The sequence below is a fragment of the Coleofasciculus sp. D1-CHI-01 genome (genome assembly GCF_040218875.1).
Taxonomy (GTDB): Bacteria; Cyanobacteriota; Cyanobacteriia; order Cyanobacteriales; family Coleofasciculaceae; genus Coleofasciculus.
Window position 1 is genome coordinate 1 of record NZ_JAVJQP010000032.1, and the last position, 85,959, is coordinate 85,959.

Consider the following 85,959-nt stretch of genomic DNA (forward strand, 5'->3'; position numbering starts at 1 on the left):
TGCATCAGAAAACGACAAAATAATCGGTGGCTTTGGTGGTGATAGCCTCACAGGTGGTGGCGGTGATGACCAATTTGTTTACCAAAGTATCCGCGATGTGGGTGATATCATTACTGACTTTGAAATCGGTAGCGATCAAATTATTCTCACAGACGTTCTCGACAGCTTCGGTTACGAAGGTAATGATGCTATTGATGACGGTTTTGTCGAAATCGAGTCAATAAGTTCTGGCAGTATTGTCAAACTTGATGCCGACGGTGCTGATGGTCAAGGCATTTTCCGTCCCTTTATCCTCGTGGAAAATGTAGCGGCGGCTGACTTAAGTGCGGCGAGTAATTTCGTTTTCTAAGGTATCCTCGTTGGTTCATCTGTAGGAAAGGATAACTCGGTGGGTTACGGCAGATATGTAATTAAATGGTTTGTTTCCTAAATTAATTACTGCCTAACCCACCCTACGGATTAAGGGGAATTGGGGGTTATAGTACGGCATATTTTCCCATGGTATAAAACTATCTAAAATTCTAGCAAAAGTCAAGTGTTAATTCTATTGCCGATAACGCAGCAGTTAATCAGACATAATTTTTAAACTTAACGAACGTATGGCATCCCCAAAGGCAACTCTGGCAAATGCTTCACAGGTTGGCGTTCCTGCCCTATTGATGGATTTGTGGTGATATCTCTGGATTCTGGGAGAAGACAAAATTTTATATTTTACGCCAATTAATTCATCCGCCAATACTGAACAAACCCCGAATTGAAAATAAAATGAAACCTAAGACAACCCCTGAACTAATGAAGTCAGACCTAATCAACGATGCAATTAAGCTCAATTAACCTGCCCAATTATTTAATCCGCCTGGGGCTATGTCCACCGGAAAACCAAAATCAGCTCATTATTAAACCCGTTGCGGCGAAAAACTTTAACCTCTTAGTCACCTTACCCGACGGTGAAAAACTCCTAGTTAAGCAAGAACGGTATAATCAAGACGGGAAAACAGCCGGAGAATTTAGTCAAGAATGGCGGATTCAAGAGTTTGTACAGCACTTTCCTGAACTTGCTACCCTTCACCCCTATCTACCCCAGGTACTGCACTTTGATCCGGGGGAATCAATCATCATATTCCGTTACTTAGACGAATACCGCGACTTAATGGAATTCTACGCCGAAGAGACAATCTTCCCGAGTGCGATCGCGGCGTCTATTGGTACCACTCTAGCAACCATTCATCGCACCACCTTTAACCGAGACGACTATCGGCAGTTTTTCTCACAACCGCCTCACACTCTCCCCGAAACCGTACCCAACCTGATTGGCGGATTAGAACGAATCACCCCAGACATCTTTGGGCTGGTTCCCGTCGATGGACTCAAATTCTTTGCCCTCTATCAACGATACGACAGTTTAGGAAACGCGATCGCAGAACTTGGCAAAACCTTCACCCCCAGTTGTCTCACCCACAATGACCTAAAACTCAATAATATCCTGCTGTCTAACCACTGGGAACAATCGCGCGATCGCAGAGTACGATTGATTGACTGGGAACGTTCTCATTGGGGAGATCCAGCCTTTGACGTAGGAACTCTCATCGCTAGCTATATCCAAATTTGGCTGAATAGTTTAGTCATCAGCAACGCCCTGAGTCTCGAAGAATCCCTGCGGTTAGCCACAACTCCCCTCGACCAACTGCAACCCTCAATTGCCAGCTTAACCCAAGCCTATTTCCACAGCTTCCCCGAAATCTTAACACACCGCCCCACCCTCTTACTCCAAATCATCCAATTTGCCGGTTTAGCCTTAATTCAACAAATTCAAGCAACAATTCAATACCAAAAATCCTTTAGCAACTCAGGAATCGCCATGCTACAAGTCGCCAAAACCCTACTCTGTCGTCCCCAACAATCCATTCCCACCCTATTTGGCACCACAACACCCGATCTAATCCCCCCAAACCCCTCCCCCAACTCCCCCGAAACCCTCTGCGCCCCTCTGCGTTAACCTCTGCGTTCCTCTGCGTTAAAAAAATAAAATCATGCAACTCCTAAACATCCCCACCCATTCCCTCCTCGACACCTTACAAGACATCGCCAACACCATAGAACTCAAAGCCAACTTTTCCATCCATCATCCCAACTACAAACCCTTTGAACTCCCCCAAGAAATAATTAACCGTCTCCAGAAAATGCCCTCAGACATCCAACAACGCTACTGGAGTCTGCAACTGCGTGGCTTTCTCTACGGAATCTACTACAATCAATCCCTAGAAAATAGCCTCGCCCTGAATACCGATAACTCAGCCTTACCCCTCGACCTAGAAAACAATACCCTTTTAGGATTAGACTTAAACTTCTATCAACAATTACACGATCACAATCAAGGAATCGGTTACTTTGACCCCGGTTGGTTCGTTCTCAAACAGGAAGCCGATAACACAATTGTCGTCAGCAAAGGCAGTTTAAAGCTGCACATTGAACCCCAACGCCATCTCCACCCCAACCAAGCCGCAGCTATTGGGGATACCGTAGCGATTCGGATGCCCAAAAACCTGATCCAAAACGGCTTTTACATGGCAGTAAGTAACGCCGGAACCCAAGCTGAACCCACCTTAGATCATCCCTCAGAAACCGTGCGAATTTACTTTAACCTCACCCCAGACGGGGCGTTTTCTGTCATGGATAGCCTAACTCAGAAGTTTAACGCGATTAACCTACCCTTTACCTTTAAAATCCTGTATAACCCCGCCGACTACGGACGTTATGATTCCGGGGTTTTCTACTTCGATAAACCCAATTACCCCACGGTTCGCCAACTGCTTCAGGTTATCTATGCGGAAAATCAAGCCCATTTTAAACCAGAAGTTCCCCTCTTTACCAAGGTACTCGCCCCCGGATTAGGGTTAGCCGAAGAACCCGATACCAAGTTTGGCACACAAGAAAGTTTTGGCATGAACCGTTGTCAACTGATTGCCAATGGGTTACTAGAAGCTTGGCAAAACGGTGATAACTCACCAGACGGGCGAATGCAGGCAATTCTCCAACAGTTTTACCTGTTTGGGATTGACATAAACCGTGCCTATCTCAATGCCAATTCTGACGATAATTATACACCTTTACTGGGTTCGTAGTAGGCACTTTAGTGCCATAAGCGCTAAAGCGCTTACTACAAGCTTACTACAAGCTTACGACAAACTCGCGCCATTCCCCTTACCATCATGCAAATAACAGAAATTGCTCCCTCAGTTATCAAACCCGCCGTTAAAATCCCTGATTTTCCCGAATCTGACTTTTCATTTTACCGCCAATTAGGACGGACTGATTTAACCGTTAGTTGTTTAGGATTAGGCGGGGGTGGTGGAATTTCGAGTCAGGATACACTATACGCCTTTGACCAAGGAATTAACTACTTTTTCTATTCCAGCGACTTACACCACCATATTTATAGTTCCATGGCGGATGCCCTGCGTCAATTATGTAGTCGCAAATCATCGGTGCGGGAGAACGTCGTACTGGCAACAGTAACCTATATCAAGAATCCCGAAGTCGCACTGGCGGCTTTATTGGATCAGTTTGTGGAACTAAAAATTGACTATATCGATGTATTGTTTTGGGGATGGATTGGTGCGAATGATGGGCAATCGTTTAAGGATTGCTTGCAGCTTTCCCCTGATTTACGCGGTAAAAATTCCGTTTATCAGCGCACGATTGAACGATTTTTCGGCACATCGGAACGGCTGAAGAAAATGGGGGCGGTGCGGTATATTGGTGCATCCTTCCACGATATGAACCTGGCGCAACAGTGGTCAACGAGTCCCTTATTAGATGTGGTCATGGTGAGACATAATCTGGCACACCGTTCTGCCCAAAATCAGGTGTTTAATCGCTTAGATATTCGAGATTGTAATCGTCCTGGGATTGTTACCTTTAAGTCTACCGGGTCTCATTCTGGTGCGCTTTGGGATGCGCCTGCGGGGTTACCGGAAGGATGTTGGCAACCGTCTGTACCCGATTTATATCGGTATTCGTTGAGTCAGAACTGTGTTGATGTTTGTTTGACCGGATTGCGGTGTCGGGAGGAAATTGATGCGGCGATATCCGGTGTGCAAAAGGGAAAGTTAACCCCGAAAGAAATTGATTATCTCAATCTTTATGGGGATTTACATCGCCATCGGCTTTCTGTTTCCGATATCTCACCAGAACGCTTGATTTATCGAGATTAAGTTTACCCAGTAGAAACGTTCCGTCAGAACGTCTGTTCAGGGTCAATTGTAGGGGCGGGTTTAGCCGTTTAATGGGGTGATTTTCCGATAACCTCTCAACAAAACCCGCCCTTGGTCAAAAACGGAATTAAACATTGTCATTACCGAGGAAAATCATGCCAGAAACACTAGAACAATTCACCTTACCCGAAGTTACCCCAGCAACGGATCAAGACATTCTTGCCTATTTACGCCATTCTTACCAAATCGCGCAAATTGCAGCAGCGGCGGAACAGAATGCGTTAATTGTGGCGGTTTGTCAGCAATTAGGGATTACGGTATCTGAGGAGGAGTTACAAGCCGCAGGAGATGCATTTCGCCAGGAGAACAAACTGCTGGGAACATCGGAAACCTTAGCCTGGTTAGCACAACAGCGCATTTCTGTAGAAGATTGGTCTCAGGGAGTGCGGATATCGCTGCTGAGGCAGAAATTGAGAGAACATCTGTTTGGTGAAAAGGTTGATAGTCATTATATGAGCGATCGCGATAATTATAAACGGGTGGCGCTGTCTCAAATTCTGGTACGGGATTTGACAGAGGCGGTGAAAATTACCCAGGCGCTTCGTGAGGGGAAGGTGTCATTTTGTGTCTTAGCGTTAGAACACTCGAAGGGGAAGCAGTCAAAGGAAAATGGCGGTTTTGTCGGAGTGCGATTTTTGGCAGAATTGCTACCAGAGATTGCCCAGGCTGTCTCTGAGGCTGTAGAGGGTGAGGTGATTGATCCGGTTCAAACGAAGTTAGGGTATCACATTCTTCGAGTTGATAAGTGGTTTCCGGCTGAGTTGGCTGAAGTCAGGGAACAGATGTTGGAGTCTCTGTTTCAGGGTTGGTTACAAGCGGGATATCAGTCTAACGCATTGGCTAAATAAAAACATCAAGTAGGTGTCAATTCTGCCTCAAATTCAATTGGAGGCAGTTTTGTAAGGATTCAGACACAGTTGTCTTTCCGACTTGAATCGGTATTGGATTAGGTTGAAAGCCTGTCTCTAAATTGTTAGGGGCAGGTTTTTTGTTGGTAGATAGAGTCTAGTAAATTTTATATATAGTGTTTCTATTCTAATATAGCGGTTCTAAATCGCTGATAGTACATTCAACTGTAGGGGCGTAAGGCTTGCGCCCCTAGCCACGTATCTCATCTGAGAGAGTCTATAATTTAAGACAAAATATTTACTCTTTTTACTTGAGTGTAACTTATTCGTCAAACTAAATTATAAATTTACTCATGAAAATGCTAAAGGATGTATTCTGGGATATATACAATAGAGAATATACATTTATTTATATGTCTTTTTTTTAGTCAAAAATCACTTGCTCTGATGAGGTAAATCTATTAAATTATTAATGTAAACGAAAACGAGTTCGCAGTTTAACGGAGAACTATCAATGGCTACAATCAAAATCAGCAATCTCAATCCGGTTGGTTCCGAATTTTTCAACGATTCAGAAACTTATCTTAATGAGTTGAATGGAGAACAGTTGAACATGATACAAGGGGGATCTACTCCTGCCTGTATTGCGGTTTCAGTATCAGTAGCATATTCAGCATTTCAACTTGGTCGATGGTGGGAGCGTCATTTCTAATAACTTGACAAAATAGTTTTGACTTTAATCAAGAATAAACTGAATTGGAGGAAAATTAACCAATGGCTACGATTCAAATCTCTAACCTGCGTCCTACGGGTTCCGAATTATTTGGGGATTCCGAAAGCTATCTCAATGAGCTAACGAATGATGAGCTGACTATGACGCACGGCGGTTCCTCTCCTGTTTGTAGCTTTGTAGTTGGCACTGCTCTTACAATCTACGGTGCTAACCAAAGTTGGTGGGGTTGTAAGTAAGCCAACTCTTGCCTAAATTTTTTAATGACTTCCTCCTAAACATAGGAGTTAATCAAATCTAGATTTGTTCAGTCTGCGCCTGCCTTTGACTTGTTTTCGAGGCAGGCATTTTATTTATGGGCATAGTTCGAGCAAGCAATAATGTTTATAATAATTATGAAGCCATTTTAAATAGTCCATAAAATGACACTACCGTCTATTAGCCTCCCCTTCTCATTTGCCAATGTGTATGAAGGCTTTGCAAAAGCCCAAGGAATCCTGCGAGTTGATGAAAATGCCTTAACCTTAGAGTTTGAGATTAAAGATAATCTCTTTGGCGTTCTTAAATCTGGAATAAAAGAGGTGATAATTCCCATTCAATACATTGAGTCAGTGACACTCAATAAAAGCTGGTTAAGAACAGCATTAGTTGTCAGAGTACAGAGGTTGAAATTACTTAGTTATATTCCGAAGCATGATCAAGGACAAGTCTGGCTATATATATCTCGGAATGATAGGTATATCGCATCTCAAGTTGCATCTTTTTTAAGGTTGAGAATATCAGAAAATGAGATAAATTTATTAGATACTAATTAAATAGTAAATAGATTTTTTATAGGTTAATAAGCTGCACTAGCATTTGCATTACCTTCACGGTAAGCGTCAAGGTTGCTGGTAATCAACACGCCCCAATTTGTAGAGACGTAGCATGCTACGTTTCTACAATGGTAAAGGAAAATAGGGTTATCAAATCAGATGCAATTATTATGAAGAGGTAGGAATTTGATCGCCGAAACTGTCAGACTGTCGAGCGACAGCCAAACGCTCTTTGTAAAACTCATCTAATGCGGCGCAAAACCTACCTGATTGCAACTGAATCCCTAAAGCATCAATGACGGCTAGGAAATCCAGAAAGGTAGCATTGTTATAGTTTTCCTCTTCATAAGCTTTGATTTGGTCTTCCGTGCGATCGCACAAATATGCCAGTTCCTTTTGTGTCAGTTTAAAAGCAATCCTGGCTTTAATTAAAAGCGTTGATAGTTTGTTGATGTCATCAAGATTAAGAATGACTGGCTGATTCGGATCATGGGAGATTAGGGTTTCATATTCGGCAAGTTCATCCTGAAGAGTCTTTAGCTGACTGTGGTATGAATCTTGGAGGAGTTGCCATCCATCGGGGTCATTCTGTTTCTTTTCTTCCTTTTGACGCACGGTTAGGATTGATCGCGCAAATTTATCTGCCCATTTTTTTGTTACCTGATACTCGTGTTCATTCTTAATCATGGTTCCCACCTTCGTAAATTAATAGCAACGATTCCTTTGGGATTTTCACCTCGATCACGCTGAAAAAACTCTATTGACATTGTACCCTCATCATCTATCGGCTAAGGTTTAAACTTGTTAAAACAGTGCCAATGGTGCGTTAGCGAAGCGTAACGCACCCTACAGATAGAGGCTAGGCGTAAATTAATACAATTAAACTCATACCTAAATACTATATTTTGTGGATGTTTATACCTACTTTGAAACCCGCGCAGAATTAGTGGTAACCCGTAGGGGCGCAAGGCTTGCGCCCTATAAACGTAGAATATTTTATACCGATGTTGTGGTTGTTTTCCGGATACCAATAGATAACAAGAGGTAAGGGCACGACACTGTCGTGCCCCTACATTACACCTAAAATAAAAACGCCTATGATTCGCCCATATTCGTCACCACCTCCACCTCCTCAACCTGCCGCTTCAGCCACCCCTCAAACAACTCTGAAAGAATCTGATAACGCAGCTTGTCATCCAACTCCGGCTGAATAATCTCCTCCACTTTAATCAAATGTACCCCCTTAGATGTGACAATTGGCTTCACAACCTCCCCTGGCGTCGCCGCAAACACTTTCGCCGAAATCTCTGGTTTCATTTGCTGGCGTTTAACCAATCCTAAATATCCTCCCTTGCGCCGTAATTCTTCCTCCTGAATATACTCCTGAGCAATCTGTGCAAAACTGGTTTCTGCTTCCTGAAGTTCATAAAATAACTCTAGGGCTAAATCTTCATCATCCAAAACCACTTCATACATTACCGCCCCTGCATAGTCTAACTGATGTTCATAAAACCAGGGTTCCACTTTATCGCCAAACAAATGTTGGGCTAATTTCCCGGAAAGGACATTGATATAAACCATTTCTTCAAAATCATCCAAAGAAAGGGCAAATTTTTGCAGCCACGCCCAGGTGTCATCTGCATTGAGCAGTTTATTCATGAACCGCATTTGATCTGCTGCTTGTTGTAATTCGGCGATTTCAACCTGGATACTGGCTTCAGTCGCGGCTGAGTTAATAATTTTGCGGGTAATGATTCCTTCGATAATGGTGGGAATCTGACAAGCGAGTTTGAGGTGATGCAGGATGTCTTGGTTGGTAATTGTGATGGATTGTGACATGATTTTTCTCCTAAATAATTAGAGTTTTCTGGATGAAAATTGCTGGGGAGTTAATACGACTTGGAAGCCTGTATTGAACATCCGGAGATCCCCCCAAACCCCCCTTCAAAAGGGGGGCTTACTATTCCGCCGTTTGACAATAAGCAAGGTATCATTGTGTTTCTCCTGTACGATAAGCTGTTCAGCATTTAAACCTTAATATCAATAAGGGCGAAATCCTTGCCGTAGTGCGAGCATCTTGCTCGCTACATTGAGCATCTTGCTCGCTACATTGAGCATCTTGCTCGCTACCCATTCCCAATTTAAATGCATGACAGCTTATCGGTGGGTTACGGCGGATAGTTCATTAATCATTATCGCCTGAATTTAAGTCCCGCCTAACCCACCCTACGTAACTATGTGATAACAATTTTTCTTGTTTTAGCTGAGAGGCTATTTCTAACTTGGTGCAGGCAATAATACCGTAAACACACTCCCTTGACTCAGTTGCGATCGCACGCTAACTTGACCCCCCATTCCTTCTACTAGGGTTTTCACGATCGATAAGCCTAAACCCGTACCCCCTGGGGAACGGGCGCGATTTTCGTCGCCGCGATAGAATCTCTCAAAAATGCGGGATTGCTGCGCTAAGGGAATCCCTTGTCCGCGATCGCACACCTGAAGCCTTACCTGTTCCCCCTGTTGGTCTAATTTAACGGTTACAGGTTGATCTGGGTCAGAATATTTTACCGCATTGTCAATTAAATTTAGCAACACTTGTTTCAGGCGATCGCGATCGGCTAAAACTTCAATAACTTCCCTAGTTGTATCACCATTAATCACTCGATTACTATATTGTACCGCCATTTCTACAACTTCGGTGACCAAATCATTAAGCACAAATAGTTCTAAATGAAAATGCATTCTGCCATGATCAACCCGTGCCAAATCTAATAAATCTTGTAACAATTGAACCGTTCGATCCGCTTCTGAGGCGGCAATTCCCAAGGCTTCCTGCTGAGGTGGCGTTAAGTTTTTTCCGCGCCGTAATGTGCTTTGCAGATATCCAGAAACAATCGTCAACGGCGTTCGCAATTCATGGGACACATTACTCACAAATTGCCGCTGTTGTTCCCACGCCTCAAACAGGCGGTTTAACATACTATCAAAGGTTTGCGCTAATTCTCTTACCTCACTCGGCGCTTTATCCAGATGCAGCCGCGCTTGTCCTAAATCGTCAGCGGAAATGGTTTGGGTGAGTTGACTCATCTGACATAACGGTTGTAGTGATCGCTTAATATAAAAGGAAATGACCACAATCATAACGGTAATGGAGAGCAAACTGGCAATCCCTAACGTGCGAATCAAACTCAAAAACATGGTTTGTTCGCTGGTAATATCCTTTGCCACATAAATCTTACCCAGCCGTTCACCCTGCACCTGTAAGGGAGTACCACAAGCGATCCAATAGCGTCCGTTAACCCGATACAATTTAGGGATTAGGGGTATTTTTGACGATAATAACTGATTGGTGGGATGAAGCTGTAAGGCTGAGGATTTAGCTGGAATTGAGCCATCAGAACGACGCACCCATAACAGCGTATCCCCCATAGTTAAGTTTTCAATTGCCTTTTGCATCCCTGTTTCTATGGACATCATCTCACGATAAAGTTCTAGATCATCAGGGAAGCGATCGGCAAGATACTGAATATTATGTTTTTGGGATTTAATCAGGATTTGCTGCATGTACCAACTCGTCCATATAGCAACAGCACTTAATCCTGTAATCGATACGGCGGCGATGCCTACAGTTAATCGCACCTGTAGTGAAAAAGGGTCAAATTTGGGTAGGGCTTTACATAAGAATTTGAGCAGACGGCTGGTAAATTTCATCGGAGTGTTGATCGATCTATCATTGTTAAATACATCCCATTTTAGAGTTTAGGTTTGGCTATTTCTATTCAAAAGGGATGCATCGGGTAAACTGGGTTTACTTTCACTTAATCCGATGATCATTAAATAAAGATGATTTTTTCCTGATAGATAGATGAGTTTGATTCGTTATCTTGGGGAACAGGGAACGGGGAACGGGGAACGGGGAACAGTAAAGAATCTCCTAACCGACCAAGGTAACTGCTAGACTGTAGCTATACTGTAGAGTGGGCAATGTCCACAAGCCTTGATTTAGTACCATTCGGATTACATTAGAGTGCGATCGCGCTGCCGCCTTGCCAATATTAACATTCCACATCGGTAGGGGCGGGTTTAGGGATTCAATTCGGAAAAATACCTCAAACCCAACAACAAAACCCGCCCTATCCCCTACCTAAAATTAATCCTCAACCGGATAAACCAACCTACCTAATTTTACGCCGCTTCGCCTTGCCAATATTAACATTCCACATCGGTAGGGGCGGGTTTAGGGATTCAATCCGGAAACCTACCTCAAACCCAACAACGAAACCCGCCCTATCCCCTACCTAAAATTAATCCTCAACCCGATAAACCAACCTACCTAATTTTACGCCGCTTCGCCTTGCCAATATTAACATTCCACATCGGTAGGGGCGGGTTTAGGGATTCAATCCAGAAACCTACCTTCAACCCAACAACAAAACCCGCCCTATCCCCTACCTCAAATTAATCCTCAACCGGATAAACCAACCTACCTAATTTTACACCGCTTCGCCTTGCCAATATTAACATTCCACATCGGTAGGGGCGGGTTTAGGGATTCAATTCGGAAAACTACCTCAAACCCAACAACAAAACCCGCCCTATTCATCACCTAAAATTAATCCTCAACCGGATAAACCAACCTACCTAATTTTACGCCGCGATCGCACGCTAAAGACATCCGGTAGATTAGGGATAAAGGTGATAGGATGAGACAGGGCGGGTTGGGGTCGAACTATTATCGGTTTCGCTGTTAATTCTGTTCCTAAACCCGCCCCTACATTAACGCTTATCTGTCGATTATCACCAAACGATCAACGCTTCATATGTTCTTCTAACAACTGTTGGGCGCGAGGCTTGTAAATGAGATAGAACAATGACTCAATATACCGCAACAAATCCTCCCGTTTTTCTTTCGAGGTGTAATTCCAAAAGCCATAAATCCGCGCCAAGGATAACAGGCGGCTGGTGTGGATCTTCCAGGTATAGGTACTGTACACCCGTTCCATTCCCCGATTGGAAATCTCCAACCAATAATCAGGATTTTGTTCACATTTAGACAGAAACTCCAAAATATTCTGGGCAGTTTCTTCCAGATTCGTGGGGTTAATTAAGAACCCATTCACCTTATCCTGAATAATCTCCAACGGACCACCAAACTGCGTACCAAAGGTAGGTAGACCAGAAATCATCGCTTCTAAAATCGTCAAACCAAAGGCTTCAAACAGCGCAGGTTGAACAAAAATCCCTCGGTGATCCGCAATCACGCGATAGATTTCTCCTGAATCCCGCTTGGGTAAGCGCACGCCTAACCAGCGAATTTTACCGTGTAAATTGTATTCATCAATGAGGCGATAGAGTTTAACAATTTCATCCTTTTCCTCGTTATCCGTCGAATCTTCCGTGCGTAATTTCCCAGCGACTAAAATCAGGTTACACTGCTCTTGTAACGCTTTACTCTTACCAAAACATTCAGTTAACCCGGTGAGATTTTTAATCCGGTCAAGACGCGCTATAGAGAAGAGAGGACGCTTTGTCGGATCATCTAACTTGCCATAAACTTGAGTCGGATCATCTAGAGTAAAAAGTAACTCCTCTAACCGTTCACAATCGCGAGGAACCCGATCATCACTACGGGTATAGGGGAAGTAAACCTGTTCATTCACTCCTGGTGGCACCACATTAAACTTAGGTGAAAATAACTCAATTCCATTCACCACATGATACAAATCCGGCATCGTGAAATTCTGGTAAGATTCATACTGACCCACACTATCCGGCTTACCGACAATTTCTTGATACGTACTGCTGATAATAAAGTTTGCCGCATTCATGGCAATCAAGTCAGCCGTAAATTGGATCGAGAAATGATATTGGTCTTCTAATTCCTGCCAGTAGAGATTACTGAATAGGTATTTAGACTTTTCCAAGGCGTGAGCGACAATACACTGGGTCACATCCATGCGGCGGGATAGGAGAAATGCCACCAAGTTACCATCTGAATAGTTGCCAACAATGAAATCAGGAACCCCTTGAAATTCTGCCCGGAGTTCTTTTTCCGCATCAATCGCATAGGTTTCCAGATAGGGCCAAATCTCAAACCGAGAAATCCAGTTCTGGGTATAGTTTGGATTAAATTCTCGCAAGGGAACGCGCAATATCCAAGCATTATCGGTGCCATGAACTTTTTCTAGACGTTCGTTACAGCGCGTACCATCATTGTTAGGAATTAACCGGGATAAGATAATAACTTTTGGGTTAACCTTGAGTAACTCTAACCCAGCCAGTTTAATATCTTCTTGTAGCTGCTTTTCTAAACTCCGGGCTTGATCTAGCACATAAACCACTTGACCTCCGGTATCAGGACGCCCTAAAACGCCTTCTTGTCCAAACCAGCCATGAATTGAAACTAAGACAATCCGAAAAATCATCGGGATGCGGGACAGAAATTTTTCTAATCCCTGGTGATCCGGAGAATCAATCAGTTCATCGAGGATTTCTAGGGTTTCTCGGACTCGATTCGCGGTATTCCCCCAACCCGCTTCAAACCCCATGTCTTGCAGCTTGAAACGAAAACTTTCATAAGGTTCATCCTCGGCGCGATCGCTAACAAAGCCCAGGGCTAATTTCACCTGATCAGAAAGCTGCTGTTGACTTTTAATCCGTCCGTTAATTAGCAGTTGAGTCCCCTGTACTTCATGAAGACTGAGGAAATTAAATAGCGATTCCTGCCATTGGCGCGGATCTTGAAATAGTTTACTAGACAGGAAGCGATTTAGGAACTGAACCCCCTTGCCAATGTTTTTCGAGTCCCGAATAATTGGACTATAATCATAGAATGGCTTAAAATCCAGTTCCAGGACATCCCCTTCATTGGGACGATAATGGTTGACGAAGCGATCGCGCACATCGAGCAGTTTTTGAATCGTGATCGGCTCAACGGTTAAGTCTTCTAGAACTTGAAACGCTTCTTGTTCGGCAATCTTGGGGCGGATAATCAGGTAGAGACTTTCCTCGTCGAGAATAATTTCCTGAGTATAGTAAATCAGTCGCCCTAGATTCGAGGAATGATAAAAATAGTCCGGTTTTTCCTGGTCAGCGCAGTATTTACTAAAGTCAGACAGAATATCGTTTCGCAGTAGATACCGGGGTCCTGACTGTTTTAATTGACTGGCAAATTGGCGTAAATCATTGCGTTCTTCACAATCGAGCACGTTCTGGATAAGATAGAGCATTACAACGTTCCCAGCAGAAATTCAAAAAGGATACAAGTCGAGAGGTATGACCCCGGAAAAACGCCCTACTCCAAAGCGGTAACAGGAGAGTCACCACTTTTTTTCGGGCGCGGGGTAACAGGGGTAATTGAGCAGGTCAGTTAATTAAAACCTTGCTGCACGAGTGTTTTATGCGGTTGAGCAACACAGGAGAAATCAGGCAATCCTTACAAGTCGTAAAGTTGCCCGTACTTTTGCCGGATATAACGGATGAATGGAGCGATGTGCAAATCTGCACCAGTGACGCCCTTGATTAATTCAGCCGCCGTGTACTTGCAACCGTGTTGGTATATGTTTTCTCTTAACCAATTATGCAAGGTACTGAATTGTCCTTGTTCAATGTTAGCTAAGATTTCCGGATGAGCGGCTAAGGCGGCTTCAAAAATTTGGCTGCTCATCAAGTTGCCCAGGGTATAGCATTGGAACATGCCGCCAATTTGACTGGTATACCAGTGAACGTCTTGCAGAACTCCATTCGTATCTGTGTCGGGGACAATGCCTAAATCAGACCGATAGCGTTCTCTCCAGGCTTCCGGTAAATCCCGGACGGCTAATTTCCCTTCTAGCAAGTCCAGTTCCAAATCAAAGCGAATCATCACATGGAGGTTGTACGTCACCTCATCTGCATCCGTGCGAATCAGCGATCGCACGACTTTGTTGATGGCTCGGTAGAATGTCTCTAAGGGAACATCCTTAAGTTGATGGGGAAACGCGGCTTGGAGTTGGGGATAGAAGAATTGCCAAAAGCCGCGACTGCGCCCGACGATATTTTCCCATAACCGGGATTGACTTTCATGAATACCTGCTGAAGTCCCACCCGCTAAGGGCGTTTCTTCCAAGGTTGGGCTAATCCCTTGTTCATACAACCCATGACCCATTTCATGAATACTACTAAACAGCGCCTGTCCTAAGTCATTGTCGTAGACGCGAGTAGTAATTCGCACATCCTCTGTAGAGAAGTTAATCATAAACGGGTGATGGGTTTGATCTTGTCGTCCCCGTTGGAAGTCATACCCCAACTGCTCAATGATTTTTAGGGTGAAGGTTAACTGATCTTGAGCCGGATAATACTGATGCAAACACCGATCATCCGTCATCGGTTGGGCGGTAATCGCTTCCACAATCGGCACCAATTCGTCTCGCAACTGGGCAAACAGCGATCGCAAAAAGCCAGCTTGCATCCCATAATCGGCAAAATCAATTAACGGATCAGCAATATGGTCATATCCGGGGAAAAAGTTCGCCAATTCCCGGCTCAACTCCAGGGTTTTTTCCAGATAGGGTTCAACAGCAGCAAAATTATTTTCTGGTCGCGCCGCAACCCACGCCCCATACGTATCAGTGCGATGGCGAGAAAATTTTGCCATAAACGTGGCGGGAACCCGCGCCGCCCGTTCATATTTGCGACGGGTGACTCGCACCAAACTGGCTTCATCCGAGTCGTAGGGCAAACTGGCTTCTAGGGAGCGTAAGTTCTCTAGAAGCTCACCCATGGCTGGATCAGTAAATTTACTATGAGAAATTTGTTGCAACGTTGCTAACTGTCGTCCGCGAGCGGCTGCGCCTTTGGGCGGCATATAGGTTGCCTGATCCCAATACAACAGAGACGCGGCGGCTTCGATATCATTAATCTCACTCAGGCGGGTTTTCAGCTCTAGGAGTTTGGTTTCTGTCTTTTCGATAGTCTGCATAGTCGGTGGGTGATGCTGTAGTATTGGCTTGGAGACATTGTTGGAAATGTTTCCCAGATTAGTAAATGTACACCTGACAATCGAAAAGGAGAATCATCCCTAACTGGCAGGGAACGAACAGCTAGGCTGAACTCTAGGCTCTCACACTGACTCTCGTGCTTAACTACGGTAACTGAACGGCAATGGATACATTCGTTGACTGAGAGCCAAGCAAATGGCTGACCCTGATCCGGTCGAACGTGACTAAACTATCTTTCTACCTTAACTATTGAACAGGCAACAGGGAACAGGGAACAGTCAGAATTTGAGACTCCTTAACATTTCTTAGCACAGCATACAGAATTTATGTCCAAAGTCCAGTCGTTATAGCAACCGCTATAGCTGTTAGGACAGATCATTTATGTTCCAGACGTTGCATGCAACGTCTCTACAATGGTACTCCTCACCCTTCCCTGATGTTGGTGAACCCCCCCCTCTGTCGCGCATCGTCATCTAATTTCTAAGCAAGCGTAAACCACTCAGAATCACCAGTATGGTAGAACCTTCATGTCCAATAACGCCGAGGGGAAGGCTAATGCCAATCGTAAAATTAGCCACTAATAACACACCAATACTACACAACGCAAACCCAATATTTTGGGTAACAACCTGAGTGACACGACGACCTAAACGAATCGCAGCCGTTAACTTTTCTAAACGATCTGCCATTAATACAACATCGGCGGTTTCCAAAGCCACATCACTTCCAGCAGTTCCCATGGCAATTCCCACAGACGCGGTTGCCAAAGCTGGGGCGTCATTGATACCATCACCAACCATGGCTACGGTTTGATCGTGTTTTTTCAGCCTTTTGATCACCTTAACTTTATCTTCTGGCAAAAGTTCGGCATAAACATGATCAATTCCTAGCTGCTGGGCGATGTAACTCGCTGTAGTTTTGCTATCACCACTTAGCATAATAACCTGTTCAATGCCCAGTTGTTTCAAGTCTTTTATCACAGTTGCAGCCGCCGGACGCACTGTATCGGCAACCGCGATAATTCCCAAGAGTTTACCCGCCGCCGCCACCCAAACGATGGTTTTACCGTCTTGTTTCAAGCGTTCACTTTCTGCTACTAGATTTTTGGGGAAGTGAGCAATCTCGGATTGAATAAATTTAGCTGTACCAACTTTTATCGCTTCCCCGTCAACATCACCGCTGACACCAAAACCTGTGTGAGACAATACATTGGTAGCCGATGCTAACGTCCAGGATTTATCCATAGCGGCTTGCACAATTGCCTTGGCAATAGGGTGTTCGGAATAGGCTTCCACAGCCGCCGCTTTTAACAAAACCTTATCTTCATCGTTTCGGTCAAGACTGATAATTTGGATAACTTTTAATTCTCCAGTCGTCAGGGTTCCCGTTTTGTCAAAGGCAATCGCTCGTATTTTGCCGATTACCTCCAATTGAGCGCCACTTTTAAATAAAATACCCTGTCGTGCCCCATTCGTCATTCCTGATAGCAGCGTCGGCATAATTGCCGCCATTAAAGCACAGGGAGACGCAACGACTAAAAAAACTAAAGCCTGATAAATCGTTCTTTGCCAATCCCAATTGAAAACAAAAGGGGGAAGAATCGCCAGCAGTATACCACAAACTATAATTACTTTCGCATAACCGCGTTCTAAGCGTTCAATGAATAGTTGAGATGGCGGGGCTTCCGTTTGTGCTTGCTTGACCAAACGAATAACCCGTTGAATCAAGCTACTTTCCGGGGGTTGATGCACTCGCAGGATTAACGCCCCAGCCCCATTAATTGTGCCAGCAAAAACTTCATCTCCCACTGTTTTTTCTCTGGGGAGTGACTCTCCGGTGATAGAGGCTTCATTGAGACTGCTTGCACCTTCAATAATCAAGGCATCGGTTGGGATTAATTCTCCGGGCTTGACTAAAAGTTTGTCATCAATTTTTAAGTCTTGAATCGGAATCTGACAGGTTTGACCTTGGAGGATAACCCGTGCTGTATCGGGTGTCAATCCCATCAAGCTGCTAATCGCACGGCTGGTTCGTTTCATGGCGTAATCTTCTAATGCACCACTGATGGCAAAAATAAGAATTAATACCGCGCCATCAACAATTAGGAAATAGTCTCGCTGCCAAACGCCTAAAAATGCCGCTCCTAATGCGGCGATGATCATCAATAAATCAACATCGAGTTCCTTTTCGACCAACAGAGTCGTTAGTCCTTCTTTCGCACTCTCGTAACCTCCAATCACATAAGCGGCTGGGAGGATTAATAACGCTAATCCTAACCAGCCAAGTTGGAGAAAAAGCCAACCCAGGCATACTAAGACAGCACAGGCTACCGCCGCCCAAGTATCCCTATGTTCTGCGATGATTGTTTTCATGTCATGATTGATGAGTCCCCGACTGCCTCATCCTAAACCTTGACATCAATGTCAAGGTCAAGTGCTAAACTAGCAAAATGGCAAATCAATACTTAACCATCAAACAACTCACCGCAGCGGTTGGTAATGGTTTAACTCCGAGAATGGTCAGGCATTATCACAAATTGGGGTTATTACCAGAGGCGAAACGTTCTGCGGCTAACTATCGTCTCTATACCGATGCAGATGTACATACGGATATCGAGGTTGTCATTGTCTATCAAACTAGCATATCTAAAGGAGTTGAAGCTGCATCTGTTTCCCAGTTTTACGGATGTATCCAAGATGACTCATTTATTAGGCATCCTCAGAATGAACAACCTGAACGCGAACCCCTGAATCTCATTCAAAATCATGTCTTTTTTCCACTTTCAACACTCAGTTATGATGAATCGGTGAAATGTATCTGGCGATTCATCCGTCTCTACAATGTTCCCCCAGCTCCCAGACGCTTCTGGCATCACGTCTCTACAACGCTCCCTAATACTTATTCATTGGACTTTGGACAAAAAAATAAATTTGCGTAATTTATTTGCCAAGGCATTTAGGGCAGAAAAATTAGATGTAGGGGCGGGTTTAGGGACACGCTGGGCAAACTCTTGCAGATTGGCATTCAGCACCAGATGCTCCGGCTTGACGGCTCCGCGATAACGGACATGGGGATACAGAAAGTTGTGTTTGGATTGCTTTATGGCTACCGCTCCCCGATTATTGCGATTAATTCTTAATCACAGATTAGTTAACCTCAATTTTACTGAGCTGTCAAGTGAACACTGAGCCATTCATCCCTTGGCTAGGGGCTGTGATTAGCTGGGAAAACCACGTTGTTCGGGAAAGTTACTACAACATATCGGTCGAACTGGACTGTATTGGTACTGCTTAGATTGTCGTCAATCCATGCCAATTTTGTCCGATCCGTGTCGCTCATTCTTGCCAGAACATTATTCCTGCACATTCAGTTGTAAATCTCGATTAGCGATCCCGACGTCTCTAGACGCCGCCTTGGTATTACTCCATGACTATCTCAAGGAGGGCGATCGCCCCCTGCATCTTCTCGGACACAGCACAGGCGGATTGTTAGGACTCCTGTATGCCCATCGCTATCCTGAACGTGTGCGATCGCATCGAAATCTCATCCTCACCACTGGTGAACCTTCTCAGTATAATGAATAAGCATTTTGGAAGCATCAAAACCTTGATATACCATAGGGTGGGGAGCATGTCAGGTTTGCACAAAATGTTCAAGCAAACCAAGGGTGTTGGGTTACTCTTTCGAGAAGGCTTCGCCTACGTTCCTCAACCCAACCTACAAAGTTGACATACACCCTATCTCCCCGCTCACCCCATCACCCCATCCCCCTTTAGGGTTCCCGATAAAGTTCAGGCATGGGTTCTTTCTCAATCCGATAGATTTTAAAACCCCGTTTAATGCAATTATCCAGGGCGTAGGGGCTATCTAGATTGCTGGTATGAATCCAGAGGCGTTGTGTGCCTTTGTTCCAAGCGTAAGCAATGCCATGGCTGAGTAAATGCTTGCCTAACCCCCGTCCGAGATAGTTTTCGCGCAACCCAAAATAGACAATTTCCGTCGAGTAGAACCGACCCGACGGTCCCTCTCGACGCTTGACCAACTCAATGTATCCGGCGGGCGCACCATTGACATAGAGGACATGAATACTGGTTTTAGGTGTAATTAGAATTTCTTGCAGTTCTTCATCGGAGTAGGATAAGCGATCGCGCCAACGCCAGGGTTTGCCTACGGTACTGTACAGGAAACGATAGAAGGCAACATCAGGCGTATCCATACACATCATTTTTATCCCGTCGGGGTAGTTAAGATACGCCGGACGGAATTGGGTTGGATCGGTCATCTGGAGATAGGTGATCACCAGAGTATCCGGAATAGGTGTTATGGGAGGAGATTTCAAAGACACCGGAATTTGAGTGCTGTTGGGACATGTTGCCGCCTGAGAAACCGATACAGCCATCGCAATTCACAATCTGCTTAACTATTAATTAACGTTGGGCGATTTGACCGATGGGGCAGCAGTTTATGACTTACACTGTATTCTACGGTGGAATGATTATGATTAAGGATTGCTCCTGCTGTTTGTTGTCGAGGTCACATTTTCAGGAAATGGCAGTACAGGATACCGATGCTGTCGGTTCAGACAACGCGAGTTTACCCATCACTGATTCTCTACAACCCAACTTACCCCAATTTTACGTCGATTTTGCTTCCAGTGTAATTTTAACTCAGGTCAATTCGTATTTGTTTAAGAATTTATCAGGAGATTCTTTTTTTTTAAGTATATACAAATACATTCTTCCTGAACTCAATCCCTGTTTTCGCCTAAAGTCCATTAGATTTGCTGGCATTTAGGCAATGGCAGTCAAACCCGGATTGAACTTTAGGCAGTTAGTTTGTGATCTGCAACGCCCGATAACGGTTCATTGGTCACCAGACATTGTTGATGCCGATCACTGCTTACTGAGTCTCGTAAATGTAGTCTTGCAACGCTTTCACATCTAAAGGCTCAGACTTCAATGAACGAATTGCCCCGGCTGTTGCCTTTGCACCAGCAATCGTGGTAACAAGTGGGATTTTGTATGCCAGTGCAGTGCGCCGAATTAACCGACCATCGGCTTGGGCATCTTCTCCGGTTGGGGTATTAATAATCAACTGAATCTGCTTATTTTTAATCGCATCCAAGACATGGGGACGCCCTTGATGCAGTTTCAGGATTAAATCAACCTCCAAGCCCTGATCCTTAAGGGCTTTGCGTGTCCCTTCCGTGGCAATGACAGTAAAGCCCAAGTCCATCAAGTCTCGCACCACCGGGACAACATTGGCTTTATCCCGGTTATTGGTGGAGACAAAAACAGTACCCGAAAGGGGTAAACGCTGACCAGCGGCTAATTCTGCCTTGGCAAATGCCTTACCAAAGTCCGTATCAATCCCCATCACTTCACCAGTAGACCGCATTTCTGGTCCCAGGATGACATCGGTGCCAGGGAATTTATCAAAGGGCAGGACAGCTTCTTTTACGGCAATGTGCTGGAGTATCGGTTCGCGGGTTAAACCCAGGTCTTCTAGGGTTTCTCCTGCCATGATCCGGGACGCCAAAGCCGCTAGCGGGACACCGGTAGCTTTGGAGACATAGGGAACGGTACGCGACGCCCTGGGGTTAGCTTCCAGGATGTAAACGGTTTCCCCTTGCACCGCAAACTGGATATTCATCAAGCCGATGACTTTCAACTTTGTGGCTAATTGATGGGTACTGGTGCGAATCGTTTCCATTGCTGTGGGACTCAGGGAAATAAACGGAACCGAACAAGCCGAGTCGCCAGAGTGAATCCCAGCTTGTTCGATATGCTCCATAATCCCACCAATCACCACCCGACCCGTATGATCCGCGATCGCATCCACATCGACTTCAATGGCGTTTTCTAAGAACTTATCAATCAGAATCGGGTGTTCCGGTTCAACTTGTACCGCAAAGGTCATATACCGTTCCAACTCTAGGTCAGAATAGACAATTTCCATTGCCCGTCCACCGAGGACGTAGGAGGGACGCACCACCACCGGGTAGCCGATGCGCTTAGCGATGTTTAACGCCTCCTCATAACTGCGGGCGATGCCATTGGGGGGCTGTTTGATATCCAGTTGGCGCAGGATTTTCTCAAAGCGTTCCCGATCTTCGGCTATATCAATGGAGTCGGGAGAGGTACCCCATATTTTGGTGGGAACGGAGGTGGGAATTTCGGGATTGTTTAAAAATTCCTGGAGGGGAACTGCGAGTTTTAGTGGGGTTTGACCACCAAACTGAATAATAATCCCTTCTGGCTTCTCAGTTTCAATGATATTGAGAACATCTTCTTTGGTCAGAGGTTCAAAGTAAAGGCGATCGCTGGTGTCGTAGTCCGTGGAAACGGTTTCCGGGTTGGAGTTGACCATAATCGTCTCAAACCCTTCTTTGGCAAGGGAATAAGCCGCATGACAGCAGCAGTAGTCAAACTCAATCCCCTGTCCAATCCGGTTGGGTCCACCACCGAGAATCATCACCTTGCGCTTATCGGAGGGGATGACTTCAGTTTCTTCTTCGTAGGTGGAATAGTAATAGGGGGTCAATGCCTCAAATTCGGCGGCGCAGGTATCCACGACTTTGTAAACAGCGACAACCCCCAGTTGTTTGCGATACGTCCGCACCTCATCCTCGGTTGTTTTGGTGGCGAAGGCAATTTGGCGATCGCTATAGCCTTGACGCTTAATATCCCAAAGATTCTCTTTTGTCAAGCTTTTTAAGGGAGTACGCTTGATGAATTTTTCAGTTTCGAGTAAATCGGCAAACTTATCTAGAAACCAAGGATCAATACTGGTCAGTTCATAAATTTCTTCGACGGTCATCCCTAATTGTAAAGCGTGACGTATGGTAAAAATGCGGTCGGGGTTGGGTGTCCGTAAACCAGACCGGACTTGTTCCAGGGAGGGCAGTTTCTCCGCGCGATCGCATCCCCACCCGTAGCGTCCGATTTCCAGAGAACGCAGGGCTTTTTGGCAGGATTCTTGGAACGTGCGTCCAATTGCCATGGCTTCCCCCACCGACTTCATCTGGGTGGTGAGTACGGGTTGGGCGTTGGGGAATTTCTCAAAGGTAAACCGGGGAATTTTGGTGACTACATAATCGATCGTGGGTTCAAAGGAGGCGGGGGTTTTCTGAGTAATGTCGTTGGGAATTTCATCCAAGGTATATCCCACCGCTAACTTTGCCGCAAATTTAGCAATGGGAAACCCTGTCGCTTTTGAGGCGAGGGCAGAACTTCGGGAGACACGGGGGTTCATTTCAATGACAATCACGTCCCCGGAAACTGGATTGATGGCAAACTGAATATTTGAGCCACCCGTTTCCACGCCAATCTCCCGGATAATTTGAATCGAGTAATCTCGGAGTCGCTGATATTCCTTATCGGTGAGGGTTTGGGCGGGGGCTACGGTAATCGAGTCTCCGGTGTGGACGCCCATGGGGTCAAGGTTTTCGATTGAGCAGATAATCACCACGTTATCGGCGAGATCCCGCATTACTTCTAACTCATATTCTTTCCATCCCAGCAGCGACTGTTCGACTAAGATTTGAGACACGGGAGAGGCGTCTAACCCGGCTTGTGCCATTTCTTCGTATTCTTCCTGGTTATAGGCGATACCGCCCCCTGTTCCGCCTAATGTATAAGCTGGACGAATAATCAGGGGGTAAGTGCCAATGCGTTGGGCAAGAGCTTTGGCTTCATCTAAGTTACTGGCAATTCCTGAAGGACAGACTCCGATACCAATGCGCCCCATCGCTTCTTTGAAAAGCTGGCGGTCTTCTGCCATTTCGATGGCGTCGAGTTTAGCACCAATGAGATCAACGCCGTATTTGTCAAGAACGCCGTTTTTCGCCAGAGTTACGGCAATATTCAGGGCTGTTTGACCCCCCATCGTCGGTAATAGGGCGTCTGGTCGTTCATTGGCAATCACCTTCTCCACAATTTCCGGAGTCAGGGGTTCAATGTAGGTACGGTCAGCGGTTTCTGGGTCGGTCATGATTGTGGCTGGATTGGAGTTAACCAATATCACTTCATAACCTTCTTGCTGGAGGGCTTTACAAGCCTGAGTGCCAGAGTAATCAAACTCACAGGCTTGTCCAATAACAATGGGACCAGAACCCAAGATCAGGATTTTGTGAAGATCGTCGCGGCGAGGCATAAGTGTCGGTGATTGCGTGACTATTCTTGAATCCTGTTTATTTTATATGGTTTGAGGGAAATTCGTCGCGGCAGTATCGATCGCATCGCGTCGGATCAGGTTTCAAAACCAACTTAAGGGAAATTTAATATCTGAATGACCATTCAGATGTTATGCTAAGAACAATATCTGAAGACTTCTTCAGATATTGAATCAAACTCTATAGGGGAGAGAAAATGACAACTGCCACTCAAACGCAATGTGCCTGTGATTCCTGCGCGTGCATGGTGAGTACCGATTCAGCCGTGCAAAAAGACGGCAAATATTACTGTAGCGACGCTTGCGCTAACGGTCATCCCAACGGAGTTGGCTGTGGGCATTCTGGTTGTGAATGTCACGCTTAATCGGGTGCATTTTCAGGGATTGCCGATCTTATGGACAGATAGAAACTACTCTAGGTACAGAAGAATCGCTGTGTCTGGAGTGGTTCTTGTCTCTTCTTTGACCTTAAGTCAGGGTCATTTTTTCTATTTGAGATTGCCAATTTTGAGTTGTGTCCACTGTCGTGACTAGGGATTGTTCCGCCTCGGTGAAGGGTTCAGCCGTGGCTTGTTGGCGACTGAGTAAATCAGTAGTTGCGTCAGATACATCTCCAGTGCGGGATGAGAGGCGATCGCGTAGGACTTCAAGGGGGGCACTGCAGTGTAGAATTCGTAAAGGTAACTGATGTGCCTGTGCTTTGGCGATCGCATCCCCTCGAAATGCCTGTCGATCGTACTTAGCATCAAGAATCACCGGAAAGCCTTGCTGTGCTAGCATGATGCCCAATTCTGACAGGCGATCGTAAGTTTTCTGGTTCATCTTGGGAGTATAAAGTTGATCAGATCCTTTTTGATCCAACGGAATACCCGCTAAATGTTTCCGTACTGCATCAGAACGCAGGTGAATCGCTCCCGACTGATGCGCCAATTGTCGCGCTACTGTACTTTTCCCCGAACCCGATAAGCCTGACATAATCACGACTTGTCCGGAATTCGTTTTCGTGTAGTCCCAAGCCAATCGATAATAATCGGCTGCTGTGTTTGCGGCGTCTTGCTTCGTCTCCTCCGGAACCGCTGAATCATCCAATAAAAAGGAGGTGACTTTCGCCCGCACATAAGCTTGACGACATAAGTACAAAGGCAATACCTGTAACCCTTGCCAATCTCCAGTTTGCTCCAAATAGATATTCAGAAACACATTCCCCAACTCCTTAGCCCCCCGTGCATCCAAATCCATCACCACAAAGGCGATATCATACATTACATCCACAAAGCGGAACGGTTCATTAAATTCAATCCGATCAAACAGTTGAATCTTATCCTGCCACAGGCAAATATTTCTCAGGTGTAAATCCCCGTGACATTCCCGAATCCGGTTATTTTCCAGGCGCTTTTCTAATAATGCCTCTCGTTGGGCAAAAAAGCGATCGCTAAATTGTTTCGTTTCTTGAAATTGCTCTTGGGTTTGCGCCCTACCAATATAGTTTTCCGTTTGCTGATAATTTTCGTCAAACGCCTCACGAATTTTGGCAGGTGTACCGAAACTGCGGATATAGTCATTGGTTTGGCTTTGAGCATGGAATTGAGCCACGACTCGTCCCAGGTTCTCCATATCCGTTGCCGTCAATTTGCCTTGCTCGAAGCGCGTGCTAAACAAGGCATCCTGGGGGAATTGGCGCATTTTCAAGGCATACTCTACAGCCTGAGAGTCATCCCCTAGAATCAAGCGATCGCCCTTTTGACTAATCGGCAAGACATCCAGATAAATCTCCGGTGCTTGGGGTTTATTCATCTGCAACTCTTGCCAACAGAAATGCTCTCGTTTCTCCAATGTGGAAAAATCTAAAAAGCTAAAGTTCACCGCTTTCTTGACTTTATAGGCATAATCCCCGGTTAGAAATACGTAAGACACATGAGTCTGAATCAAATCAATCGGTGTTTGAACCGGATGAGGATAAAACTCCGGTTGCTTCATTTGATGAATTAGATCCGAAATAGGGCTTTGTGACATATCGTTTAATCTACACAAAAATAACTCTTATAACCAGTGATGAATAATAAAAAAGCCAGGGATAATCTAGTGTTCCCTGGCTCAAAAAACGATGTCTCTAACGTTAAATTTCTTCTTCTTCTTCTCCGTTCGCTAACAAGGACATTGCTTCATCCACCTCAGATTCTTCAGAGGGTTCAGCTGGCATAGTGGGCGCACCCAGGATATTAACAACGGTTCGTTGGGGATCATCCATCGCGGTAGCGCCTGCTGGCAATAGAATTTCATTAACATGCACGCTGGCACCGATATCCAAGTTGGAGATATCAACCTCAATGGCTTCTGGAATATTATCCGGAGCGCATTCAACTTGAAGTTCCGTCATCACATGTTCTAAAATGCCGCCTTGCTTCACGCCAAACGCTGTTCCCACCAAATTTACAGGTAAGGAGATTTGGATAGTATCCTGACTTGCCACTGAGAAAAAACTCAGGTGATAGAGGATTGGCTTCCAGGGATGAGTTTGCACTTCTCGCAGCAGTGCTTTTCCCTTCCAAGACAGGTCAGGAATGTTGACCTGAACAGCGGTATGATTAATATCAGCCTGCTTGAGTAAGGTTTCTGCGGCTTTAGCTTCAACCGTGAGTGCGACGGATTCAGCCCCCTTATGACCATAGAGTGTTGCTGGGATTAAACCCTCTCTACGTAAGGATTTGGGCTTACTTCCCTCGGCTCGCTTGTGACATTCAACTTTAACTTCCATAGCTAATCTTTTGGTTCAAGGATTGGTGTTGGCGATTCTTGTCAATCATTCGTCTTATGGTATGACATAAGACATAAGACAACTTATCTCGATGTTACCGGGATACCATTAGCGTCGAGTAATGCTCGTTTAGGTCCATGGATGGGATCTTCTACGATGATAGTCTGGTCACGGCTAGCACCTAAAGACACGAGTGCGATCGGAACTTCCATCAGTTCTGCCAGGAATTTTAGATAAGCCAGCGCCTGCTTGGGTAAATCTTCCAATTTCCGACAGTGAACGGTGGATTGTTGCCAACCGGGTAGAGTTTTATAGAGGGGTTTACACTGAGCAAACCGACGTGCATTGCTGGGGAAATCCTCACAGCGTTGACCGTTGATTTCGTAGGCGACACAAACCTTTAGTTCTTCTAGGGTATCAAGAACATCAAGCTTGGTGATTGCCAGACAATCCATCCCATTGATGCGAACCGCATAGCGCCCAATGACTGCATCAAACCAACCGCAGCGACGGCGACGTCCGGTTGTTGTGCCAAATTCCGCGCCGCGATCGCACAATAGTTGTCCCTGTTCGCCATGGAGTTCTGTCGGAAATGGTCCCTCACCGACACGGGTTGTATAGGCTTTAGCGACACCAATAACCCGATCAATCATCGTCGGTCCTACCCCTGCACCCACACAAGCACCACCTGCTACTGGGTTGGAGGAGGTGACGTAGGGATAGGTTCCATGGTCTAGGTCAAGTAACGTCCCTTGCGCCCCTTCAAATAAGATATTGTGTCGTTGTTGAATCGCATCATAAATTTTGAGCGAACAGTCAACAACATGAGGACGTAATCGTTCAGCATAAGCGAGATACTGCTCGATCACGGTAGCCGGGTCGAGGGGCGGTAAATTATAGAGTTTTTCTATAACAGCATTTTTATAATTAATTGTCCAATTAAGCTGTTTTCGCAGGATATCCGAGTCCATCAAATCGACAACCCGAATACCGATGCGCTCTGATTTATCCGCGTAAGTCGGACCAATTCCCCGACCTGTGGTGCCAATTTTATGGTTTCCCCGTCGCTCTTCCGATGCCTGGTCAATTAACCTATGGTAAGGCATGGTGACGTGGGCAGTTTCGGAAATTAGCAGCTTTTGGGTAGAAATGCCTAACTGTTCGAGTTGGTCGAGTTCACCAATCAGAACTTGGGGGTCAATTACTGTCCCCGAGCCGATAATACATTCTGTTTCTGGATATAAAATCCCAGAGGGAATCAGGTGCAGCTTAAAGGTTTGACCCTGAACCACAACGGTATGTCCCGCATTGACCCCCCCCTGGTAACGGACGACGACATCTGCGGACTTGCTTAGTAAGTCGGTGACTTTACCTTTTCCTTCATCGCCCCATTGGGCACCGATTACAACAACGTTAGCCAAGGGTTTATTATACGCGCTAAAGTTTACACAAATCACCATTATGTGCAGCAGGTGCGATCGCTGTCAATCGATTTTGTCAATCGATTTTGTCATTCGTCATTGGTCATTGGTCATTCGTCTTATGGTCAGGGCGGGTTTTGCAGCCAAGCTAAGGAAAACCATCAATATTAGTCCCTATTAGTCCCTAAACCCGCCCCTACACACAGATACACCATGGTACGTTTCTACCCAGACTGTCCCTGTCCCCATCTCCCTCATCTTCCCCATCTCCCTCATCTCCCCCAGCACCCCCACACGCTACACCGAAATCCTAGAAAATCTCTGGGACAAACGTTTGAGTAGACATGGGCGGACGGTGATACTCTAATTCCGACTGTCGGGGGGGTAACTCAATTGGGTCTGGTGTTAAATCCTTATAAGGAATCAGACTTAACAGGTGAGAAATGCAATTGAGACGGGCGCGTTTTTTCTCATCGGCTTCCACCACATACCAAGGTGATTGCTTAATATCCGTCGCCGCAAACATTTCATCCTTGGCTTTAGAATACTCCACCCAGCGAGCGCGAGACTCTAAATCCATTGGACTAAGTTTCCAGCGCTTGGTGGGATCTTCCATGCGTTGACGAAAACGGCGTTCTTGCTCGTCGTCACTCACGGAAAACCAATACTTGATCAGAATAATGCCCGATCGCTGAATCATGCCTTCAAATTCTGGACATGATCGCAGAAACTCCTGATACTCCTCATCCGTGCAAAACCCCATCACTCGTTCCACACCCGCTCGATTGTACCAACTGCGGTCAAACAGGATCATCTCCCCGGCGGCTGGCAGATATGGCACATAGCGTTGAAAATACCATTGAGTTTTCTCTCGCTCCGTGGGTGTACCCAGCGCCACAACTTTACACACACGGGGATTCAAGCATTCTGTAATCCGCTTGATCACGCCACCTTTTCCGGCTGCATCCCGCCCTTCAAAAACGACGACGACTTTTAATCCCTTTTGTTTAATCCATTCCTGTAATTTGACTAACTCAACCTGTAGCCGACGCAATTCCCGTTTGTAAACTTTCTTCTTCAATTTCTTGGATTTGCCTTTGTCAGTTTTCACTTTTTCTTTGACCAGGGAATTTGTTTGATCTGTCACTTTGCCGTTAGTTAACTTGTTGGACATTATTTAAGATAGCTCTAGCTACTCTAGCTAAGCAAATAAAAAACCGCTATCCAATTTTTTTTTGTATCAAAAATTACTCCCCAGCCTGAAAAACCTGTTGAACCGTCAAATTCAGATCAGGGAATGTGGGGGAAACAACGCGGTCATCTCCCCTAAACTGAGTCACCTGGTATTCACCGTCAATGACTTGATAAACACTAAATGTCGGTCGTTTGGGGTTGCCAATATGGTGTTCTGACTTCTCTGGATACCAAGCAATAAATTCATCGAATGTTACAGGTTTAGGTAAGGCTTGAATCATGGTCTGTGGGGAGAAAGGTTTCTCAAGGATGATTTCCCCACTTGAGGAAACCATCCTCGTTATCTTAACTGGAATGGTACTGACGCATAAGCTGGCGTGGCACAGCCCACCCTACGGGATATCAAGGGTTTCGGCAATCCCCTTAACACGCTTTTCAGTGCCATTCATCTTAACTGGGCTTTGGCTAACGTCCGGCTTGGCTAACACAGAAAATCTAGCGAGTATGACGTGAGCCTCCGATAAGGTAACATTGTATCAATTCCTGCAAATGTATCGATTTGTTAACAAACACCTGACGAACTACAACTGTCTATGCAAACCATCGTTGCTCCTCGCCTTCATCCCTCTCACCGAAATCCCGGACATCCCCTAAAACTGGGGATGAAACCGAATTTCGACAAGACTTCGGCGTGAGCGCTCAGTCGAACGCTCAATTGCCGCGAAGCGTCTAGCCAAGCGAATTTATTCGCGAGTCTATTTCATCCTGACAACATTCAACCAATAATGTAGTACAATACCAGCAAACATTGCAGGAGGTCGAGCAAGTGTTTACTTTAGTTTACGAGTTTAAGTTAAAACCGACTAACGCACAGATAGCCACCTTTGAGGAATGGTTAGAACAATGCAGGAAGGTCTATAACTATGCCCTTTGTGAGCGTAAACATTGGGTTAATAGTCGTAAATGTCCGGTGAACGCTTGCTCGATTAAAAGTGAATACATTATCCCAGCGAATCAACCTGCACCAACGTATAACAGTCAGTGTGAGAATCTCACCCAAGCGAAAAAGAATATCCCTGCACTCAAGCAGGTACACTCACAAGTGCTACAAAAAACCCTCAAGCGGTTACAACTAGCATTTGAGGGGATGTGGAGGAATGGGAGAGGCTTCCCACGGTACAGGAAAGCTGGACGGATGCGCTCGTTTGTGTTTCCGTCAATGGGGAAAGAACCCATTCAAGGGAATCAGGTCAAATTACCTAAAATCGGGTTAGTTAAATTCAAGAAATCCCGCCCGATACCTGAAGATGCAGCCATCAAGCAGGCACGAATTGTGAAACGGGCATCCGGTTGGTATGTACAACTCACCCTGCAATGGAAAGTAGATGTTCCCTTCGACAAGCTCCCTTCGACTTCGCTCAGGGCATCGCCTGAAATTAGTCCGACTGGTACATCATTAGGAATAGATGTAGGCTTAATGCACTTTGCCGCCGTGTCTAATGGGCAAACGTTTCCCAATCCCAGACCGTTTAAACGTCTAGAAAGCAAGCTGAAATCGCTGCAAAAGAAGGTGTCTAATAAACGGTTCGGGTCAAACAATCGCGCTAAGGCACAAGCCAAAGTAAGCCGACTACATGAACGGATAGCAAACACCCGCAAAAACTACCACTGGGAGCTAGCCCATAACCTTTGTGATTGGGCGGACATGATATTTGCCGAACAGTTAAATCTGAAGGGATTAGCGCGTGGGATGCTCTCCAAAAGCTGTTTAGATGCAGGCTGGGGTCAGTTTCTAGACATCCTTTCCCAATGTTGTTTCAAGCGTGGGGTGTACTTCCAGAAAGTACCAGCAGCAGGAACGAGTCAGACCTGTCCCAAATGCTTAAAAGAGACAGGCAGGAAGAAACTATCCCAACGGGTACACAAATGCCAGTATTGTGGGTATGAATGCGACCGGGATGTAGCAGCCGCTCAAGTCGTAGAATTAAGAGGATTAAAAGCCGTGGGACACACGGTAGTTAAGCTTTCTGAGGGTAAAGGTTCCATCCTGGAAGATGTAAAACTCTGCCTCCCTGTGACGGAAGAATCCCCGCGTCTTTAGACCGGGGAGTGTCAACTGGATATTTTTGATGTCTGGATGAATCGAGGAACACCTTGGTGGACAAAGCAACTGTCTCCCGATGGACTTCATCCTAATGTGATGGGTTACCGAGCGTTGTTAGAAGATGTTCTAGATTGGGAACCATTCCATCAACTTTGAAAAATTTTGTCTTATGTCTTATGTTATTGGTCGTACTCTATTTTATCCCGGTCAGCTAGGTTAAAGAACAAGAAATAGGACATGAAATTGCATAATTTATAATTCATAATTCCTATATTCAATGAATCATTAGTCTTTTATCCATCATCTCTCAGCAAAAGACGCCATGATAAACAGACTTAAGCTGCGAATTCATCAAATCTTAGAGCGGACGGATATTAGAGATACTGCTAGCCAAATAGTTGACCTATTTATTTGGACATTAATTGCCCTAAACTTGATGGCTTTTACCTTGGAAACAGTTGATCCAATTGGGTATCAGTATAAACGATACTTTATTATTTTTGAGGATTTTTCAATTGCCGTATTTAGTGTTGAATATATCTTAAGACTTTGGATATGTACAGTAAATCTGGACTATAAGCATTCGATCAGGGGACGGTTAAGATTCATGTTCACCCCTTTAATGCTCATCGATTTAATAGCGATTTTGCCGTTTTATCTGCCGCTCCTATTCCCCGATTTGCGATTTTTAAGGTCTTTACGATTATTCCGATTTTTTAGAATTTTAAAATTGAGCCGTTATTCGGCTTCATTAAGAACATTAGGGCGAGTTATTCATTCAAAAAAAGAAGAATTAATTATAACCTTTTTTGTTTTGTTCATTTTACTATTTTGCGCCTCTAGTCTAATTTATTTTGCCGAGCATGAAGCGCAGGCGGAAGCGTTCCCGAATATCCCCATGTCCATGTGGTGGGGTGTGATTACCTTAACCACCGTGGGCTACGGTGATGTATATCCAGTCACGCTGATCGGGAAATTAGTGGGCGCGATGTTAGCGGTGCTGGGAATTGGGCTATTTGCTTTACCTGCTGGTATATTGGCGTCTGGATTCTCGGAAGAACTTCAAGTGAGACACCCGCTCAAACGTAAGCGAACCTCAAAATTTTGTCCTCATTGTGGAAAACCAATTCATTGATCCCCAATCTGAATGTCTAATACCAAAACAGAATGGCAAGGCAGTTTAGCGTTAGTTTATGCCAATGATCAGGGCAAAACTCGCTTAGTGCGCGATCGCATAACTTCTCCTCTGAAGGTGCAGCGCCCGTTTTACCCCGAAGGACAAAGGGTTTGTCATACGGTAGTTTTACATACAGCCGGGGGTATTGTCGGCGGCGATCGCTTGTCTCAAACCATCGACCTACAAGCAGATGCCCAAGCCTTGATTACCACGGCGGCGGCGAGTAAAATCTATCGCAGCAATGGGCAAAGAGCCAAACAACAGATTCATATCCACGTTGAAGCGGGGGCTTGTTTGGAATGGTTACCGCAGCAAACAATTGTATTTAATGGTGCCATTTATCAGCAGCAGATGACGGTAGAATTAGCTCCGGGTGCCAGTTGGTTAGCCTGGGAGATTACCCGATTTGGGCGTACTGCTAGGAAGGAACGGTTCTTACAAGGAGATTGGCGATCGCATACCGAAATCTGGCAGCAAGGACACCCATTGTGGATTGATCGTCAGTGGTTACCGGGAGGAGAAGCGGTACTCGATAGTCCCCATGGATTAGCCGGACAGCCAATTGTCGGAACCCTGATCTGGATGGGACAACCTGTATCATCGGAGATAATAGACAATGCCAGAAGCCTGTGGACAGCCGATCAGCGCCAAGGAGAAGCGGGAGTTACCCAAACTCAGGCACAAGGATTATTATGCCGTTATCGCGGTTCATCAACCACAGAAGTGCGAAACTGGTTTACCCAAGTTTGGCAATGTCTGCGCCTTACTTATTTGGGACGGAATGTTTCCCAACCACGAGTTTGGCTAGTTTAGCCAAAACGCTGAAAGCTATACCCTGTCTTAAACTTACTTTTCACGGCATCTGACTGAATGAAGATGGGGAAGGTGAGGAAGGTGGGGAAGGTGGGGAAGATAATATTTTGAAGTTTTATGATTAATTTAACTAACCGTGAATTAATTCGATATTTACTTTTAATTATTTTAGGAGTATTTTTTTTCAAAGTCATTGTTTATTTTGAAGCCGTTGTAGTTATTTTTGCATTAGCCGCAGTATTAGCCTTTCTGCTCACCTATCCAGTGAGATGGTTGCAGCATTTTGTCCCACATGCTGTTGCCGTTGTTGTGGTATTTTTAATTCTCATTATTATAGTTTTTATTTTTACGGTTACAATAGGGTTTGCACTTTTATCTCAAGGTCAACAATTAATTAATGAATTACCGGGGATTATTGATCAAGTTGTATTTATAGGAGAAAAAATTGAGAGGTTTCTGGATAGATGGAATCTCCAAATTGACCTCGAAGCCATTGGAGCATTTTTACGCAATCAAATCCTTGCAGGAATTACCATTATTTTAGCAATATTATCCGAATTATTAACCCAGTTCGCCAATCTCATATTGATTGCTGTTGTCGCATTTTTTATGTTGCTAGATAGAGGAAGGCTTTGGTCTTTCATTCTTCAACGATTTCCCCCTCCCCTCCAAAATAAGCTAAGCCTTGCTATTCAACGCAACTTTTTAGGATTTTTTTGGGGACGACTTCTACTATCAGCTTTTTTTGGCATTTCTGCCTTTGTTATTTTTGTACTGTTTAGAATTCCCTATGCCTTAGTTTTAGCCGCGATCGCGGGAGTGTTTGATCTGATTCCGGCAATTGGCGCAACCTTAGGGATTACCATTGTCGCCTTAATTGTGTTACCTCAAGGAATCTTGCTAAGTATCACTGTTTTAGCAATTTGTGTGACTTTACAACAAGTCGAAGAGAATTTACTGATGCCTCGAATTATGCAAGGCTCACTTGATATGAATCCAGTTGTCATGTTCTTTGCTTTATTAGTAGGTGCGAGAGTTGCCGGACTTCTGGGAGTTTTTCTGGCAATTCCTCTGGCTGGAGTTATGATCAGTTTGTTTGAAATCAATGAAATGAAGGGAAAAGATTAGTGCAGCTTGGCTTCAAATACCTATCAGTTAAAAATAGGTGAAAAAGAAGATACTATAAACAAGTGTAGCCATCTGCCCGGAAGCTTCCTGGCTTATGCCCTGGAGCCTTCTGCGTTATGCCTTTTGCTATAGCACCAAGATCAAGATCAAGGTAGATAAGTCATTATGCAACTCTCACCCCAGGAAAAAGATAAATTACTGGTGTTCACCGCCGCCCTATTAGCGGAACGACGCAAAGCACGCGGACTCAAACTGAATTATCCCGAAGCCGTCGCGTATATTTCGGCGGCTATTTTAGAAGGGGCGAGAGAGGGACGCACGGTGGCGGAGTTAATGAGTGATGGAACTACTCTCCTGACACGGGATGATGTCATGGAAGGCATACCAGAGATGGTGCAGGAAGTCCAGGTTGAAGCCACGTTTCCGGATGGGACAAAACTGGTCACGGTTCATAATCCCATCCGCTCGTAGGGGTTTGGTCACCAAACCCCGACAAATGATTGGGTCACCAAACCCCGACAAATCATCCAACCCCCTAAAAATCATCCAACATCCATTCCGACGCCCGTTCCCCCATCTCAATTGGAATGCTCACGGCTTTACCCAACCGGGGACGCTCACGAGTTTGCTGGATGTATTCTTGCACTTGGGAAACCGCACCCCAACCATTAAGATAATGGGCAATGGCGTCCAGACGCTCTAGATACTCGGCTTCAGACAGGGGAAACGACTTCTGCTCTAGGTACTTCCACATCACCTGAACAAAAATTTTTCCCTGAGTCCGCCGAAGCTGGATGTCATAAGAGCGTCCCCACTTGCTGAGCAGGATTTGGTGCAACTCTTGTGCTGTCATAGATCCCTTACCTGGCTGATTGTTTACATTTTTTTACGAAGATAAAGTTTCTTTACTTTATGAGAAGGGTACAAAGAATGTAATAATACTCATAGCTTAAGCCGTAAATCCTTACTTACATAAGGATTGTGGCAACCCTGCTCGCGGTTGAATCCCTCTTCATAAAAGGAGCGGGGTAAAGAAAATGCTGGGAATCATCCCAGAGTTGTTAAAAAAAATATACCCTTAGGCGTTCAGTTATGGCTCAAGTGTCTGGCTCCCCAGATGTCCCCGATATGGGGCGTCGTCAATTTATGAACCTCTTGACGTTTGGTACGATTACGGGTACTTTCGTCGGTGCCCTCTATCCAATCGTCAAGTACTTTATTCCCCCATCAAGTGGTAGTGCTGGCGGTGGTGTCACCGCTAAGGATGCTTTGGGCAATGATATCCAGGTTAGCGAATTTTTAAGCAGCCATAACCCAGGCGATCGCACCTTGGCTCAAGGACTCAAAGGTGATCCCACTTATGTAGTCGTGACCGAAGACAAAGCGATCGCGGACTACGGGATCAACGCGATCTGCACTCACCTGGGATGTGTGGTTCCCTGGAATGCCAGTGAGAACAAATTCGTCTGCCCTTGTCATGGTTCTCAGTACAATAGTCAGGGCAAAGTGGTACGCGGACCGGCTCCATTGTCTTTAGCCTTGGTTCACGCCGATGTCACCGAAGACGATAACCTGACATTTTCCCAGTGGACGGAAACCGATTTCCGCACGGATAACGATCCTTGGTGGACTTAATTGTTTTCGTCATTTGTCCTTCGTTAGGGGCAAATGACACAGCCCATTTTTGAATTGTGAATTTTTTCCTTAAGCGATGAGAACACCTTCTTTATCGGTGATGTACAAAAGCAGTAAGCGGATTATTACCCAAGCCCTCTTGCTGACTTTGGCAACAGCGGCATTTTTCTTCATTAGTGATATTTCCCTTCCCCAGTCGGCGGCGGCTTATCCGTTCTGGGCGCAGCAAACCGCCCCGGAAACTCCCCGTGAAGCCACCGGACGGATTGTTTGTGCTAACTGTCACCTCGCAGCGAAACCCACGGAAGTGGAACTTCCCCAATCGGTTAAACCAGATACCGTCTTTGAAGCCGTGGTAAAAATCCCCTATGACCTTGACACTCAACAGGTCTTAGGAGACGGTTCCCAAGGCGGTCTCAATGTCGGCGCTGTGGTCATGTTACCAGAGGGCTTTAAAATTGCTCCCGAAGACCGCATTCCTGAAGAATTACAGGAAGAAGTTGGCGGACTTTACTTCCAGCCCTATAGCGCAGACCAAGACAATGTAGTGATTATTGGTCCCCTACCGGGTGAACAGTATCAAGAAATTGTGTTCCCGGTTCTTTCTCCGAATCCAAAAACGGAAAAAGATGTCCATTTTGGCAAATACTCGGTTCACGTTGGCGCTAACCGAGGTCGTGGTCAGGTTTATCCGGCTGGGAATAAAAGTAACAACACGGTCTACAATTCCGCAAAAGCCGGTTTAATTTCTCAAATTACCAAGTTAGAAGAAGGCGGCTACGACGTTACCATTCAAACCTCTGAGGGTGACACAGTTGTAAATACCATTCCTGCAGGACCCGAATTAGTGGTTTCCGAAGGGCAAGAAGTCGCCGCAGGTGACGCTTTAACCACTGATCCTAATGTCGGTGGATTTGGTCAAGTAGACGGCGAAATTGTCTTACAAGACCCGGCTCGGATTAAGTGGCTAATGGTCTTCATTGTTGCGATTATGTTTTCTCAACTCTTCCTTGTCTTGAAGAAAAAGCAGATTGAGAAAGTACAAGCGGCTGAAATGAATTTCTAAGTCCAGCGTTTATTCATTTGAGCCAACTCATTTCAAATAAATAAGGGACAGGTTAGTTAACCTGTCCCTTATCGATACTATCGGAGCTTTATGAGATTGCTTTCACCCAAGACAAGAGTCGCGAGTGATTACTACTCAGCCTCTTTTTCTTCACCTTCATTTTCATTTTCGTTTTTGGTATCACGATTACCAAAATAGCGCTTGTTTCTTGAGAAAGAAGAAGAAGAAGACTTCTTGCGAAACTGCCGAGCATAAGCTTGGTTGCGAGAGGCTTTCTCTTTTTTCAAATTGCGGCGTTTAGCCATTTTAGATGTCTCCATCAATACAACAAAACGCTTCTGTAGATTCACACATAAGCGCCACAGTCAACTCAAAACCTAGAAGCGGTTGTTTCGGCGACCACCACCGCTTTTTGGACGATCTTCACGAGGTCGCGCTTGATTGACCTTGAGTTCACGACCCATCCATTCAGCGCCGTTTAGCTCAGAAATTGCTGAGGCTTCTTCGTCTTCCGTCCCCATTTCCACGAAGCCAAACCCCCGCAGACGACCTGTTTCGCGATCAGTCGGCAGATGAACTCGCTTGACAGTACCGTACTCGGCAAAGACTTCGCTAAGGTCTTCAGAGGTAACGGAGTAGTCGAGATTGCCTACATAAATTGACATCGATTGATGTTCTCCCCAATCAAAAAGTGTGTCGAGAGCCAAGATTTCGGAGAACAGCCTGTCAATACTTTAGGGGAAAAACCTATGAATACTGAAAACAAACGTAGTCACCGCTTTGAGTCTCAATAGACATTGTAACGAATTCCTGCCCTGTTAGGGGATATTGCTGATCATTCCCCTGACAGACATGCAGCCTAAGCATTTTCAAGCCAAGTCTTGAGGTAGATGACAGGGGAAGGCATCGATCGCAGACAATAGATAGACCGATCAAGACCTGATCTATGCGCGTATCGGCAAAAACGATTCAAATCCTGCTGACGATCATCGCTACTATCAAGCGCGATCGCGGCGCTTAAAGCAACCAGTGCGATTACCATCCCCTTAACGTTTGCCTTTTTCATCGCGGTGTTAGTCCATCCCCTGCAACGTTGGCTCAACCGTCATGTCCCCCATTGGCTGAGTTTGGTCATTGTCATGCTGGTTCTGGCTGGCGTTGTCGGCTTAGCCATCGGCGCACTGCTACTGAGTGCGGAAATTGTGGAACCTAAAGCACCCCAATACCTTGACCGTTTGCAGCAGATGTTCCAGGATGCGATGAAGCTTTCACCCTTTGTGGCGCTATTGTCGATTGTATTCTGGGGTTGGGTGTGGGGTATTCCGGGCGCACTACTGGGTATTCCTATCGAAACGTGGGGGGAAAGGGGGAGCAGGGGGAGCAGGGGGAGCAGGGGGAGCAGGGGAAGCAGAGGGAGCAGGGGGAGCAGGGGGAGCAGGGGGAGCAGGGGAAGCAGGGGGAGCAGGGAGAGCAGGGGGAGCAGGGGGAGCAGAGGAAGCAGGGGAAGCAGGGGGAGCAGGGGGAGCAGGGGGAGCAGGGGGAGCAAGGGTACATTTTCGGTGATTCTCTCGCCATAGTTTTCAACACCGAGCGAAGTCGAGGTGTTGCCTATTGCCTATTCCCTGGCGCGTAGCGCTATATCTTTTTAGAAACACTCTGGTTTTAACCCAACATCTGATATTATTGACTTCCACAAGTGCGAAAATCCATGGCAATATGCACTTGTTTTCCCCGATACGGTTCAGCGGTAAGTATCACTGTGCCATCCTTGTCAACAACCCAACCTTGGGCTTCAATTAAAGGTTGAGAATCAGGTTGAGTACGCTGAGAATTAGTAGGAGTTGAGGATGGAGAAATTTGGCTCGATAACCGTCGCGTATCTTCCCAAATTGCCCGTCCAGAGAAGTATTGACTGGGAGAATGGGGAATTCCACCGCGTCCGGTGACCACAAAGCGATCGCCTGTATCTGCTGGACAGCCGGAAATGATTTGCCCAGACGGATCAGAGAAGGTTGAGGGCAGTTCAATTAACCCTCTTGAGGGGTCAATATTCGGCGTATTAATCACAATTCGACCATCAATTCCTAATTTTGAACTGGCAATAATATCACTGTTGGGGGTTAATTTTTCGCTCAGTTGTAACCCTAAAATAGTTTGAGTAGTAATCGTAATATTGCCGCCATTTCCTTCAAAAGCATTGGCGATAATGTCACTATTTTCTGAAAGCACTCCCACAATAAAATTAGCATCCACTATCAGATCTCCCCCATTGCCACCGCCACTGGATTCCGTTCCAGCACGGGTGGACAGTTGACTATTATTTCGCAAGATAAACGTCTCAGCTACCTTGAGGTTGATATTCCCTCCTTCCCCTGATAAACTCGTTGCTGTAATTGACCCTTGATCTAAGAAAATAGAGCGGACATCAATATTGATATCGCCAGCATTGCCTGTCCCTGTAGCACTCACTGATACCGCCGCGCGATCGCGAATATTTAATTCACTTGTGGGACTATTAATATTGATATCTCCCCCATCACCAGATGCAGCTTGAGTTGAGGAGGCAAATAAACCCGTACCTAGGAGAGTGCCTTGATTATTGGGGTCAGATAGTTCAATCGACTCCGACACATTCACGAATAAATCCCCCGCTTGCCCGGAATCGAAAGTAGTGGTTAAAACCTGCGCCCCTCCTCGTGCGACAAGTTGAGGAGAAGTGAGGGTAACATTGCCTGATTCCGCCTGATCAAAGGTTCCTGCACCTAACAGCGAATTGTCTAACTCGATCCGATTTGTGGCATCAATCTGAATATCTCCTCCCCTACCTTGACTCAGCGTCGTGGTAGCCATTAGTCCACCATCACGGGCGATAAAAGTTGGGGTTTCAATCAAGACATTTCCGGCTGATCCTTCTCCATCCGTAACGGTAACAATTCCCTGACTAAAATTATCTAGGGTGAGTGTATCGGTAAACGCCGGACGCACAAATTGCTCTTGCAACGCCTCAAATCCTGCTCCTGTGACTTCAACGGAGTCTGAAGCGCGAATCCGAATATTTCCACCATTTCCAAAACGCGATGTCGAGGCATTAATTCGACCGTTATTCAGTTGCAGATTCTCTAGATTCAGTCGAATATTTCCCCCTTCTCCGAAACCCTGGGTTGCTGATGTAATCTCACCCCCTTGTTGGACAAGCAAGTCTTTGCTCGTAATATCTATATCGCCAGCATTTCCTGATTCATTCGGTGAAAATAAATCCGTGGCAATGGAACTGGGAAAACTGCCATCCACCGACCTACCAATCACTTCAATGAACTCAGCATTTTTAATCGTCAATTGTCCCCCATTGCCGTCTGCTCCAGCGTTTCCCAGAACGCCAGCACCATTGCGAATGCTCAAGTTACGCACCTCTAAGGTTAAGTCTCCAGCATCGCCATCACGCCCCGTAGATGTGCTAATCAAAGCTCCATCTGTTAGAGTGACGTTCTCTGCCGTCAGGGTTAAATCCCCAGCATCTTTACCCAAGGTTCCTGTACCAATACCTCCCTCTCCTTGTAAAAAGATATCTGTCGCATTGACGGTTAAATCTCCCCCTTCACCCTGGTTGACAAAGGTAGTAATTCCGCCACTGTCGCGAATGGATAATCGCCCAGTATTAATTATTAAATTGCCAGAGTTCCCACGACCCGACGCTGATGTGGAGATTCCCGTATCTCCTTGTAAGGGAACTTGAGCCAATTCACTCGGCTTAATAGTAAACGGACCCGGTTGATTGCCAATAATTTCAATGGACTCCGTGGCGTTAATCGTGACATTTCCGGCATTACCACTATTGCTTAGATTGGTAGTAGAACCAACCCCCACGCCGAATGGAAATGTTGTCTCAGGGTCTTGGATAATGGTTAACCGACGGGTATTTAGGTTGATATCCCCCGCGTCAGCACTACTCATTTGAGCACTACCCGGAACAGGAGCAGCCTCCGTCCCAATATTACTATTCCGAATCACTATGTCATCAGCAGCATTAATCTGTACCATTCCTCCTTGAGCTTCATTGAAAGCAAAGGAAAAAATAGACGCATCTTCAACAAGGATAGATTGAGCGGTAATCGTAATTCCTTTGGACACGCCAGGACTTGTACTACTGTTGGTGATAGTATTTCCTCTAAACCAAAACAGTCCACCACTGTTAAGCGTGATTTGTCCGGCAAAATTGCCATCCGATGCGATGGTTTCCTCAAAGCTACGGTTAAGGTCAATGGTAAGATCCCCTGTGGCATTGAGTGAGATATCTCCAGCTTGATTCTGGGAATTGGCATTAATATTTCCCATCGTCGTTAGATCTCCAGCAGCATTGACAGAGATCCTTCCGGCTTGATTGATACCCCCACTGCTCAGAGACGCCGTAGTGGTAATTGCTCCATTTTCACTTTTGAGGGTAATGTTCCCACCGATTTCTCCCCTTGAAGCGATATTTTGGTTAATATTCAGATTCTCATGAGCCTCAACCGAGATATCTCCCCCTTGATTTAGACTATTGCTAACCAGAGCTGCTGTAGTGGTGATCCCTCCATTTTCACTGTTGAGGGTAATGTTCCCACCGATTTCTCCCATTGCGTTAATATTCCGGTTAACACTCAGATCCCCGATCGCATTGAGTGAGATATCTCCAGCTTGATTCTCGGAATTGGCAATAATATTTGCCATCGTGGTTAGATCTCCAGCAGCATCAAGAGAAATCGTTCCCGCTTGATTGATACCCTCGCTCACCAGAGACGCCGTCGTGGTGATCCCTCCATTTTCACTATTGAGGCTAATGTTTCCACCGACTTCTCCCCTAGAACTGATATTCCCATTAATATCAAGATTCCCGCTCGCATCAACAAAGATATCTCCGCCTTGATTTAGACTATCGCTGATCAGAAAAGCAGAAGTCGCGATCGCACCATTTTCACTACTCAGGGTAATAGTTCCACCTATACCTTCAGTAGAGGTTGAGGTGACATTTTCATTAACACTCAAATCACCGTTAGCCTCCAGTACAACATTACCGGCTTGATTAATCCCATCGCTGGTCACAAAATCCGTAGTCGCGATCGCCCCATTTTCACTCTTAACGGTAATATTACCACCATTGTTCGCCACCACAGTCCCAGTCAGATCTCGTCCAGTATTCAGAATCCCGGTGGTGACATTTCCCAGGGAAAAAAGGTTAATCTCGCCACTGCTACCGCTATTACTCACAGCATCAGCGCTGCTGATGATACCATTAGCGGTGTTAATTTGACTGGTATCGGCAAAGGTTCCAGAGGTAATCTCGATGCTTCCCCCATTCGTAACCAGAATAGAACCAGGATTCATTAAAAACTGGGCAACTCCAGCATCCCGTTGAGCCGCTATAGCATTTTCGTCATTAATTTTGGCAGTAAAGTTTCCACCATTCAGAGAAATTAGCTGATTAATAGTAATTGAACGTCCCGCCTGTAAATTCAGACTATTATCTGAGAAACTAAACATACTCTGGTTAACGGCAATATCATTATTTGCTTGTAACGTCACCGAGTTAGTAGCAAGAGCTGAAACAAGAGTATCACCGTTAATAATCGATACTTCTGTAGGATTCGTTTCAAAGGTTTGTCCATCGGCGGAGTCGATGCCATCATCTTGAATCCAAATAGTTTTGGGGTCAAGTAACAAAGTTCCCACGTTTCCCAAGGGCGCGGTTGTATCCACGCTTCCTGTAAAGTCTAAAGATCCGCCAGATACGTCTACAAAACCCCCATTAGATTGAGGATTACCACTCGCACCACGGGCGGTAATGGTTCCCTCAAATTGTGTGGTTCCATTTGCCCGAATAATGACGCTACCGCCATCCCCCTGATTTAGGGAATCAGCGTGAATTTGCACCCCTGAAGCAATAGTCACTTGTTCCCCGGTACCCATTGCTACACTACCGCCACCTGTGGACGCAGACACATCAATTTTGGCAGTTTCTAATAACTGAACCTCCTCCCCGAATACCTGAATCGTACCGCCAGGAGCCGTCAATGAACCTGTACTAATCACCCTATCCCCAGCTAGCGTCAAGGTTTCCCCTGCACCGACACTTAAATTCCCCTGATTCCGAATCTCGGCTTGCTGTTGGCGCAGGGCGTCTAAAAATAAAACACCTGGTTGAATTGCCAACAGTTGACTATCTTGGGGATTTTTCGCCCGAAACACACCATCGTTTCCCAACTTAATCCCATCAGCGGTACTCGCCACAAATGAACCCCCTACATCTAATTGGGCATCGACACCAAAAAGAATGCCATTGGGATTGAGTAAAAAAAGGTTGGCATTGCCATCAACACCTAAAGTGCCGAAGATATTTGATCGGTGATCACCTGTAACTCGCGTGAGGATATTCGCGATGCCCTCCGGATTGGCAAAGTAAACCTGTTGGTCGAAACTAACGTTAAACTCACTAAAACTATGGAACAAGTTACTCCCACGCTTTGCCCCACCTTCAATTAAGTCTCGCGCCTCTTGAGGAGTAACGATAGAGGCTTCTGTGCCTAAGGTATTATCGGGAATTAACTGAGCCTGAACCGCCGGATTGAAAAGGGTTAGCCAGACTAACGGGAAGGTCAGCGATCGCCCCTGTTTGAGAAACGTGATGATGCCCATCAATCCTAGCCCCCTGCTTCTGGCAAATCCCCAACTCTAATAATACTCCAAGAATCGAAAAGAACAAGGGCAATGGAGAAGGTAGAGGAATGGGGGACTCATCTTAGGGACTTGCTGAATTAAGCGGGAAGCTATACTATACAAGGAGGAAAGCCATTTTTACTCAATAATTACTTTCATTTTTACACCCCTACAAAAGGGATAATTTTGTCAGGAATAGGTGATGACAACAGCTACGTTCAAACTAGCCGAACATCGGGTCATTCTGTCAAATATCAGTTGGCAAACGTTTGAGCGGTTACTTGCAGACTTAGGGAAAAACCGCTGCGCTCGTTTGGCTTACAATGACGGAGTATTAGAAATTATGACGCCCTTAGGATCTCATGAAAATAATAACCGCTTTATTGAAAGCTTAATTGGCGCGATCGCGGATGAATTAAATCTCAACCTCAAACGGTTTGGTTCTCTCACTCTGAAGCGAGAAAAACGACAAAAAGGGGGAGAACCTGACTCCTGTTACTACATCCAAAATGAACCCAAGGTTAGACATAAACAAGAGATTGATTTGGCGAATGACCCGCCACCCGATCTAGTCTTAGAGATTGATATTACCAGTGGTTCTATGGATAAACTACCAATTTATGCCGCGATTGGTGTACCAGAACTGTGGCGTTATGATGGACGTAAATTCGATGTATTTGTTTTATCTCCAGAATCAACGAGTTATCAATCTGTGGAGAAAAGTCCGACGTTTCCATGGCTATCTTTAGCCGCAATTCCTCGGTTTATTCGGCAAAGTTTAGCGGATGGAGAAACCGCAACATTACGGGCGTTTCGGACTTGGGTGAGAGAACAGCAGTCGGATTAGAGATAAAATGCGCTCACATTCATTAAGGGGATCTTGCTTAGAAGACTGTACCTCATCAACCTGAAATCTGCTGTATTTATTTTATCAATGTGTAAGTCCTACAACCGTTAGAAATACTCCGCAGAGAACTGAAGGAAACAGTTTTGTGCTTCTTTGATTAAATTATAGTAGCTTGAGTTGGATTTAAAATTGATATCATATTTCTCTCTTAAATAACGTTTAACCTTCTCTAAACCCTGATTCTCGTCTTGATTTAACCAATTTATTACATCTTGTTTCTGCTGTTTGCTCAAATAACCACTAGAGCCTTTGTAAGATAATTTCAGACCTTCTAATCCAGATTCGTTAAACCGCTTATTCCATTTACTGATAAACCCATTCGATACATTGATGCATGTGGAGATTGAGTTATAATTCCATCCTTGAAGAGTTAATTTAACCACTATAGCCCTTTTTGACTCTCTTGAATCCGAATTGTTTTTAATCCACTCATCTAACGCTTGAATTTTTGTTTCTATAGGTTTATTGTCCATATCGATATAGGATTTGATGCAATTACTACGGCTTTAACTTGACTGAATCAAGAATAACAGTTTAATTGGCATCTAAAAATACAGAAAAATTCCTAAAAATTGACTAATTTTTGATTAGCTTTACTTTTTATGCATTATCGGTCAGTTTTGTCAATATATAAAAAGTGACAACTTTCTCTAAAAGTTCGTCATTTTTGGTTCTCCTCTCCAGACGCACCCTGTCAGAACACCTCTGGAACTCCTCTGCTGTTACTCGCTGGCTGAGTCTTGACACTTGATCATGCGATCGCGAAAATAGGATCGATACAAATCACAACTTAGCCTCACCTGGTTGCCCTGAAGAGTGACCAGTCCCATACTGTGTAGCTTAAACCCTTGTACCTGTTCCACCTCAATCGGTTCAGTGGTGCTGAGAACTTGGTTAAACGCCGCCGCTAGTTCAAGATTGTGTTGCAGTGTCCATAAATGTCGATGCAGATGGTTGGCATAAATTCCCGTCTCCGTTGCGGCTGTTTGCAGGATCTCCTCAAACGTAAAATTCTGTCTAGCTAAGTGATATAACGTCAGCCGTACCAGATAAGGATGACCCCCCACAAGTTGCATAAGCTGAGTAATTTTATCGGCTTCTAACCTCAAGCCATGACGCCCACTCAAGTCTTGCACCTGTTCCTGACTCAGAAGTTCTAAATCAACGCCTAGCCCGACATTAAACGGAGACTGATTGATATCTAAAGGAACATAGACCTCAGTTGATTGGATGAGTATCAAGCGTAACCGTTGCCAAATCGGGTCAACTTTAGCTTGCTCATGCCAAGACCGCAACAAAGTGAGCAATTCTTGGGCAATGTTCACCTGTTGAAAAATCAGGCTCAATTCTTCTAAAACCAAGACAATCGGATCATCAATTTCGGCTAAAATATATTCTCGAATATAGAGAGCGCAACTCATCTTACTGCCCAAATCTTCATCCCAATAGTCATTCAGCCTCGACTTTAATTTTAATTGGCGAGTCAAGCTGGCACATAACCAGCGCAACGTCTTATTTAAGTCGCTAATCACGGTTTCTTCGACTTGCTGAAAATCCAAGACGACCGTTTTATAATTATTGGCGATACCCCGACTGAGTAAGCGATTAACCAACGAAGTTTTGCCAATTTGTCTCGGTCCTTTAATTCGGATCAACGTGCCAGGTTTAAGCAATTCCCGATAACATTGGGCTTCGTAGGGAACTCGCTCGATATAAAAGGGAGATTTTAAGGGAACACAGCCATCAGGTAATTCCAGGTCAACGGATGGCAAAATGATCTGATCCGATGGGGAAATAAGCGGGTTGGGTAAGTAATCCAGGTCATCTGAACGATCAGAACGACCTGTTTCTATCGATGATAGAGTGTGATTAATAACAGTTTTAAATTTAGGTTCATTTTCAGCCAGCAGTTGCCGTTCTAGGGCAGAGCGAACAGTAGCCTTTGTTACTTTTTCTCCTAGTCCTTGGGACAGCAGTTTCCATAACTGAGGCGCAACCGATTGCTTAATATAACTTTCCGAATACCCCAACTCTTGAGCCATTTGGTCATAATTTTTCTTCGTCTCTTGGCATGATTCCCGTAGAATGAACCGTTGCAGATCATTCAGATGCTGCCCAGTCTTGGTATAGACTAAGGTGTCGGCTAATTCTACGATGTCTGCACTTGCGCTCATATCTGCGATCGCTAATGAGTATCATGCGCTAATTCTAATCCTTTATCGGACTCAGGTAAACGTTATAGCTGTTGCCTACTCGCTGCCCTTGAGAAGTTGCGCGGGGTTGAGGGCGCGATGACCGCCGTCGCGAGTGAAGTGTTTCTGGCGAGATTCCAGTACGACTGGCTCAAAGCCCCGACAGTGGAGGATTTCTGGGTCGCCACAGGTGGGACATGCACTGAGGCTTCCACTTCCCGTTGGAATTTCATCTGGAGTTTATAACAGGAATGAATGAAAATGAGGGAGACGGAAGTAGAATGATTGGTTAAGGAAAGGATATGGGGATGAAGATATGATTACCGTCATTTCGCCCGAAAAACTTTATCTTTCAGCCGGAACTGTAGTGAGGTCGCCTGCTACCTGGCAGGAGTATCAAACGTTGTGTAAGCAGCGGGGAGATGATTCCATTCCTCGACTCAAATATCGTTCTGGAGAAGTGTTGCTTATGTCGCCGTTGCCCAAGCATGATAGAGATGTCAGTCTAATTGCGGACATTATTAAGGTGCTCCTTGATTCGACAGGGTGCGAGTATGATTCGTTTACGCCAGTAACGATGCAACTTCCAGAAGAAAGTGGGATTGAGCCGGATTATTGCTTTTACATTGACCATTGGCAAGCCATTTCGGGTAAGGAACGAATTGATTGGTGCAACGACCCACCGCCGGATTTGGTGTTAGAAATTGACATCACCAGCTATTCCAATGTGCAGGATTATCTCCCCTATCGAGTCCCGGAAGTCTGGTTATTTCGGAATCAACACCTGTTGATTTACCAACTTCAGGGTGATGAGTATGGCATCGCATCGCAAAGTCAATATTTCCCAGATGTGAATTTATCACAGATAGTGGCGCGATGTTTAGAAATTGCCTATCAACGCAATACCAGCGCAGCTATTCGCGACTTGAGGCAGCAGTTGGGACATTGACATCCTCCCCCGGCTGAAAGCGCTGCTGATTCCCTACTAATTTTATCACTATGGAGAACAGAATTAAGTTCATAAATTAATTGACCGAATTATTGTTGGGCTTGGTTTTTAGCCGTCCCTCCAGCCTTAATTCAACCCAATTCCCCTAACGCCCCTCGACGAATAATTTCCGTCACTTCTGTTGCCATCCGAGCATCTAATTCCACCACCTCACGCTTCGCATCCCTGGGTTCTAACCGCTTTGCCCCCTTTAATGCCATGCTAAACGTCACCAACTCTGGCACACCCATTGTACTCGGTTGAATAAACTGAACCAACGCCACATAAACCGCTTCCGCCCGATTCCGAATCTGAGTTACACCATTCCCCAGTTTAGAAATAATCACCGGAGAACTAATTTTATCCTGCAAATCTAACATATCTAATGCCACATCCGTTAAACGTGCCGCATCTGCACCCATCGCCCGAATCACCGATTCTAAACTATGCCATTGGGCACCCGGTAAGCGTGAGGCTTGGGGGATGTGATAATGCCAACCCAATATCGAGATCATTCGAGTTAAATCATAAGCTGTAATCGTATTTTCGCCGCGATGTCGTTCCGAGACACCTTTCAGAATAACCTCTCGAGGACGCCACCATGCTTGAGGCGGTTGCGTTGATAATTCGGGTTCTGGGATAAAGGGTTCTTCGCCATATCTTCCTGTGAAAATCAAGTCTTGATTTCCAGTCATACTTTTCAGCCAATTCTCTAACTCGGCGGGTGTGGAAAATTGCTTTAACATTGCCGCTAGGGAGTTGGACGAAGCCATGCGATTCTCGTAGGAGAGAATGTCTCTAAGCACATCATGAAACGAGAACTCTCGGTATTGTCCGCTTAAATCTCTGCCTCGAATCAGGCAGGTATCAATATCGGTTTGAAAGGCGTTGGTGTTGCTGCGAGAGACGAGATTGAGAATCGGGATAATTTTACTACTACTCCAAAACTCGGTTTTACTTAGTGCATTTCTGCCTAGCCACTTGGTTTTGAAGTCTCCGTTAACAAAACTGCCTACACAGAGACAGGCTTCAGTAATCTCTGGATGCAAAAAGCTTAAGCCTTGGTCATCAATATCGGGGAGTTGTCCTACTGAGGGGAAGGATTGGAAATGGGCGGTGTCTTTAGTAACAGAAACCAAGGTTTTACCATTCGGTTTCTGCCTCAGATGGGCGGGATATTCTTTGACTTGGGTTTTATAGGGAGAGGTGTCAATTCCTTTATAAAATAGAACGGGTTTGTCAACAGTTCCTTTTACGGACTCTTTTAAGAAGGTTTGATAAATCGTGTCTTTATTTTTGTCTTTGAGCGAGGGAAGGGGTTTTGGGTTTTCCGGCAGTAGTTTTTGCGCCCAACCTTTGCCAAACTTGCCACTCTCCATATTATTCAGGTAGACCGATTGACAAAACTCAGTCATTGCTTTTTCTGTCTGGTTGCCATAAGCACCATCGAGCCAGGAACCAGCGGGGTAAAATCCTAAGCGATTCAGTTGAGTTTGGATTTGCTTGACTAATTCTGGGTCAGTTTTCAGCGTATCTAAGTGAATTACGATATCGTGATGGATAATATCGGTGAGTTTCATGGGTTGATTGATTAATTTATTTATTTAATTTAACGATGAATTATTATAACCTAATTTGCTAACGTCTTTAAGCAGTCAGGACTCTGAACCTATCCTGTATGGTGCGTTAGGCGCTTGTTTGGATTAATGATTTTCAATTTAGCACGGCTTTGTATAGAACAACTCGCGATCGCGCTTTTTTATTCTCGGTTTAAATCCTAGCATTTCTGTCTTGAGAAGGGGACGATATTATCCTGTCCCTACGCAATCAATTATTTCGGGGAAAGGGTAGGGACACGGCAGTGCCGTGTCCTCAACAGGATGTAAGTTAAGTCAGATATAGTGGGTATTTGTTGTATAATTAAAGGTAAAAACGATTAGATTTTACTGTGGGGGGATGTGGCGAAAGATATTTTTCATGATGCTGTTAGGAACGGATTGCAAAAAGAGGGTTGGCTGATTACTGATGACCCTTTTCGGATTAAGATTGGCGATGTTGAAATGTACCGTGATTCAGCGGTTTCAGCTTAAACTTATTGTTTATGATCCGGTGCAGGAGGTTATTGTCGCATGGAAAAACTAAAAAAATATCAAAATTATGTCCAACAAGTCATAACTGACTATGCCAGTGTCGGTTCAACTCAGGACGAAATCGAAATTGAACAACAACTAATTTTTGATCCAGTTGGCAATCATTATCAGTTGATGTATGTGGGTTGGAAAAACAGACGACGACAGCATGGTTGTGTGTTACATTTGGATATTAAAAATGACAAGATTTGGATACAGCATGATGGTACGGAAGTTGGTATTGCTAATGAATTAGTGAAGTTAGGAGTTCCCAAAGAGGATATCGTTTTGGCGTTTCATGAACCTTTAGTTAGGCAATATACGGGGTTTGCAGTGGGTTGAGCCGACAACTGGTTAAGTAATTCTCATCTATTAACTTAGGTGTGCCATATTACGATTTTTATTGCCCATTTTCCTGAGATCTGAGATAGGTTTCGATCGCGTCACTCGCCACTTTGACCCCATCTTCTTGCTGCACCCGCTTTCCCACCTCGGCGGCTTTGATCCCATAACTTGGCTCAAATAAGAGTTGCTTGAGTTCCGCCGTTAATGTATTCGCACTATATTCATGTCGGGCGAGAGTACGCGCCACCCCTAAACGCACCAAACGCATGGCATTATCGGGCTGATCATGAGCATAGGGTATCACCAACATGGGACGCCCCGATCGCAACGCTTGTCCGGTGGTGCCAACTCCCCCATGATGTACAATTACCGCTGCACGGGGGAAAATTTCGGAGTGGGGTGCATAGTCAACCACAATCACCCCTTCGGGTAACTGGTTTAACGGTAGGTTATGGACTCCCTTGCCCACCAGTAAAATGGCACGGTATCCTAACTGTTGAGCTGCGATCGCACCTTCTAAATAGAAGTTTCCGGGTGTCCATACCATCAGCGAACCCAAGGTAAATACAATGGGTGGAGAACCAGCATCGAGAAACCTTGCCAATTCTGGAGACAACTGCTCATGTTGGGCGCGATCGTAAAAAGGAAACCCCGTCACCTGAGTTTGGGGACACCAATCCGGTTGCGGCTTGGCTAGCTTTGAAGAAAATAACGCCAGTACCAAATCGGGCGAATGTTGACCTTCAAACACCGGATCACAACTGGGTGGTAACCCCAATTCCCCACGCAATTGACGTATCGGCGCACTCCACAACCGGGCTTGCCAACGAAATTGGCGCAGGCGGGCATCATTGGCGACAACGGCTAAGGCTTGTTCATAAGGGGAGATGGTTGTAGTGGAAAGGGTTTGGGAGTCGTAAGCCGACATAAATAGGAGCGGAGAGAGAACCGTTGACACCCAAGGAATCCCTGTTTTTGCCGCAATTAACGATCCGGCAAAGCTTAAGTGGTGCGTCAACAGCAGATCGGCATCCTGTACGGCTTCGAGTAACGCTTTGTATGTCGCCCTCAGATGCGGCATTAATAAATAACAGATAGTATATTCACTTTCCCGACGGGATTCCGACAGCACGCTGATAAACTCCCCATCCTGCTGCATATCGATCGCACTATCGTAGCGAACCGGATGAAATCCAATCCCCTCGGCTTCAATCTTGTACCGATACAGCTCACTTGTGGCAATAACAGCACGATGTCCCCGTGTTTGCAACTCTAGTGCGATCGCCATATAGGGATGAATATCGCCAAAGGAACCATAGGCTGTTAAAACAATACGTTTATTGGTCATTGGTCATTTGTCATTGGTCATTTGTCATTGGTCATTTGTCATTTGTCATTTGTCATTTGTCAGGAAATAGGGAACACCTCGGACTTCGGCGTGAGCGCTCAGTCGAACGCTTACCTCGACTCCGCTCGGTAACACGCTCGGTGTGTAACAGGGAACAGGGTAAGGTATAGTTTTGAATTAACTTACTCAGCTCCCCCAGCTCCCCCAGCTCCCAGACGTAGCATGCTACGTCTCTACATGCTCCCCCATCTCATAACATCCCTGGATAATCTTGACAACTATTAGTGGTATGATTATTTTTCAGCCTATCATTAGCTTGATCTAAATAAAGCCTGTTAATTTTATTCTCTAATTCAGAGTCGATCGTTTGATGTCTATGCTGATCCCGCTAACGCGGATGCCTTTGCTGACTGGATAGAGACTATACCACAGGGTCGGGTGGTTGCGATCGCGGCGAAAGATGACGAGCTGTAATCTCTCGGATCTCGCCAAAACCGCCTGTAAGTCTATGGGTAGTACTCAAATTGACCGTCTTCAATTTAGAGGATCTTGGGCGATTGTCGGCATCAAAGATGTTTCTAGGGGTGCTTCTGGGCGTGCTTCTGGGCGTGCAGTTATCGAAAATTTGAATAATTTTGGCTCAGTTTCTGTCAACGCCTGGTTTCCCTTGGTTGAATCCACCCCAGTTACTCCATCCGTGGCTCAACCTGTGGCTGAATCAATAGAATCCTCCGAATCAGGCTCAGAGAAAAAGAAACAAGTAATCATTATCGGACTTTTGCTGGCTATTATTTTTATCGTGGTCATCGGGGCTATTTTAATTAATATGGACTAAGACGAATTATCAACAGTGTTATCTTCAACCACAACGTAGTTAACCCGGATTTAATATAAAGGCTATTTCTGAACCGAAACTCTAGAGGAAAATTGTTAATGCTAGGACTATTCTTATTTCTCGTATTTTTTACCTTCTTCAGTTTGTTATTGTATGACCCAAAAAAATTCCCAATCCTCAAGCTAAAACCTACACCCCGCCAAGTTTTACTGCCTCACCCCCCCCTCTCCCAAGCTTCATCGTCAACGGTATCTGATATTGATTCAGGAACTCGTAAGGCGATTGCCACAACCTTATCGGATCTCGCCCAATTGCAGGCGGCACAGGAACCTAAGGAGCAACGTCTCGTCGCAGATTCCTCTAAGTTTAATCAAAGTATTATCAACGAGGCATTACAGGGTTCGCGAGACGCCATTTTTGTCAAAATTGAGGAATTTATCCAAACCCAGCGCCAAGTCTCTGGTGCTTATACTCCCCTCTATGAACTTTTAAGTGATTATCCTTTTCGCGTCGGAAAAATGCTGCGTCCGACGATGTGTATTAGTGTCGCTCGGGCGGTGGGAGGAATGGGACATTCGGCATTAACTGCTGCTGCTGCATTGGAACTGTATCACAATGCGTTTTTGATTCACGATGACATCGAAGATGAGTCGGAGTCTCGACGGGGAAAGGGAACATTACACCAAATGATTGGCATTCCCCGTGCGATTAATGTGGGAGATGCGACGAATGTTTTAGCGGTGGGATTGCTGCTGGAAAACTTATCAGTGCTGGGGGTATCTAAGGCGCTGAATATTTTACATGAAATTGAGTTCATGGCGCGGCAATCTGTGGAAGGTCAAGCAATGGAATTGGATTGGGTGGCGACGAATCCCTCCCATCTGAGTGACCAAGATTATTTTACCATGTGTGTGAAAAAGACCTGCTGGTATTCCTTTATTACGCCTTGTCGGATTGGTCTAATTGTTGGACATCCTGCCTCAAATGTACAGGATTTAGTTAAACCTTTGGCAGGGTTAACCCGGTTTGGCATGATTTTGGGGATCGCCTTTCAAATCCAAGATGATTTGTTAAATCTCCAAGGTGAAATGGAATCCTATGGCAAGGAAATTGGTGGCGATATCTATGAAGGCAAACGCACGTTGATGTTGAACCATGTTTTAGCCAACAGTAAACAGGAAGCGGAGAAAATGCGGGAAATTTTGGCTCTACCTCGCACCCAAAAACACCCTGATCATGTTGCCTTCATTATGGAGCAAATGCAACGATGCGGCAGCATTGAACATGGTTGGAACGTGGCGCGATCGCTTGCTCAAAAAGCAGCCGATATCTTTGATTCTTTGGAGTTTTTGTTCCCGGAAACTCCACTACGCCCTGGAGAACAATGGGGCTCTCCAGTGCATGACCGTCGATTTATGAAGGAGTTGATTAATTATGTCATTTATCGAAGTAAGTAGGTTGGGATCGTAATTTGTCATTCGTTATTTGTCATTCGTTATGGCTTTTTGCTGTCTGGATGATCAAAAAATGATTACAAAATGTTAAGTTTTGAAAAAATAAATGGTTTTGAGTAGATTTAAATGAATGCTCGAATGGTAAACCCACATTATTTTACAGTCCATTTAATGTTTTTAATACTAAAGTCTCCGGGAAAATAAGCGTCGGCAACACTGGGGATGATGATTTTATTGGGTTTGCCCTAGGTTTCCAACCCGGAGACACCACAAATAATTCCGCTAAATATCTACTCGTCGATTGGAGGAAAGGTCAGCAGAAACATAAGTGGGGACTAGCCAAAACCGGATTAGCAGTATCCTTAATCAATGGAATTCCTAAAGATGAATCTGATTTTTGGAGCCATACGGGTAAAGTCACTGAACTGGCGCGGGGAAAAACTCTAGGCAACAAGGGATGGGAAAAAAATGTAGAAAACACGTTTGACTTTGTTTATACCAAAACCAATTTGCAAGTCTCTGTGAATGGCAGCCTAGAAATTGATATTGACGGCGATTTTAGTGAAGGGCGAATTGCATTCTATAACTTCTCCCAAAATAATGTCACCTATAAAGCCTTTGAGAAAAAAGTCCTTCCTTCCGGTCAATTGCAAGTCGATGCTATTTCTGAACAAGGGGTAGAGTTCCAAAATCCAATGGATACTGATGCAAAAATTAAAGTCACCCCGTCTGGTACTTGGTCGGTGAAAGACGGAGTAGAGATTACCGCCGCCGGAGAACCCGGGGCTAAACTGCTAAGTCATGTAACGTATCCGAACAATACACCCTACGCCTTGGTTGCTGTAGATCAAGCGAGTGGTAAAGTTATTGAAGAAATCAGCAGTGCTAAGACTCTCAGCCTCAAAGCCGGACAAACGGTAATCTTTAAAATGAATGATGAGCCGGGATGGTATTGGGATAACAAAGGGTGTATCACCGTTGATTGGATGGTTCTAGATTAATTATTTTGACTCTTGATTAATGTAGAGATGCGCCATGGCGCGTCTCTATATTGCCCCCTTTTGCCACGACGATTGAAATCGCGGCGACACTAATGTATGCGAAGCCTTTCTAAAGGGTAGTCCGATTTGAATATAACTAACTTAAACTGAATGGTATTGACTGGTATGCTGGTGGGCAATGCCCACACTACGGTATATCAAGGGTTTGCAAAACAATGAATTGTGCCAGGAGAATACAACAACACAGATGGATTACATCAACGTTATTTAACTTAATAAAAAAAATGAATTAAAAGAGTGAATAAAGATTAAAATAAATAGATTGAGTAAAACGCCCACACCGTCCGACTAGGTGTTAAATGAGTCAGCGCTTAGAGAAAACCCTTGTCCTGCCCCAAGTAAGATTAAAAATCCATTCCGGTACAGACTTGGTTGTCCAGCTATTGATCCGGAATCAACTTCATGAGACCGTACTTTTACGTCCGACACTAGATGATTGGCTACTCAATGACAGCGAGATTTTGCCCATTGTTAGTCGATTAGAACCGCCTTATGTTTATTTGTTTCCAGAGTATGAGTCTACCTGTCAGTTAACGATTCCCATTCCCGACTATCTGCCGAGTGGGACAAGCATGAAAACCTGGTTAAGATTTCCCGGTTGGCTAGAAGACGCCATTCCCATCCAATTGGAACTATTAGAACCAACAGAAAACAGCGATCGCACTCCCGTAATCCATCCCTTAATGGTGACATTTCCGCCGCCGAGAGACAGCAAGGAAAACTACTTAGGAACCGCTGAACCCAGTACCTCTGGAATCTTTGGTCTGATGTCAGGGTTAATGGATTTGGATAAAATTCCTGCCCGTTGGTTGATCGCAGAACTGCTAACACGGCTGTGCCAACATGGAACCAATTATGCCCAAACGCCCCAAGGGAATGAATTACTCAGCCAACTGAGTCGCACCCAGTTCTTTAAAAATGGCGTTTATGCCTTTTCCTCTGCCCAAGTTCCGGCTTGGATAGCCAGTAGTCTATCCATGGCGAATACTATCCTCGCCGCCCAAATTGGACAACGACATCTGCTTTCTATTTGGGAGGAATGGTTATTTGATTTAGCCCAAACTGATATTGAACTGGGAGATGGGGGAGTTCACTCAGAATTGAATAAGGGCGGGTTTTGCTCAAACGTTACTATCAATAGCGACAAGAAAGTCCCTAAACCCGCCCCTACAAACCCGATTCCCTATCAGCGAAGCGAAGCGTCAATACTCAATACACAAAACCCTGAACAATGGTTTGCGGGACTACTTTTAGGACTTGCCCAAGTGTCACCTAGAATGGCGAATTGTTTTCGGGCGATCGCGACTCAGGAATCAACAATACCTGTTGTTGATCATACAGTTGCCACCCAAGCCAGCTACAGTTTAACCACCGGATTACCCGGACTGGATGCGCTTCCGGGGCGTTGGTTGGTAGTGGAACTCCTGATTCTGTTGGCACAACAAGGGGATACCTATAGCCGCACGGAATCCGGTAGCCAATTACTGAATCGACTTAGCCGGACCCGTTTCTTTAAAAATGGCGTCCTCGCCTTTGCTTCAGCCCAAGCCCCCCGATGGCTGGTGATCAGTCAATCGGCGGCGGCGGCGTATCATTCCTCTCTAGGGGTGCAGATGGGACAAGGGGGATTACTTCATGTCGGCGAACAATGGTTATGGACATTAGTTGCCAATGCCTTAAACATTAAAGGGATAGACAACCCAGTTTCTGTATCCAATGCGGCGACAAAAACCTTTGTCTGTGAACTGGGAATGGATGCCCAGCGCTGGTTTGTGGGGATTCTGTTGGGACTGATTCAGGTGTCACCAAAGATGGCGAGATATGTAAAGGCGATCGCGGATCAAGCCCCACCACCTTTCACGCCTACCCCAACCTCCCCTGTCATGTTCAATGATGTTCTCAATGAAGGAGGTTCGCTGGGACGATGAATGTCAACGAACAAGTTCTCCTTAACCGTGTCGAAGCTTTACGTATTCCCCTAGAAGATCCCGCCTTACCCCTAGATTGGAAGGATTGGTATCACTTTATTTTGCTGGATCTGAAAACGGGAATCCGCCTACTCGTCAACGCGACTCTCATCGGCAAACCGGAACAGGGGCAGATGCAAGTTAGCTTTATTGTCAATTTGCCCTCTGCCCAAATTACCCCAGAACTGGAATCTCCCCCGTCAGTGGCAACCTTTGGCACAACCTTTAGCCTAGACTGGCAACCGGACATGGTATGTCGTCATCCCTTACGTCTGCAAGGGAAGGGGATCAATCTGGAAATTAATGGCATGAACTCATCGGTTCAAGTTCACGATGAAAGGGCGCAGCTTTCTCTCAACGTTCAAGGACAAGCTGAAGCCATGCCTCTATTAGTAACTGAAGATGCGCCATTCGGTAGCGGTTTTATTGGGTGGGGATTAATTCCAGGGTTAAAGGTTTCGGGAGAATTATCCGTCTGTGGGCGATCCTTTGCCATTGATCGCGACTGGTTCTGCTATCACGATCGCAATTTTGGTCGGTTTCGTTGGGGCGAGGATATTGGTTGGGAATGGTTTGTCGCTTATGTTACTGATAAGAAGGGCAGATCCTTCACCCTCGTGTTAGACAAACGCACGAATAAAAACCATTCCATGAGTGGTTTACCCTATATTTTTATCTATTCCGGCACTCGCTTGCGGAAGGTGTTTTTGGGGGCTACGTTACAAATTGATTGGGATTGGTCTGCCACTCCCAGTTTACCGTTACGTCTCCCTGGAATCATGGCGTCACTCTTTGGCGATCGCACAGTGAGTATGCCCCGACAGTTACAGGTACAAGCGGCAGATGACCAGGATCAATTGTTATTAACCATGGCGTTTGATTCCACGAGTGAATTAATTGTACCCGATAATCAGAGTCGCCAATATACCTTTATTGAAGAAGTGACGGGTGCGGTTGACGTGACTCTCGTACTGCAAGGGGAAACAATACCAGCAAGGGGGTTTGCCTATGGCGAATATGTGCATTAGTTTGTAGTAAGCGCTTTAGCGCTTCTGGCGTTTCTGGCACTAAAGTGCCAACTACGAACATCCTTTGACGGTTGCATCAAGCCATAATTAATTTAAATGACTTCTCCAACAGTAACGATAACAGTTCAATCAGCAGGTGGATTCATGGGTGACTCAGCCCGGATCACACTCAACGACCAAGAAATTGGGTTTGTTCATTATAGTCGCGGACTGAATGTTGCCGTTATTGATGAAGCAACAGGACACCCCTTAGTTTGCACCACATTTGATACCTTTTTACCGGGAGACTCAGACCGATTTGCCGATCTGATCGAACAGTTACCCAGTGGGCGAATTGTCGCGATCGCGGTTAAAGATGATGCAAGTGCTAACCTGAGTCAGCGGGCTAAACGCGCCTGTCAATCCCTGGGCAGTCGGCAAGTTTACTGTCTCAGATTTCGCACCTCTTGGGCGTTTATTGGTCAAAAAGATGCCAAACCGGGAATCGCGAAAGAAGAATTATCGGACTATTCAGATGTCATCTGTTCTCGTTTACTTCCTGTCTCTGCGGATGCTGTCCAGCGTCCCAGCTTAGGGGTGATATCGGCAGGGGGAAATCAGGGCAATTTCGCCCAAATCACCTGGAATAACGAAGAGATAGGGATAGAAGGAGGATATCAACGGGGATTGAATGTTGTTGTCTTTGACCGGGATAATAAAACGCAAGCGTTCAGTCGTTGCTTTGATTTGTTTGCTAATCCGGATAATGCCGAAGCCTTTGCCCAACTGATTGAAGATTGTTCTCTGGATCAGAGAATTGCCATTGCGGTCAAAGATGATGCCTCTGTTAATCTTTCAGAACGGGCAAAACAAGCTTGTGAAGCACTTGGTAGTCGCTTGATTCGCCATCTGCAATTCCGCAGTTCTTGGGCGATTGTGGGATATAAAGATAGGGGTGAAAATTTAGTGATTGAACAATTAAATCATGACCAGGTAGTCAGTTTTAAACTCTGGATTTAGACTGTTTTGGGGATAAATTTAACTCGTTAATTCAATAGGATCAGCCTAAAAAATCAATAACACGATCATTCAGTTTTTTCCTTACTAATCACTAAACAAATTAACTCAAAAAGCTATCAATTTCATTTACAATCAAGGGTATTAATGATGCAGACGTTTAGCAAAAAAGAGGCGTTCATCGCTTCCGTTATCCTATTTATCACCGTAGGAACTGTTACGCCTCAGTTCCGACTTACCTTCCTGGGGCTAAATCCGGTATTGGCTCAGATTTCACCGGAGGAGTTCGAGGTACCGGAATCGATTCCCCGTGGGACAACGGTGCGGCTGGATGGTTCTAGCAGTATGGCAAAGGTGAATGAATCCTTAAAGGAGCGTTTTGAAAAACAGTATCCGGGTACCGATGTCCAACTCAATTCTGCTGGGAGTAAAGCCGCCTTAGTAGCCCTAGCTGAAGGAGAGATTGATCTAGCTGCGATCGGACGCCCGTTGACGGATCTAGAAAAGGCGCAAGGGTTAGCCCAAATTAATTTAAGTCGGCAAAAGATTGCCATCCTCGTCGGACCCAATAGTCCTTATGGGAATATAGATATTACCTTTGAGCGATTTGCCCGGGTGTTCCGAGGTGAAATTACGGATTGGTCAGAACTAGGGGGTGTACCCGGACCGATTCAACTGATCGATCGCCCGGACTATAGTGATACCCGGCAGGCGTTTCAACGCTACGATGTGTTTAAAGCGGCACCCTTTAGAATCGGAGCCAATACCACCCAGGTAGAGCGAGATAGTACCGAAGCCGTGATTGAAGAACTGGGAAAAAACGCTGGCGGGATTGGGTATGCGATCGCGGATCAAGTTTTTGATCGCCAGGATGTGACAATCATCCCCATGCATAAAGTCTTTCCCGATGATGAACGCTATCCTTTTTCCCAATCCCTGTCTTATGTCTATAAGGAACCTGCTACGCCTGCAGTAGAAGCCTTTATCGGCTATGCTTTAGATCCATCCAATCAGCAGGCAGTTAAAGAGGCTGTTGCCGAAACAACGACAGAACCGGAAGACGCGATCGAAGAACCCGCCGCCGCCGCCGCCCAGCTAGCCCAGGCACCGAATGCACCCGATTCACCGGATTCTCCCGAACCTGCTGCCGCACCCGGGGACGTTGATCAGGTCGATGTCGATGCCCAAGCCACGCCACCCGGACTGATCCCCTGGTGGGTACCGTTACTGCTTGCCCTTTCGTTTCTGGCGGGCGGTTTCCTCGTCTGGCTGCTGAAAAATCGCGACGATGATGATGAACGTCCAAAACGTAGTCCTTTCGGTGAGGGAATAGCGACGAATGGCACACCAATAAACACAGCGGGCGCGGCTGTTCCTCCTCCAACCCCAGTCGCCGCCCCAGTTCCAGCGCCAGCGCCAGCGCCAGCACCAGCGCCAGTCCACAGCAGTTTACACCTAGTCCCCTACGATGGCAAAAACGCTTATGCCTATTGGGACGTAGCCCCAGCCCATATCCAGAATCTCCAGCGTCAAGGAGGCAAAGATCTGGTAGTACGGCTTTATGATGTCACCGACAGCCTGATTTCACCCCATCAGCCCCCCTATCTGCTCCAGCAGTTTAGCTGTGAGCCTCAACCTCCCTATATCCTATTGACACTACCCGCAGAGAATCGAGATTATATGGCGGAGTTAGGGTATCTCACTCCAGGCGGAGAATGGCTGCTCTTGGCTACCTCGAATAAGGTGCGGGTTTCTCCGACAATTCCCACCAGTACCGCTGTCACCGCCACTCCAAACACACAAGCTTGGCTTGCGCCATCGCCCTACCCAGCCACGACACCATCAGCGATGACTGCACCCCCTGCCCCATCTGGGTATGGAGGAGGATATTACCCGCCAGCCCCCGCTCACAGTCGCCTCTTTTTAGTTCCCTACGACGGCAAGAATGCCTACACCTATTGGGATATTGCTCCGGTTCAAGCCCAATCCCTCCAGCGTTTAGGGGGAGAAAAGCTGATGTTGCGTCTGTATGATATCACCGATAGTCCCAACCCAGAGCGGGATCAGCCGCCGATGCTGCAACAGTTCGGATGTCAGGGGGAGCAAAACTATCTACTCTTGTCTTTACCCGCAGAGAACCGGGATTATTTAGTGGAACTGGGTTACTTGACCCGTGAAGGCTACTGGTTACCATTGACGCGATCGCAAACTGTGCGGGTGACGCCGATTTTCGGGACGGGCAATGTCCTCCCAGGAGGCATAGGTCATGGTGAAGGAACCTGGCTGTCTCATTCCCCGAATCCCTCTCACAGTCGTCTATTCTTAGTGCCTTACAGTGGCAAAAATGCCTATGCGTACTGGGAATTAGTGCCGAATCAGATTCAAGCCTTAAAGCATCAAGGGGGAGAAAAGCTACTGTTGCGTCTATATGATGTCTCCGACAGCTTAGATCCAGACAGCTATCGTTCCCACTGTGTCCAGGAATATGATTGTCAGGGTTCAGAGAATTATGTGCTGCTCACATTTCCGTCAGCGGACCAGGATTACCTGGCGGAGTTGGGATATCTCACGGCGACTGGGGACTGGCTACCTCTAACTGACTCGGAAACAGTACGAGTGACGACTAATATTCCCACCGACAGCGATACCCTGTTCTTGGTGTCAAGGGATCGTAACAATTCGTACACCTATTTAGAAGTTCCCCCCACCGTGCTGGAGGCGCTTAAGCATAAGGCGTAGTTGTAGGTGGAAGCAGGGGGAGCAGGGGGAGCAGGGGAAGCAGGGGGAGCAGGGGGAGCAGGGGGAGCAGGGGGAGCAGGGGGAGCAGGGGGAGCAGGGGGAGCAGGGGCAAATTGTGTAGGGGCGGGTTTCACGACTATCTTTTCGGTTACACCCAGATCTAAATAAACCCGCCCCGACTTGACAAATGACGAATGACAAATGACAAATGACGAATGACCAACTTTTCAGATGCGGGTGAAGGAAACAGGAAAGCATGAACCATAACGAAGCCCATCTCCATATCACTGTCCAGTCGGCAGCTCATAACCAGGGAAATTCGGCTCGGATTACAGTCAATGACGAAGAATTCGGGTTTGATCCGTACAATCGCGGACTGAATGTGGCGGTTATCCATGAAGTAACGGGTCAAAAGCTGGGTAGCGCCACCTTTGATACCTTTGGTGATCCCAGTTGTACGATCGCCTTCACCGAATGGATGGAGAGTCTGCCTGTTGGTCGAATTGTGGCGATCGCGCTGAAGGATGAGGGAACTGTCTATCTGGATGAGCGGGCGAAAAATGCTTGTGCGGCGTTGGGGGCGTATTGGGTTTATTATCTCCAGTTTCGCAGTTCTTGGGCGATGATTGGTCAAAAGGGAGCGACACCGGGAACAGCAACTGAAGCGTTATCGGATGAGCATGGTGTCACCTGTTCTCGTTCCTTTACGCTCCCCTCAATTTTCGCGAACACGGCGACAATTTCGGCGACATCGGCGGCTGGAGAGTACGGTGTTTTAACGCATATTAGCCGGAATGGATCTGTCATCCCAATTAAGGGAGGATATCAGCGCGGGTTAAATGTGGTGGTGTTTGAACCCGCTACTGGCAAACCCCTGTTGGCGGGTTCGTTTGACTTGTTTGCGGATGCGTCTGTGGCGGATGGCTTTGCCCAAACGATTGAAGCGATACCCGATGGGAAGATTGTCGCGATCGCACTTAAAGATGATGCCTTTGTCAATCTCTCCCAAGCTGCCAAAAATGCCTGTCGCGCGATCGGTAGCCGTCTGATTGATCACTTAGAATTTCGCGGCGCTTGGTCAATTGTCGGATATAAAGGCGCGTCTCCGGATTCAGTGATTGAAAATCTGAATAATTCTGGGTTTACATCGGTCAAAGCCTGGATGCCTTTAGTTATACCCTGCCCAACCTGGCAGCCTCAACAGAAGCTACAACCCCCAGATTTACCCGAAAAAGGGATCTTTGGCAGTGCCATTGCCATGAGTGGCGAGACTGCCATTATAGGGGCGCGTTTGGCTCAAGTGAATGGCTCTCCGGCTGTGGGTAGTGCCTATATTTTCCAACACCACAACGGCGTGTGGACAGAAAAACAGAAACTCCAACCCTCGGGGTTTGGGCATCAAGATGTCTTTGGCAATGCAGTGGCGATTCAGGGAAATCTGGCGATTGTCGGTGCCTATTTTACCGATGCGCCCGATCGCCCCAATGCCGGGAGCGCCTATATTTTCCAACCGGAAAATGGCGTGTGGGTAGAAAAACAGAAACTCCAACCCGCTGATTTACAGGGGAATGACTGTTTCGGGAGTGCGGTGGCGATTAGTGACAATTTCGCGATCGTCGGTGCCTATACCGTAGACGCCGAAAGTCGTCCCGAAGCTGGGAGTGCCTATATTTTCCAGCTTGAGAATGGGGTGTGGCAACAAAAACAGAAACTGCAACCCGATGACTTACAGCGCGGGGATGGGTTTGGCGGTGCAGTGGCGATAAGTGGGGAAACCGCGATCATCGGGGCGCGTCTTGCCAAAGCAGATGGCGGTCAATTTGCTGGGAGTGCTTATGTGTTCCAGTTAGAAAATGGGGTATGGCAGCAAAAACAGAAACTGCAACCCGCTGACTTACAATATGGGGATAATTTTGGTAATGCGATCGCGCTCAGTGGTGAATTCGCGATTATCGGTGCTTATGGTGTTGATGCCCAACGGTATCCCGATACTGGCGCTGCCTACATTTTCCAACAGGAAAACGGGTTGTGGCAACAAAAACAGAAGCTGCAACCTGCTGATTTACAGCGTCGCTATGGCTTCGGCTGTTCAGTGGCGATTCAGGGACAAGTGGCTGTCGTGGGGACTTCTGATGCTGGAAGCGCCTACATTTTCCAACTCAATCAGGGAACATGGCAGCACAAACAGAAATTATACTCTCCGGAGGTGCAACCCAAAGACGGGTTTGGGTATACCGTTGCCCTAAGTGATGGAGTTGTCATCACCGGGGCGCATAATGCAGATGCTCAAGGACGCCCTTATGCGGGTAGTGCTTACATCGCATTTGCCAACGAAACGTGAAACTCTACCTCCTCCCCTGGCTCAGGGGAGTTAGGGAAGAATAAGCGGTTCAGTCTTTAAACCTTAATATCAAGAATGGCTCTCATCCTTGTCGTGCGTTTAGCGAAGCCATGCCGCAGGCTTTGCATCTTGCTCGCTACTAATCTGAAGTTCCCCCCATCCCGATTGACGATAGAAGGCTAAACCCAGACTATGTAAGCGTTTAAGCCAATTCACCTACTACGTCATTATCGTTGGGAATTGCTGTCTAAGCAAAACCTGACAATGGATGCCATACCCACTTTAGATCCTCGTTCTGGGTTACAGGTAAGGTTTGGTAAGCTTTAAGCTGCAAAGAAAAATTTTTGTAATAGGCAAAGCGCTCACTAAATTCTTTACTGGTAGAGAGGGCAGACTGAATAAACAAGTGTAACAATTTCCGGCAATGCTCAAACTCAAATTACTAGGCTTATCCATGATTGCTGCCTCAGTTGTCTTAGGCAGTCAAGCCCTTGCGTCGGTTCCTGCGTCTCTCTCTGATCGTAGACTTCAGCCGGATGGCGATCGCCTATCCCACAACGAGAGCGCTACCCTTGCTCACCCACACCGTGAAACCCTCATCAGCTGTATGGGGGCGATTGTGATGGTTGCCGGTGGAGTCTTCCTGTTGCTCAATTTTCGCAGGGCCAACAGAAATACAAAAACAGCCGACCTCAGCGGTGCACAGCTCTGCGGTGCCGACCTCATCAATGCCAATCTCAGTGATGCCGACCTCAGTGGTGCCGACCTCAGTGGTGCTGACCTCATCAATGCCAATCTCAGTGGTGCAGAGATCTGCGGTGCCGACCTCAGTGGTGCAGAGATCTGCGGTGCCGACCTCAGTGGTGCCAACCTCAGTGGTGCTGACCTTATCAATGCCAATCTCAGTGGTGCCAACCTCAGCGGTGCCAACCTCAGATATGCCAACCTCAGCGGTGTCAACCTCAGATATGCCAACCTCAGTGGTGCCAACCTCAAATATGCTAATCTCAGCGATGCCGACCTCAACTGTACCTTACTCAGCGATGCCAACCTCAGCGATGCTAACCTCAGTGGTGCCTTGCTATTTTTTGTAAATTCACGCCAAGTTCAGAATCTTGAACCGCTTCAACTACAGGCGCAACATAAGCCTTTTTTATGTAATGTTGCACTGCCTTCCTACTCCCATCAACCAAAAGTGAATCCCAATCGCGACTGCGATCGCATTCCCCAACTTTTGAGCGTGCGCTACAATATTTCACTCGAAGAGGCTCAAGGGATAGTCAATGAAGCTCGACAACACCGATGGGACTAACAAAAACTGGCACAATCAGGGCTGTTTCATTCTAGTAGTGGTGCAAGTCCCCAAAGCCTGCCATAGACTGAAGTTCCCCCCATCCCGATTGACGATAGAAGCCTAAACCCCGACTATGCAAGCGTTTAAGCCAATTCGTCCTCACGGTCACGTTGCTGCTGTGCTCTTAACGATAAAAAAAATAGGATTAGACTCAATCATTAGCAGCGAAAACACCCGCCAGAGGCGATTAGTGCTATCGATGATAGCGGCGCGGATTATTGCCCCTAAGTCGAAGTTAGCCACAGCCAGAGGATTACAAGAGGCAACCAAGCTATCCAGGAAAAGGAGAACGATTGGGATTGTCTGGGACAGACGAAGATGAACTCTATCTAGCTATGGACTGGCTATTGTCTAGGCAAGAGGAAATAGAAAAAAGTTTAGCGTCTATCCATCTGGTAGAAGGAGCATTAGTCCTCTATGATGTCAGATAAACGTATTTTGAAGCGTACAGACGCGCCATGGCGCGTCTGTACTACATAACTGATTCAACTTGTTTTATTAAGAAAAACAAACGAATGTTGGCTTAGGGGGAACTCATCAGACATTATAGAAACTTGAGTGTTAGTGGTTCATTAAGCTGAACGGTCTTTTTGAGCAAGTATTTGCAGAATTTATAAAGGGTGAACTATGACCAGCCAATCTCAATCCGGGCAATCAGTTTTGACTCGTTCTCGTGATGCAACAATTATTAATATTGATGCGCGAGTTAACAACAATAATAATCCCGTCATCAAATATTTGAAACCTGGCACTTATGAGGTTCAGTTTATTGATCAATCTCAAGGTGGTATGTATGATGCCTGGAGTCGTTGGAGTTTCGTCTATGAATGTGAAGAAAATGGCGAAAATTGTACTACTGGATGGCTCAATGAATACTACATAACCTCCAGTGAATTTATCGTTAGCGTACCCACGACAGGTGTATATGCAACACCAGAACTCGCTCGCTCTAAAGCAAAAAACACCTCATTTACCCTAAAATTTGGCAGTGAGGTCAGCTTTTTTATCAGTGATGACCTACTTGCGGATAATCAGGGGGGAGTCTCTTTACTGGTCAAACGACAAAATATTCGTCAACCCCCTTCATTACTGGGAAATTTAGTGTTAGTCGGGTTACTGATTGCTTCAGTTGCGCTAACCTGGTTCATTTTAGATCCTTAAAATTTTAATTATAACTAGGGAAGGATCTACTATTTATACCAATTCATTTTTTTGGAGCTAAACTAGCTATGAAGCGTCTAGTTGTTTGTTGTGACGGAACCTGGCAAAAGCTAACGAGTCCTTATCCAACTAATGTGGTCAAGATTGCTCAAGCAATTAAATCGACTAGCGATCAAAACATTCCTCAGCTTATCTTTTACGATGAAGGAATTGGCACAGAAAATCCCATCGCTAAGATTTTGGGTGGAGCGTTTGGCAAAGGAATTGATCAAAATATACGAGACGGCTATCGCTTTCTTTGTTTAAACTATGAACCAGGTGACGAAATTTATTTATTCGGGTTCAGTCGCGGCGCTTATACCGTTCGTAGTTTAGCGGGAATGATCTTTAACTCAGGGCTATTACCACGAGAAAAGATCCGCAAAGCGCCTGAAGCTTACGAGAAATATCGCTCTCGCCAGAGTGAATTTGCACCCGATGCCTATAAAATGGAGCAGTTCCGCCAGGAAAATAATGCCAAACAAGTTCCGATTACACTTATCGGCTGCTGGGACACCGTCGGTTCCCTGGGAATCCCGAATTTATCGACAATTTTCTCCTTCGACCAACAGATTAATCAGAAATACGCCTTCCACGATACCTCATTGAGTCCTATTATTAAGAATGCCCTACATGCTGTTGCTATTGATGAGCAGCGTGAGGTTTTCAACGTTACCCCCATGCAGGTAAGCCGCAGAAGCGAATATAAGGGTCAGCCTGTGGATCAATTCCTGCGTCAAGTTTGGTTTCCCGGTGTTCATGGATCAGTAGGCGGTGGCTCTCAAGAACAAGCTGGTTTATCCGATGGAGCGTTGCTGTGGATGATTGAATCCATTGAGCAATTGCGTCAACAACAACGTTTGGGATTGGAACTTGATCCAACTGTCATCGAATATGGTATTCACCCTGACCCAACTATCATGTTCAGCAATGAACCGCAGAGTTTTATCGGTCGATTAACGTTCAAAGCAGGACGCAAGGTTCGCGAAGTGAGTGAAGACTTTAATGAGCTACATGAGAGTGTTAAAGAACGGTGGCAAAAAGTTTTTGACTACCGACCTACAAATCTGGAAAATTTCAAGGCTTTATTAGATAAACACGGAGAGCAATAGACACTCCCCTAACTTTATTATGGGTAACATAACTCCATATAAAAAGAATTATGATACCCGGAGCCAAGAATTTTCTGATCAATTCATAAATCAGTCTGGGTGGCTTTAGTCACATTTTGGTGAAAGCAAAAACGATAGCAGTTAAACCTGCCCTGACACAATTAAAACCCGGTTTTCTTGAGCCAAGCCAAAGGTAAAACCTAGATTTTTCTGTCAGCGAAGTCCACGATCAACATTCTAAACTGAAACACCATGATTACTCCAACAGCCGATCAAATTGCTCAAACCAAAAAATCAATTGAAAACTACTACATTTATTGGATATCTCATCCATACAAACGTGCAGGAGTTGCTCCCTTTTATCAGATGCATGAACCGGGAGAATCAATTCGTGGAACAGTGATGATCTTTCACGGCTTTTCAGCTAAACCGATGCAAATGTTTCTGGTGGGTGACTACCTCTTCCGCAACGGGTTTAATATTTATCAAATTCCTTTGGCGGGTCATGCGTTTATTCCACCCGATAGTTATTGGCCCCAAGTTGACCTCAAGCCAGAATTTCGTGATCCTCTTCGTGATGAAGTCCGAAAAGATGCTGTTTTAGACCTTTTCTTGTCCAATCGTGATAATAAATCGCAAGGGCAATTTCAACGATTGACCACGTTTCAGAAGATGGCGCTGATTGGTCGGATTATCAAAATGGCACCCCAGCTATTAGATATGGCATTGGCAATTGAGCGACCCAATGACCCAGATTTTGATCGCTATTTCACGTCGTCTGATATGAAGTATTTGACAGATGCACAGGAACGTCTGGCAGAATTAGAGGCAATGCCAGGACCGGTTTATACGGTAGGACTCTCTGTCGGTGGTGCCGTTGCCCTAGGGCTGGCGGCGTCTCGACCAGACCGGATTAAAAAGGTGGTAGCGTATGCTCCGCTTTTGGAAGTATCTAATGAAGTTAATGAGCGTTACATTAACCTCACAGGTCCCTTAGACTTGAGAGAATTCTCTTGGGAACAAAATGTTAGTTTTCCGGTAGGCTGTTTAACCGCTGCCAACCGTTTTGGTGCCTTTGTTCGGAGTGATAAAAACCGAGAAAGCTTAGAGGAAATTCCGACATTTTTGGTATTAACGGAGAATGAAGACGCGGCTGATTTGAAAACCAACCAGAGATTCTTTGACCAAATAGGGGCGAAAGGCAAGGGACACTGCTACTATCTCTATCCAGCGAGTGACCTTGTACCTCATCCTATGGTAGACCCGATGGAAGTGAGTCAGGGAATGACGAATCGTTTCTGGAAGAGTTTGTATCAGGAAACCTTCCGCTTCTTGACAACAGGAGAGGTTGATACGGATAACATGAGCAACCTTGAGGAAGCACCGGATTTACCGCCGATGCCAACTTATTCGTAATGGAAGTTATCAGTTATCAGTTATCAGTTATCAGGAGATAGGGGAGATGGGGAAGTTGTGTAGGGGCGGGTTTCACGACTATCTTTTCGGTTACACCCAGATGTAACTAAACCCGCCCCGACTTGACATAAGACATAATACATAAGACAAATGACAAATAATGAACAGTTAGCACAATGGTTATATCGCCTTGTAGAAATCCTGCGTAGCCAAGGAAATTCGACATGGCGCAGGTTGGTTCAGACTGTTTCTGGCAAAACGGCTGTGATTGAGCTAGATGGAACTCAGTTGCAACTGTGGGCGCAGGAAGATGAACCGTTGCAGGTTCGCATCGAATCCTTGACAGAACCACAACCCGTTCACTTTTGCAGCGATGCTGAAACTTTGAGAGATATCATTACGGGTTTTGTGACATTGGATGCGGCGGTAATGAGTGGCAAAATTTATGTTAGGGGTGATTTACCAGACTTACTGGGTATCAATCAGGTCGTCATGGGGATTTTAGCCGACAGTGCGATTAATTTACAGTTGCAACGTCTCTGGAACGAATTTGATCACGTCTGGTTTTCCACCCCCTCTCCTCCCCCTTGTCAATCCCTTGACCAACAAAAACCATCCCGTGGTTATCTGATTAACCAGATACCCGCCGATGTACTCAACATCGAAGTAGATTGACATCGCCCGAAAGGGTGATATACCATGAGTTTTCGTTGTCTGCCTGGTAACATTTACGGAGTTTTACCAAGATTCTTAATGAAGATTTAAGATTTTTGACAATTTTGGTTATTGGCGGCGATCGCGCCTATTCTGATATACAGAGCGCCAATTAACGGCGACGCAAAAATTCTGTTCACTCACTTGCCATAACGAGCTACTTATTTTATGACTACTCTACCTACATTGATTCGTTCCCTTGCCTTAACCGCCCTACTCAGCTTTATTGCTCCCGTTGTCCTCTTCTTGGGATTTTTCACCTTTCTATGCACCATAAGCTGGGTTCCTGGCTTGGAAACCCTTGGTCAAACAGGCGCAAACGATTTGTTACAGTTTCTGGCGATTTTTGGGAACGGCTGTTCTGTAGAAGGGCTGATTGTGATTAGCATGACCTGTAGCTTTGTGGCAGCCTTATTTGATACCTACGCTTTCTATAGCTATCAGCATCTCAACGACCACTAACATCGACCATTGTAACCAATGATTTTCTCTATTCGGTTAGATCACCTTGGGCAACCTGGTTATGGTGCAACCCATCTCCCGTCATCAGCATGACGGGAGACTTCTAACGTAACAGATTTAAGACTGATCTGATCCCAGGGCGGCGGCTGTTTTCTCCCGATTGATCTTGAGAATTAACACACCCAGGGGAGGTAAGCACAAGTCCAGAGAATAGGGTTGATTGTGGAACCACCATTCATCCGTCCACTTACCGCCTAAATTCCCCATATTACTCCCACCATACTCGCGAGCATCACTGTTAAACAGCTCCGTGTAGAAGCCCATTTCTGGAACCCCGACTCGATAGTGGCTGTGAGGCTGGGGTGTGAAATTGCAAACCGTGACCACAAACTCTTCAGAATCCTTAGCACGGCGGATAAATGCCACCACGCTATGGCGGTTGTCACTACAATCAATCCATTCAAACCCAGCTTCAGCATAATCTTGGGTATAGAGGGGAGATTCTCGTCGATAAACCTGATTCAGGTCACTCAGAAACAGCTTCAACTGCTGATGGGGTTCGTATTGCAGTAAATGCCATTCTAAATCGCCCCAGACATTCCACTCACTCCACTGACCAAACTCCATGCTCATAAACAGGGTTTTTTTGCCGGGATGAGTGAACATATAGGCAAATAAGCAACGGACATTGGCAAACTTTTGCCACTCATCCCCAGGCATTTTGCCCAGCATATTACTCTTCCCATGAACAATCTCATCGTGAGACAACGCCAGCATATAGTTTTCAGCATGGTGATACCACATACTGAAGGTGATATTATTCTGGTGGAACTGACGGAACCAAGGGTCCATGTGGAAATAATCCAGCATGTCGTGCATCCACCCCATGTTCCACTTCAAATTAAAGCCTAATCCGCCAACGTAGGTGGGCCAAGACACCATGGGCCAATCCGTTGACTCTTCGGCAATGGAGAGGATACCAGGAAAATAGCTAAAGATTACATGATTCGCCTGTCGCAGGAAATCAGCAGCTTCAATGTTCTCCCTCCCCCCATACTGGTTCGTCACCCATTCTCCCGGTTCACGACAATAGTCCAGGTAAAGCATCGAGGCGACAGCATCCACGCGAATTCCATCAATGTGGTATTTGTCAAACCAGAACAAGGCGTTGGACACCAGGAAGTTACGGACTTCGTTACGGTTATAGTTGAAAACTAAGGTTCCCCACTCTTTATGTTCACCCTTACGCGGGTCAGCATGTTCATACAAGTGAGTCCCATCAAAGAAGGCTAAACCGTGACCATCTTTGGGGAAATGACCCGGTACCCAGTCCACAATCACCCCAATTCCATTCTGGTGACACTGATCCACAAAATACATGAAATCGTCGGGTGTGCCATAGCGAGAGGTGCAGGCAAAGTATCCGGTAACCTGATAACCCCACGAACCATCAAACGGATGCTCGGCGACGGGGAGTAACTCAATATGAGTAAATCCCAAATCTTTTACATAAGGAATTAAGCGATCTGCTAATTCCCGATAGGTGAGAAATCGCGCTCCCGGTTTGAGATCAGACACCATAACCACGGGTTCAGGCTTGCCATCCGCGCCAATGGGGGGTTCAGCTGAAGAACCATGCAGCCACGAGCCTAAATGCATTTCATAGATAGAAATTGGCTGAGTCAGCGTATCGGTATGGCGGCGCTGCTCCATCCAGTTTTGATCATTCCAGGTATAGGTATCAAGATCGGCAACAATCGAGGCGGTTTTGGGGCGGATTTCTTGGTGGAAACCATAGGGGTCAGATTTTTCGTAAATATGCCCATCATAGTTTTTGATTTCATACTTGTAATGGTCGCCAACTGCCACTTCTGGAATAAACAGTTCCCAAATTCCCGTGTCACCCTTCCGCATTTGGTGCTTGCGCCCATCCCAGTGGTTAAAATCGCCTAAAACCGAAGCGTTGCGAGCATTCGGAGCCCAAACGGCAAAGTAGACACCCTGAACTCCATCTATTTCCGTGGGATGGGCTCCTAGTTTTTCGTAGATGCGATGATGATTCCCTTCGGCAAATAGATGCCGATCAAAGTCGGTTAAGCTCGGCGAACGGAAGGCATAAGGATCGTAGATCACCCGCTCATGTTCGCCTTCTTTGAGGCGTAACTGGTAGTTTGCCAGTTCTTCGATATCGATCTGACATTCAAAAAAGTGGGGATGATGCACTGATTGCATCGGATAGTCTTGGCGTTGTTCTGGTAGCACAACCCACACGGCGTCAGCATTGGGGAAATACACCCGTACTGCCCAGGCGGTCTTTCCATCCTGTTCTAATCGGTGTGGACCCAGTATCTCAAAGGGGTCGTGATGTTGATTCCAGACAATTCGGTCAATCTGTTCAGGGGCAATCATGGGAAACATCGAGGTATCTACTTCAGTGAATGGAAAATGGGTGTTAAATAATTTTAATATTTATATACTTTTTTGATTTTTTCTACACATTTGGGGCAAGTTGGGGTATAAGCAAGAGTTATGTTTTCTCGGTTTGGTCACCGATCCAGGGCTATCCTTGAGGACAGGGTGCGGCTTCCGGCGTTTTTTGCTTCGGCTAAAACGGTGTGACTGTCCGCCACAGATCAAGCAGTTGCAGCACAAAAACATTGTGCTGGATCTCAGGATCGAGTTCCGGGGGGGTTGACCGCTGGGCTAATTCAGCTTTAAGTTGGGCGTATTCGGCGGCGGTAAGCGGTTCCCCATCGATAGGCGATCGCGCTTCGGTGATTATCTCGGTTCTCAACACCTCTTCGGGTAAGTCATCTGGGGGAGGTAACGCCAAAGTCGGTTGAGCCACCCAACCCATTAGTCCTAGACAGATACTAAAAAATATACCCTTTTCCACGCTTTTAAGCTAAAAATAGTTTTCCGTGTACAGACCTAACATACTATATCTGTGTTTGAGTGCGATCGCTTCCCTAACGCTTCACCCATCCGTTATGAATGAAGCAACCCACTCGCGTTAAACCGCCTTGGGTTCAAACCCAAGGAACCAAAAGCTCAAGTCAGCTAAAGCTGACTGAATAAGAGTTTCCCCAATCATCTTGTAGAGACGTTGCATGCAACGTCTCTACAATCTCGCCAAATACGGTGACAACCTAGCCAATCTCTTCGTCTGTGGTATCTGCGACAAGATTGATGTCTCGTCGTATCCACCGCCAAATAAATTTTTGTTGTTCAGGTGAGAAGCCACATCGATCCATTTCGGCTTGCACTTTATCATCGGCTACTGGTTCAAAACGTGCAATTAATACCCAGCGGATACCACCGAAAAAATACCAATCATTTTCTTGAAGCTCATCAACAAGGAAAGGGGCATCATTCGGGTATGATATTTGCTCCAATTCTAATGCTGTAGACAATACTGCAAATACTCCGAATATGGCATCAGAACCTTGCTCCAAAGATTTCTGTAAATGCTCTCCATAAAAGTAGCCAATCTCTGATAATATTTCCGTGTCATATCTATCTCTACTAATCCAAGGTTGTGAAGACGTAAGTAAAATTTCACCTATTCTTATTAAGTCATTTGGTTCACTCTCATCCCCAGTTGTTTTGTCAGTCAAGTTGGGGTAATTATTCATAAATCCTATTAAACATACAGCAACAGAAGTATAACCATCTGGAAATAGAGAAAACATAGCATCCCAAAAAAGACTATCTACACCATGCAAATTAATTAAATTTTCAAGAGAAAGTATTCCTTCGTTCCAAGCTATATGGCAAGTAAGAAATTATTTCGGATACAGTTGCTCCATGCAGTCATAACAAGCATCGAAAATATTTTGAGAGACACTTTGCCAAAGATGTGAGCTAATCTCAAAAATAACAATGGCTTCACGTTCATCACTATTCTTCTTAAATCGTTCGATCAGTAATTTCTCTAAAGTATTGTCAATAGTTCCTTGATTCTCAGTTGCAGCATTGAGCAGTAAAGTTTTTCCCGATCTTAGAAAGTTTATGGAAGACCCCTGTGAATACTCATCTAGATTGATCAGTTTAATTCCTAACTCTACTAAGTATTCAATACAAGCTGTAGTAATCTTCCGAGTCACCTTGGGACTGGGAACCATAAACTCTAAACATCGTGCCGCAAAAGACAGTAAATTTTCTACTTCCTCCGCTTCAGCCTCACGAACGGCATAAAGAACAGTAGTGAGTAATTTATCCCCAGCGCCTTCAGAATTCTTACCTTTGATCTGAAAAGCCAATTGTGCGACAACATCCCATTCCTTGTTGGCAATCTTGGGCAAAAGAAACTCGGCTAACTCTTTAGCTGTCTCCTGAGTTCTAAATAAATAGAGTGCGGTAAAATATTCGAGAAAAGTACGATGGGTAAATTGATAAAGTTCCTCACCATCTGCCGTTGTTCCTATCCCTGTAAATACCCACGCCCGCCCCCGACAGAATTGGATAAACTCACGCGCCGCCCTTTCTGCTTGATCGCGGTCATCAAAACGATGTTCCAACAAATAGTCAGAGAGTTTAGCAATAAGCTGACGTTCGGTTACGCCTCCCTGTAAACCTTCATCCGCATAAAGCCAATACGCCAGATATGCAATCGCTGGTCGAATATTATCCTCGAAGCGAAACTCAACCGGAATATCTCGATTTTTATCCCATTTCTCAAACAACATTTCGGCGCATTTTTCATACACCTCCGGGCGATTTCGGGGAATGTAACCTTCGCGCCGATAGAGGTTACACATCAACGCTAACATCAGCGGATTAGAACGCAAATCGGAGACGAATTGGCTTTCCTTTATAAATGCTTCTCCCTTTTCTTCCGGTTCCTCGTTGACCTTAAACCATGTCGTGACATATTCTTTGACTTGATTGTCATCAAAGGGAGCCAGCCGAAAAACCTCAAATTTTTCGGGGTCAAGAGGTGCTTGCTCATAACCCACTTCTCTGGATGTCACTAGCACGGGTACTGAGGGATAGAGATTACAGAACAATTCAATATCGCTGCTAATTTCCCGGCGATAGCGAGTATCCAGTAGTTCGTCTAATCCATCAAAAATAACCACAACTCGACCCGTCAATAGTAAATAGTCAAAGGCTCCAAACGGTGGCGGTGTTTGATAATCAGAATTCGCTTTTGTTTCGATATATTGTACGATGGAACAGTTGATTTGTTTCTTCTTTGCGCCATAATCCCGCAGGATGACCAGGATTGGTGTAACTTGTCTATCCGCAAAGGGGCGTTCTGAATAGCAGGTTGCTAAAACATGGGCAAATTTTTGGGTAAAGGTGGATTTACCGCCACCCGGATTTCCCAGCAGGACAACGCGATAAATGCTATGGAGAAAGGTTGTAATTTTTAGGGATTCTGGTTGATTGCTTTGTTTGGTGGGAGTTGGGATAAAGTTGGGACAAACATAGAGGCGATTAATGGGGAGTTTCTGCGCCTTATCGAAATCGGGGGGAATAATATATTTGTGGCGTTCTCTAACTTGCTGGCGATAGTTTTCCTCAAAGGTTAGAATTGCTTTAATATCGGGTTTTTGTGGCGCTGTTAATAGGTTAAGCGTCTTTTGAATCGTCGCCAGTTCATCCCGCACGATTTGATGACGGAATGCTGATTTTGCCTCATGCGCGGCGAGTCTACCCTGATCAATGGCGATCTGTAGCGCTTCTTCACATCCCTCAATCAGATCATCTAAAATATGATTAGCTGCGTCTTGCAGTTCAAATTCTGGGATGTTGGTATAGTAGGAGAATGCGGCTAACCATTCCTGACGGATCAGTTCAAATTTATTTTGAGGATTATCTGAAAGCTTGGCGGCGTAAATGTGACGGATTATGGTTTCGGCGGGTGGAGATTCCAGAAATAAACAAATTTGGTCAATTTCGGCGGGTTCATAACATTGGATTCGTTCTGATACTGTCTCGGCGGCTTTTTGGAGAACGGGTTGTAAGGCGGTTTCATTGAGTTTGCGGCGTTCTAGGATTTCTTCGCCAATGAGATGTTTTCCTATCTGACGACTGACTGGTGTGAGAAGTGGGGAGAGTCCTTTGGCAATTAGGGTTAAGTTTGGCTCCATGGTTGTATGCTATGGGAGTTATGATAGGAATAATTCTATAGTAGTAGATGCGTGAGTTTGATCGGCGCTAAAGCGCAACTACAAGCGCAACTACAAGCGCAACTACAAGCGCAACTACAAACTTTTTTATGACAGGGAATTATGAAGGTTAGTTTTGGTTTTGGGTACATCGCCAGCCTGATTCTATTGGCTAGTTATCCGGTGCTGACAATATTGACAGAAGCGACTCCTGCTGTAGCGGATGATACGGGAGTGATTCGGAAAGTTGTACTCCTGGATTTATGGGAAAGGGGGAATGGGTTTCGGTTGTCTCCAGAAGTTACTCAAATTACAGTTGTTGAGAATTACGCGATCGCGCACTGGTTTTGGGACAATAGTACTGGGGAGACGGTTGTTATAAATCAGAATAATCAATGGCAAGCGATCGCGTCAACCCAAACTCCATTTACTCCTAGCACCCTGGCGAGTTATGGGATTCCTCGTCAGATGGCGCGACAGTTAATTAATCGCGATCGCGCTAATCCCAACACACCGTCAGAACAACCTCCGGTAGCGAATCTATTCACCCCTGTCTTACCGCAACTCCAGCAACAAACCGATACCTTAATTTTATTACCCAGCCAAATGCCGAAGTTTAGACAGCGGATTTATGTAAATAGTTTTAGGTCACCCAATACCTATAGTATTGCCTTAAGGTTAAAGCAAAACTGCGATGGAATCCCGGATTGTACTGTAGGTGCATTTAGCGCCACGCCAGTGAATTCGCAGTATTCCCCTGACGATGAATTCATTAAAAAAATTCCCCTCACCAATGGAATCTGGGGATACTTTACACCGAGTCGATGTCAGGGTTTTTGTACACCATCGGTGATTGAATGGGTGTGGCAAGATACCCATTATCGAATGGCATTAAAAGGGATGGGTCCAGATGTCAATCAAGCCGAAGCGATGATGGTTAACATAGCTAATTCTGCGATCGAAGCAGGACCCCGTTAATGCACTTATATTATCGTCCGTTGCTCTTGCCTACTTCACAGTAATTTCGGTGGAATGTCGCTGACTTATATAGCCAGGAAATAAATTTCTGCGTTAAAGCTTAAGTAAGCTAAAACTTACTACATTAAAAGGTTTTAACCCGTTTTAACGGGTTTTAGCTTTTAGCCCGAACTTGAGTTCCGGGCTGGCTATTCTAAGGCTTGGGGTGATTTACCAGACGTAATGAGTAAGTCATCGGGATAAGGGAGGGACAGGGTACGCATGGTTGTCTCTGTGGTGAAAAGACGTGTGAGGTAGGCTGTGGCTCAATTCTAGCTTCTACACAACGCTTTGATTTGAGGGATGCATATTAACATAGGTTAGCCCAAGTCTAGGATATTAACGTAGGTTTTGAGAACAAAACACGATGACAGACTCTTTACCATTACGCGATCGCTGTTTTAAACTGATTGATGAAATTGTCGCCGCGACGCTGAAAGGCAAAATCCGATCCAAGCGACAGGTTTACCAAACGCTGGCGTCAGGTGTCAGCAGTGGAACCGGGGAAATGTTTGAACGCTGTCTGGATGAACGTCACAACACCACTCAGGAACAAATCGATAATCCGGCTAGTGAACTCAAACAGGCTAAAGCGATACGGGCGCAGAGGGCGCTGAATATGATTAGCAGCGAATGGGAACGGGTACAGCAGGAGAATCAGGTGTCTGAGGCGATCGCTACCGCTATCCAGGGAATTACTCAAGCTGATCAGAGTGAACGGTTAACTGCTTGGCTGCGTGCGATCGATCCGAATCGAGAACCTGTCCTGAATCTATCTCAATTGGCTCAATTAGCCAAAACACTTCAGCAGGAAGCATCCACTAGTTCTGATCGCGATCGCGCCAGGGAACTTGAACAGATAGCCCAAGGAATTACTGGGGGGTTAGCCGCTTGGGGAAATTTGGAAAATGATTTAGTAAGCTGGATTTATGAGCAAAGTCAGGGTTCCCTGGGATTTGAGGAACTCGCTGAACAACGAGGTCCTTGGGGACTCTGGGCAAAAAAGGTAAATCGCCCTCTACCTAAGTCATTATTCCAAGCGCTGGCGTATAATCAACCCCTCGATGAATGGATTCGCCAACAACCAACCTTAGAACTGGATGCTTGGGTAGAATTAACAGTTGTTCTGCAATGGTTGCAAAGTCGGTTAGTTCAGTGGTTTGATCAACGAGTCTATAACTCCAAAATGGGGGCGAGACTCTCGATTTCCACCTTTATCGTATTTGCGGTAATCTGGTCACAACTTGCCCTGGCATTAAATCAAGCAACGGTTCCCCAACGAGAACGCTTGATCGATAGTTGTTTTCAGGCGACGCTGCAAATTCTCCGCACCTTTACCCAACGGGAATATTTTCCCCTGTATGGCGGTGTTTTTGCCTCGTTAAATGGGAATTATCTGCGGAATGCGATGGATTACCTGGATGAACCCTTACGGCGCGTCGAGGGAACTGAAGAGAAAGCGCGAATTCTTACGTTATTAGGCTATTCCCAACGGGCGCAAGGTCGATATAATCGGGCAATACAATTCCATGAGCACGCCTTAGACATTGCCCGTTCAGCGAGCGATCGCGTCTGTGAGATTGCCAATTACAATCACTTAAGCCGTATTTGTGTGGCACAGAAAAATTATGCTGAGGCGATTAATTATAGCCAACGGGCATTGATTTTAGCACGGCAAGCCGGGGATAAATTAGGTGAAGCCAACGCCTTGGCGAATTTAGGCTATAGTGAGGTCTTTCAAGCCCAACAACAAGCCCTTGATCCCGATGTCTACGAAAGCGCCATCATGTATCTGCAACAAGGGCGGCAATTGTTAGAACGATTAGGCGATCGTCAAAGTCAAGCCCTATGTTTATGTAGTTTGGGGATTGCTTATGTGGTTATGCAACAACCGCAAGAGGCGATTACTTATTTAGAACAAGGGTGGCAAGCCGCACAATTTTCTGGGGATTTGTATTTACAGGGACTTAATTTAGCGTATCTAGCGCAAGCCTACTATCAGTTACAAAACTGGAGTAAAACGATTTACACAGGTAGTTTGGGCGGATATTTATTGGAGCAGATTGGGACAGAATACTGGCGCAAAGCCGTAGGATTACTGACTATTTTGCAGGGGCAATTGGGAGGGGAAGTATTCCAAGAACTCCTACAGCAGCAGCGGTCAAAAATTATTCCTTTAATTGGGGTAGATGGGTATGATTACCTGCCAGAATTATTGGAAAAATATCGAAATTCGATGTGATTGGTCATTGGTCATTCGTCATTGGTCATACTCGTGAGTATCCAAGCACCCAATTATGTCATTCTGAATGGAGCGAAGCGGAATGAAGAATCTCTACCAGATGCTGATGTTAGTTCCTCGCTACAGCTAAAATAGTGGAATAAATAGTTTGAATCATGATATTAGGGTTTGACCCAGGACGAGATAAATGTGGTTTAGCCGTGAAAGGCAAAGACCAAGAGATTTCCTATCATCAAGTGATCCCATCCGATCAGGCGATCGCAACCATTAAACGATTATCTCAGCAGTTTCCCATTGAGACAATTGTCATGGGGAACCAAACCACCTCTAAGCAATGGCAAGGGAAAATTCGAGAAGTCATTTCCGCCCCTATTCCCATTGTCTTAGTCGATGAACGCTATAGTACATTAGAAGCCCGCGATCGCTATTGGCAAATGTATCCTCCCAAGGGACTCCAACGCCTGATTCCCCAGGGGATGCGCCAGCCGCCTCGACCGATTGATGATATTGTCGCTATCTTGCTGATTGAGCGTTACTTACAAACTCAGACCTAAAAATTAGGTCAGGGCGGGTTTTGAACAAACGTTATCATCAATAGCGATACCAAAGTCCCTAAACCTGCCCCTACAACCTCAGACCTAAAAATTGGGTCAGGGCGGGTTTTGAACGTTATCATCAATAGCGATACCAAAGTCCCTAAACCTGCCCCTACAAACTCAGACCTAAAAATTAGGTCAGGGCGGGTTTTGAACAAACGTTATTATCAATAGCGATACCAAAGTCCCTAAACCTGCCCCGACAACCTCAGACCTAAAAATTAGGTCAGGGCGGGTTTTGAACGTTATCATCAATAGCGACACCAAAGTCCCTAAACCCGCCCCGACAACCTCAGACCTAAAAATTAGGTCAGGGCGGGTTTTGAACAAACGTTATCATCAATAGCGACACCAAAGTCCCTAAACCCGCCCCTACAAACCATGTTTCCTCGAAAGCTGTGAAGGGTTAACCCTCAACACTCTTATAATTCCGCCCGAATAGTAAACGCATAATCTCCTCCTGGTTCCAACTGGTAATCGCAACGCTCTAAAAATCGACCCAGTGGTTCTTGAATTAAAGCACGTCCCAAAGCAGGTCTGACGACTAACTGACCTTGACGGAAACGCCATTGAAACTGCCACTCATAAGCAGCCGCTTGAACATCTCCTTCAATTTTGCCCTGTTGCCAAGAGTGCTGGGTAATCCGAACGTAGGCAGTGGTTTCCGGTAAATTCTTAGAACTCACAGCTAAACCTATTCAGCTTAAACATTATTCTGGATGCAGCTTAGGGCGCACAAGTCCAGATTCGAGCATTTTATACTAAACTACCGGAAAATCCGTGATTGTCAACTCTGGAACTGAAACCGTTTGATCTTAAACATCGACAACTGCACGTTTTTCGTCAACCGACTCCAGACGGTTATCAAAGTGAAGTAATTCTGGCAGAAGATGCGAGTGTTTCGCCGTTGCAATTTCCCAGTTATACGATTACAGTTTCTGAGCTATTACCGCCAGTGATTGAATCGTAAGTAGATCCAGAAATTGTAGGGGCGCATGGCGTGCGCCGGATTCAATCAGCCACATTGAATTCCTAAACCCGCCCCGACAATGATATTGGTATCCCCCTAAACCTAATCTAGGTTGCACCACAAGACGATCCGCGATCGCTATAGCGGATTCATCCCCATTGCCAAATTCGGTACACTGAAAAAAATAAATAGTATAGGAGGGGATGATGACTGAGAATAATCGCTCCCAATGGGATGTTGGTCGATTTGTCAACACATTAGCCTATTTTGAGGTTATCCCTTTTATTAGCTGCTTAAAACGCTTATTTTCAGGTAACACTAAACGTCAACAACCAAGTCAAAGGGGAGGCAAACGATTGGGTAAGATACTGGTAGCGGGTGCAACAGGTGGCGTCGGGAAGCGAGTCGTGCGGCGTCTGATGGAACGGGATTATCCGGTACGCGCTTTAGTCAGAGATAGTCAGCGTGGGCGGGAAATGCTGGGAGATGAAGTAGAACTATTTGAAGCTGATATCACTATCCCCGAAACCTTAACCCCTGCGATGATGGACGGTATCTCCGCCGTTATTTGTTGCACAGGTGTTCGGGTGCAACCTGTGGAAGGAGATACACCAAACCGAGAAAAATATTATCAAGGCATCAAATTCTATATGCCAGAAGTTGTCGATAGTCCTGAAATTGTAGACTATCAAGGGATTAAGAATTTAGTTCAAGTTGCCGCTAATCATCTCCAAGCAGGAAAACAATTAATTTTTGATTTCAAAAATCCCTCAGATGATGTAAAAGAAACCTGGGGGGCTGTGGATGATGTCGTGATGGGTGGTGTGAGTGAAAGCTCAATTCGGCTGATTGATCATGCGGCATTATTCAGTGGAACTGTATCTACCAAAAATTCGGGTGGTTTTGTTTCCGTTCGTACCCGTAATTTCGAGCCATCCTTAAATTTAGCGGGATATGAGGGGATGGAACTGCGTGTTAAAGGCGATGGACAACGTTATAAGTTTATTCTACGAACAGAATCAAGGTGGGATGGCATTTCCTATTGCTATTCGTTTGATACTGAAAAAGATACCTGGATTGATGTTCGGGTTCCCTTTGAGGCGCTAATTCCTGTCTTTCGTGCCAAAACTATCCAGGATGCGGAACCTTTTGATCCGAGTCATATTTACGCCGTGCAATTGATGCTGAGTAAGTTTGAGTATGACGGCGCACTGAATCCCCACTTTGAACCCGGAACATTCTCCTTACAAGTGGAAACAATCAAGGCATACAACGGTTCAACCTTACCCCAATTTATTATGATTAGTTCTGCTGGCGTCACCCGTCCAGGGCGTCCCGGAATTAACTTAGAAGAAGAACCGCCAGCCGTGCGAATGAATGACCAATTAGGCGGAATTCTCACCTGGAAGCTGCGGGGAGAGGATGCTGTCCGGGAAAGTGGTATTCCCTATACGATTATCCGTCCCTGTGCTTTAACCGAAGAACCCGGCGGTAAAGGTTTAGCCTTTGAGCAAGGGGATAATATTCGAGGGAAAGTCAGTCGAGAGGATATTGCTGAACTTTGCCTTCAGGCGCTAGAACAACCCCAAGCTTCTAATGTCACCTTTGAAGTGAAAGAAGCCGAAACAGGTTCTCCCAATTGGCGTCATTTGTTTTCGTCCCTAAATTCGGATAACACAGACTTTTCTGAGTCAACTTGACGGATGACCCGTTTTATAGTTTGTTAGAAAGAAACTGGAATGAAGTTTTGGAACTTGCTTTAAAATTGGCAGAAATGAATAAGCAAAACGCAAAGACAATGAACGAAGCTGAAGTCGAAAGACTTTGGCAAGCCTTCAGAGTTTTCGATGAAGATGGCAGTGGCGAAATTTCTGCCGACGAGTTAGGTGCCGTCATGCGATCGCTGGGTCAAAATCCCACAGATGCCCAATTACACGACATGATGCAAGATGTGGACGTAGACGGTTCCGGTGCCATCAACTTTGAAGAGTTCAAAGCCCTGATGGTGTCTCAACAAGGCGATCGCGAAAGTCGGCTGAGACTTGCCTTTAGCGTTTTCGATGAGGATGGTTCGGGGCATATTTGCGCCAACGAACTGAAAAACGTGATGAGTCGGTTCGGGCTGACGGACGCAGAATTACAAGAGATGATCAAAGAAGTTGATCGCGATGGTGACGCTTTCATCGACTTTGAAGAGTTTTGTCAGCTTGTTCCTGAAGAAAACGAAGCCTCGACAGGCTATCATGATTCCCACGTTGAACTAACCGAAACCGAAGGCGATCGCGACGATGAAGATTTCATTGACTTTGAAGAATTCTGCCCAGTTATTCCCGAAGATAATCAAGGGTTAGGTGGTGATCAAAAGTCCTCCATTACTGCAACCCAATCCCTACAGGCACAATCGGAGGAAGCAGATACCCCCCTCAACACCCAAGACTTAGCAGCGGAGGTGACAAAGCTTGAGGAAATCCTCACCCAACAAGTCAAGGATGACTGTACCCGAAAGCGGGGCACTTCTCGCCTACAAATGCAAATTGGTTTGTTTCGATTGATTCAGGGTGCTGCTTATCGCTGCTTCCGCGAAAGTTTTTCGGCTAACCATGAAACCCATTTACGGGTGAAGAATTTACCTTACCGCCTTTCTGATTTCACCCAGTTTGTGCGCGTTGCGATCACCTTCTACAAAGGCTTGGGTATTGTGGAAGAGGCTTGCTATCCAGTACTGGATCAGGTGATTCATTCCATCGAAGCCGAATACGCCCGCCTGCAAGATCGGATCAAAAACTGGCAGACTATTGAAAAAACCGCAGAAATGCTAGCCGAGGCGCAGCGGATGCAGGAAACCCGCAGTAAATCTGCCACCGTTCGCGAGAAATTCGCCGCTGGGGTGGAATTCGCCATCACGATGAAGAAAAAGCACCTTCACTTGGGAGATTTGATTGAAGGAGTGCTGGCAATCAATGAACTGAATCGGTTGCGCCAACTGGAATTGAATGGGGAACTAACGCCCCCGTCACCTACACCAAATGGGGAAGAGCCCAAGGCTTATTTGAAGCAATGGAACCGAGTGATTCTGGAAGATGATCGGGAAGAAATCGACGGCGCGATGATGCCCGTGGCGTACTGGTACGAGGATTTCATGCCAAAATTGCTGGCAGCATTTAGCGTTTGTACGGCGGAGGATATTGAAAGAAATACCAATCCCGACGAAGCCGCCTTGGATCAGTTGTACGCAGAGACGAAAGCTGTTGGGGAGTTTGATCGCTATGGTAGCGACGTTTGCGAAGAATTTCCTAACTGCGCGCCTAAGCAAAAACTGGCAATTTTGCAGGCTTGGCGGCTGAGTCACCACTACCTCAACGGTGTGCAGAAGCGTCGGGAACGTCTGGAGTTTGGTCGCGAATGTGGTGCCCTCTCCCAGTACGTGGCATTTATCGATGTCTGGCTTAACCGCAGCTACGTGCGAGATGCCCAAATGCGAGTCAGCTTCCCCTACTACATTGGACCAGGGGTTTGGCGTTTCTTCCATACGTCTGCTGAAATTGTCTGTGCCAAATCTCCAGACGTTCAGCCAAAGCTAATCGGGCTTTTCAAGGAGTTCATCCAACTATTCGCCACGATGTACCCTTGCCCCTACTGTCGCCATCACTTGAATGCCTATGTGGTACAGAACAAGGAAGTCGATATGTACCCGATGGAGTACTTATTGTTAGGACAAAAACTCCATGCCACCCAGTTTAGTATGTCCTTCGACAACAAGCTGGCTACAGTAACCGATGGACTCTCCATGCGCCTGTTTTTCTGGAAGTTGCACAACACCGTGAATTCTTCCATCGCCCGTTCGGAAGAGTGGTATCAACGGGATGACCAAGCCTTCTACACCAGCCGTTATTGGCCCAGTCTGGATGCCGAGTTGATCCGCGCCCGCGCCCTGCGTCACATCAGCATTACCACCGATCGCATCTACCATATCTACAGTATGCTCAAACCCACCGCCCGCTTATCGGGGCTTCATTTGGGACTGCAAAAGTTTTTGGACAGAGGCGACGAACAGGGTATCCAAGAGTTGTGTAAGCTGGCTGACACCTACATCAAGGAGTTAGAAAAGGCGGTTTTAGAAGGAAACTTCCTGCAAGATGCCTACAGTTTTGACCCAACTCTAGAAGATAACGCCCCTTACTTTACTCCCGAAGAAGAGGAATTTGCTCGCAGTGGCGTTTTTGTTGAGGTTCACTAGTAGAGACGTGACCGTGGAACGTCTGGAATAGTACATTTATCCTAATTCGGTAAGGTGGGCAAAATTTTGTCCATCTCACCCCTACCGCCGATTGAGATCTGAACTGAAAACCGCGATCGCACTTACTCCATATCATCAGGTTCAACCCCCAACTCCCGCAATCGTGCTGCTAATCGTTCTGCCCTTTCCCGTTCTGCTATTGCCTGTTCTTCCGGCGTTAAAATCAACTCCCCCTCAAAAGTCATCCACCGTAACCACAAACGGTTAATTCCTCGAAAACTTCCCTGCCATAGTCCTAAACTTAACCCTAACTCCGGCATCACTACACGATTATCAACCCGGTTGGCTGGTTCATAATGACCCCCGACTAACTGAAACGCCTGCATTTCATTG

Annotated in this window: 71 protein-coding genes and 6 pseudogenes; 47 read left to right on the forward strand and 30 right to left on the reverse strand. The window is 45.8% G+C overall.

Annotation, left to right across the window (positions count from 1 at the left end):
- The 7 genes from RIB93_RS06520 to RIB93_RS06550 form a co-directional block, all read left to right on the forward strand.
- Positions 1–349: type I secretion C-terminal target domain-containing protein (locus RIB93_RS06520; RefSeq protein WP_446371428.1), on the forward strand; the 349-nt coding region annotated here is incomplete at its 5' end.
- A 465-nt stretch (positions 350–814) separates the two neighbouring features.
- The gene (locus tag RIB93_RS06525) at positions 815–1,996 is read left to right on the forward strand and encodes a phosphotransferase family protein (protein ID WP_446371430.1); all 1,182 of its coding nucleotides are present in this window, start codon (positions 815–817) and stop codon (positions 1,994–1,996) included.
- Positions 1,997–2,030: 34 nt separating this feature from the next.
- Entirely contained in the window at positions 2,031–3,122 is a 1,092-nt protein-coding gene (locus tag RIB93_RS06530; RefSeq protein ID WP_446371432.1) for a T3SS effector HopA1 family protein, read from the forward strand.
- Between the two features lie 87 nt (positions 3,123–3,209).
- The gene (locus RIB93_RS06535) at positions 3,210–4,214 is read left to right on the forward strand and encodes an aldo/keto reductase (protein ID WP_446371434.1); all 1,005 of its coding nucleotides are present in this window, start codon (positions 3,210–3,212) and stop codon (positions 4,212–4,214) included.
- A gap of 155 nt (positions 4,215–4,369) precedes the next feature.
- Positions 4,370–5,122 (forward strand): peptidylprolyl isomerase, encoded by a 753-nt coding sequence (locus tag RIB93_RS06540; RefSeq protein ID WP_446371436.1) that lies wholly within the window; start codon positions 4,370–4,372, stop codon positions 5,120–5,122.
- A gap of 514 nt (positions 5,123–5,636) precedes the next feature.
- Positions 5,637–5,834 (forward strand): hypothetical protein, encoded by a 198-nt coding sequence (locus tag RIB93_RS06545; RefSeq protein ID WP_446371438.1) that lies wholly within the window; start codon positions 5,637–5,639, stop codon positions 5,832–5,834.
- A 440-nt stretch (positions 5,835–6,274) separates the two neighbouring features.
- The gene (locus tag RIB93_RS06550; protein ID WP_446371440.1) at positions 6,275–6,667 is read left to right on the forward strand and encodes a hypothetical protein; all 393 of its coding nucleotides are present in this window, start codon (positions 6,275–6,277) and stop codon (positions 6,665–6,667) included.
- Positions 6,668–6,835: 168 nt separating this feature from the next.
- Here RIB93_RS06550 and RIB93_RS06555 read toward each other — a convergent pair whose 3' ends face one another.
- The 6 genes from RIB93_RS06555 to RIB93_RS06580 form a co-directional block, all read right to left on the reverse strand.
- On the reverse strand, positions 6,836–7,354 hold the full coding sequence (locus tag RIB93_RS06555) for a hypothetical protein (protein ID WP_446371442.1): 519 nt from the start codon (positions 7,352–7,354) through the stop codon (positions 6,836–6,838).
- A gap of 408 nt (positions 7,355–7,762) precedes the next feature.
- Positions 7,763–8,506, reverse strand: a complete 744-nt coding sequence (locus tag RIB93_RS06560; RefSeq protein ID WP_446371444.1) for a peptidylprolyl isomerase — start codon at positions 8,504–8,506, stop codon at positions 7,763–7,765.
- Between the two features lie 438 nt (positions 8,507–8,944).
- Positions 8,945–10,378, reverse strand: a complete 1,434-nt coding sequence (locus RIB93_RS06565) for a sensor histidine kinase (RefSeq protein ID WP_446371446.1) — start codon at positions 10,376–10,378, stop codon at positions 8,945–8,947.
- 1,097 nt (positions 10,379–11,475) lie between these two features.
- Positions 11,476–13,896: a sucrose synthase gene (locus tag RIB93_RS06570; RefSeq protein ID WP_446371448.1), complete on the reverse strand. Its 2,421-nt coding sequence runs from the start codon at positions 13,894–13,896 to the stop codon at positions 11,476–11,478.
- Between the two features lie 206 nt (positions 13,897–14,102).
- Positions 14,103–15,626, reverse strand: a complete 1,524-nt coding sequence (locus tag RIB93_RS06575; protein ID WP_446371450.1) for a carboxypeptidase M32 — start codon at positions 15,624–15,626, stop codon at positions 14,103–14,105.
- Positions 15,627–16,118: 492 nt separating this feature from the next.
- Complete coding sequence (locus tag RIB93_RS06580; RefSeq protein ID WP_446371452.1) at positions 16,119–18,017, reverse strand: heavy metal translocating P-type ATPase; 1,899 nt, start codon at positions 18,015–18,017, stop codon at positions 16,119–16,121.
- Positions 18,018–18,094: 77 nt separating this feature from the next.
- On the opposite strand from RIB93_RS06580, the pseudogene RIB93_RS06585 reads away from it, so the two are divergent.
- Positions 18,095–18,247, forward strand: a pseudogene (locus tag RIB93_RS06585) (MerR family transcriptional regulator); the annotation flags it as partial.
- A 300-nt stretch (positions 18,248–18,547) separates the two neighbouring features.
- Here the strand turns inward: RIB93_RS06585 and RIB93_RS06590 are convergent.
- Positions 18,548–18,748 (reverse strand): hypothetical protein, encoded by a 201-nt coding sequence (locus RIB93_RS06590; RefSeq protein ID WP_446371551.1) that lies wholly within the window; start codon positions 18,746–18,748, stop codon positions 18,548–18,550.
- A 268-nt stretch (positions 18,749–19,016) separates the two neighbouring features.
- Here RIB93_RS06590 and RIB93_RS06595 point away from each other — a divergent pair.
- Positions 19,017–19,178: pseudogene (locus tag RIB93_RS06595) on the forward strand (alpha/beta fold hydrolase); the annotation flags it as partial.
- 239 nt (positions 19,179–19,417) lie between these two features.
- Here the strand turns inward: RIB93_RS06595 and RIB93_RS06600 are convergent.
- The gene (locus RIB93_RS06600) at positions 19,418–20,044 is read right to left on the reverse strand and encodes a GNAT family N-acetyltransferase (protein ID WP_446371454.1); all 627 of its coding nucleotides are present in this window, start codon (positions 20,042–20,044) and stop codon (positions 19,418–19,420) included.
- 65 nt (positions 20,045–20,109) lie between these two features.
- On the opposite strand from RIB93_RS06600, the gene RIB93_RS06605 reads away from it, so the two are divergent.
- Entirely contained in the window at positions 20,110–20,439 is a 330-nt protein-coding gene (locus tag RIB93_RS06605) for a hypothetical protein (protein ID WP_446371456.1), read from the forward strand.
- 105 nt (positions 20,440–20,544) lie between these two features.
- On the opposite strand, the gene carB is transcribed toward RIB93_RS06605, so the two are convergent.
- Positions 20,545–23,799, reverse strand: coding sequence for a carbamoyl-phosphate synthase large subunit (carB, locus tag RIB93_RS06610; RefSeq protein WP_446371458.1), 3,255 nt, complete (start codon positions 23,797–23,799; stop codon positions 20,545–20,547).
- A 215-nt stretch (positions 23,800–24,014) separates the two neighbouring features.
- Here carB and RIB93_RS06615 point away from each other — a divergent pair, with 215 nt between their 5' ends.
- A complete protein-coding gene (locus RIB93_RS06615; RefSeq protein ID WP_446344169.1) occupies positions 24,015–24,182 on the forward strand; it encodes a metallothionein in 168 nt (55 codons plus the stop codon).
- A gap of 103 nt (positions 24,183–24,285) precedes the next feature.
- Here the strand turns inward: RIB93_RS06615 and RIB93_RS06620 are convergent, their stop codons facing one another.
- The 5 genes and pseudogenes from RIB93_RS06620 to RIB93_RS06640 form a co-directional block, all read right to left on the reverse strand.
- The gene (locus RIB93_RS06620; protein ID WP_446371460.1) at positions 24,286–25,830 is read right to left on the reverse strand and encodes a bifunctional aminoglycoside phosphotransferase/ATP-binding protein; all 1,545 of its coding nucleotides are present in this window, start codon (positions 25,828–25,830) and stop codon (positions 24,286–24,288) included.
- 103 nt (positions 25,831–25,933) lie between these two features.
- On the reverse strand, positions 25,934–26,572 hold the full coding sequence (locus RIB93_RS06625; RefSeq protein WP_446371462.1) for a 50S ribosomal protein L25/general stress protein Ctc: 639 nt from the start codon (positions 26,570–26,572) through the stop codon (positions 25,934–25,936).
- Positions 26,573–26,655: 83 nt separating this feature from the next.
- Positions 26,656–27,993 carry an adenylosuccinate synthase gene (locus tag RIB93_RS06630; protein WP_446371464.1) on the reverse strand — a complete coding sequence of 446 codons (1,338 nt, stop codon included), beginning with the start codon at positions 27,991–27,993 and terminating at the stop codon, positions 26,656–26,658.
- Between the two features lie 310 nt (positions 27,994–28,303).
- Positions 28,304–29,167: a polyphosphate kinase 2 gene (gene ppk2 / locus RIB93_RS06635; RefSeq protein ID WP_446371466.1), complete on the reverse strand. Its 864-nt coding sequence runs from the start codon at positions 29,165–29,167 to the stop codon at positions 28,304–28,306.
- A 73-nt stretch (positions 29,168–29,240) separates the two neighbouring features.
- A pseudogene (locus RIB93_RS06640) lies at positions 29,241–29,393 on the reverse strand (Uma2 family endonuclease); the annotation flags it as partial.
- A 620-nt stretch (positions 29,394–30,013) separates the two neighbouring features.
- Between RIB93_RS06640 and RIB93_RS06645 the strand changes: the two are divergent.
- From RIB93_RS06645 to ureA, 6 genes are all read left to right on the forward strand, one after another.
- Positions 30,014–31,288: an RNA-guided endonuclease InsQ/TnpB family protein gene (locus RIB93_RS06645; protein WP_446371468.1), complete on the forward strand. Its 1,275-nt coding sequence runs from the start codon at positions 30,014–30,016 to the stop codon at positions 31,286–31,288.
- Between the two features lie 36 nt (positions 31,289–31,324).
- A complete protein-coding gene (locus RIB93_RS06650; protein ID WP_446371470.1) occupies positions 31,325–31,447 on the forward strand; it encodes a hypothetical protein in 123 nt (40 codons plus the stop codon).
- A gap of 166 nt (positions 31,448–31,613) precedes the next feature.
- Positions 31,614–32,426: an ion transporter gene (locus RIB93_RS06655; RefSeq protein WP_446371472.1), complete on the forward strand. Its 813-nt coding sequence runs from the start codon at positions 31,614–31,616 to the stop codon at positions 32,424–32,426.
- Positions 32,427–32,438: 12 nt separating this feature from the next.
- Positions 32,439–33,281: an urease accessory protein UreD gene (locus RIB93_RS06660; RefSeq protein WP_446371474.1), complete on the forward strand. Its 843-nt coding sequence runs from the start codon at positions 32,439–32,441 to the stop codon at positions 33,279–33,281.
- Positions 33,282–33,398: 117 nt separating this feature from the next.
- Positions 33,399–34,409 carry an AI-2E family transporter gene (locus RIB93_RS06665; protein ID WP_446371476.1) on the forward strand — a complete coding sequence of 337 codons (1,011 nt, stop codon included), beginning with the start codon at positions 33,399–33,401 and terminating at the stop codon, positions 34,407–34,409.
- Positions 34,410–34,574: 165 nt separating this feature from the next.
- Positions 34,575–34,880, forward strand: a complete 306-nt coding sequence (gene ureA / locus RIB93_RS06670) for an urease subunit gamma (RefSeq protein WP_446371478.1) — start codon at positions 34,575–34,577, stop codon at positions 34,878–34,880.
- A gap of 64 nt (positions 34,881–34,944) precedes the next feature.
- Here the strand turns inward: ureA and RIB93_RS06675 are convergent, their stop codons facing one another.
- Positions 34,945–35,262 (reverse strand): DUF3067 family protein, encoded by a 318-nt coding sequence (locus RIB93_RS06675; protein ID WP_446371480.1) that lies wholly within the window; start codon positions 35,260–35,262, stop codon positions 34,945–34,947.
- A 239-nt stretch (positions 35,263–35,501) separates the two neighbouring features.
- Between RIB93_RS06675 and petC the strand changes: the two genes are divergently transcribed.
- The gene (gene petC, locus RIB93_RS06680; RefSeq protein WP_446371482.1) at positions 35,502–36,044 is read left to right on the forward strand and encodes a cytochrome b6-f complex iron-sulfur subunit; all 543 of its coding nucleotides are present in this window, start codon (positions 35,502–35,504) and stop codon (positions 36,042–36,044) included.
- A 76-nt stretch (positions 36,045–36,120) separates the two neighbouring features.
- Complete coding sequence (gene petA, locus RIB93_RS06685) at positions 36,121–37,110, forward strand: cytochrome f (protein ID WP_446371484.1); 990 nt, start codon at positions 36,121–36,123, stop codon at positions 37,108–37,110.
- A gap of 131 nt (positions 37,111–37,241) precedes the next feature.
- Here the strand turns inward: petA and RIB93_RS06690 are convergent, their stop codons facing one another.
- From RIB93_RS06690 to RIB93_RS06700, 3 genes are all read right to left on the reverse strand, one after another.
- Positions 37,242–37,415, reverse strand: a complete 174-nt coding sequence (locus RIB93_RS06690) for a hypothetical protein (protein ID WP_006104830.1) — start codon at positions 37,413–37,415, stop codon at positions 37,242–37,244.
- Between the two features lie 72 nt (positions 37,416–37,487).
- Positions 37,488–37,775 carry an RNA recognition motif domain-containing protein gene (locus RIB93_RS06695; RefSeq protein WP_006104844.1) on the reverse strand — a complete coding sequence of 96 codons (288 nt, stop codon included), beginning with the start codon at positions 37,773–37,775 and terminating at the stop codon, positions 37,488–37,490.
- 194 nt (positions 37,776–37,969) lie between these two features.
- A complete protein-coding gene (locus RIB93_RS06700) occupies positions 37,970–38,176 on the reverse strand; it encodes a hypothetical protein (protein ID WP_446371486.1) in 207 nt (68 codons plus the stop codon).
- Between the two features lie 227 nt (positions 38,177–38,403).
- On the opposite strand from RIB93_RS06700, the gene RIB93_RS06705 reads away from it, so the two are divergent.
- On the forward strand, positions 38,404–38,673 hold the full coding sequence (locus RIB93_RS06705) for a hypothetical protein (RefSeq protein ID WP_446371488.1): 270 nt from the start codon (positions 38,404–38,406) through the stop codon (positions 38,671–38,673).
- Positions 38,674–38,790: 117 nt separating this feature from the next.
- Here RIB93_RS06705 and RIB93_RS06710 read toward each other — a convergent pair whose 3' ends face one another.
- Positions 38,791–43,779, reverse strand: coding sequence for a beta strand repeat-containing protein (locus tag RIB93_RS06710; protein WP_446371490.1), 4,989 nt, complete (start codon positions 43,777–43,779; stop codon positions 38,791–38,793).
- Between the two features lie 223 nt (positions 43,780–44,002).
- Here RIB93_RS06710 and RIB93_RS06715 point away from each other — a divergent pair, with 223 nt between their 5' ends.
- Positions 44,003–44,647: a Uma2 family endonuclease gene (locus RIB93_RS06715; protein ID WP_446371492.1), complete on the forward strand. Its 645-nt coding sequence runs from the start codon at positions 44,003–44,005 to the stop codon at positions 44,645–44,647.
- A gap of 107 nt (positions 44,648–44,754) precedes the next feature.
- Here the strand turns inward: RIB93_RS06715 and RIB93_RS06720 are convergent, their stop codons facing one another.
- The 3 genes from RIB93_RS06720 to RIB93_RS06730 all read right to left on the reverse strand — a co-directional run bounded on the left by RIB93_RS06720 (position 44,755) and on the right by RIB93_RS06730 (position 47,132).
- Positions 44,755–45,180 (reverse strand): helix-turn-helix domain-containing protein, encoded by a 426-nt coding sequence (locus RIB93_RS06720; protein WP_446371494.1) that lies wholly within the window; start codon positions 45,178–45,180, stop codon positions 44,755–44,757.
- Positions 45,181–45,429: 249 nt separating this feature from the next.
- Positions 45,430–46,881 carry an AAA-like domain-containing protein gene (locus tag RIB93_RS06725; protein ID WP_446371496.1) on the reverse strand — a complete coding sequence of 484 codons (1,452 nt, stop codon included), beginning with the start codon at positions 46,879–46,881 and terminating at the stop codon, positions 45,430–45,432.
- A 62-nt stretch (positions 46,882–46,943) separates the two neighbouring features.
- Entirely contained in the window at positions 46,944–47,132 is a 189-nt protein-coding gene (locus RIB93_RS06730) for a hypothetical protein (protein ID WP_446371498.1), read from the reverse strand.
- Between the two features lie 83 nt (positions 47,133–47,215).
- Between RIB93_RS06730 and RIB93_RS06735 the strand changes: the two genes are divergently transcribed.
- The gene (locus tag RIB93_RS06735) at positions 47,216–47,848 is read left to right on the forward strand and encodes a Uma2 family endonuclease (RefSeq protein ID WP_446371501.1); all 633 of its coding nucleotides are present in this window, start codon (positions 47,216–47,218) and stop codon (positions 47,846–47,848) included.
- Between the two features lie 131 nt (positions 47,849–47,979).
- On the opposite strand, the gene RIB93_RS06740 is transcribed toward RIB93_RS06735, so the two are convergent.
- A complete protein-coding gene (locus RIB93_RS06740; RefSeq protein WP_446371503.1) occupies positions 47,980–49,467 on the reverse strand; it encodes a peptidoglycan-binding domain-containing protein in 1,488 nt (495 codons plus the stop codon).
- 378 nt (positions 49,468–49,845) lie between these two features.
- Between RIB93_RS06740 and RIB93_RS06745 the strand changes: the two are divergent.
- A pseudogene (locus RIB93_RS06745) lies at positions 49,846–49,959 on the forward strand (element excision factor XisH family protein); the annotation flags it as partial.
- Between the two features lie 57 nt (positions 49,960–50,016).
- Positions 50,017–50,358 (forward strand): XisI protein, encoded by a 342-nt coding sequence (locus RIB93_RS06750; protein ID WP_446371505.1) that lies wholly within the window; start codon positions 50,017–50,019, stop codon positions 50,356–50,358.
- Positions 50,359–50,416: 58 nt separating this feature from the next.
- On the opposite strand, the gene RIB93_RS06755 is transcribed toward RIB93_RS06750, so the two are convergent.
- A complete protein-coding gene (locus tag RIB93_RS06755) occupies positions 50,417–51,709 on the reverse strand; it encodes a glycosyltransferase (RefSeq protein ID WP_446371507.1) in 1,293 nt (430 codons plus the stop codon).
- Positions 51,710–52,060: 351 nt separating this feature from the next.
- On the opposite strand from RIB93_RS06755, the gene RIB93_RS06760 reads away from it, so the two are divergent.
- The 17 genes and pseudogenes from RIB93_RS06760 (at position 52,061) to RIB93_RS06840 (ending at position 70,388) form a co-directional block, all read left to right on the forward strand.
- Positions 52,061–52,183 (forward strand): interleukin-like EMT inducer domain-containing protein, encoded by a 123-nt coding sequence (locus RIB93_RS06760; RefSeq protein WP_446371553.1) that lies wholly within the window; start codon positions 52,061–52,063, stop codon positions 52,181–52,183.
- The gene (locus tag RIB93_RS06765; protein WP_446371509.1) at positions 52,170–52,544 is read left to right on the forward strand and encodes an interleukin-like EMT inducer domain-containing protein; all 375 of its coding nucleotides are present in this window, start codon (positions 52,170–52,172) and stop codon (positions 52,542–52,544) included. Before RIB93_RS06760 ends, RIB93_RS06765 begins: the two co-directional genes overlap by 14 nt.
- Positions 52,545–52,642: 98 nt before the next feature.
- Positions 52,643–54,001 (forward strand): polyprenyl synthetase family protein, encoded by a 1,359-nt coding sequence (locus tag RIB93_RS06770; protein ID WP_446371511.1) that lies wholly within the window; start codon positions 52,643–52,645, stop codon positions 53,999–54,001.
- A 518-nt stretch (positions 54,002–54,519) separates the two neighbouring features.
- Positions 54,520–54,999: a hypothetical protein gene (locus tag RIB93_RS06775; RefSeq protein ID WP_446371513.1), complete on the forward strand. Its 480-nt coding sequence runs from the start codon at positions 54,520–54,522 to the stop codon at positions 54,997–54,999.
- Positions 55,000–55,358: 359 nt separating this feature from the next.
- On the forward strand, positions 55,359–56,987 hold the full coding sequence (locus tag RIB93_RS06780; protein ID WP_446371515.1) for a hypothetical protein: 1,629 nt from the start codon (positions 55,359–55,361) through the stop codon (positions 56,985–56,987).
- Positions 56,984–58,054: a hypothetical protein gene (locus RIB93_RS06785; protein ID WP_446371517.1), complete on the forward strand. Its 1,071-nt coding sequence runs from the start codon at positions 56,984–56,986 to the stop codon at positions 58,052–58,054. Before RIB93_RS06780 ends, RIB93_RS06785 begins: the two co-directional genes overlap by 4 nt.
- Positions 58,055–58,150: 96 nt before the next feature.
- Complete coding sequence (locus RIB93_RS06790) at positions 58,151–59,053, forward strand: interleukin-like EMT inducer domain-containing protein (protein WP_446371519.1); 903 nt, start codon at positions 58,151–58,153, stop codon at positions 59,051–59,053.
- A gap of 144 nt (positions 59,054–59,197) precedes the next feature.
- Complete coding sequence (locus tag RIB93_RS06795; RefSeq protein WP_446371521.1) at positions 59,198–61,789, forward strand: DUF4912 domain-containing protein; 2,592 nt, start codon at positions 59,198–59,200, stop codon at positions 61,787–61,789.
- 6 nt (positions 61,790–61,795) lie between these two features.
- The gene (locus RIB93_RS06800; protein ID WP_446371523.1) at positions 61,796–61,957 is read left to right on the forward strand and encodes a hypothetical protein; all 162 of its coding nucleotides are present in this window, start codon (positions 61,796–61,798) and stop codon (positions 61,955–61,957) included.
- 88 nt (positions 61,958–62,045) lie between these two features.
- On the forward strand, positions 62,046–64,130 hold the full coding sequence (locus RIB93_RS06805; RefSeq protein WP_446371525.1) for an interleukin-like EMT inducer domain-containing protein: 2,085 nt from the start codon (positions 62,046–62,048) through the stop codon (positions 64,128–64,130).
- A 424-nt stretch (positions 64,131–64,554) separates the two neighbouring features.
- A complete protein-coding gene (locus RIB93_RS06810; RefSeq protein ID WP_446371527.1) occupies positions 64,555–65,442 on the forward strand; it encodes a pentapeptide repeat-containing protein in 888 nt (295 codons plus the stop codon).
- A 136-nt stretch (positions 65,443–65,578) separates the two neighbouring features.
- A pseudogene (locus RIB93_RS06815) lies at positions 65,579–65,912 on the forward strand (IS1634 family transposase); the annotation flags it as partial.
- Between the two features lie 199 nt (positions 65,913–66,111).
- A complete protein-coding gene (locus tag RIB93_RS06820; RefSeq protein WP_446371529.1) occupies positions 66,112–66,645 on the forward strand; it encodes a hypothetical protein in 534 nt (177 codons plus the stop codon).
- A 68-nt stretch (positions 66,646–66,713) separates the two neighbouring features.
- The gene (locus RIB93_RS06825) at positions 66,714–67,796 is read left to right on the forward strand and encodes a DUF2235 domain-containing protein (protein ID WP_446371531.1); all 1,083 of its coding nucleotides are present in this window, start codon (positions 66,714–66,716) and stop codon (positions 67,794–67,796) included.
- 252 nt (positions 67,797–68,048) lie between these two features.
- A complete protein-coding gene (locus RIB93_RS06830; RefSeq protein ID WP_446371533.1) occupies positions 68,049–69,212 on the forward strand; it encodes an alpha/beta hydrolase in 1,164 nt (387 codons plus the stop codon).
- Positions 69,213–69,362: 150 nt separating this feature from the next.
- On the forward strand, positions 69,363–69,887 hold the full coding sequence (locus RIB93_RS06835; RefSeq protein ID WP_446371535.1) for an SCP2 sterol-binding domain-containing protein: 525 nt from the start codon (positions 69,363–69,365) through the stop codon (positions 69,885–69,887).
- A gap of 207 nt (positions 69,888–70,094) precedes the next feature.
- Positions 70,095–70,388: a hypothetical protein gene (locus tag RIB93_RS06840; protein ID WP_446371537.1), complete on the forward strand. Its 294-nt coding sequence runs from the start codon at positions 70,095–70,097 to the stop codon at positions 70,386–70,388.
- Between the two features lie 117 nt (positions 70,389–70,505).
- Here RIB93_RS06840 and glgB read toward each other — a convergent pair whose 3' ends face one another.
- The 4 genes from glgB to RIB93_RS06860 form a co-directional block, all read right to left on the reverse strand.
- Entirely contained in the window at positions 70,506–72,797 is a 2,292-nt protein-coding gene (gene glgB / locus RIB93_RS06845) for a 1,4-alpha-glucan branching enzyme (protein ID WP_446371555.1), read from the reverse strand.
- A 196-nt stretch (positions 72,798–72,993) separates the two neighbouring features.
- Complete coding sequence (locus RIB93_RS06850; RefSeq protein ID WP_446371557.1) at positions 72,994–73,245, reverse strand: hypothetical protein; 252 nt, start codon at positions 73,243–73,245, stop codon at positions 72,994–72,996.
- A 292-nt stretch (positions 73,246–73,537) separates the two neighbouring features.
- Positions 73,538–74,080 carry a hypothetical protein gene (locus RIB93_RS06855; RefSeq protein ID WP_446371539.1) on the reverse strand — a complete coding sequence of 181 codons (543 nt, stop codon included), beginning with the start codon at positions 74,078–74,080 and terminating at the stop codon, positions 73,538–73,540.
- A gap of 93 nt (positions 74,081–74,173) precedes the next feature.
- Positions 74,174–76,486, reverse strand: a complete 2,313-nt coding sequence (locus tag RIB93_RS06860) for an NACHT domain-containing protein (protein WP_446371541.1) — start codon at positions 76,484–76,486, stop codon at positions 74,174–74,176.
- 141 nt (positions 76,487–76,627) lie between these two features.
- Here RIB93_RS06860 and RIB93_RS06865 point away from each other — a divergent pair, with 141 nt between their 5' ends.
- From RIB93_RS06865 to RIB93_RS06875, 3 genes are all read left to right on the forward strand, one after another.
- Positions 76,628–77,482 carry a hypothetical protein gene (locus tag RIB93_RS06865; protein WP_446371543.1) on the forward strand — a complete coding sequence of 285 codons (855 nt, stop codon included), beginning with the start codon at positions 76,628–76,630 and terminating at the stop codon, positions 77,480–77,482.
- Between the two features lie 406 nt (positions 77,483–77,888).
- Entirely contained in the window at positions 77,889–79,763 is a 1,875-nt protein-coding gene (locus tag RIB93_RS06870; RefSeq protein WP_446371545.1) for a tetratricopeptide repeat protein, read from the forward strand.
- A gap of 155 nt (positions 79,764–79,918) precedes the next feature.
- On the forward strand, positions 79,919–80,317 hold the full coding sequence (locus tag RIB93_RS06875; protein WP_446355963.1) for a pre-16S rRNA-processing nuclease YqgF: 399 nt from the start codon (positions 79,919–79,921) through the stop codon (positions 80,315–80,317).
- 464 nt (positions 80,318–80,781) lie between these two features.
- On the opposite strand, the gene RIB93_RS06880 is transcribed toward RIB93_RS06875, so the two are convergent.
- The gene (locus RIB93_RS06880; RefSeq protein WP_006104974.1) at positions 80,782–81,045 is read right to left on the reverse strand and encodes a DUF3146 family protein; all 264 of its coding nucleotides are present in this window, start codon (positions 81,043–81,045) and stop codon (positions 80,782–80,784) included.
- A gap of 98 nt (positions 81,046–81,143) precedes the next feature.
- Here RIB93_RS06880 and RIB93_RS06885 point away from each other — a divergent pair, with 98 nt between their 5' ends.
- The 3 genes from RIB93_RS06885 to RIB93_RS06895 all read left to right on the forward strand — a co-directional run bounded on the left by RIB93_RS06885 (position 81,144) and on the right by RIB93_RS06895 (position 85,566).
- Positions 81,144–81,329 (forward strand): hypothetical protein, encoded by a 186-nt coding sequence (locus RIB93_RS06885; RefSeq protein ID WP_446371547.1) that lies wholly within the window; start codon positions 81,144–81,146, stop codon positions 81,327–81,329.
- Between the two features lie 206 nt (positions 81,330–81,535).
- Positions 81,536–83,029: a CIA30 family protein gene (locus tag RIB93_RS06890; protein WP_446371559.1), complete on the forward strand. Its 1,494-nt coding sequence runs from the start codon at positions 81,536–81,538 to the stop codon at positions 83,027–83,029.
- A 98-nt stretch (positions 83,030–83,127) separates the two neighbouring features.
- Positions 83,128–85,566, forward strand: a complete 2,439-nt coding sequence (locus RIB93_RS06895; protein WP_446371549.1) for an EF-hand domain-containing protein — start codon at positions 83,128–83,130, stop codon at positions 85,564–85,566.
- 122 nt (positions 85,567–85,688) lie between these two features.
- Here RIB93_RS06895 and RIB93_RS06900 read toward each other — a convergent pair.
- Positions 85,689–85,959: pseudogene (locus RIB93_RS06900) on the reverse strand (Uma2 family endonuclease); the annotation flags it as partial.

Bases quoted from the DNA above. Each gene is read 5' to 3' on its own strand.
- petA (WP_446371484.1), top strand. From the start codon at position 36,121: ATGAGAACACCTTCTTTATCGGTGATGTACAAAAGCAGTAAGCGGATT.
- RIB93_RS06890 (WP_446371559.1), top strand. From the start codon at position 81,536: ATGACTGAGAATAATCGCTCCCAATGGGATGTTGGTCGATTTGTCAAC.
- RIB93_RS06805 (WP_446371525.1), top strand. From the start codon at position 62,046: ATGAACCATAACGAAGCCCATCTCCATATCACTGTCCAGTCGGCAGCT.
- RIB93_RS06725 (WP_446371496.1), bottom strand. From the start codon at position 46,881: ATGAGCGCAAGTGCAGACATCGTAGAATTAGCCGACACCTTAGTCTAT.
- RIB93_RS06820 (WP_446371529.1), top strand. From the start codon at position 66,112: ATGACCAGCCAATCTCAATCCGGGCAATCAGTTTTGACTCGTTCTCGT.
- RIB93_RS06560 (WP_446371444.1), bottom strand. From the start codon at position 8,506: ATGTCACAATCCATCACAATTACCAACCAAGACATCCTGCATCACCTC.
- RIB93_RS06695 (WP_006104844.1), bottom strand. From the start codon at position 37,775: ATGTCAATTTATGTAGGCAATCTCGACTACTCCGTTACCTCTGAAGAC.
- RIB93_RS06710 (WP_446371490.1), bottom strand. From the start codon at position 43,779: ATGGGCATCATCACGTTTCTCAAACAGGGGCGATCGCTGACCTTCCCG.
- RIB93_RS06605 (WP_446371456.1), top strand. From the start codon at position 20,110: ATGACTTACACTGTATTCTACGGTGGAATGATTATGATTAAGGATTGC.
- RIB93_RS06735 (WP_446371501.1), top strand. From the start codon at position 47,216: ATGATTACCGTCATTTCGCCCGAAAAACTTTATCTTTCAGCCGGAACT.
- RIB93_RS06625 (WP_446371462.1), bottom strand. From the start codon at position 26,572: ATGGAAGTTAAAGTTGAATGTCACAAGCGAGCCGAGGGAAGTAAGCCC.
- RIB93_RS06740 (WP_446371503.1), bottom strand. From the start codon at position 49,467: ATGAAACTCACCGATATTATCCATCACGATATCGTAATTCACTTAGAT.
- RIB93_RS06810 (WP_446371527.1), top strand. From the start codon at position 64,555: ATGCTCAAACTCAAATTACTAGGCTTATCCATGATTGCTGCCTCAGTT.
- RIB93_RS06765 (WP_446371509.1), top strand. From the start codon at position 52,170: ATGACGAGCTGTAATCTCTCGGATCTCGCCAAAACCGCCTGTAAGTCT.
- RIB93_RS06830 (WP_446371533.1), top strand. From the start codon at position 68,049: ATGATTACTCCAACAGCCGATCAAATTGCTCAAACCAAAAAATCAATT.
- RIB93_RS06555 (WP_446371442.1), bottom strand. From the start codon at position 7,354: ATGATTAAGAATGAACACGAGTATCAGGTAACAAAAAAATGGGCAGAT.
- RIB93_RS06690 (WP_006104830.1), bottom strand. From the start codon at position 37,415: ATGGCTAAACGCCGCAATTTGAAAAAAGAGAAAGCCTCTCGCAACCAA.
- RIB93_RS06535 (WP_446371434.1), top strand. From the start codon at position 3,210: ATGCAAATAACAGAAATTGCTCCCTCAGTTATCAAACCCGCCGTTAAA.
- RIB93_RS06790 (WP_446371519.1), top strand. From the start codon at position 58,151: ATGACTTCTCCAACAGTAACGATAACAGTTCAATCAGCAGGTGGATTC.
- RIB93_RS06720 (WP_446371494.1), bottom strand. From the start codon at position 45,180: ATGGACAATAAACCTATAGAAACAAAAATTCAAGCGTTAGATGAGTGG.
- RIB93_RS06795 (WP_446371521.1), top strand. From the start codon at position 59,198: ATGATGCAGACGTTTAGCAAAAAAGAGGCGTTCATCGCTTCCGTTATC.
- ppk2 (WP_446371466.1), bottom strand. From the start codon at position 29,167: ATGTCCAACAAGTTAACTAACGGCAAAGTGACAGATCAAACAAATTCC.
- RIB93_RS06565 (WP_446371446.1), bottom strand. From the start codon at position 10,378: ATGAAATTTACCAGCCGTCTGCTCAAATTCTTATGTAAAGCCCTACCC.
- RIB93_RS06850 (WP_446371557.1), bottom strand. From the start codon at position 73,245: ATGGGTTGGGTGGCTCAACCGACTTTGGCGTTACCTCCCCCAGATGAC.
- RIB93_RS06700 (WP_446371486.1), bottom strand. From the start codon at position 38,176: ATGAAAAAGGCAAACGTTAAGGGGATGGTAATCGCACTGGTTGCTTTA.
- RIB93_RS06855 (WP_446371539.1), bottom strand. From the start codon at position 74,080: ATGTTTTCTCTATTTCCAGATGGTTATACTTCTGTTGCTGTATGTTTA.
- RIB93_RS06875 (WP_446355963.1), top strand. From the start codon at position 79,919: ATGATATTAGGGTTTGACCCAGGACGAGATAAATGTGGTTTAGCCGTG.
- RIB93_RS06825 (WP_446371531.1), top strand. From the start codon at position 66,714: ATGAAGCGTCTAGTTGTTTGTTGTGACGGAACCTGGCAAAAGCTAACG.
- RIB93_RS06870 (WP_446371545.1), top strand. From the start codon at position 77,889: ATGACAGACTCTTTACCATTACGCGATCGCTGTTTTAAACTGATTGAT.
- ureA (WP_446371478.1), top strand. From the start codon at position 34,575: ATGCAACTCTCACCCCAGGAAAAAGATAAATTACTGGTGTTCACCGCC.
- RIB93_RS06665 (WP_446371476.1), top strand. From the start codon at position 33,399: ATGATTAATTTAACTAACCGTGAATTAATTCGATATTTACTTTTAATT.
- RIB93_RS06620 (WP_446371460.1), bottom strand. From the start codon at position 25,830: ATGTCACAAAGCCCTATTTCGGATCTAATTCATCAAATGAAGCAACCG.
- RIB93_RS06655 (WP_446371472.1), top strand. From the start codon at position 31,614: ATGATAAACAGACTTAAGCTGCGAATTCATCAAATCTTAGAGCGGACG.
- RIB93_RS06835 (WP_446371535.1), top strand. From the start codon at position 69,363: ATGACAAATAATGAACAGTTAGCACAATGGTTATATCGCCTTGTAGAA.
- RIB93_RS06860 (WP_446371541.1), bottom strand. From the start codon at position 76,486: ATGGAGCCAAACTTAACCCTAATTGCCAAAGGACTCTCCCCACTTCTC.
- RIB93_RS06840 (WP_446371537.1), top strand. From the start codon at position 70,095: ATGACTACTCTACCTACATTGATTCGTTCCCTTGCCTTAACCGCCCTA.
- glgB (WP_446371555.1), bottom strand. From the start codon at position 72,797: ATGATTGCCCCTGAACAGATTGACCGAATTGTCTGGAATCAACATCAC.
- RIB93_RS06675 (WP_446371480.1), bottom strand. From the start codon at position 35,262: ATGACAGCACAAGAGTTGCACCAAATCCTGCTCAGCAAGTGGGGACGC.
- RIB93_RS06770 (WP_446371511.1), top strand. From the start codon at position 52,643: ATGCTAGGACTATTCTTATTTCTCGTATTTTTTACCTTCTTCAGTTTG.
- RIB93_RS06600 (WP_446371454.1), bottom strand. From the start codon at position 20,044: ATGGCTGTATCGGTTTCTCAGGCGGCAACATGTCCCAACAGCACTCAA.
- carB (WP_446371458.1), bottom strand. From the start codon at position 23,799: ATGCCTCGCCGCGACGATCTTCACAAAATCCTGATCTTGGGTTCTGGT.
- RIB93_RS06615 (WP_446344169.1), top strand. From the start codon at position 24,015: ATGACAACTGCCACTCAAACGCAATGTGCCTGTGATTCCTGCGCGTGC.
- RIB93_RS06715 (WP_446371492.1), top strand. From the start codon at position 44,003: ATGACAACAGCTACGTTCAAACTAGCCGAACATCGGGTCATTCTGTCA.
- petC (WP_446371482.1), top strand. From the start codon at position 35,502: ATGGCTCAAGTGTCTGGCTCCCCAGATGTCCCCGATATGGGGCGTCGT.
- RIB93_RS06780 (WP_446371515.1), top strand. From the start codon at position 55,359: ATGAGTCAGCGCTTAGAGAAAACCCTTGTCCTGCCCCAAGTAAGATTA.
- RIB93_RS06550 (WP_446371440.1), top strand. From the start codon at position 6,275: ATGACACTACCGTCTATTAGCCTCCCCTTCTCATTTGCCAATGTGTAT.
- RIB93_RS06570 (WP_446371448.1), bottom strand. From the start codon at position 13,896: ATGCTCTATCTTATCCAGAACGTGCTCGATTGTGAAGAACGCAATGAT.
- RIB93_RS06750 (WP_446371505.1), top strand. From the start codon at position 50,017: ATGGAAAAACTAAAAAAATATCAAAATTATGTCCAACAAGTCATAACT.
- RIB93_RS06650 (WP_446371470.1), top strand. From the start codon at position 31,325: ATGAATCGAGGAACACCTTGGTGGACAAAGCAACTGTCTCCCGATGGA.
- RIB93_RS06580 (WP_446371452.1), bottom strand. From the start codon at position 18,017: ATGAAAACAATCATCGCAGAACATAGGGATACTTGGGCGGCGGTAGCC.
- RIB93_RS06540 (WP_446371436.1), top strand. From the start codon at position 4,370: ATGCCAGAAACACTAGAACAATTCACCTTACCCGAAGTTACCCCAGCA.
- RIB93_RS06525 (WP_446371430.1), top strand. From the start codon at position 815: ATGCAATTAAGCTCAATTAACCTGCCCAATTATTTAATCCGCCTGGGG.
- RIB93_RS06530 (WP_446371432.1), top strand. From the start codon at position 2,031: ATGCAACTCCTAAACATCCCCACCCATTCCCTCCTCGACACCTTACAA.
- RIB93_RS06895 (WP_446371549.1), top strand. From the start codon at position 83,128: ATGAACGAAGCTGAAGTCGAAAGACTTTGGCAAGCCTTCAGAGTTTTC.
- RIB93_RS06660 (WP_446371474.1), top strand. From the start codon at position 32,439: ATGTCTAATACCAAAACAGAATGGCAAGGCAGTTTAGCGTTAGTTTAT.
- RIB93_RS06730 (WP_446371498.1), bottom strand. From the start codon at position 47,132: ATGAAATTCCAACGGGAAGTGGAAGCCTCAGTGCATGTCCCACCTGTG.
- RIB93_RS06545 (WP_446371438.1), top strand. From the start codon at position 5,637: ATGGCTACAATCAAAATCAGCAATCTCAATCCGGTTGGTTCCGAATTT.
- RIB93_RS06755 (WP_446371507.1), bottom strand. From the start codon at position 51,709: ATGACCAATAAACGTATTGTTTTAACAGCCTATGGTTCCTTTGGCGAT.
- RIB93_RS06865 (WP_446371543.1), top strand. From the start codon at position 76,628: ATGAAGGTTAGTTTTGGTTTTGGGTACATCGCCAGCCTGATTCTATTG.
- RIB93_RS06575 (WP_446371450.1), bottom strand. From the start codon at position 15,626: ATGCAGACTATCGAAAAGACAGAAACCAAACTCCTAGAGCTGAAAACC.
- RIB93_RS06785 (WP_446371517.1), top strand. From the start codon at position 56,984: ATGAATGTCAACGAACAAGTTCTCCTTAACCGTGTCGAAGCTTTACGT.